Origin of the sequence: Mycolicibacter icosiumassiliensis, from assembly GCF_900078685.2 — a bacterium.
GTDB classification, from domain to species: Bacteria; Actinomycetota; Actinomycetes; order Mycobacteriales; family Mycobacteriaceae; genus Mycobacterium; species Mycobacterium icosiumassiliensis.
In genome coordinates this window covers 599,334-714,676 of the sequence record NZ_LT546170.1, presented here as the reverse complement: position 1 = coordinate 714,676, position 115,343 = coordinate 599,334, and the positions used below count along the sequence as shown (strand labels likewise).

93 protein-coding genes, 2 pseudogenes and 1 riboswitch (2 of these 96 cut by a window edge) are annotated in these 115,343 nt (G+C 66.4%); of the genes and pseudogenes, 45 read left to right on the top strand and 50 right to left on the bottom strand.

Annotated features, from left to right (window positions below; genetic code table 11):
• On the bottom strand, positions 1-124 hold the beginning of the coding sequence (locus BN4346_RS46015) for a rhomboid family intramembrane serine protease (RefSeq protein ID WP_067976931.1). Its footprint begins 677 nt before the window's first position; 124 of the gene's 801 nt are visible here — the first part of the coding sequence; its start codon is at positions 122-124; the stop codon falls past the left edge of the window.
• A 40-nt stretch (positions 125-164) separates the two neighbouring features.
• Here BN4346_RS46015 and BN4346_RS46010 point away from each other — a divergent pair, with 40 nt between their 5' ends.
• Together BN4346_RS46010 and BN4346_RS46005 are read left to right on the top strand one after the other, a co-directional pair.
• A complete protein-coding gene (locus BN4346_RS46010) occupies positions 165-806 on the top strand; it encodes a class I SAM-dependent methyltransferase (RefSeq protein WP_067976930.1) in 642 nt (213 codons plus the stop codon).
• Between the two features lie 30 nt (positions 807-836).
• Positions 837-1,280, top strand: coding sequence for a hypothetical protein (locus tag BN4346_RS46005; protein WP_235653804.1), 444 nt, complete (start codon positions 837-839; stop codon positions 1,278-1,280).
• Positions 1,281-1,287: 7 nt separating this feature from the next.
• Here the strand turns inward: BN4346_RS46005 and BN4346_RS46000 are convergent, their stop codons facing one another.
• Complete coding sequence (locus tag BN4346_RS46000; RefSeq protein ID WP_067976928.1) at positions 1,288-2,748, bottom strand: PE-PPE domain-containing protein; 1,461 nt, start codon at positions 2,746-2,748, stop codon at positions 1,288-1,290.
• Positions 2,749-2,883: 135 nt separating this feature from the next.
• The gene (locus BN4346_RS45995; RefSeq protein WP_235653803.1) at positions 2,884-3,501 is read right to left on the bottom strand and encodes a TetR/AcrR family transcriptional regulator; all 618 of its coding nucleotides are present in this window, start codon (positions 3,499-3,501) and stop codon (positions 2,884-2,886) included.
• 123 nt (positions 3,502-3,624) lie between these two features.
• On the opposite strand from BN4346_RS45995, the gene BN4346_RS45990 reads away from it, so the two are divergent.
• From BN4346_RS45990 to BN4346_RS45970, 5 genes are all read left to right on the top strand, one after another.
• Positions 3,625-4,071: an MmpS family transport accessory protein gene (locus BN4346_RS45990; RefSeq protein WP_067976927.1), complete on the top strand. Its 447-nt coding sequence runs from the start codon at positions 3,625-3,627 to the stop codon at positions 4,069-4,071.
• A 47-nt stretch (positions 4,072-4,118) separates the two neighbouring features.
• Positions 4,119-7,058, top strand: a complete 2,940-nt coding sequence (locus tag BN4346_RS45985) for an MMPL/RND family transporter (protein WP_407695166.1) — start codon at positions 4,119-4,121, stop codon at positions 7,056-7,058.
• 85 nt (positions 7,059-7,143) lie between these two features.
• Entirely contained in the window at positions 7,144-8,493 is a 1,350-nt protein-coding gene (locus BN4346_RS45980) for an NAD(P)/FAD-dependent oxidoreductase (protein WP_067976926.1), read from the top strand.
• Complete coding sequence (locus tag BN4346_RS45975; protein ID WP_067976925.1) at positions 8,490-8,939, top strand: SgcJ/EcaC family oxidoreductase; 450 nt, start codon at positions 8,490-8,492, stop codon at positions 8,937-8,939. Before BN4346_RS45980 ends, BN4346_RS45975 begins: the two co-directional genes overlap by 4 nt.
• Complete coding sequence (locus BN4346_RS45970; protein ID WP_067976924.1) at positions 8,932-9,603, top strand: maleylpyruvate isomerase family mycothiol-dependent enzyme; 672 nt, start codon at positions 8,932-8,934, stop codon at positions 9,601-9,603. Before BN4346_RS45975 ends, BN4346_RS45970 begins: the two co-directional genes overlap by 8 nt.
• Before the next feature lie 2 nt (positions 9,604-9,605).
• Here BN4346_RS45970 and BN4346_RS47920 read toward each other — a convergent pair whose 3' ends face one another.
• A complete protein-coding gene (locus tag BN4346_RS47920; protein ID WP_154677681.1) occupies positions 9,606-9,758 on the bottom strand; it encodes a hypothetical protein in 153 nt (50 codons plus the stop codon).
• On the opposite strand from BN4346_RS47920, the gene BN4346_RS45965 reads away from it, so the two are divergent.
• Positions 9,757-11,706 (top strand): MMPL family transporter, encoded by a 1,950-nt coding sequence (locus BN4346_RS45965; RefSeq protein WP_235653801.1) that lies wholly within the window; start codon positions 9,757-9,759, stop codon positions 11,704-11,706. The genes BN4346_RS47920 and BN4346_RS45965 overlap by 2 nt on opposite strands.
• A gap of 116 nt (positions 11,707-11,822) precedes the next feature.
• Positions 11,823-12,443, top strand: a complete 621-nt coding sequence (locus BN4346_RS45960) for a TetR/AcrR family transcriptional regulator (RefSeq protein ID WP_067976983.1) — start codon at positions 11,823-11,825, stop codon at positions 12,441-12,443.
• On the opposite strand, the gene BN4346_RS45955 is transcribed toward BN4346_RS45960, so the two are convergent.
• From BN4346_RS45955 to BN4346_RS45945, 3 genes are read right to left on the bottom strand one after another with little or no spacing between them, the layout of a single operon-like run.
• Complete coding sequence (locus BN4346_RS45955; protein WP_067976923.1) at positions 12,412-13,356, bottom strand: oxidoreductase; 945 nt, start codon at positions 13,354-13,356, stop codon at positions 12,412-12,414. The two genes, BN4346_RS45960 and BN4346_RS45955, sit on opposite strands and share 32 nt — an antisense overlap.
• Positions 13,357-13,860 carry an SRPBCC family protein gene (locus BN4346_RS45950; RefSeq protein ID WP_067976922.1) on the bottom strand — a complete coding sequence of 168 codons (504 nt, stop codon included), beginning with the start codon at positions 13,858-13,860 and terminating at the stop codon, positions 13,357-13,359. It abuts the gene before it with no gap.
• 40 nt (positions 13,861-13,900) lie between these two features.
• Entirely contained in the window at positions 13,901-15,664 is a 1,764-nt protein-coding gene (locus BN4346_RS45945; protein ID WP_067976982.1) for an N-acyl-D-amino-acid deacylase family protein, read from the bottom strand.
• 81 nt (positions 15,665-15,745) lie between these two features.
• Here BN4346_RS45945 and BN4346_RS45940 point away from each other — a divergent pair, with 81 nt between their 5' ends.
• Positions 15,746-16,348: a TetR/AcrR family transcriptional regulator gene (locus BN4346_RS45940; protein ID WP_067976981.1), complete on the top strand. Its 603-nt coding sequence runs from the start codon at positions 15,746-15,748 to the stop codon at positions 16,346-16,348.
• Here BN4346_RS45940 and BN4346_RS45935 read toward each other — a convergent pair.
• From BN4346_RS45935 to BN4346_RS45925, 3 genes are read right to left on the bottom strand one after another with little or no spacing between them, the layout of a single operon-like run.
• A complete protein-coding gene (locus tag BN4346_RS45935) occupies positions 16,308-19,133 on the bottom strand; it encodes an MMPL/RND family transporter (RefSeq protein WP_067976980.1) in 2,826 nt (941 codons plus the stop codon). The two genes, BN4346_RS45940 and BN4346_RS45935, sit on opposite strands and share 41 nt — an antisense overlap.
• Before the next feature lie 26 nt (positions 19,134-19,159).
• Positions 19,160-19,603 (bottom strand): MmpS family transport accessory protein, encoded by a 444-nt coding sequence (locus tag BN4346_RS45930; RefSeq protein WP_067976921.1) that lies wholly within the window; start codon positions 19,601-19,603, stop codon positions 19,160-19,162.
• Positions 19,600-20,061: a hypothetical protein gene (locus tag BN4346_RS45925; protein ID WP_067976920.1), complete on the bottom strand. Its 462-nt coding sequence runs from the start codon at positions 20,059-20,061 to the stop codon at positions 19,600-19,602. The genes BN4346_RS45930 and BN4346_RS45925 overlap by 4 nt, the downstream gene beginning before the upstream one ends.
• A 135-nt stretch (positions 20,062-20,196) precedes the next feature.
• Between BN4346_RS45925 and BN4346_RS45920 the strand changes: the two genes are divergently transcribed.
• Positions 20,197-20,766, top strand: a complete 570-nt coding sequence (locus tag BN4346_RS45920; RefSeq protein ID WP_078058882.1) for a TetR/AcrR family transcriptional regulator — start codon at positions 20,197-20,199, stop codon at positions 20,764-20,766.
• A 260-nt stretch (positions 20,767-21,026) separates the two neighbouring features.
• Here the strand turns inward: BN4346_RS45920 and BN4346_RS45910 are convergent, their stop codons facing one another.
• On the bottom strand, positions 21,027-21,635 hold the full coding sequence (locus BN4346_RS45910; RefSeq protein ID WP_067976919.1) for a TetR/AcrR family transcriptional regulator: 609 nt from the start codon (positions 21,633-21,635) through the stop codon (positions 21,027-21,029).
• A gap of 202 nt (positions 21,636-21,837) precedes the next feature.
• Here BN4346_RS45910 and BN4346_RS45905 point away from each other — a divergent pair, with 202 nt between their 5' ends.
• From BN4346_RS45905 to BN4346_RS45860, 10 genes are all read left to right on the top strand, one after another.
• Positions 21,838-22,650, top strand: coding sequence for a class I SAM-dependent methyltransferase (locus tag BN4346_RS45905; protein ID WP_067976918.1), 813 nt, complete (start codon positions 21,838-21,840; stop codon positions 22,648-22,650).
• A 191-nt stretch (positions 22,651-22,841) separates the two neighbouring features.
• A complete protein-coding gene (locus tag BN4346_RS45900) occupies positions 22,842-24,311 on the top strand; it encodes a cytochrome ubiquinol oxidase subunit I (protein WP_067976917.1) in 1,470 nt (489 codons plus the stop codon).
• 20 nt (positions 24,312-24,331) lie between these two features.
• Positions 24,332-25,372 carry a cytochrome d ubiquinol oxidase subunit II gene (gene cydB / locus BN4346_RS45895; protein ID WP_067976916.1) on the top strand — a complete coding sequence of 347 codons (1,041 nt, stop codon included), beginning with the start codon at positions 24,332-24,334 and terminating at the stop codon, positions 25,370-25,372.
• Positions 25,373-25,428: 56 nt separating this feature from the next.
• Positions 25,429-27,042 carry a thiol reductant ABC exporter subunit CydD gene (gene cydD, locus BN4346_RS45890; protein ID WP_067976915.1) on the top strand — a complete coding sequence of 538 codons (1,614 nt, stop codon included), beginning with the start codon at positions 25,429-25,431 and terminating at the stop codon, positions 27,040-27,042.
• The gene (cydC, locus tag BN4346_RS45885; RefSeq protein ID WP_067976914.1) at positions 27,029-28,720 is read left to right on the top strand and encodes a thiol reductant ABC exporter subunit CydC; all 1,692 of its coding nucleotides are present in this window, start codon (positions 27,029-27,031) and stop codon (positions 28,718-28,720) included. Before cydD ends, cydC begins: the two co-directional genes overlap by 14 nt.
• 42 nt (positions 28,721-28,762) lie before the next feature.
• The gene (locus tag BN4346_RS45880) at positions 28,763-29,791 is read left to right on the top strand and encodes a fused (3R)-hydroxyacyl-ACP dehydratase subunits HadA/HadB (RefSeq protein ID WP_067976913.1); all 1,029 of its coding nucleotides are present in this window, start codon (positions 28,763-28,765) and stop codon (positions 29,789-29,791) included.
• 472 nt (positions 29,792-30,263) lie between these two features.
• Complete coding sequence (locus BN4346_RS45875; protein WP_067976912.1) at positions 30,264-31,538, top strand: PPE family protein; 1,275 nt, start codon at positions 30,264-30,266, stop codon at positions 31,536-31,538.
• 68 nt (positions 31,539-31,606) lie between these two features.
• Entirely contained in the window at positions 31,607-32,929 is a 1,323-nt protein-coding gene (locus BN4346_RS45870; RefSeq protein ID WP_067976911.1) for a PPE family protein, read from the top strand.
• A gap of 53 nt (positions 32,930-32,982) precedes the next feature.
• The gene (locus tag BN4346_RS45865) at positions 32,983-34,158 is read left to right on the top strand and encodes a sodium-dependent bicarbonate transport family permease (RefSeq protein ID WP_067976910.1); all 1,176 of its coding nucleotides are present in this window, start codon (positions 32,983-32,985) and stop codon (positions 34,156-34,158) included.
• 57 nt (positions 34,159-34,215) lie between these two features.
• The gene (locus tag BN4346_RS45860) at positions 34,216-34,536 is read left to right on the top strand and encodes a DUF732 domain-containing protein (RefSeq protein ID WP_067976909.1); all 321 of its coding nucleotides are present in this window, start codon (positions 34,216-34,218) and stop codon (positions 34,534-34,536) included.
• Between the two features lie 10 nt (positions 34,537-34,546).
• On the opposite strand, the gene BN4346_RS45855 is transcribed toward BN4346_RS45860, so the two are convergent.
• The 6 genes from BN4346_RS45855 to BN4346_RS45830 all read right to left on the bottom strand — a co-directional run bounded on the left by BN4346_RS45855 (position 34,547) and on the right by BN4346_RS45830 (position 40,119).
• Complete coding sequence (locus BN4346_RS45855; RefSeq protein WP_067976908.1) at positions 34,547-35,671, bottom strand: acyl-CoA dehydrogenase family protein; 1,125 nt, start codon at positions 35,669-35,671, stop codon at positions 34,547-34,549.
• On the bottom strand, positions 35,671-36,903 hold the full coding sequence (locus BN4346_RS45850; RefSeq protein WP_067976907.1) for an acyl-CoA dehydrogenase family protein: 1,233 nt from the start codon (positions 36,901-36,903) through the stop codon (positions 35,671-35,673). Before BN4346_RS45850 ends, BN4346_RS45855 begins: the two co-directional genes overlap by 1 nt.
• Positions 36,904-37,008: 105 nt before the next feature.
• Positions 37,009-37,293, bottom strand: a complete 285-nt coding sequence (locus BN4346_RS49330) for a hypothetical protein (RefSeq protein ID WP_067976906.1) — start codon at positions 37,291-37,293, stop codon at positions 37,009-37,011.
• Between the two features lie 171 nt (positions 37,294-37,464).
• Entirely contained in the window at positions 37,465-38,196 is a 732-nt protein-coding gene (locus BN4346_RS45840) for a hypothetical protein (protein ID WP_208863318.1), read from the bottom strand.
• The gene (locus BN4346_RS45835) at positions 38,193-38,993 is read right to left on the bottom strand and encodes a DUF1906 domain-containing protein (protein ID WP_078058872.1); all 801 of its coding nucleotides are present in this window, start codon (positions 38,991-38,993) and stop codon (positions 38,193-38,195) included. Before BN4346_RS45835 ends, BN4346_RS45840 begins: the two co-directional genes overlap by 4 nt.
• A 160-nt stretch (positions 38,994-39,153) precedes the next feature.
• On the bottom strand, positions 39,154-40,119 hold the full coding sequence (locus BN4346_RS45830; RefSeq protein WP_067976904.1) for an acyl-CoA thioesterase: 966 nt from the start codon (positions 40,117-40,119) through the stop codon (positions 39,154-39,156).
• Between the two features lie 422 nt (positions 40,120-40,541).
• Positions 40,542-40,714, top strand: a riboswitch (M-box (ykoK) riboswitch).
• A 291-nt stretch (positions 40,715-41,005) separates the two neighbouring features.
• On the opposite strand from BN4346_RS45830, the gene BN4346_RS45825 reads away from it, so the two are divergent.
• From BN4346_RS45825 to BN4346_RS45815, 3 genes are all read left to right on the top strand, one after another.
• The gene (locus tag BN4346_RS45825; RefSeq protein ID WP_067976903.1) at positions 41,006-41,302 is read left to right on the top strand and encodes a PE family protein; all 297 of its coding nucleotides are present in this window, start codon (positions 41,006-41,008) and stop codon (positions 41,300-41,302) included.
• Positions 41,303-41,319: 17 nt separating this feature from the next.
• Positions 41,320-42,528, top strand: a complete 1,209-nt coding sequence (locus tag BN4346_RS45820) for a PPE family protein (protein WP_078058871.1) — start codon at positions 41,320-41,322, stop codon at positions 42,526-42,528.
• Between the two features lie 173 nt (positions 42,529-42,701).
• On the top strand, positions 42,702-43,496 hold the full coding sequence (locus BN4346_RS45815) for a DUF1906 domain-containing protein (RefSeq protein ID WP_067976901.1): 795 nt from the start codon (positions 42,702-42,704) through the stop codon (positions 43,494-43,496).
• A 198-nt stretch (positions 43,497-43,694) separates the two neighbouring features.
• Here BN4346_RS45815 and BN4346_RS45810 read toward each other — a convergent pair whose 3' ends face one another.
• The 10 genes and pseudogenes from BN4346_RS45810 to BN4346_RS45770 all read right to left on the bottom strand — a co-directional run bounded on the left by BN4346_RS45810 (position 43,695) and on the right by BN4346_RS45770 (position 62,110).
• The gene (locus BN4346_RS45810) at positions 43,695-50,060 is read right to left on the bottom strand and encodes a beta-ketoacyl synthase N-terminal-like domain-containing protein (RefSeq protein ID WP_067976900.1); all 6,366 of its coding nucleotides are present in this window, start codon (positions 50,058-50,060) and stop codon (positions 43,695-43,697) included.
• A 3-nt stretch (positions 50,061-50,063) separates the two neighbouring features.
• Positions 50,064-50,420, bottom strand: a complete 357-nt coding sequence (locus BN4346_RS50000; RefSeq protein ID WP_167666279.1) for a polyketide synthase dehydratase domain-containing protein — start codon at positions 50,418-50,420, stop codon at positions 50,064-50,066.
• Between the two features lie 1,556 nt (positions 50,421-51,976).
• Positions 51,977-54,100 (bottom strand): annotated as a pseudogene (locus BN4346_RS49995) (SDR family NAD(P)-dependent oxidoreductase); the annotation flags it as partial.
• Positions 53,986-57,357 (bottom strand): beta-ketoacyl synthase N-terminal-like domain-containing protein, encoded by a 3,372-nt coding sequence (locus BN4346_RS49325; RefSeq protein WP_407695165.1) that lies wholly within the window; start codon positions 57,355-57,357, stop codon positions 53,986-53,988. The pseudogene BN4346_RS49995 and the gene BN4346_RS49325, both read right to left, overlap by 115 nt.
• Before the next feature lie 305 nt (positions 57,358-57,662).
• The gene (locus BN4346_RS45795; RefSeq protein WP_235653800.1) at positions 57,663-59,315 is read right to left on the bottom strand and encodes a PfaD family polyunsaturated fatty acid/polyketide biosynthesis protein; all 1,653 of its coding nucleotides are present in this window, start codon (positions 59,313-59,315) and stop codon (positions 57,663-57,665) included.
• Positions 59,316-59,549: 234 nt separating this feature from the next.
• Positions 59,550-60,035, bottom strand: coding sequence for an SRPBCC family protein (locus BN4346_RS45790; RefSeq protein ID WP_067976897.1), 486 nt, complete (start codon positions 60,033-60,035; stop codon positions 59,550-59,552).
• A gap of 12 nt (positions 60,036-60,047) precedes the next feature.
• Positions 60,048-60,380, bottom strand: coding sequence for an ArsR/SmtB family transcription factor (locus tag BN4346_RS45785; RefSeq protein ID WP_067976896.1), 333 nt, complete (start codon positions 60,378-60,380; stop codon positions 60,048-60,050).
• A 67-nt stretch (positions 60,381-60,447) separates the two neighbouring features.
• A complete protein-coding gene (locus BN4346_RS45780; protein ID WP_067976895.1) occupies positions 60,448-61,422 on the bottom strand; it encodes a PE-PPE domain-containing protein in 975 nt (324 codons plus the stop codon).
• 68 nt (positions 61,423-61,490) lie between these two features.
• Positions 61,491-61,880, bottom strand: coding sequence for a type II toxin-antitoxin system VapC family toxin (locus tag BN4346_RS45775; RefSeq protein WP_067976894.1), 390 nt, complete (start codon positions 61,878-61,880; stop codon positions 61,491-61,493).
• On the bottom strand, positions 61,877-62,110 hold the full coding sequence (locus tag BN4346_RS45770; protein WP_067976893.1) for a type II toxin-antitoxin system Phd/YefM family antitoxin: 234 nt from the start codon (positions 62,108-62,110) through the stop codon (positions 61,877-61,879). Before BN4346_RS45770 ends, BN4346_RS45775 begins: the two co-directional genes overlap by 4 nt.
• 247 nt (positions 62,111-62,357) lie before the next feature.
• Here BN4346_RS45770 and BN4346_RS45765 point away from each other — a divergent pair, with 247 nt between their 5' ends.
• From BN4346_RS45765 to BN4346_RS45750, 4 genes are all read left to right on the top strand, one after another.
• Entirely contained in the window at positions 62,358-63,434 is a 1,077-nt protein-coding gene (locus BN4346_RS45765; protein WP_235653799.1) for a PE-PPE domain-containing protein, read from the top strand.
• An 80-nt stretch (positions 63,435-63,514) separates the two neighbouring features.
• The gene (locus BN4346_RS45760) at positions 63,515-64,492 is read left to right on the top strand and encodes a PE-PPE domain-containing protein (RefSeq protein WP_067976892.1); all 978 of its coding nucleotides are present in this window, start codon (positions 63,515-63,517) and stop codon (positions 64,490-64,492) included.
• 42 nt (positions 64,493-64,534) lie between these two features.
• Positions 64,535-66,055: a serine hydrolase domain-containing protein gene (locus BN4346_RS45755; protein WP_407695159.1), complete on the top strand. Its 1,521-nt coding sequence runs from the start codon at positions 64,535-64,537 to the stop codon at positions 66,053-66,055.
• Between the two features lie 58 nt (positions 66,056-66,113).
• On the top strand, positions 66,114-67,142 hold the full coding sequence (locus BN4346_RS45750) for a CobW family GTP-binding protein (protein WP_067976891.1): 1,029 nt from the start codon (positions 66,114-66,116) through the stop codon (positions 67,140-67,142).
• Between the two features lie 138 nt (positions 67,143-67,280).
• Here the strand turns inward: BN4346_RS45750 and BN4346_RS45745 are convergent, their stop codons facing one another.
• Positions 67,281-68,291: an Lrp/AsnC family transcriptional regulator gene (locus BN4346_RS45745; protein ID WP_067976890.1), complete on the bottom strand. Its 1,011-nt coding sequence runs from the start codon at positions 68,289-68,291 to the stop codon at positions 67,281-67,283.
• Positions 68,292-68,390: 99 nt separating this feature from the next.
• On the opposite strand from BN4346_RS45745, the gene BN4346_RS45740 reads away from it, so the two are divergent.
• The 3 genes from BN4346_RS45740 to BN4346_RS45730 are packed head-to-tail and all read left to right on the top strand — an operon-like array spanning position 68,391 to position 70,830.
• Complete coding sequence (locus BN4346_RS45740; RefSeq protein ID WP_067976889.1) at positions 68,391-69,140, top strand: SDR family oxidoreductase; 750 nt, start codon at positions 68,391-68,393, stop codon at positions 69,138-69,140.
• An 11-nt stretch (positions 69,141-69,151) separates the two neighbouring features.
• On the top strand, positions 69,152-70,009 hold the full coding sequence (locus BN4346_RS45735; protein WP_067976888.1) for an LLM class flavin-dependent oxidoreductase: 858 nt from the start codon (positions 69,152-69,154) through the stop codon (positions 70,007-70,009).
• Positions 70,009-70,830 (top strand): alpha/beta fold hydrolase, encoded by an 822-nt coding sequence (locus BN4346_RS45730; protein WP_067976887.1) that lies wholly within the window; start codon positions 70,009-70,011, stop codon positions 70,828-70,830. The genes BN4346_RS45735 and BN4346_RS45730 overlap by 1 nt, the downstream gene beginning before the upstream one ends.
• A gap of 535 nt (positions 70,831-71,365) precedes the next feature.
• On the opposite strand, the gene BN4346_RS45720 is transcribed toward BN4346_RS45730, so the two are convergent.
• From BN4346_RS45720 to BN4346_RS45710, 3 genes are all read right to left on the bottom strand, one after another.
• Positions 71,366-72,049 (bottom strand): GAP family protein, encoded by a 684-nt coding sequence (locus BN4346_RS45720; RefSeq protein ID WP_067976886.1) that lies wholly within the window; start codon positions 72,047-72,049, stop codon positions 71,366-71,368.
• 218 nt (positions 72,050-72,267) lie between these two features.
• Complete coding sequence (locus tag BN4346_RS45715) at positions 72,268-72,525, bottom strand: DUF3297 family protein (RefSeq protein WP_078058869.1); 258 nt, start codon at positions 72,523-72,525, stop codon at positions 72,268-72,270.
• A 61-nt stretch (positions 72,526-72,586) separates the two neighbouring features.
• On the bottom strand, positions 72,587-72,910 hold the full coding sequence (locus tag BN4346_RS45710) for an MFS transporter (protein WP_067976885.1): 324 nt from the start codon (positions 72,908-72,910) through the stop codon (positions 72,587-72,589).
• 73 nt (positions 72,911-72,983) lie between these two features.
• Here BN4346_RS45710 and BN4346_RS45705 point away from each other — a divergent pair, with 73 nt between their 5' ends.
• Positions 72,984-75,233, top strand: coding sequence for a S9 family peptidase (locus BN4346_RS45705; RefSeq protein ID WP_067976884.1), 2,250 nt, complete (start codon positions 72,984-72,986; stop codon positions 75,231-75,233).
• On the opposite strand, the gene BN4346_RS45700 is transcribed toward BN4346_RS45705, so the two are convergent.
• Complete coding sequence (locus BN4346_RS45700; protein ID WP_067976883.1) at positions 75,222-75,935, bottom strand: helix-turn-helix domain-containing protein; 714 nt, start codon at positions 75,933-75,935, stop codon at positions 75,222-75,224. The genes BN4346_RS45705 and BN4346_RS45700 overlap by 12 nt on opposite strands.
• Positions 75,936-75,944: 9 nt before the next feature.
• On the opposite strand from BN4346_RS45700, the gene BN4346_RS48560 reads away from it, so the two are divergent.
• The 3 genes from BN4346_RS48560 to BN4346_RS45685 all read left to right on the top strand — a co-directional run bounded on the left by BN4346_RS48560 (position 75,945) and on the right by BN4346_RS45685 (position 78,268).
• Positions 75,945-76,337 (top strand): DUF3159 domain-containing protein, encoded by a 393-nt coding sequence (locus tag BN4346_RS48560; protein ID WP_067976882.1) that lies wholly within the window; start codon positions 75,945-75,947, stop codon positions 76,335-76,337.
• A gap of 121 nt (positions 76,338-76,458) precedes the next feature.
• Entirely contained in the window at positions 76,459-77,355 is an 897-nt protein-coding gene (locus BN4346_RS45690; RefSeq protein WP_154677680.1) for an alpha/beta fold hydrolase, read from the top strand.
• A 112-nt stretch (positions 77,356-77,467) separates the two neighbouring features.
• Positions 77,468-78,268 (top strand): crotonase/enoyl-CoA hydratase family protein, encoded by an 801-nt coding sequence (locus BN4346_RS45685; RefSeq protein WP_067976880.1) that lies wholly within the window; start codon positions 77,468-77,470, stop codon positions 78,266-78,268.
• 8 nt (positions 78,269-78,276) lie between these two features.
• On the opposite strand, the gene BN4346_RS45680 is transcribed toward BN4346_RS45685, so the two are convergent.
• On the bottom strand, positions 78,277-79,539 hold the full coding sequence (locus BN4346_RS45680; protein WP_067976879.1) for an HNH endonuclease signature motif containing protein: 1,263 nt from the start codon (positions 79,537-79,539) through the stop codon (positions 78,277-78,279).
• A 129-nt stretch (positions 79,540-79,668) separates the two neighbouring features.
• On the opposite strand from BN4346_RS45680, the gene BN4346_RS45675 reads away from it, so the two are divergent.
• The gene (locus BN4346_RS45675; RefSeq protein WP_067976878.1) at positions 79,669-81,057 is read left to right on the top strand and encodes an ATP-binding protein; all 1,389 of its coding nucleotides are present in this window, start codon (positions 79,669-79,671) and stop codon (positions 81,055-81,057) included.
• Positions 81,058-81,125: 68 nt separating this feature from the next.
• On the opposite strand, the gene BN4346_RS45670 is transcribed toward BN4346_RS45675, so the two are convergent.
• Both BN4346_RS45670 and BN4346_RS45665 read right to left on the bottom strand, forming a co-directional pair.
• Complete coding sequence (locus BN4346_RS45670) at positions 81,126-81,548, bottom strand: type II toxin-antitoxin system VapC family toxin (RefSeq protein ID WP_067976877.1); 423 nt, start codon at positions 81,546-81,548, stop codon at positions 81,126-81,128.
• A gap of 3 nt (positions 81,549-81,551) precedes the next feature.
• The gene (locus tag BN4346_RS45665) at positions 81,552-81,815 is read right to left on the bottom strand and encodes a type II toxin-antitoxin system VapB family antitoxin (protein ID WP_067976975.1); all 264 of its coding nucleotides are present in this window, start codon (positions 81,813-81,815) and stop codon (positions 81,552-81,554) included.
• Between the two features lie 278 nt (positions 81,816-82,093).
• Between BN4346_RS45665 and BN4346_RS45660 the strand changes: the two genes are divergently transcribed.
• Together BN4346_RS45660 and BN4346_RS45655 are read left to right on the top strand one after the other, a co-directional pair.
• Positions 82,094-84,127, top strand: coding sequence for a toprim domain-containing protein (locus tag BN4346_RS45660; protein WP_067976876.1), 2,034 nt, complete (start codon positions 82,094-82,096; stop codon positions 84,125-84,127).
• Positions 84,128-84,136: 9 nt separating this feature from the next.
• Entirely contained in the window at positions 84,137-86,275 is a 2,139-nt protein-coding gene (locus BN4346_RS45655; RefSeq protein ID WP_067976875.1) for a DNA gyrase subunit A, read from the top strand.
• Positions 86,276-86,304: 29 nt separating this feature from the next.
• Here BN4346_RS45655 and BN4346_RS45650 read toward each other — a convergent pair whose 3' ends face one another.
• A complete protein-coding gene (locus BN4346_RS45650; protein WP_067976874.1) occupies positions 86,305-87,243 on the bottom strand; it encodes an alpha/beta fold hydrolase in 939 nt (312 codons plus the stop codon).
• A 97-nt stretch (positions 87,244-87,340) separates the two neighbouring features.
• Between BN4346_RS45650 and BN4346_RS45645 the strand changes: the two genes are divergently transcribed.
• Together BN4346_RS45645 and BN4346_RS45640 are read left to right on the top strand one after the other, a co-directional pair.
• Positions 87,341-87,598, top strand: a complete 258-nt coding sequence (locus BN4346_RS45645) for a hypothetical protein (RefSeq protein ID WP_067976873.1) — start codon at positions 87,341-87,343, stop codon at positions 87,596-87,598.
• The gene (locus BN4346_RS45640) at positions 87,595-87,987 is read left to right on the top strand and encodes a type II toxin-antitoxin system VapC family toxin (RefSeq protein ID WP_067976872.1); all 393 of its coding nucleotides are present in this window, start codon (positions 87,595-87,597) and stop codon (positions 87,985-87,987) included. Before BN4346_RS45645 ends, BN4346_RS45640 begins: the two co-directional genes overlap by 4 nt.
• Before the next feature lie 66 nt (positions 87,988-88,053).
• On the opposite strand, the gene BN4346_RS45635 is transcribed toward BN4346_RS45640, so the two are convergent.
• A complete protein-coding gene (locus BN4346_RS45635) occupies positions 88,054-88,656 on the bottom strand; it encodes a hypothetical protein (RefSeq protein ID WP_067976871.1) in 603 nt (200 codons plus the stop codon).
• 106 nt (positions 88,657-88,762) lie between these two features.
• Between BN4346_RS45635 and BN4346_RS45630 the strand changes: the two genes are divergently transcribed.
• Positions 88,763-89,131: a hypothetical protein gene (locus tag BN4346_RS45630; RefSeq protein WP_067976974.1), complete on the top strand. Its 369-nt coding sequence runs from the start codon at positions 88,763-88,765 to the stop codon at positions 89,129-89,131.
• A 524-nt stretch (positions 89,132-89,655) separates the two neighbouring features.
• Here BN4346_RS45630 and BN4346_RS45625 read toward each other — a convergent pair.
• Positions 89,656-90,285 carry a hypothetical protein gene (locus tag BN4346_RS45625; protein ID WP_067976870.1) on the bottom strand — a complete coding sequence of 210 codons (630 nt, stop codon included), beginning with the start codon at positions 90,283-90,285 and terminating at the stop codon, positions 89,656-89,658.
• A gap of 441 nt (positions 90,286-90,726) precedes the next feature.
• On the opposite strand from BN4346_RS45625, the gene BN4346_RS45620 reads away from it, so the two are divergent.
• A protein-coding gene (locus BN4346_RS45620; protein WP_096867750.1) for an IS3 family transposase occupies positions 90,727-91,955 on the top strand; the annotation gives its coding sequence in 2 pieces (ribosomal slippage) (positions 90,727-91,039 and positions 91,039-91,955; 1,230 coding nt in all).
• Between the two features lie 252 nt (positions 91,956-92,207).
• Here BN4346_RS45620 and BN4346_RS45615 read toward each other — a convergent pair.
• From BN4346_RS45615 to rpsF, 7 genes and pseudogenes are all read right to left on the bottom strand, one after another.
• Positions 92,208-94,139, bottom strand: coding sequence for an SIR2 family protein (locus tag BN4346_RS45615; RefSeq protein ID WP_067976868.1), 1,932 nt, complete (start codon positions 94,137-94,139; stop codon positions 92,208-92,210).
• A gap of 131 nt (positions 94,140-94,270) precedes the next feature.
• A pseudogene (locus BN4346_RS45610) lies at positions 94,271-95,116 on the bottom strand (type ISP restriction/modification enzyme); the annotation flags it as partial.
• Positions 95,117-95,151: 35 nt separating this feature from the next.
• Positions 95,152-96,528 carry a replicative DNA helicase gene (gene dnaB, locus BN4346_RS45605; RefSeq protein ID WP_067976866.1) on the bottom strand — a complete coding sequence of 459 codons (1,377 nt, stop codon included), beginning with the start codon at positions 96,526-96,528 and terminating at the stop codon, positions 95,152-95,154.
• Positions 96,529-97,023: 495 nt separating this feature from the next.
• On the bottom strand, positions 97,024-97,482 hold the full coding sequence (gene rplI / locus BN4346_RS45600; RefSeq protein WP_067976865.1) for a 50S ribosomal protein L9: 459 nt from the start codon (positions 97,480-97,482) through the stop codon (positions 97,024-97,026).
• A gap of 31 nt (positions 97,483-97,513) precedes the next feature.
• Positions 97,514-97,768: a 30S ribosomal protein S18 gene (gene rpsR / locus BN4346_RS45595; RefSeq protein WP_024442719.1), complete on the bottom strand. Its 255-nt coding sequence runs from the start codon at positions 97,766-97,768 to the stop codon at positions 97,514-97,516.
• A 33-nt stretch (positions 97,769-97,801) separates the two neighbouring features.
• Positions 97,802-98,311, bottom strand: coding sequence for a single-stranded DNA-binding protein (locus BN4346_RS45590; RefSeq protein ID WP_208863317.1), 510 nt, complete (start codon positions 98,309-98,311; stop codon positions 97,802-97,804).
• 77 nt (positions 98,312-98,388) lie between these two features.
• A complete protein-coding gene (gene rpsF, locus BN4346_RS45585) occupies positions 98,389-98,679 on the bottom strand; it encodes a 30S ribosomal protein S6 (RefSeq protein WP_067976864.1) in 291 nt (96 codons plus the stop codon).
• A 183-nt stretch (positions 98,680-98,862) separates the two neighbouring features.
• On the opposite strand from rpsF, the gene BN4346_RS45580 reads away from it, so the two are divergent.
• Genes BN4346_RS45580 through BN4346_RS45570 form a run of 3 tightly spaced genes read left to right on the top strand, consistent with a single transcriptional unit; the run spans position 98,863 to position 102,451 of the window.
• A complete protein-coding gene (locus BN4346_RS45580) occupies positions 98,863-100,602 on the top strand; it encodes an AMP-binding protein (RefSeq protein ID WP_067976863.1) in 1,740 nt (579 codons plus the stop codon).
• Positions 100,603-100,635: 33 nt separating this feature from the next.
• Positions 100,636-101,313 (top strand): GAP family protein, encoded by a 678-nt coding sequence (locus tag BN4346_RS45575; RefSeq protein ID WP_067976862.1) that lies wholly within the window; start codon positions 100,636-100,638, stop codon positions 101,311-101,313.
• Between the two features lie 52 nt (positions 101,314-101,365).
• Positions 101,366-102,451: a PE-PPE domain-containing protein gene (locus BN4346_RS45570; protein ID WP_067976861.1), complete on the top strand. Its 1,086-nt coding sequence runs from the start codon at positions 101,366-101,368 to the stop codon at positions 102,449-102,451.
• 9 nt (positions 102,452-102,460) lie between these two features.
• Here BN4346_RS45570 and BN4346_RS45565 read toward each other — a convergent pair whose 3' ends face one another.
• From BN4346_RS45565 to BN4346_RS45545, 5 genes are all read right to left on the bottom strand, one after another.
• Entirely contained in the window at positions 102,461-105,478 is a 3,018-nt protein-coding gene (locus BN4346_RS45565; RefSeq protein ID WP_208863324.1) for an MMPL/RND family transporter, read from the bottom strand.
• 84 nt (positions 105,479-105,562) lie between these two features.
• Complete coding sequence (locus tag BN4346_RS45560; RefSeq protein ID WP_067976859.1) at positions 105,563-106,978, bottom strand: condensation domain-containing protein; 1,416 nt, start codon at positions 106,976-106,978, stop codon at positions 105,563-105,565.
• A 69-nt stretch (positions 106,979-107,047) separates the two neighbouring features.
• Positions 107,048-113,560 (bottom strand): type I polyketide synthase, encoded by a 6,513-nt coding sequence (locus BN4346_RS49320; RefSeq protein WP_067976858.1) that lies wholly within the window; start codon positions 113,558-113,560, stop codon positions 107,048-107,050.
• 156 nt (positions 113,561-113,716) lie between these two features.
• The gene (locus BN4346_RS45550) at positions 113,717-115,282 is read right to left on the bottom strand and encodes a glycosyltransferase family 87 protein (protein ID WP_154677691.1); all 1,566 of its coding nucleotides are present in this window, start codon (positions 115,280-115,282) and stop codon (positions 113,717-113,719) included.
• Positions 115,207-115,343 carry the 3' end of a transglycosylase domain-containing protein gene (locus BN4346_RS45545; RefSeq protein WP_327345149.1) on the bottom strand. Its footprint extends 2,104 nt past the window's final position, so the window shows 137 of its 2,241 coding nt (coding positions 2,105-2,241); its start codon lies off the right edge, out of view — the gene reads right to left on this strand; it ends in the stop codon at positions 115,207-115,209. Before BN4346_RS45545 ends, BN4346_RS45550 begins: the two co-directional genes overlap by 76 nt.

The window sequence follows — 115,343 nt, the reverse complement described above, 5'->3', positions numbered from 1 at the left end:
GCGCACAGTCCACGCAGTGCTGGCCGACGGCGGCGCCACGCATGCAGTCGCCGCAGATGTAGCGGTCACACCGGGTGCAGCGCAGTGCGGTGGCCCGGTCGGGGTGCCGGTAGCAGACAGTCATGGTTACACCTTGTCAGAGCGCTGCCGGTACATTTCACGCTATGTCGTCTCCCGCCCCGCGCCAGGCATTCAATGACGTCGTCACCCGGTTCTGGAGCTTTGCCGCTCCAGCCTATGACGCCCAATTTCTGCAGCGCTGGGTCTATCGCCCGGCCCAGGACGAGCTCATTGCCGCGCTGCGGTCGCACAAGCCGGCGCGGGTGGCCGACATCGCCTGCGGCACCGGCATCCTGGCGGACCGCATCGAACGTGAGCTGTCCCCGGCGGCGGTCTATGGGGTGGACATGTCCGACGGCATGCTCAACGAGGCACGGGCGCGCTCGTCGCGCGTGCAGTGGCTGACCGGGCCGGCCGAGCAGCTGCCGTTTGACGACGGCGCGCTTGACGCGGTGGTCACCAGCTCGGCGTTTCACTTCTTCAACCAGCCGGCCGCGGTGCGGGAGTTCTACCGGGTGCTGGCGCCGGGCGGGATGGCGGCGGTCACGGCGATGAGTCCTCGGCTGTCCGACCCGCTCAAGGCGCTCACCGGCATCCGGTGGAATCCGACGCGTCAGCCGGCGCCCGGTGAGATGCGCACGCTGTTCACCGACGCCGGTTTCACCGTTCCCGACCAGCATCGGGTGGCGCGTCCGGCCTGGACGCTGGTCGTGTCGGATCTGATCACGGTCGGCGTCAAGCCGTAGCGCGACTCCTTCGCGGTACCTTCGTTAGGTATGAGATCGATGAAGCTGGCCGGGGCGGCGGCGATCGCGCTGGCGACCTGGTTCACTGCCGGCGGGATCGCCGGGGCTGATCCGGCTCCTGCTCCCCCGCCCGCGCCTAAGCAGGTGATCGACGGCGATGGCACCTTCGCGGTCGGCAAGGACATCGTGCCGGGTACCTACCGCTCCGACGGGCCGCGTGACGGCGCGGCCTGCTACTGGCGCCGCATCGGCGGGGACAAGACCCTCGACAGCGCGATGACCAAGAAGGCACAGGTCGTGCTGATCGAGCCGAGCGACACCGCGTTCCGGACCGACCGCTGCCAGACCTGGCAGCTGACCGAATGCCCGCCCACCTGCGCACCGGTGCCGCAGCAGTCGGTGGGCCTGCCCGATGTGTTGAAGGGCTTCGTGCCGCAGGCTCGTCCGCCGGCCCCCGCTCCCAGCGGCGGCTAGACCACGATCAGAACAGGCCCTGCAGGGTACTGGCTATGGACGACGCGGTCTCTTGCAGCACCATGAGGTCGATGCCGGCGGCCAGGGTGAGCAGCCCGGTGTCGGCGGCCAGCGGCAGTCCGATGGCGTCGATCGGGTTGCTGAACAGGTTCTGGGTGAACAGGCTGATGTCGTAGGCGGGCATGTTGACCAGCAACGAGGTCAGGATGTCGGCTTGCGGCAACAGCGTCGCGTAGCCCTGCGAGAATGCCGACGTCAACCCGTTGACGATGTCGCTGAAGCTCGGCAAGGAGCCGCCGGCGCCACTTCCGGCGAACAGATCGGACAACGCTCCCGACGAGTCGGCCGTCGGCGCCGGATGCGTCAGATCGTTGAGGAACGCCTGGAAGCCCTGTTGCAGGGCCGGGCCCATATTGTCCATCGCCGTCATCAACTGCGCCGTCGACGGGAACAGCCCAAAGGTGGTGGGCACATTGGCCTGGCCGACATCCCAACCCTGATTGTCGGGGTTGTCGTAGCCCAGGTTGACGATCTGCGTCAGGGCCGGGTTGAGCAGGTCGACCAGCGGCTTACCGATCAGGGGGATGCCTTCGAACAGGCGCAGCAGCGGCAGCACCTGATCGTCGGCCATCGGGATGAACAGGCGCAGCAGCGGCAGCACCTGATCGTCGGCCATCGGGATCATGTAGTAGGTGGTGTTGCCGTCATAGTCCGAGGTGGTCGGCAGCGTGATCGCGTTGTTGATTTGGTCGGGGGTGAGATCCCGGTAGGTGGGGTGGACGAACTCGATGCCCAGGAACGCATTGAGGTCGGACAGGAAGTTCAGCGTGTACTTCGGGAAGTCGGCGAAGCCGTCGTACTCCTGGGTGTAGATGCTGGTGTCGTAGATGGTGTCCGGCGGCGTCGCGCCACTGAAGGTGATGCCCAGCGCTGGCAGGCTGAGTCCGGCGAAGCGCTCCAGCAGCCCGCCGTCGGGGTTGCTCGGGTCACCCACCAGCACGAACTTGACGGCATCGGCCGAGACTCCGTCAGCTTCGAGGTTGGGCATCACCATCCCGGAGATGGTGGAGCTCTGGGATTCGCCGAAGACAGCGACGGTGTTGCCGGCCGCGACCTGCTGTTCGATATCGGCAGTCAGGATTGTGGTGCCCTGGGCGAAGGAGGTATCGAACGGCAGGCTCTTGACCCCGGTATAGATCGGCGATCCGCCTTCGGGCGTGAACACACCCTGAGAAACGGCGCCCGGCAGGATCCGTTGGATGTAGGCGTCGCCGCCGGCGATGTACTCGGGGCTCGGAATGGGGGTGCCGGTGCCGCCGACGACCAGGCCCACATCTTGGCCGGCGGTTAGCTGCACGGCGCGTAACACCAGCTCAGGCCGAGCCGCCGACACCGGCGTGGCGGCGAGCAGTCCGGCACAGATCAGGGTGACACCGGTGGTGGCGTAGGGACGAAGCGCTGTACTCATGACATGTCCTCGGGACGCGACAGACGAACTCGACAGCAAAAGCCTATGACCGCTTGAGCTGAGCATTCAATGAAAATTTCCTGTAAATCGCGCGGATCTCACTGTAGCCACGGACAGGCCACCACGGCCGTCAGCTCAGACTCGTTCCGCCTCACCGAGCAGTAGCGTCGCGCCGTCGACCAGCGTTCTGATTACCTCGTCGGTGCTGAAATCACTTAGCCACAGATTCGGAGCGTCGGTGCGATGCAGCATCGCGACGCCGTGCAGCGCCACCGACAACGCCGCGGCGATCCGATCCGAATCGGAATCCGACGCCGAGTCCGGCGTCTCGCCCCGGCAGGCCAGCAACCCCCTGGTCACCACGGCCAGTGCCCGGCGAGCCGCCGGCGGGGCGTGACCGTCCTGGGTCATCAAGGCGTAACGCAGCGGATGGCGCTGCGCGAACGATACGTACACCCGGCACCCGATGAGCAGGCGTTCCCGCGGGTCAGTGGCCTGCTGGACCTGCTCGGCGATCTCGTCGGAGACCTGAACCCAACTCGACTCTGCGACCGCCTCGAGAACCCGCTCCAAGTCGTCGAAGTGTGCATAGACCGACGGCGCGGCGATCCCGGCCTCCCGGGCGATGCCGCGCAGCGAAACCTCCGCCTCGCTGTCCGCGCCGTCGATGAGGCGGACAGCGGCAGCCAGAATCTCGTCGCGCAGCAGCGCGCCGTGGCCTCGCAAATTGCGCCGACGAGGGGGAGTGGGCACGCGCTGATCCTAACGGTTTGTTAGCTGTCCTCACTTGCGTTCTGCATAACATCTTGCGCGCGAGTGTGAGCCGTCACCGTTTAACTTTACACTTGTTTCTTTACAGTCGTAAGGTTAACGTCCATGAGCGCAATAAAGAAGCTCCGGGGGCCGCTTGAGCGACTGTGGATCGTGCTGGTGATCGTCCCGGTCGTCGCGATCGGCGGACTGGTCATCTACCGGTTCCACGGCGTATTCGGGGCGGGCGGGGCGGCGGTCGCCGGCACCACCAGTGGCGAAATCGTCTCCACCGTGCCCAAGTACGTGACCTACGAGCTCTACGGCCCCGAGTCGACGTCGGGCATGGTCAGCTACGTCGACGAGCGCGCTCAGTCCCAGGAGGCCCAGTTCCACTCGCTGCCTTGGTCGCTGACGCTGACCACCACGCAGCCAAGCGTGTTCGCCAACGTCATGGCCCAGGGCGACGGCCACGAACTGGGCTGCCGGATCACCGTCAACGGCGAACTGCGCGACGAGCATCAGGCCGACGGCCACAGTGCCGCGACATTCTGCGTGGTGAAAGCGGCGTGAGCGGCCACCACAGCCCGGCCGGCGGCAAAGCGCCGTGGTTCCCGCGGCTGATCCGCGCCCTGTCCATCCCGATCATCCTGTTCTGGCTGGCCGCGGCCGCCGCGACCAACCTGCTGGTGCCGCAACTGGAGGTCGTCGGCGCCCGCAACGCCGTCTCACTCTCCCCCCAGGACGCGCCGTCGGTGATCGCGATGAAGCACATCGGCGAGAAGTTCGGCGAGTTCACCAGCGACAGCGTGCTGATGATCGTGCTGGAGGGCGACGAGCCGCTCGGTGACCAGAACAGCGCCGCTCACCGCTACTACGAACAGCTGGTGGCAACCCTGCGAGCCGACACCGCCCACGTCGAACACGTGCAGGACTTCTGGGGTGACCGGGTCACCTCGGCGGGCTCGCAGAGCGAGGACGGTCGGGCCGCCTACGTGCAGGTGCATCTGGCAGGCAACCAGGGCTCGGCGCAGGGCGTGGAGTCGGTGGACGCGGTGCGCCAGATCGTCGAGCACTCCGACCCGCCGGCCGGACTGCGCTCCTACGTGACCGGCCAGGCGGCCCTGGTCGCCGACACCAACGAAGCCGGCGACGCCTCGATGGTCAAGATGACCGGTATCACCATGGCGGTCATCACGGTGATGCTGCTGGTGGTCTACCGCTCGATCGTGACCACCCTGATCGGACTGGTGGTGGTCGTCACCGAGATGAGCGTGGCCCGCGGGCTGATCGCGGTGCTGAGCAACTCGCACGTCTTCGCCATCTCGACATTCGTGGTCAGCATCCTCACTGCGCTGGCCATCGCGGCCGGAACCGATTATTGGATCTTCCTGATCGGGCGTTACCACGAGGCGCGCAATGCCGGTGAGGAGCGCGAAACCGCCCAGAACACAACGCTGTCCAGCGTCAGCCACGTCATCCTGGGCTCCGGCCTGACCATCGCCGGGGCGATGCTGTGCCTGCACTTCACCCGGCTGAACTACTTCAACACCTTGGCGGTGCCGTGCGCGCTGGGCATGTTCACCATCTTGGCGATGGGATTGACCTTCGCTCCGGCGGTACTTGCGGTCAGCAGCCGATTCGGGCTGTTGGACCCCAAGCAGGTCACCAAGACCGGCGGCTGGCGCAAAGTGGGCACCGCCGTGGTGCGCTGGCCGCTACCGATTCTGGCCGCCGCCAGCGCCGTTGCAGCCGTGGGCGTCCTGGTGCTGCCCGGCTATAAGACCAGCTACGACAACCGGCACTACATCCCGGCCGACGTCCCGTCCAACATCGGCTATGCCGCGGCCGAGAAGCACTTCAGCTCCGCGCGGATGAACCCCGACATGCTGATGGTCGAGTCCGATCACGATATGCGCAATCCCCGCGACATGCTGGTGCTGGACCGCATCGCGCGCAACATCTTCCGGGTCCCCGGTATCGAACGGGTGCAGAGCATCACTCGGCCGCTGGGGCCGCCCATGGAACACGGATCGGTGCCGTTTCAGATCAGCGCCCAGGGCGTCACGATGCGAGAAAACCTGCAGTTCTTGCACGCCCGCCTCGACGACACCCAGACCATGGCCGATCAACTCTCGTCGATGATCACGGTGATGGACCGGTTGCACGGCCTGACCGTGCAGCTCTCCGATGCCACCCACGGCACCGACGAGGCCACCCACGACATGGAAGGCACCCTGGCCGAGGTCCGGGACCGGATCGCCGACTTCGACGACGAAGTCCGCCCGCTGCGCAACTATTTCTATTGGGAGCCGCACTGTTTCAATATCGGCGTCTGCAACGCGTTCCGGTCGATGTTCGACGCCACCGACGGATTCGACAAACTGGCGGAGAACACCACGGCCCTGGCCCAGCAGATGGACCGGGTCGACCAGATCACGCCGGCGATCGCCGATCAGATCCCGCCGATGATCGCCATCACCACCACCATGCGAGACCTGATGCTGACCATGCACAGCAGCTTCAGCCAGGTGGTGACGCAGCTGGAACAGATGACCGACACCGCTGCGGTGATGGGCCAGGTCTTCGACGACGCCAAGAACGACGACATGTTCTACCTTCCGCCGGAGGCGTTCGACAGTCCCGACTTTCAGCGCGGGATGGAGTTGATGATGTCGCCGGATGGTCAGGCCGCCCGCATCCTGATCACCCATGACACCGACCCGGCGACCGTCGAGGGCATCTCGCACGTCAGCGCCGAACTGCAGGCCGCCAAGGAAGCCGTCAAGGGCACCCCGCTGGCTAAGGCGAAGTTCTATCTGGGCGGCACCGCCGCCACCTACGCCGACATCGCGACCGGTGCGCACTACGACCTGCTGATCGCGGCGATCGCGGCCATCGTGTTGATCTTTGTGGTGATGCTGCTGATCACCCGGGCGCTGGTGGCCTCGATCGTGATCGTGGGCACCGTGGTGCTGTCGCTGGCCTCCTCGTTCGGGCTGTCGGTGCTGTTGTGGCAGTACGTGTTCGGTATCGAGTTGCAGTGGCTGGTGATCGCGATGTCGGTCATCGTGCTGCTGGCGGTGGGGTCGGACTACAACCTGCTGGTGGTCTCGCGGATGAAGGAGGAGATCAACAGCGCGACTGCGACGGGTTTGCGCACCGGCCTGATCCGGGCGATGGGCGCCACCGGCAAGGTGGTGACCGCGGCCGGCATGGTGTTCGCGTTCACCATGATCGCCATGATCGCCAGCGACCTGCGGTCCGTCGGTCAGATCGGCACCACCATCGGCCTGGGCCTGCTGTTCGACACGTTCATCGTCCGCAGCCTGATCACCCCGTCGATCGCGGCGCTGCTGGGCCGGTGGTTCTGGTGGCCGATCAACGTGCACCGGCGGCCGGCCCCACTCGCGGCTAAGACGCCGTCCCCGGCCGATCCTGACGCTGCCCGCACGATGAACACCGCACCTGAAGGCAGCGTCACTGCCGCGCCAACGGCGCTGGTCGTTGCGCCGACGCCCCAGTTCCCGACGGCACCTCCGCCCGTCCCGGCAGGCTAGGAATCTTACTGTTACGCCAAGATACTCTTATTTTTCTTAATTTGTCTGTATCGTGGGTCCCTTGCGTCACGGAGAGGGGCTTGCAATGGTCAGTTCGAGTACGTCGGCGGTGGTGCTGGGAGCCGGGATAGCCGGGTTGCTGGCGGCCCGAGTGGCATCGGAGTCCTACGACTCCGTCACGGTCGTGGACCGCGATCGGCTCCCCGATCACCCGGCCCAGCGCAAGGGGGTCCCGCAGGGACGCCATCTGCACAGCTTCCTCACCCGCGGCACCGGAATCCTCGGCGAACTTTTTCCCGGAATACTCGACGAGCTCGCCGCCGCCGGCGCGGTGGTGATCGACAACGGCGATCTGTCTGGGCGCTACGCCCGCGTCGGCCGCCACGAGCTGAACCGGACGGGCACACTCGCCGATCCCCAAGCCCTGGCGATCTACAGCGCGAGCCGACCGTTCATGGAGTTCCACGTCCGTCGGCGCGTCGACAAGCTCGGTAACGTCGCGTTCCTCGACGGCCACGACGCCGTCGAGCCGGTGCACGATCGCGGTGTCGTCCGCGGTGTACGAGTCACGAATCGGGACAACAAGCTCACCCAGGTCCTGCGCGCCGACCTCGTCATCGACGCAACCGGACGGGCCTCGCGGACCGCCGACTTCTTGGCCGGACACGGCTTCGGCTGCGTGCCGGACCACCGCCTGCGCCCCGCTTGGGCCTACTCCAGCCAGCTGCTGCGCATCCCGCCCGGACGGCTCGACGACCAGATGGTTTTCGTCAACCAGGGGCGTGCCCACCCCGGCCTGCTGCTGGTGGCCTACGAACACGACACGTGGATGCTGTCGATCGCCCGCCACGGTGACTACGGCGCTCCCCCAAGGAATTTCACCGCCATGCAGGTCGCGGCCAGGAAGATGCTCCCGGCATCGATCATGGCCGGGCTGCGCGACGCCACGCCGGTGGGCGACATCGCGGTCGCCCATGACACCGGCGCACTGTGGCGCCGCTACCACCAGATGACGCGCTTCCCCGAAGGGCTGGTGGTGATCGGCGACGGGCTCTGCCGGCTCAATCCGCTGCACGGACAAGGCATGACGGTGGCTGCCCTGCAAGCGATGGCGCTGCGTGACTGCCTGGCAGATGGCGGCCCGGACCTGTCGCAGCGCTTCTTCCGGGCGGCGGCCGCCCAGATCGGACCGATCTGGGCAGCCAACGCGACCCTGGATCGTCCCGCTGCCGCCGGCCGCCCGCATCCGATCCGCCGCCGGCTGAGCGGGTGGTTCACCGAGGCAGTGGGGACCGCCGTGTCCCGCGACATCGCCGTCACCGAGCGCGTCCTGCGGGTGCGCAACCTGGTGGATCCCCCCTCGCGGTTGCGCGACCCGGTGCTGCTGGCCCGCATCCTGCTGGCCAACCTGCGGGGCCCGGAGCTCGCCTCATGAATGACGACGAAACCGCCATCCGAAAGCTGCTCGCCCAACAGGTCGCCGGCTGGAATTCGGGCGATCCCGCAGCCTATGCGTCCGTCTTCACCACCGACGCGGACTACGTCACCTTCCTGGGCGACCGCTACCAAGGGCGGGAGGCCATTGCCGCGTCGTATGCTCCGCTGTTCGCCAAGCTGCTGCGAGGGACACGGCTGGAACTCCAGACATCTACCCTGCGGTTCGTGACAGCAGACATCGCGCTGATCCACTCACGCGCCGTAGTGACAAAAAATGCACGGGGCCGCAGCCGGGGTGTGCGGATCAACACCAGCGTCGCGGTACGAACCGGTGCCGGCTGGCTGTTGACTTCCTCGCAGAACACCACCCACCGGCCCGTGGCCCAAAGACTCATGCGCACCATGGTTTCCCGACGCCGCGACACAGGAGGCTTTCATGCTTGACGCCAGCTACCGGGCCGCCCGCGGCAGGATCAGCACGCTGATGGCCGGACTCACCGAGGACCAGCTGAGCCTCGCGGTTCCGGCGACACCCGGATGGTCGGTGCACGATGTGTTGGCCCACCTCACCGGCGGCGCTGCAGACGTCTTGGCGCAGCGACTCGATGGGGCACCGGGAGAGTCCTGGACCGCCCGGCACGTCGCCGAACGTCGCGACCGCCCGGTCGGTGCGCTGCTCGACGAGTGGGAACGCGCATCCCCGGCGGTAGAGGCGAGTTTGCCGGAGCGATTCGCCGGGCCTAACCTCGCCGCGGACGCGATCTGCCATGAGGGGGATCTGCGCGAGGCACTGGGCCTGCCGCGAATCGACCGCGAGCATTGGCAGCCGTTCCTAGACGTCCTGGGTTACCTGCCAGGCCGACGCGTGCGTGACAGCAGCACCCTGGTGATCAGCGACGAGCTGGGGCAGGAATGGCGTTGCGGTTCAGGTGAATCCGTCACCGTCTTGCGGGCCGCAGGTTACGAGCTGATGCGCGGCCTGTTCAGCAGACGCTCCCGCAGTCAGATCGCCGGGTGGGACTGGTCCCCCGAGCCGACGGCGCAGCTGGTCGACAGCTTCGGTGTGTTCGGCCACCGCGATGACGATCAGCCGGTCCCGGTCTGCTGAATTCATCCGGCGCAGGAGGTCAACCGCGGCGGTGAGAATGACACCGACCCGACCCCGCCGACGATCATGCCGTTCTCGGCCAGCGTCATCGCGGTCACGTACGAGCAGGTACCGATGAAGATGCGCCGCGTGATCGCCGTCGGCGAGTCGGTCATGGCATCAACAGTATCGACCGAAGCCACTTTCGGTTGTTCGGCCGATGATTCGGTGCCATGCGCCGCCGCGGCGCTGTCCTCCGTCGCCGACGGCGAGCAGGCGACCGCGCTGCTGGTCGCCACCCGCAGCGACGGTGCACCACTGACGCCGGCCGACATCACGGCGGTGAACGCGGCCCGCGATCGCATGACGCGGATGCCCCAGGTGCTCACCGGCCCGGCCGCGCCGGTACTGCTGTCCACCGACCGCCAGGCGGCCCTGGCGACGGTGCCGTTGAACGCCGAGTTGTCCGGTTTCGCGCTCACCGATGCGGTCAAAGCCCTGCGCGCGGCTGCCGCCGACGGCTTGCCCCCGACGCTGTCGACCCACATCACCGGCGGACCGGCGTTCGGTGCCGACATCGCCGACGCCTTCACCGGCGCCAACGTCACGCTGTTGGCGGTTACCGCACTGGTGGTGGCGCTGCTATTGATCGTCACCTACCGCTCGCCGGTGTTGTGGCTGGTACCGCTGATGGTGATCGCGTTCGCTGATCGGGTGGCCACCGTGGTGGGGTCCGATGTCGCACGCGCCGCGGGCGTGACCTTCGACGGCTCGACCGCAGGCATTACCAGCGTCTTGGTCTTCGGGGCCGGAACCAACTATGCGCTGCTGCTGATTTCGCGCTACCGCGAAGAACTGCACACCGAACCCGAGCATCGCACCGCGCTACGACGTGCGGTGGCCGCCGCCGCCCCGGCGATCCTGGCCAGCAACGCCACCGTGGTGCTGGCCCTGCTGACGTTGATCTTGGCGGTCACCCCGAGCACCCGCAGTCTTGGGATCTGCGCCAGCTGCGGGCTGGTCGTGGCCGCCGTATTCGTGCTGTTGGTCTTGCCCCCGCTGCTGGCGTTGGTCGGCCGGAAGGTGTTCTGGCCGTTCATTCCTCGGGCCACCGGCGATGCAGCGACACTGGCGGGCCCGTGGCACCGCGTGGCCGCGGCGGTGGCGCGCCGCCCAGCCTTGGTGTGCACCGCGGCGATCGCCGTCCTGGCGGTGTCGGCCACCGGGCTGCTGGGCGCCGGGATCGGGTTGTCGCAGACTGAGCAGTTCCGGTTGCAGGCCGACTCGGTGAGCGGCTTCGACACGCTGGCAGCACACTTTCCGGACGGCGCGGCGAGTCCGACCGTCGTGATCGGCCCCACCGCCCGGTCTCAGCAACTCAAGCAGGCGATCACTGCGGTCCCGGGCGTCGTCTCGGTGGTCCAGACGGGTGTTTCCGAGACCGGGCGCACCATGTGGTCGGTGGTGCTCGACGCCGCCCCGGCGACCGATGAGGCTTTCCGTGCCATTGCCGGACTTCGTGATTCGGTCAGTGCGGTGGACGCCCGGGCCTTGGTGGGTGGCGCCGACGCGCAGGCGCTCGATGTGCGGGACGGGGCGGTACGCGACCGCGCGGTGCTGATCCCGCTGATCCTGGCGGTGGTGCTCACCGTGCTGTTCGTGCTGCTTCGGGCAGTCTTGGCCCCGCCTGTCCTGGTGGCGGCGACGGTGCTCAGCGCGGTCGCGGCACTCGGGTTGGGTTGCTGGGCCAGCCTGCACCTGTTCGGATTCCCGGCGCTGGACAACAGCACGCCCCTGTTCGCGTTCCTGTTCCTGGTAGCGCTGGGCGTGGACTACACCATCTTCCTGGTGACCCGCGCCCGTGAGGAGACCCCCGAACACGGCACCCGCGACGGCATGGTGCGCGCGGTGTCAGCCACCGGCGGAGTCATCACCAGTGCCGGCATCGTGCTGGCAGCGGTGTTCTGCGTGCTCGGGGTGCTGCCGCTGATCGTGCTGACCCAGCTGGGCATCATCGTGGGCTTGGGAATTCTGTTAGACACGTTCGTGGTTCGCACCCTGGTGATTCCAGCGCTGTTCGCACTGATCGGCGATCGAGTCTGGTGGCCCAATCTGCCGCGCTGACCTTGCACGTCATGGGCGGGTCCTTTGGGCACGGCGTGGTCAACGGCGGGCATTGCGGCGACCGCGGCTACGGTTTCGGCTATGAATCGACGTCGAACCCTGGCACGGAGGTTCTGATGCGCACTCGTGGTTGGGGCGGGAATGTGCCCGCCAGCGACGAGGAGGCGGTGGCACGGATTCTGCAAGCCACCCGCCAGACCATCGACGAACGCGGCGAGCAGACCAGCATCGCCGACGTCGCACGCACGCTGGGCGTCACCCGGCAGACGGTGTACCGCTACTTCCCCAGCACCGAGGAGCTGCTGACGGCAACCGCCGCCGACGGCGCCGGCGCCTTTCTGGACCAGCTCGCCGAAGCCCTGGCCGGAATGACCGATCCCGGCGAAGCGGTCGCCGAGGGCGTCGCACTCACCCTGGAGCGCCTCCCCCACGACCCCTATCTCGGTCTGCTGCTGCGCTCCCAACAGGCCAGCGCCTTTGCGTTGACCGTCACGACCGACACCGGCCGAAGCTTCGGGCACTCCCTGCTCGACCGCCTCGACGTCGACTGGACCGGCTTCGACGATCAGGGCATCGACGACATCATCGAGATGGTGCTGCGCACGTTGCAATCGTTCATCCTGGCACCGCTACCCGCCCCGGGCGACGAACTACGGCGCCTGCTGCGCCGGTGGATCGGCCCGGCGGTCAGCGCGGCTCGCGGCGCTACGCCGGATCGCGCGTCAACGAGTAGGTAACTCCGGTGAGCTCTTCGGCGACCGTCCACAGCCGCCGCTGCGCGTCGGCGTCACCGGCTCGGCCGGCGGCCCGCACCAACACCGGCGGGCCGATCTGCTCGAAACGCCCACCCGGGCCGTAGAACTGACCACCCGCGGCGGCCGGGTCGGTCGCTGCCCGCAACATCGGTAGCGCCCCCTCGGCGGGCCCCTGGGTGAACCAGCCCGTCACATAGCGAGACCGGCTGTTGAACACCCAGCGGACCGCCCTGGACTGCTCGCGCAGGATCGCGGTGCGGGTGCCACCGGGGTGTGCCGCCAACGCGATCACCGGGCTGGCAGACGATTCCAGCCGCCGCTGCAGTTCGTAGGTCGCCATCAATTGGGCAAGCTTGGACTGGGTGTAGGCCACCGCCGAAGTGAACGACGTCGTCAACTGCAGGTCGTCGAACGCGATCCGCCCACTGCGGTGGGTCTTGCTGCTGACCGCGATGATCCGTCCTGCCGGGGAGGCAAGCACGCGATCCAGCAGCAGCCCCGTCAGCGCAAAGGGCCCCAGGAAATTCGTGCCGAAGTCACCCTCGAAGCCGTCGACCGTCAATTGCCGGGTCTGGTGCATGACTCCGGCGTTATTGACCAGGAGGTCGAGGACCGGATAGCGGGCCCGCAGCTCGTCGGCGCAAACCCGCACCGACGCCAGGTCACTGACGTCCAGGTGAACCATGTCGACGCGCGCGGCCGGCGCCGATCGGAGAATGTCTTGCCGGGCCACCGCAGCCGCATCGGTATTGCGGCAGGCCAGCACGACCGTGGCCCCGAGGATGGCCAATCCCCGCGCCACTTCGAGGCCGACTCCGGTGTTGGCCCCGGTCACGATCGCTGTCCGTCCGGCCTGGGGCGAACCCTGCTCCAGCGACCAGCCGGATCCGCTCATCTACCCGCGGCTCGCCGTCGCGAAACGCTGGTCGGTGTAGCGGCGCAGGTTGGCTAGGAAGCGGCGAAACCCCAGGTTCATCAGCGGGCCGCTGATCGGAGAGAACCACTGCGCCGGGCCTCGCAGCTCATTGGCCAGGGTCCAGGTGAGCCGGCAGCCCTGCGGGGTGGGCTCGATGATGTAGTCCTCGACGAACACCGCCAGTGCCGAGGTCGAGCTCGCGTTGAAGCGAAATGCCATGTGCTGTCCCGGTTCCCAGGCCAGGAACTCTTCGTCCCCAACGATGCCGCCCCGCATGTCGACGACGCGGGTGGTGCCGACACCGTGCGGTTCGGGGCTGGTCCAGGTCACATTGGTGATGACGCTGGCCCAGTGCGGCCAGGCCTGCGCGTCGGCCAACACCTCCCAGATCTGATCGGGCGTCACGGCCAACTCCACGCTGTTGCTGAACCGCTGGGGCGCACGTTCGAGGAAATCGAGGCTGACCCGCTCACACGGATGCATCCGAGACAACTGCTGGTTCCTTTCGGTGGTGGACGACTAGCTAGCGCGCTCCGCGCACCAGACGCCCGGGTCGTGCGCCGGTGTCGGCGCCGTTGCGTCGGGTGACGGTGCCGCTGACGATCGTCGCAACATACCCGCTCGCCCCTTGCAGCAGTCGGCGCCCACCGGCCGGCAGGTCATAAGCCATCCGGGCCGGCTGCAGGGTCAGCGCTTCCATGTCGATCACGTTGATGTCGGCCTTCTTGCCGACTTCGATGACCCCACGATCGCCCAGGCCGAACAGCTGCGCGGTGTCGCGGCACTGCTTGCGCACCACGTACTCCAGGGGCAGCTTTTCGCCGCGATGCCGGTCGCGTGCCCAATGTGTGAGCAGGTAGGTGGGATAGGAAGCGTCGCAGATCATTCCGCAGTGCGCGCCGCCGTCCGAGAGCCCCAGCACCCCGGCGGGGTGGGTAAGCATCTCGCGGATCGCGTCGTGATTGCCATCGGCGTAGTTGAAGAACGGCAGCATCAGCATGGCGCCGGCATCGGCCTGCAGCATCAGGTCATACAGCGTCGCCAACGGATCCTCGCCGCGCGCCGCGGCGATCGCGGCCACTGAGCGCTCCGGGGTCGGCTCGTAGTCCGGCGGGTTGCCCAGGTCGTAGATGCGGTGCAGTGAATGCTGGACTAACGCGAACATCCCGTCGAACTGTTGGGACAGGTCCACGGGCAGATCCTGTTCGGACAGAATCGCGGCCTTGACCGCAGGCTCGGCAAGCCGCTGCGCGAGTTCGGCGCGACTGCACTGCTCCTTCAGCCGCCGGTAGGTCGGCCGGTGGGTGAAGGCGTGATGCCCGGCGAAACCGAGCAGCATGCCGAACGGCCGGGCGGCCACCTGCGGATACAGCGCGCTGCCGGCCTGATGTGCGGCCGCGGAGATGTCCAGCTGCTCGCGCCACAGGTTCGGGTCGGCGTCGACCTGAATCAATGCGAACGACACCGGCCGGTCGATCTCGGCGGCCAGGCGCTGCATCCATTCGAGTTCCTTCTTCGGCGCGACGATGTCCTCACCAGCCGCGCCCTGCGGCGCCAGCTCGAATACGGCTTGACCACCGGCCGCCATGGCCCGGCCCAGTCCGAACAGCTCGTCTTCGGCGGCGAAGGTTCCCGGCACCGGCTCGCCGTCCATCGCCCGATGTGTCAGCGTCCGCGACGTCGAAAAGCCCAGCGCTCCAGCCTCGATGGCCTGCTGAACCAGGCGGCTCATCGCCGCGATGTCATCCGGGGTGGCCGGCTCGTTGCGGGCTCCGCGCTCGCCCATCGCGTAGGCGCGGATCGCCCCGTGTGCGACCTGACTGCCGACGTCGACGGCGAAGTCCTTCCGCTCAAGTACGTCGAGATACTCCGGATAGCTCTCCCAACCCCAGGTGATGCCCTCGGTCAGTGCGGTGCCGGGAATATCCTCGACGCCCTCCATCAGCTTGATCAGCCATTCCTCGCTGCCGGGCCGCACCGGGGCGAACCCGACCCCGCAGTTGCCGCTGACGATCGTGGTCACACCATGACCGCTGGACGGCTCCAGGAGATTGTCCCAGCTGACTTGCCCGTCGTAGTGCGTGTGGATGTCGACGAACCCGGGTGCCACGACTTTGCCGGTGGCATCGATTGTTTCGGCCGCTGGACCGGTCAGCCCCGGATCATCGGTTCCGGCGCGGCGCTGTACGGCCACGATGCGCCCGTCCCGGACGCCGACGTCGGCCAGGTAGCGCCGTTCTCCCGTCCCGTCGACGACGGTGCCACCGGTGATCGTGAGGTCGTACACAGCCGTCTCCTTCAATTGTGGTGTCAGGCACACCCGAGAACGATATTGATCAATTTGTACACATTTCGATAATGTGTGCAAGTGCTCGGTGAGAAGTCGTCGAAACCGCTCCCCCCGCCGTTGCTCCTGGCGGCCACTGAGACCCTGCGCCATCTCGGTCCCCGGCGCTTCAGCCTCACCGCGGTCGCCGAAACGGCCCGGGTGTCACGCGGCACCGTGCACAACGCCTTTGGAACCCGCGATAACGCGATAGCCGCCGCACTCGACCATCTGTCCGCGGCGTTCATCGAGACCATGGCCGCCGAGGTGAACGCACTGGACACCCTGGCCGAGCAGGTTGCGGCCGCGGCGGTACTGATCTCAGCGCATCGGCGCCGGTCTGCCGCCGAGCCGCGCGCGATCAATCAGAGCGTGCTGGTTCTGCTGCTCGAGCACGGCGGCGACGACCTGATGCAGCGCTCTGTCGCGCTGTGGATGCCGCTGGTCCGTGCCGCGCAACGCCGCGGCGAAGTCGACGCCGCCCTCGATGCGAGCCGCGCCGGTGAATGGATCGTGCGGATGCTGTTCAGCTTCGAGCTGCTGCCGCCGATGCGGGTAAATCTGGACAATCCTCGCGCCGTGCGCCGCTTCGTCAGCGACCACATCATTCCTGGTCTGGGCCCGCGACCTGCGCCACCGGCCTAGCGGTACGCTGCCGCAGCGGACGTTGCCGCACGAACGTCGGCCACCAGAACCACGGCCCGTAGATCCGCACCAGCGACGGCACGATGAACGACCGCACGATCAAGGTGTCCAGCAGCAGGCCGATGCACACGGTGGAGCCGACCTGACCGATGGTCCGCAAATCGCTGGCGAGCATGGCCAGCATGGTGAACGCGAACACCAGGCCCGCCGACGTCACCACGCCGCCGGTGCTGCCCAGGGCCCGGATCAGGCCGGTGTTCAGCCCGGCCGGGATCTCCTCCTTGAGCCGGGCGATGAGCAACAGGTTGTAGTCCGAGCCGACCGCCACCAGGATGATGAACGTCAGCGGCAGCACCATCCAGTGCAGGTGCAGGCCGATCAGATGCTGCCAGATCAGCACCGACAGCCCGAACGCACCGGCGTAGGAGAACGCTACGGTGCCGGGAATGACCAAGGCCGCCACCAGACTTCGGGTGATGACCAACATGATCAGGAAGATCAGCACGAAGGCGGCGATGGCGGCGATCATCAGATCGGACTTGGCGTATTCCTGGATGTCCTTGTTGGTCGATGCCGAACCGCCGATGTAGAACTTCGCCCCGGCCAGCGACGTCTCCTTCAACGCGCCCCTGATCGCGTTGGGGAACTGTTCGACGTCGGCAATGCCTTCTGGCCCCATGGCGTTTCCCTCGTGGGTGACGATGAACCGGGCGGCCTTGCCGTCCGGGGACATCATCAACTCCATGCCGGTCTTGATGTCTGCGTTGTCGAAGGCTTCCCGCGGTATGTAGAAGTAGTCGTCGCTGCGAGATGCGTCGAAGTCGTTACCGACGTTGATCATGTCGAAAAAGGTCTGGTCGGTGTTCTGCGACTGGATATCGGTGGGACCGTAGCTGTTGGTGATCAGCGACTGTATGGCGGTCTGGTCCTCGACCATCAGGTTGAGTTGGGCGACCATCTGCGGCAAGAGACTGTCGACGACTTCCAGGGATCCCACCGCGTCCTTGATGTTGGCGGCCAGTTCGTCGACCTTGTCCATCATGTCCCACAGCGATCGGAACGCCCAGCAGACTGGGATGTCGTAACAGTGTGGCTCCCAATAGAAATAGCTACGTATCGGCCGCATCCAGTCGTCGAGATTGGCGATCTCCTCGTCCATCTGCTCGGTGACTTGTTCCATATCCTCCATCGTGAGCACGGTTTGATGCATTTCATCAGACAGCCGCTGGGTCAACGCGATCGTGTTCCGCAGCACTTCGATGGTGTGCCCCATGATCTGCGCCTGCTCGAAGGTATTGGCGTTCTGCTCCCGGGTGAACGGCAGCTGTTGACCGTTGGCGCTGCCCTGGGAGGTGAACAGGTAGGGCAACGTGGCGCGCTCCAAAGCACGGCCCATCGGCCGGGTGATGCTCTGCACCATGGCGACACCGGGCAATCGGACGAGGGCCTTGGCTACCCGGTCCAGTGAGATGAAGTCGGCCGAATTGCGCATGTCGTGGTCCGTCTCGACCATCAGCATCTCGGAGAACAACTTGCTTCGGGAAAAGTGCCGATCTGCTGCGGCGAAGCCCTGATTGGCCGGCGAACTGCTCGGCTGGTACGTACGGTCGTCGTAGCTCACCTCGTAGGTCGGCACGAAGATCGCGCCCAAAGTCACCGCGGCGGCGCTGGCGGTCAGGATCGGTTTGGGCCAGCGCACCACGGACGTGGCGATCCGCCGGTACAGCCGCGCCTTGACCTTCTTTTTCGGATCGAACAGCCCGAACAGACTTCCCACGCTCAACATGGCCGGCCCGAGCGTCAATGCGCCCGTGATGGTCAGCAGCATGCTGATGGCTACCGCCGGCCCCATGGTGTGGAAATAGTTCAATCGCGCGAAGCTCAGGCAGAACGCCGCGCCGGCGATCGTCAGGCCGGAACCGACGATCACGTGCGACACGCCCCGGTAAGCGGTGTAGTACGCGTCTTCCCGGCTTTCACCGGCCAGGCGCGCCTCGTGGTAGCGGCCCATCAGAAAGATGCTGTAATCGGTTGCGGCGCCTAGGGTCAGCGAGACGACCATATTCACTGCGAACGACGACAGTTCGATATACCCGAAGTGGCCGAGGGCCGCGATGACGCCCTTGGCCGCCAGCATCATCATCAACACCCCGAACATCGGCACCAGCATCGTGATACCGGACCGATACACCACCAGCAGCATGGCGATGAGCAGGAAAATCGTAGCGATGGTGATGTTGTTCAGGCTGTCGTTCGCGGTCGCCACCGTGTCGGCGGCCAGTGGCGCCGCACCGCTGACATAGACCTTGAGGCCCGGTGGCGGATTCGAGTCCGCCACGACCTGCCGCACCGCGGCAACGGACTGGTTGGCCTCCATCTGGCCGATGTCGCCGGCCAGCCGCAACAGCACATAGGCGGCCCTACCGTCGAGGCTTTGGGCTCCGGCCGCGGTGATCGGTTTACCCCAGGTGTCCATGACGTACTGGACGTGTGCGGTGTCGGCCTTGAGCGTGCGTACCAACCCGTCGTAATACTGGTGGTCCTGTGGTCCTAGCGGTCGGTCGGCCTCCAGCACGATCATGGTCATGCTGGTCGAGGTGGACTCCTGGAACTTCTCGCCGATGGTCAGCATCGCCACCTGGGACGGCGCATACGTCGGGACCAACGGCCCGGCGAGTTCTTCGGCGATATCCTCCACCTTCGGCACAAAGGTATTCGTCGTCATGGCCAGCAGGCCCCAGAAGACGATGATCGGTATGGCCAGCAGGCGAACCGTGCGCGCCATGAAGGGCCGCTTTGCCCGATGCTCGCTCACGCGGACTTCACCCGGCAGGCGATGTCGGCATTCAGGTGGGTGTCGCTGTGCTCGTCGAGAATCACGTCGTTGACCAGGATCCGGCAGCCGACGTACCCGCCGCGTACCTGGACCGAGATGCTTCCGGACACCACGGTGAGCATCGTCGTCTCCTCATGCGCCCAGGGCAGGGCCTCCAGGTGGACTTCATGGGGATGGCCGTCGAGGTCGACGTAGTCCAGAATACCGCCCGTGCCTACATCGCCGAACACCTCATAGGTGAGCTTCTTCGGATTGAACTCTGGCGGTGCTTGTGGTGGCAGGACAGTCAAAACCGGTCCCGGGTCAGACATTTCGTGGACTTTCACCATACAGACCACACCTATGCCCAGCGCGATGACAGCGACCAGCGGCAGCCAGCCACGCGGCAGGACGGAGTTGCCCGAGGAACGCCGGCTCACTCGGCTTCCCCTGTCGAAGCCGTCGGTAGCCGCCTTTTGAGCTTGACGATCCGCAGCAGCTGCGCGGCCATGTTGATCGAACCCATCATCGGGATGACTCCGATGAACGTCCGCTCCGAGGGAGTGGCGCCGTGCAGCTGCTCGAGGCTGCCGAGCACGTAAGCGCAGCCGAGCGAGAAGCTGGTAGCCGGGATACAGAACGCCAGTGGTGATCGCTGTTGGTTGATGAAACGCGTCGCGTACTCCAGCTCTTCGGCTGTCAGTGGTTGACGTTTGCGCACCTTGGCCAGCACTGCCTGTTTGGCCCCGATCCCTTCGCTGATCGGCAGCGGCGGTCGACGTCGCATTCGCCAGATGTGAAAGAACGCACCGGTGGCGAAGAACAGCAGCGCCACCAGGAAAATCGCCGTTAGGTTGCCGAATAGGTGCCAGTTGGTGCCGAACATGTTCCAGTTCATCGCCGACACTCAACCCCCGAACCGCCGCTCGCTGCTGCCCTCTTGGACCTAGGCAGCCGATTAGTGATGCTAAACGTCCGCTAATCGGACGTCAACATCCTAAAAACGGACGATGCTGTGGCTATCATGGGAATCATGAATGCCGAGTGCCCGGAGCTCACCGGTGCGCAATCACGCACCCGGGCCGCCATCCTGGACGCGACAGCATCGGTGCTGGCCCGGGACCGCACCGCCACCCTGCCCGAGATCGCCGCGGCCGCGCAGGTCGCTCGGTCCACCCTGCACCGCTATTTCGCCGACCGGGATCGACTGATCTACGAAACCACCATGGATTCGATCCGCGTCATCAGCGACGTCTTGAGGCAGGCGGCGACGGCTCAGGGCCCGGTGATCGAGGCGATGCGACGGGTGATCACCACCCTCGTCCCCGAGGGTGATCGGATCGTGTTCCTGTTCGCCGACCCGGCCGTATTGCAAGATATTCCCGCCGAGCATCGGCCGGACTCCACGCCCATCCTCGACCTCATCGTCCGCGGCCAAGAAGAAGGCGTGTTCGACCCCGAGATCAGCGCGGAATGGATCCGGGTCGCATTGTTCGGCCTGTTGGGCAAGGCTTGCAGCGAGGCGGCGCGTGGCACGGTGCCCCGCCACAGCATCGTGCCGACGCTGATCCGGATCTTCGAGCGCGGTGTGACAGCCGGCTGACCCGGGGCAGGCCACCACCCTGCGCCCCGACCAATCGGCGAAGGTGGCCGACGAGTTGACCTTGGCCTGCGACGCCGACCACAAACTGATGGACAAGGGCTGGCGAACCGTCAAACGCCGAGACGGCCGGGTCGAATGGATCCCGCCTCCGCAGCTGGGTTTGCGCGGCGCCACCAACGACTTTCACCACCCGGAGCGATATTTGCCGAACGGGCCGCCGGACCAAGCCGACCGCGATGTCGGCCACGGCAGCGCCGCGCTCAGGCCGTGGGCGACGCCCGAAGTGCGGGCAATACCAAGGTGTCGATCACTTGCCGGACGAAGCGGGCATCCGCGGTCTGGCCGCGGGTGCCCTGCAGCCGTCCCATCGCCAGCACGACGTCGGCAACCATCGACCAGTCCCGGTCGGGGTCGATTTCACCGCGGACCGCGGCCTGCGCCACGATCTTGGCGACCAGGCCCTTGCCTTTGACCAAAACCAGATCGTCGACTGCAGCGGCCAGGTCGGGATCGTGTGCGGCCTCCAAGGCGACACGCAACACCAGGTCGTTGGGAACGGGGTCGTCATCGATGCGCCCGATCTGTTCAATCAACGCATCGAAGTCACCTGCCAGGCTGCCGGTGTCCGGCGCCTCCTTGGTGAGCAGATCAGGTCGCCAATAGATGAGAGCGTCAGTAACCAATGCCGCCTTGGACGCCCAGCGTCGGTAGATCGCGGCCTTTCCCACGCCGGCTCGCGCGGCGATGTCGTTCATATTGGCCGCGTCATATCCGTTTTCCGACACGACCGCCAGGGCGGCGTCCAAGATCGCCGGATCGCGGGATCTGTCCAGCCGTCCATCGGTGCGCTGACGCAGTTTTGATTCCATCTCGCTGACAGCTTGACAGGTTTACGCGCAAGTTTCACACCGTCGTCGGCTGCGGCATCGGCTCGGTTTCGCGATCGACGGCGTCATAAAAGCCCGCACGGGCACCCCGCCCCGCAGTGGACCCCCGGAGACGAACCCCACGACGGAAGCCAAAGTGGCTAGGCTGACAGCGAAATTCGGGCATAGATTCTTGAGGTGAGCTATGGGTAAAGTCCAACCCGACCTCGGCGAGGTCCAAGAAACTCTGTTGATTCCGCTGTACGGACGCGCACGCGATAACGCGAAGCGGCACCCGATACTCCACGATGCCCGCGCCGCTGAGCTGGTGAACGACCTGGATTACGACTTCACGCGTTTTCGCGGCGGCTCGCTGCCAGGCTCGGTGCTGCGCACGGCGATCTTCGATGTCTGGGTCCGCCAATTCCTGCGCGACCATCCCGGCGGCACGATCATCGAGATCGGCACCGGGCTCAACACTCGCTTCGAACGAGTCGACAACGGCGCGCTGCGCTGGTTCGACTTGGATCTACCCGACACCATCGAGCTGCGCCGGCGCTACTTCGCCGACACCGACCGCCGCACCATGCTGGCGGGCTCGGTCCTGGACACCGATTGGTTCGACACCATCGCCGCTGCCCCGGCCCCGTATTTGTTTGTCGCCGAGGCCGTACTGCTGTACTTCCCCGAAGACCAAGTGCGCGGCGTCGTTCGCAATCTCACCGAGCGGTTCGCGGGATCGCAGCTCATCGTCGATACCGGCGGCCGGGCGATGATCGAGAACCAGCACCGCAATGGTGCGATGAAAGCCGTTGCCGCCCGGATGAAATGGGTCTGCGACGAGCCGCGTGAACTCAATGCCTGGGGCATGGAACTGCGGGAAAGCCTCACCATGGCAACCCCGCAGCCCGAACTGGCCGCTTCGCTGCCGTGGCGCTATCGCTTCGGCCTGCCGGCGCTGGCGCGAATTCTTCCCGGGGTCGTGAACGCCTACCGGTTCAACCTGTTCCGGCTGTGAAGTCCGGCGTTATCCGGCTGATGTTCGCCCATCGGCACCGCCGCCGGCCCGCCGTCGCCGCCATCTTCGCCTAGCCGGGCCTCAGCCAGCCGGGCACGCAATAGCCATAGGTCAATAAAAACCTGGTGCTCGCCGCATTCAACTACTACACTTCGTCGTAGTATCGGCTCAGCAGCTCCGGGAGATCGCCCATGGACGTTGTCGATTTATCGCGGTGGCAATTCGGGATCACCACCGTCTATCACTTCATTTTTGTGCCGCTGACCATAGGTCTAGCCCCTTTGGTCGCGGTCATGCAGACGGTGTGGGTGCTCACCGATAACGTCGCCTGGTATCGACTGACGAAGTTCTTCGGCAAGCTGTTCTTGATCAACTTCGCCCTGGGAGTTGCCACCGGGATCGTGCAGGAATTCCAGTTCGGAATGAACTGGAGCGAGTACTCCCGGTTCGTCGGCGATGTGTTCGGCGCACCGCTGGCGATGGAGGGTCTGGCCGCCTTCTTCTTCGAGTCCACTTTCATCGGGCTGTGGATCTTCGGCTGGAGCCGATTGCCGCGGGTGGTGCACCTGCTGTGTATCTGGGTTGTCGCCATCGCCACCAATGTGTCGGCGTTCTTCATCATTGCCGCCAACTCGTTCATGCAGCACCCGGTCGGCGCTCATTTCAATCCGGAGACCAAACGCGCCGAATTGGACAGCATCATGGCGCTGTTCACCAACAACACCGCCCAGGCCGCCCTGTCGCACGCGGTCGCCGGCGCGTTCTTGACCGCCGGAACCTTCGTCGCCGCGGTAAGCGCCTGGTGGATGGTCCGCTCGCGCGCCGGCGGCGCCCCGGTCACCGCCGACAGTGACGCGGCCACCATGTACCGACCGGCGACCATCCTCGGGTGTTGGGTCGCGCTGGTCGCCGCGGTTGGGCTGTTCTTCACCGGTGACGTGCAGGGCAAGCTGATGTTTGTCCAGCAACCGATGAAGATGGCGTCGGCGGAATCGTTGTGCGACACCGCCACCGACCCGAGCTTCTCGGTCTTGACCGTCGGCCGGCAGAACAACTGCGATCACCTGACCCGGGTGATCGAGGTGCCCTATGTGCTGCCGTTTCTGGCCGAGGGCCGCTTCACCGGGGTTCGACTCGACGGGGTCCGTGACATCCAGCAGCACTACGAGCAGAAGTTCGGCGCCGGCGACTACCGGCCGAACCTGTTCGTCACGTACTGGTCGTTCCGCGCGATGATCGGCCTCCTGCTGTTGCCGGTGCTGTTCGCGATGGTCGCGCTGTGGCTGACGCGCCGCGGACAGATCCCCCAGCAACGCTGGTTCTCCTGGCTGGCACTGCTGACCATCCCCACCCCATTCCTGGCCAACAGCGCCGGCTGGGTCTTCACCGAAATGGGCCGCCAGCCTTGGGTTGTCGTCCCCAACCCGACCGGGGACCCGAACGTCCGGCTGACCGTCGCCCAAGGCGTCTCGGGGAACAGCGTGGGTGTGGTGGTCACCTCGCTGGTGATGTTCACCTTGGTTTACGCGGTGCTCGCGGTGATCTGGTTCTGGTTGATCAGACGCTACGTGGCCGAAGGACCGCTGGAACACGACGCCGAACCCGCTCCGCCGGCACCGCCCGGCGAGAACGACGTGGCCCCACTGTCGTTCGCCTACTGACGGAGAAGGAGGTCATCGCGATGGACCTACATCAGGTGTGGTTCGTACTGGTCGCGGTGCTGTTTCTCGGATTCTTCGTGTTGGAGGGATTCGACTTCGGGGTGGGGATGCTGATGGCGCCGTTCGGCCGCGCGGGCTCCCGCGATCCCGAAGCGCACCGACGGGCCGCGCTGAACACCATCGGCCCGGTCTGGGACGGCAACGAGGTCTGGTTGATCACCGCCGGCGGTGCGATGTTCGCCGCGTTCCCGGGCTGGTATGCCACGGTGTTCGAGACGCTGTACCTACCGCTGTTGGCGATCCTGTTCGGCATGATCGTGCGGGCCGTCGCCATCGAGTGGCGCGGCAAGGTCGACGACCCGAAGTGGCGGGCCTGGGCGGACCTCGGAATCGCCGCCGGTTCCTGGCTGCCCGCGATTCTGTGGGGAGTGGCGTTCGCGGTCCTGGTCCGGGGCCTGCCGGTGGACGCCGATCACCATGTCCACCTGGCATTCAGCGACGTGATCAACGCCTACACACTGCTGGGCGGGCTGGCCACCGGCGGGCTGTTCCTCTTCTACGGGGCGGTCTTCACCGCGTTGAAGACCGCCGGGACGATCCGTGCCGACGCGCACCGCTTCGCGACCCAGTTGGCGCTACCGGTGACCGCGCTGGTCGGCGGCTTCGGGATGTGGACTCAACTCGCCTACGGCACCGGGTGGACGTGGCTGGTGCTGGGCCTCGCGGTGGTCGCCCAACTGGCCGCGGTGGTGCTGGTGTGGCGGCGGGTGTCCGACGGCTGGGCGTTCGCGTGCACCGCGATCGTCGTTGCAGCGGTGGTCATCTTATTGTTCGGCGCCCTATATCCGGCCCTGCTGCCCTCCACCTTGGATCCGCAGTGGAGCCTGACGATCTACAACGCCTCGTCGACCCCGTACACGTTGAAGATCATGACCTGGGCCGCGGTGATCTTCGCCCCGCTGGCGATGGTGTACCAGGGCTGGACGTACTGGGTGTTCCGGCAACGCATCTCGGCGGACCAGATTCCGCCGTCCATCGGGTTGGCGAGGCAGCCGTCCTGAGCACGCGGGCGTCTCGGGCGCCGCTGGACCCGCGGCTTTGGCAGGCATCGACGGCGGTGCGCCGCTTCCTGCTGGCCATGGTGTGCTGCGGAGTGGTGATCTCGTCCTGCGCGATCGGGTCCGCAATCGTATTGGCCAACATCGTGTCTGGAGTGATCACCGAGCCGCCGACACGAAACGTCGCGCACTGGTCACCGCTGCTGGCGGCACTCGCACTGTTGTGGGCGGTGCGCACCCTGGCGCATTGGCTGCAGGCACGCCTGGGCCAGCGCGGCGCCAGCGCGGTGATTGCCGAGCTGAGCGGACAAGTGCTGACCGCGGTCACGGCGCGCTCCCCCCGCCGGCTGGCCGCCGAGCGAGACGCCGCCGCAACCGTGGTCACCCGGGGATTGGACGGCCTGCGCCCCTACTTCACCGCCTACCTGCCCGCACTGTTGCTGGCGGCGATCCTGACCCCGGCAACCGTCCTGGTGATCGCGCTCTACGACCGACGCGCGGCGGTGCTCGTCATGATCACGCTGCCGCTGATCCCGGTGTTCATGGTGTTGATCGGCTTGGCCACCGCGGATCGCTCGGCGGCGGCCTTGGCGGCCATGACGACATTGCAGGCGCGACTGCTGGATCTGATTGCCGGCATCCCGACGCTGCGCGCCCTCGGGCGGGCCGACGGGCCGCAGCGCCGCATCGCCGAACTGTCCGACGCGCAGCGCCGCTCGACGATGGCCACCCTGCGAATCGCGTTCTTGTCGGCGCTGGTGCTTGAGCTGCTGGCCACGCTGAGCGTGGCGGTGGTGGCCGTCAGCATCGGCCTGCGACTGGTGTTCGGTGAGATGAGCCTGACCGCCGGGCTGACGGTGTTGCTGCTGGTCCCCGACGTGTATTGGCCCCTGCGCCGGATCGGGGTGGAGTTTCACGCCGCCCAGGATGGGCGCGCCGCCGCGGAGAAGGCCTTCGCATTGATCGGCGAATCGCCTCGCCAGGCTGCCGGCAGCCGCACGGTGTCCGCACGTGGTGCGCAGATTCGCCTCGAAGCGCTGAGCCTGACCGGCCGAGACGGCGACGCGCCGGCCGGCCTGACGGCGCTGATCGAACCCGGCCAAGTCACTGTGCTAACCGGAGCCAACGGGGCCGGCAAGAGCACCGCACTGGCGGCCATCGCCGGCCTCACCGAGCCCAGCTCTGGGCACATCACGGTGGCCGGCATCGATATCGCTGCCCTCGACCTGCCGAGGTGGTGGACCCAACTGTGCTGGCTGCCGCAGCGCCCGGCGCTGATCCCGGGCACGGTAGCGGACAACCTCGCGTTGTTCGGCGATCTCACCGATACCGAAGAAGCTTGCGCTGCAGCCGGATTCGACGACGTGATCGCGGAACTGCCCGACGGGCTGAACACCGTGTTGGGTCGCGACGGGGTCGGCTTGTCGTTGGGGCAGCGGCAGCGGCTGGGGTTGGCGCGCGCGCTGGGGTCGACCGCGCCGGTGCTGTTGCTCGACGAGCCGACGGCCCACCTGGATGCGGCAACCGAACAGCGGGTGCTGGCGGCACTGGTGCGACGCGCTCACGCCGGAGCGACGGTAGTGGTGGTGGGCCATCGCGCGCCGGTACTGGCGATCGGCGACCGGCTCGTGACCGTGCACAGCCAGAGAGCCGCAGACCATGCGCCGGTCTGATTCGCTCCGGTACGCCGTCGGGCTGCTGCGGCCACGCCTGCCCCAGCTGCTATTGGCCGGCCTGCTCGGGACACTGTCGCTGTGCAGCGCGCTCGCGTTGGCAGCGACCTCGGCCTGGCTGATCACTCGGGCCTGGCAGATGCCGCCGGTGCTGGACCTGTCGATCGCCGTGGTGGCGGTGCGGGCGTTCGCGATCTCGCGCGGCGTACTGCACTACTGCGAACGGTTGGTGAGCCACGACGCAGCGCTGCGGGCCGCAGGCACCGCTCGCGGACAGCTCTACCGGCGGCTGGCCCGCGGGCCGGTGGCGACCGCGGTGCGGTTGCCCAGTGGTGAGTTGGTGGCACGGGTGGGTGCCGATGTCGACGAGCTGGCCGACGTCCTGGTACGTGCCCTGCTGCCGATCGCGGTCGCCGCGGTGCTGGGCGTGGTCGCCACCGCCGTGCTTGCGGCGATCTCGCCGGGGGCAGCCGCGGTGCTGGCCAGCTGCCTGCTGGTCGCCGGTGTGGTCGCACCGTGGCTGGCCGCGCGGTCCGCCGCGGCCCAGGAACACACGGCCCGCGAGCACCTCGCCGAGCGTGACGTCGCGGCGATGGAAGCACTCGACTACGCCCCCGAGTTGCGGATCGCCGGCCTGCTGCCCGCCGTCATCGGTGAATCCGAAAACCGGCAGCGGGCGTGGGCGGCAGCCCTGGACGAGGCAGCCAGGCCGGCCGCGATCGCCGCTGCGCTCCCCACCGCCGCAATCGGGGCCAGTGTGTTGGGCGCGGTGGTGGCCGGGATCGGACTCGCCGATGCCGTAGCACCCACCACCCTGGCAGTGCTCATGTTGCTGCCGCTGTCCGCGTTTGAAGCGACCACCGCCCTGCCCGGCGCTGCCGTCGCGCTGACCCGATCGCGGATCGCGGCGCGGCGGCTGGTCGACCTGGCACCGGCGGACCCCGTGGCTGCGGACGCGCCGTGCATCTCACTGGCGGATTCGGCCGCTACGCCATCCCTGCACGCCGACCTGCGCTCCGGATATCGAGGCGATCAGTGCGTCCAGGTGCGACTTGATTTGGCGCCCGGAGACCGGCTGGCGATCACCGGTCCCAGCGGGGCCGGCAAGACCACCTTGCTGATGACCCTGGCCGGGCTGCTGACACCGCCGGCTGGTCGCGTTTCCGTTGGCGGGACCGCTCTGCAGGACCTTTCCGAAGCCGATCGGCGATTGGCGGTCAGTTTCTTCGCCGAAGACGCGCACATCTTCGCGACCACGGTCCGGGACAATCTGCTGGTGGCTCGGGGGGATTGCCGCGACGACGAACTGACCAGCACCTTGAGCCGGGTGGGACTCGGACATTGGCTGGCCGGCCTTCCCGCCGGTCTGGCAACCGTGCTGGTCGGCGGTGCCGATGCGGTGTCGGCAGGTCAGCGGCGCCGCCTGCTACTGGCCCGGGCCCTGCTCTCGCCGGCCCGGATCGTGCTGCTCGACGAACCCACCGAGCACCTCGACGCGACCGACTCCGACGAACTCCTACGGGCCGCGTTGGCGGTGCCCGGACTGTTCGGTGCCGACCGGACCGTGGTGGTGGCCACCCACCACCTGCCCGAGGGCGGCCGCTACCGGCAGCTCCATGTCCCGCACAACAGGGCAGGGGCGGGCCGCGGCCCGCAGCGCCCGTCTAGGGTGCTTTAGTCGGCTTCCGCAAACCAGCCGATAGAACGGTTGAGTCAACTCATGACCGCAGCAGAGACGTCGGCACTGGAATCCCGGGTCGGCCACTACTACCAGATGGACGGCACCTACCTGGTGGGCCGGGAGAAGGTTCGCGAGTACGCGCGCGCCGTGCAGGACTATCACCCCGCACACTGGGACGTCGCCGCCGCCGCGGAAATGGGCTACTCGGGTCTGGTGGCGCCGTTGACGTTCACCTCGACCCCGGGTATGGCGTGCAACCGGCGCATGTTCGAATCCGTCGTCGTCGGCTACGACACCTACATGCAGACCGAAGAGGTCTTCGAGCAGCACCGTCCGATCGTCGACGGCGACGAATTGACCATCGACGTCGAGCTGACCTCGGTGCGCCGGATCGCCGGCCGCGACCTGATCACCGTCACCAACACCTTCACCGACACCGCGGGAGAAGTGGTGCACACCTTGCACACCACCGTGGTCGGTGTCACCGCCGAGGACATCGGCCCGGAAGTCAAGACAGCGGTGCAGCGCGCGATGATGCACGACGTCAACATTCTGGACGTCGGCGAATCGGCCGCCCGCTATGAAAAGACCGTGCGACCCGCCGGCGAGATCCGGATCTCCGAGGGTGGCCTCACCCGTACCCCGGCGACCCCGTCCTTCGACGACGTCAAGGTCGGCGACGAACTGCCCGTCCGCCACACCCGGCTGGCGCGCGGCGATCTGGTGAACTACGCCGGTGTCGCCGGCGACGCCAACCCGATCCACTGGGACGAGGACCTCGCCAAGCTAGCCGGCCTGCCCGATGTGATTGCGCACGGCATGCTCACCATGGGCCTGGGCGCGGGCTTCGCCTCCTCGTGGACCGGCGATCCGGGCGCCGTCACCCGCTACGCCGTGCGACTGTCCGCTCCGGCGATCGTGTCGGCCAAGGACGGCGCCGACATCGAGTTCAGCGGCCGGATCAAGTCGCTGAACCCGGCGACCCGCAGCGGCACCATCTTGGTCGCCGCGAAGTCCGAGAACCGGAAGATCTTCGGCCTCGCGACTATGAACGTCCGCTTCCGCTGACTTCTGGCCGAGCGCGGGCACCGCAAGTTTAACAGGATGCCAGCAGCGCGCCTACAGTGAAGACCCAGTTCGTATACAGCTAGTTTCCAGCGAAGACTGCGTACTATTCAGTCCGAATGAGATGACGCTTGTGAAGACTATTCCACCCGAAGAAGAGGCGTGGACCGGCTTCGACAAACCGGCTGATGACGCTGCCGGTTAACTCGAATCGGCTGCGATTTTCTTGTTGGAATTAACGGAATAAAGTTCGTTAAAAAGCTCGATGTAAGCGAGTAATCGCTTCGGATGGCTTGATGACAGCTGTCTCACAACAGTTTTCGAAGCTCCACTGGTACCACTGTCAACCGAAAAATGTCGCACGCTATTTACATCGCAGGAACCCCGAATAGACAACGGCCGTCTAGAGTTCGGGATTCGACGGCGAGTTTCGAGCGTCGATATTCAGGACGCGTGACGTAAGGAGTCACCCGAGATGGATTTTGCTGCATTGCCGCCCGAGATCAATTCCGGCCGGATGTACGCGGGTGCGGGCTCCGGCCCCTTGCTGGCGGCCGCTTCGGCTTGGGACGCGCTCGCCGCGGAATTGGGTTCTGCGGCTTCGTCCTACGAGTCCGTGGTTACCAGCCTCACGGGGGAATGGTCCGGCCCGTCGTCCACGTCGATGGCGGCAGCGGCCGAGCCGTACGTGACGTGGATGAGCACGACCGCCACCCAGGCCGAGCTCTCTGCCAACCAGGCCCGCGCCGCGGCAGCGGCCTACGAGGCGGCCTTCGCCGCCACGGTGCCACCGCCGGTGGTCGCGGCGAACCGGACGCAGCTGGCAACCCTGATCGCGACGAACTTCCTGGGGCAGAACACGCCGGCGATCGCGGCCACCGAGATTCACTACGCGGAGATGTGGGCGCAGGACGCCGGCGCGATGTACGGCTACGCCGGATCGGCCGCGGCAGCAACCCAGCTCAGCCCGTTCAGCCAGCCTCCGGAGACCACCAACCCGACCGGTGCGGCCAATCAGATGGCCGCATCGGCAGAAGCAACCGCGAACTCGGCGTCATCGAATATTGCGCAGCAGGTTTCCCAGCTGCTCAATGCGATGCCCCAGGCACTGCAGTCGCTCGTGTCGAACCCAGCCGCGGCGACGGTGCCTACGGCGGTCTCCACGAACCTGACGAACTGGAACACGATCTGGTCCACGCTGACGGGGGCGTACAGCCCACTGTTCGGCTGGTCATCCCTTCCCGGCGGTCTGTTCCTGTCGTTCGGGCAGATGTACTCGTGGATCATGAACGCGATGGCTGCGCAGTCTTTCCTGGCCGGTCCGAAAGCCATCACCGGAGCGCTCCTGCCGCTTGCTCCGTTGGCGCAAACAGCAGCACTACCGGCGGCAACCCTGAGCAGCGCCACCGGCGCGCTAGGCAACGCAGCGGCGGTTGGGAAGTTGTCGGTTCCGGCGTCCTGGGCAGTCGCGGCACCGGCGACCAAGTTGGTCAGCATGGCCTCGTCCTTGCCGGCGACGCTGGAAGCCGCTCCGATGGCCGCGGTCGCCGGTCAGGACGCCATGTTCGGCGAGATGGCGCTGTCCAGCCTGCTGGGCCGCGGAATGGGCACCACCGCAACCCAAACCGTTGGTGCGGCAACCCGTTCCCTGCGCAACAGCGGCGGCGCCGATGCCTTCGGTCCGATTCCGCCCGGTGAGGCCGATCCCGCGGCCGCCACCATCATCGTGATCCCGGCACTGGACGAGTGACCCCGCGATGACGAAACATGGCCTCCCCCAGCTGACTCAGTCGCACTCGACCAGATAAGGGTGTCGAAATGTACTTCTCTCTGCTACCGCCGGAGATCAACTCGGGCAACATGTACGCCGGCGCCGGCTCCGCATCGTTGGTCGCAGCCGCCACGTCCTGGGGGCGACTCGCCAGCGAATTGAGCACCGCAGCATCCGAATACAACGCCGTGCTCGCGTCGCTCACCGGTGAATCGTGGACCGGCCCGTCCGCCGCCGCGATGACGGCCGCCGGCGAGCCCTACACCGCTTGGATGTCGGCCACCGCGGCTACCGCGGCCCAGGCCGCCGCGCAGGCCCAAGCCGCCGCCACCGCCTACGAAACCGCTCACGCGGCAACCGTTCCGCCGGAAATCGTGGCGGCCAACCGCACCCAGAACCAGATGCTGTACGCCACGAACTTCCTCGGACAGAATCTGGCAGCCATAGCGGCCAACGAAGCTCAGTACATGGAGATGTGGGCGCAAGACGCCGCGGCGATGGAGACCTACGCGGTGTCGGCCACGGCGGCCACCAAGGTCAACGCGTTCAGTGAGCCGCCGCAGACCACGACCGGGTCCGCTGAGGCGTCGTCCGCAGCCAGCGTGGGTTCGTCGGCAACCAATTCGGGTAGCAGCGCGATCTTGCAGTTCTTCGCCAATTTGGCAACGGACTACAACACCTTCATCAACAACACGCTGGCTTCGCTGACCGGTAATCCCACCGCGGGTGCGACCGCGTCTGCGCTGTTCGCCGCGGCCAAGGCTCCGCTCGGCCTGACCACGCAATTCAATGACACCTCACTGCTGGTGAACTTCCCGATCCAGAACTTTCTGAAGTTCGGAACTCCGGTGGGCCGGATTTTCGAAGGCGTGCCGCTCGGCGGTCTCGGCGCCGGGCTGCGGATGGGAGGCATGGCCGGCCTGACCTCGTCGGTGTCGGCCACCATGTCGGAGGCGAACCTGGTGGGCAACCTGTCCGTCCCGCCGAGCTGGGCGTCTGCCAGCCCGGCGATCCGATTGGCGGCCACCGGCGTCCCTGCCGCAAGCCTGGCTGCCGCCCCCGCCGCGGGGATGGCCGGCGGCCTGCTCAACCAGGCGGCGCTGGGCAGTATGGCCGGCGGCGCCCTGGGCAGTGCTAGCCCTCGCACCGCCAGCAGCAGCGGACGGATCCGGATCCAAGGTGGCAAGGCGAAGACTCCGGTCAAACTCGACGCGGTGATCGCCAAGCTGCAGAGCCAGCCCGAAGCGGTCCAGCACTGGAACGTCGACCAGGCCGGGCTCGACGAGCTGCTCGACGAACTGTCCCGGAAGCCCGGCGTGCACGCCGTGCACCTCAAGGGCGCCAAGAAGGCCGCAACCCCCCTCAGCTGACGCCGACCCGCGGCGCCAAACCTTTCCCCCACCTTTCCCCGAAAGAGAGAGACATGCTTCTCGAGTTCTGGCACAACTTCACGCACAACCTGTTCAAGCCGCTGCTGTTGTTCTTCTACTTCGGCTTCCTTCTCGCGCTGGCCAAGGTGCCGTTCGAGTTTCCGAACGCGGTGTATCAGGGTCTGACGATGTACCTGTTGCTGGCCATCGGTTGGCACGGCGGCGAGGAACTCGCCGGCATCGACCTCTCGCAGGTCGGCGGGATCCTCGGATTCATGCTCACCGGCTTCCTGCTGAACTTCGTGATCGGCACGATCGCCTACCTGCTGCTGAAATACCTGACGAAGATGCGCGAGGTCGATCGCGCAACGGTCGCCGGGTACTACGGCTCCGATTCGGCCGGAACGTTCGCCACCTGCATGGGCGTGCTGGCCACCATCGGCATGGCCTTCGACGCCTACATGCCGGTCATGCTGGCCATCATGGAAATCCCCGGCTGCTTGGTGGCGCTGTTCCTGGTCGCCCGGTTGCGCCACCGCGGTATGGACGGTGCCGGCAACATGCCCCACGAGCCGGGCTACACCGTGCCGGCCGGTTCGGTCCCGGCAGCCGTCGGCGCCACGCAGGCCGGTGACCCCACCGGCGGCCTGGCTATCGAGATGAGCCCCGAGCGTCGTGTGGAGACCGAGGTGGCCTCCAACGGGCGTCTGATCAGCCGGGAACTGGTGCGAGAGGTCTTCCTCAACCCGGGCATCTGCCTGCTGCTCGGTGGTATCGCGATCGGTTTCATCAGCGGCCTGCAGGGCTCGAAGGTCACCGGTGTCGATGACCCGGTCTTCGTCACCGCGTTCCAGGGTGTGTTGTGCCTCTTCCTGCTCGAGATGGGGCTGACCGCGGCGCGCAAGCTGAAGGACCTGAAGTCCGCCGGCCGTGGCTTTATCTTCTTCGGCCTGCTGGCTCCTAACCTGTTCGCCACGCTGGGTCTGTTTGTCGCACACACTTACTCGCAGCTGACCGGCGTACAGTTCCAGTTGGGCACCTATGTTCTGTTCGCGGTGCTGTGCGGCGCGGCGTCGTACATCGCAGTGCCGGCGATCCAGCGACTGGCAATTCCGGAAGCCAGTCCTAGCTTGCCGTTGGCCGCATCGCTGGGTCTGACGTTCGCCTACAACGTCACGATCGGTATCCCCCTCTACATCGAGATCGCCCGTCTCATCACCTCGCAGTAGAGGGATTGCACAGCATGAAAACTCCAAGGAATCCGAGTAAAGAGTAGGGGGAGAGACATGCGCAAAGTGTTATCAGTATTGGGGGTTGCCGCCGTCATCGGTTGTGCCGCGCCGGCTTACGCGGATCCAGATGCCGGCGACGGCGGCGGCGACGCCGCCTTCCTGACCGGCTTAAGAGCCGTGGGGCTCAACTTTAATAGCAGCGATCAGGCCATCGTGGCCGGCCACGCCGTCTGCAGCATGGCTAACAACGGCGATTCGGGATTGCAGGTCGTCAAACAACTCACGGCCGAAAACCCCGGGCTGACCATGGACGGTGCCGCGCAGTTCGCGGCGGTCGCCGCCAAGTCTTACTGCCCGCACCACTTGACGAAGTAGTCGGTCCGGCCTACGGCTTTGTCAGCTCTGCGTAGCGGGCGAGGTGGTAGTCGGTGGTGCCGAACTCGTATTGGATTGCGGTGAGCCGCTTGAAGTAGTGGCCGATCGCCAACTCCTCGGTCATACCCATGCCGCCATGCAGCTGTACCGCCTCCTGGCCGACGAATCGGGCCGCCCGACCGATGGTGGCCTTGCCCGCCGACACCGCGCGGGCACGGGTGGCCTCGTCGGCCTCGAGGTGCAGGATCGCCAGGTAGACCGCGGCGGCCGCCTGCTCAACCTCCATGAACATGTCGACCATGCGGTGCTGCAGAACCTGGAAGCTCCCGATGGGCTGCCCGAACTGCTGACGCTGCTTGCAGTATTCGACGGTGTCCGCCAAGACTTTCCGCATGCAGCCGACCGCCTCGGAGCAGATCGCTGCGGCGCCCTCGTCCCGAGCCTGCGTCAATGACGGCCACGCCCCGCCCCGCTCGCCCAGCAACGCGTCAGCGCCGAGCCGCAGATCGGTTAAGGTGACGTCAGCCGCGCTCCGGTCGTCAATGGTGCGATACGGATGCAGGGTGATTCCCGCAGCGTCAGCCTCTGTGAGGAACAACGAGATTCCGTCTTGCCCCTCGACGCGAGCGGTAACCAGCAGATGCGTTGCCAGGGGCGCCGCCACGGCCATGATCTTCGAGCCGTTCAACACCCAGCCGTCACCCGCGCGGCGCGCCAGGGTGGCCGCGTCCTGCCAACGATCGGCCGAATCCGGCTCCGCGGCAGCCAATGCCGCAACCGCGGTACCCGCCACAACTTCCTTGAGCACGCCGGCTGCGACCGGACTGCCGGAGCGGCGCAGCAGTCCGCCGGCGACCACCACGGCGTCGACGTAGGGTTCGATCACCAGCGCATGCCCGAGCGCCTCGGTGATGACCATGAGTTCTACTGCGCCGCCGCCAATTCCATCGAACTCTTCGGGGAACGTCGCGCCCAGGATGCCCAGTTCACCGGCGAAGGCGCGCCAGATCTCGGGCTGCCAGCCCGCGCCGGTCTTGGCTGCTGCGCGGCTCGTCTCGAGGTCGTAGCGGGCGGCGAGGAACTTGGTGATGCCGTCACGCAGCATCTGCTGCTCATTGTTCACGTTGAAGTCCATTAGAGCCCCAATGCCGCCTTGGCCAGAATATTCCGCTGAATTTCGTTGCTACCGGCGTAAATCGAGCCGGCCCGGTCGTTGAAGTAGCGCAGCGGGGCCACCGCCTGCCACGGTTCGCCAGACGCATACCCGTCGGCGGGAGGCAGATAGTCGGCGATCGGTCCCCCGGGTGCGGTGACATGCGGCTGATAGACGCGCCCGCGCGGTCCGGCCGCCTCTAACGCCAGCGCGGTCAGTTCCTGGCTCAGCTCGGTGCCCAAGATCTTGAGCATCGACGACGACGCCCCGGGATTGCGCCCCTCGGCGACGGCGGTGAGCACCTGATATTCCAGGATCTCCAACACCTCGGCGCGAATCCGCGCGTCCGCCAGCTTGCGCATAAAGGCGTCGTCGTCGGCGAGCTTGCCACCACCGGGCCCCGGCTGGTTCTTGGCCGCCGTGGCGATCTCCTCGGCCACCACCTGTAGGGCCGGCGCCACCGCGCCACCGCCGCGCTCGAACTCGAGCAGATATTTCGCGACCGTCCAGCCGCTGTCGATCTCCCCGATGACGTTGGCCTTGGGGACCCGCACCTCGTCGAAGAACACCTGGTTCTGGATCTCTTCGCCGGAAGTCATCACCAGCGGCCGGATCTCGATGCCGGGAGAGGTCATGTCGATCAGCACGAACGTGATGCCCTGCTGCTTCTTGCCGGTCCGGGACGTACGCACCAGGGCGAACATCCAGTTCGCCTCGCCGGCGTGGGTGGTCCAGATCTTGCTGCCGGTGCAGACCAGGTCCTCGCCGTCGACGGTCGCCGCCATCGACAAGGCCGCCAAGTCCGATCCGGCCTCCGGCTCGGAGTACCCCTGGCAGAAGAACACCTCACCGGTGAGGATCCGCGGCAGGAAGTAGTCCTTCTGTGCATGCGTTCCGTACCGGACGATCGCGTGCGCGACCATCAGGATTCCCATCGGCGACAACGACGGTGCGCCGGCCAGTGTCGACTCGCGACTGAAGATGTAGTGCTGGGTCAGGCTCCAATCGCAGCCGCCATACTCGACCGGCCACGCCGGAGCCGCCCAGCCCCGGTCGTGCAGAATCGCCTGCCACGCCATGCTGGCATCGTGATCGGCGTAGACACTGGTCATCAGCCGACCCGCTCGACGCAGCTCCGGGGTCAGCTTCTGGTCGAGAAAATCCCGAACCTCGGCTTGAAATGCCCGGTCTTCCTCCGACCACCGCAGATCCATTAATCTCCCCTGCCGTACCGGCGGATAGGCGCTCTTCCGCGCAGTTTAACCGCCGCGTTGCGCGGGTCCATGCCCCGCCGTTTCGGCCAATGCTCCGTGAGCTGCCTAGCGGATACGCCCGGCGAGGCCGTCCACCAAGAGCGCGCGACCCTCCGCGGCGCCATCGAGCATCCGGGTGATCCGCGTGACGATCTGCCATCGGCCCGGCAGGTCGGCCAGCTCGGCAAGTGCGCTCAGTTGGTCTCGGAAATGCGCCGACGAGCGCGCCGAGATCACACAGCTGACCTCGGTGGCGCCGATACCGGCCAGCCCTGCCGATCCGATCGAGGGCCTGTTGTGGGGCGCCCATCGGGTCCAGCGGCGGAGTCGCCAATACGACCGCGAAGTCATCCGGGAGGTCCACGGAGCCAAGATGTTTCGCCAGTTCTTCGATGGTGAGGCCGAACGGCGTCCAGCCGTCGCCCAGGTCGACCGACCGCCAACATCTTGTCCTGGGCGGTGGTGGGTGAAACGACGCCGGCGCAGGCCGAACGCGACATGCGGCGCGCCTGCGAACTGCTGCTAGCGCCCTGGCGAGGTGATACGCACGCCGGACCCGCGACCCTGCGCTGACGCCGCACCCGGGGGTGCGCTATCACTGGAGTGTGGCATCGCCAGCGCCGTCCCGAGGATCCAGGCGAACAGGAATGCCGGCATCGCGGTGATCGAGTATCCCTCCAGCGACAGCGGGCCGCTGCGGAAAACGAACGTCAGGAGCAGCACCGGATGGACCACCGCGGCGGCCAGTGCCAGGTGACCGGCGTATGCCGGCAACATCTGACGGGCATAGACCGCGATCACGAACGCGCCCAGCGCCACCACCAGCGGCATCCCCGACATCGCCAGCAGTCCGAACGTCAGGTCGTAGAGCAGCGACGCCGCGTCGGCACTGCGACGCCGGTACAGCAGCAGGTCAAAGGCGGTGAACCCGCTGAGCAGCAGGGTCAGGCAGCCGATGAACCCCGCGGCGAAGCAGGTCGGAAGGATCGATTTCATGGGAAGGCGATCCCGTAGGTACGCCCACACCGCGGCACCGAAGACGAACCAGAGCGTGACGCCGAGGGTATTGAGCGTCATCGTCACCACCAACCGGTCGTGGTGCGATGCGGCCCAGCGCGCCAGTTCAGTCGACTGCATTCGGGTCCCCGGGAAAGACCAGATCGGATAGACCAGCAAGGTGGTCGCGGGCAAGATGACGCCCAGGATGCCGGACCACCGGGCCACCCGTGGCGCGTCCCAGGATGTGCCGATCACGAAAGTTCCCCCTGTTGTCGGGCGAGGTCCCACTGACCGAAGTCCGGCGCGAGGACGTCGTTGACATCCACGTGCGCGCCGTCGATGACGAAACCCGGCTCGGTCGCGGTGACGATTTCTCGTTGGAAGAGTACGGCTGCCGGTTCGCGGTCTCCGTGCGACCATGCCCGGGTCTGCCATGCCCATCGGTGACCCGGGCTTGTTGACTTTCCGATGACGCCGTCGGTGATTGCCCAGGTGCATTGGCGGGCGCCGCCGTAGATTCCGGTGCGGTCAACACCCAGGACGGAGTTGATCCCGCGGAACCATTGCACCGCCAGGTTCTTCCATGCTGTGGCATCGATATCCTCATCGACGCTGAAGAAGATCGGCGCTGACGGTGGTCCTCCGGCCGCGGCATGCAGCCGTAGCGCCGTCTGCGCATCGGCGACGCCGCCGTCGTATCCCCGGGTGAAATCCGACGGCGACTGCGTCCAGCCCGGTTTGCCGAACTGGTAGCAGCTGGCGACCTGTAGGCCGACGGCGCGGAGCCCGTCGGCGTAGTCGCGGGTGACGGGCTTGAAGTCGAAGGTGGCGCCCGGCCGGAGCTCGGAGACGTAGACCAACGCCCCGTCGAACCCGGCGGCCTTGACCTGGTCGGGCGGCACCAGCCGGTGGGCGAAATCGATCACCTGCAGCCCGTTCGCACCAGCGCGCGGAGCGCCGACCGTCGCCCCGAGGGCGCCGGGCAGGGCCAGTGCCGGCCCGAGTAACGCGGCATACCGGAGCACGTCGCGCCGCGAAGCGGAACGCGTCACAACTCCGAAGGGTACCGGCCGCACGTTCCTAGAACGTGCTGATGACCGATTTGGCGAAGTGGCCTAGGGCCTCCACCGCATGGCGCCTCGGCAGCCCGCGCGTCGGTGGTCCCCGGCGTGCGCAGAGGCGGCTCCCTTCGGCACTGGAATCGTGGAGTCGCTAGCCCTGATCCGTGCGGGACGGCTCGGCTATCGGCCGGACGAGAACTTCTTGTGCGGTGCTGGCCACATGCCGACCGGTGACATCCACCATGGTGCCGTGCACCAGGGCACGGTGTCCGGCCGTGGCGACGGTCTGCTGGGTGTAGAGGTGCCATCGATCGAAATAGATTGGGCGGTGCACCCATACGCTGTGGTCCAGGGTCAATCCGGTGTGCGTGGCATGGTCCACCGGCTGCGGGTGGGCACGAAACGCGGTGTCCACCAGGAGGTAATCGCTGGCATAGGCAAGCAGCACTGCGTGCAGTTCCCGGTCCCCGTCGATCCCGCGGGGCAACCGCATCCAGTGGGCACGCGGTCCTGGTGCCTGGGCGCCGCCCAGGAAGACAGGTGCTTCGGCGGTACGGACTTCCAGCGGTGGTGGCCGTTCTATCCAGGTGTTGCCCCGACCAGCCAGGTGGGGCGGGGCGTGTTGTACCCAGTGCTGTAGCAGCGGCAGGGCTTCGGGTTCGGGTCCGGGCAGTGCTACCGGTGCGGCAGCTGTGTTGTCCGGGCTGGTGTCGAAGGACACCGTCGCCACCATGATGGTGCGGCCGCCCTGCTGCACGGTGACCTGCCGTGCCGACATGGTGCGCCCGTCGCGGGTGCGGTCCACGGCGATCTCCAGAGGTACGGCTGAGTCGCCGGGACGCAGAAACGATGCGTGGATCGAATGGGCTGTGAGCTCGGGGACCGTGGCCGTGGCCGCTGCGATCGCCTGGGCGATGAGCTGGCCGCCGAAGATTCGGCCGAACCGGCCGGCCTCGTTGCCCGCCCGGAATCGGTCATCGCCCAATGGGTGCAGGGTCAATACCTGTTGCAGCCTGTCCAGCGCGTCGTGCGTGGCGCGTTCCAGTTGGCTTCCGGACCCGAGCAGGGGACCGCAGTAGTCGGGCTGAGCGGAGACCTCGGACGCCGACGTCTGCACAAGTTCCTCCTCACCCGCTGTTCCCGTCCGCGGCGGACTGCCGACACGGGTGGCCGGTGATGTGACCGCTAGCCCAGTTAAGTAAATGGCAGCGGCTTAGGTCAAGGGCGTGGGCGAACCGTGTTCAGGTAACCACGTGCACTCAGATCCATCGCGGACACCGTCGAAGGTAGCAGGGACGTCATCCCGACAAAGAGTCGGCATCGGGATGCATTGGTATTTCTTGCAGTTCACCACTGACATTGCTTCGATCTTCTCGGCGGCGGCACACTGATCGCACCGGGCAAACTTAGAGTTGGACCGTATTTGCTTCTTATACAACGTATTTCGCGGATCAACGCCAATTTTGGGCAACACATTTCACAACCTGAGGCCCGTCATTCGAGTTGACTATCCCCGACGTTGATGCCACCATGGCCGCGAACGCACCTCGCTAGGTGAGGCTTCTGTGCGGATACAGGCCACTGACCTCAAACGTCGAGAGACGCCCAGGGTCAGGACAGCTCTTCCCGGATTAAGGGTTGAGCCCAAGTGGCTTTCGGCTTATTGCTGGATACGGCGTGCAGTGCCAAAACTCAGTCGAGAGGGGTGCCGTCCGGCCAAATCTGCGCTGGTTCGGTTTGTCCCGCTGTGCCCGCCGCAACGGCACCCCCGTGTGCCCTGGCCGTGAGGAGGTGAGAGCGACATTGAGTCCGAGCGATAGTCCTTATCCGAGATCGACGACCATTTCGTTCGAATCCGGCTCCGGCGCCGCTTTCACCTGCTGAATCGGTTCGCCCCGTAGGAGCATCGGCGCTGTCTGCATCGTGGACATGCGCTGCCTTGACGCACGACTATTCCGGTCTAACAGCGTAATTCGTCATGCCTTCTTGAAGGAGAGTTTCCGATGTCTTTTGTGTCCGCACTGCCCGAAGAACTGATCGCGACAGCGGTTGATCTGCGTGGTGTCGGCGATACGGTGTCCGCGCAGAGCGCTGCTGCCGCAGCGTCGACCACCGGCGTGATTCCCGCCGCCGCCGACGAGGTCTCGGCACTGACCGCAGCGCAGTTTGCGCGGCATGCGCAGACGTACCAAGCGATCAGCAAGCGGGCTGCCCTGGTGCACGAGCTGTTCGTCAACACACTGCAGCGCAGCGCGCAGTCATACGCAGCGACCGACGCCGCGAACGTTATCTCGGTCTAATGAAAGGGTTTTGGAGAATGGATTACGGATCGATGCCACCAGAGATCAATTCGGCACGCATGTACGCCGGGCCGGGTTCCGGACCGATGGTGGCCGCCGCAGCCTCCTGGAATCTGCTGGCCGCGGAACTACGCTCGGCAGCAACATCTTTCGAGTGGCTGGTGGCCAGCCTGGCTAGTCAAGGCTGGTGGGGGCCATCCGCGTCGGCGATGGCCGCGGCGGCCGAGCCGTACTTTGTGTGGTTGAGCGTGACCGCCGATCAGGCCGAGCAGACCGCGGCGCAGGCGTACGCCGCGGCCGAAGCGTACGCCGCGGCCCACGCCATGACGGTGCCGCCCGCGGCCGTCGAGACCAACCGCGTGTTATTGGCGGCATTGGTCAAGACCAACGCCCTGGGCCAGAACACACCGGCTATCGCAGCAACCGAAGCTCGCTACGGCCAGATGTGGGCGCAAGACGCGGTGGCGATGTACGGCTACGCCGCGGCTTCGGCGACCGCTACCCGGTTGATTCCCTTCGCCGATGCGCCGGGCACCACTAGTCAAGATGACGGCACACAGGCCGCCGCCGTAGACCCCACGGATGCCCACGCCCAGCTGCCCGATGCCTTGCAGAGCATGGCGTCGCCGGCGGAGGGCACGTCACCGTCGTCACCCGATTGGGACTGGACCAAGTTCTTCGACGGACTCTTCGGGGACACCTGGGGCAGCGATGACGGGTCGGGGCTGAACATCAATGCCCAGTTGTGGAACACGATCGCCGCGACCGGCATTTTCGACCCCGGCGGCAACATCGAGGGTTTTTCCGGGCTGGCCACGCTCGGGTTTCTGGCGCGCGGCATGGATGGCGGCACGGCCGCCCTGGCGCGCGGCGGGATCGGCCCCGTTACCCCAGGCATGACACTGGCGTCAACAGCCGCTGACGGGCTGGGGACGGCCGGCGGCGCTGCCGGCGGCGCCAGCTCCCCGGTGGCGGCGGGAGTGGGCCGGGCCACCCTGGTCGGTTCGTTGTCGGCACCGCCCAGCTGGGCGGCGGCCACCCCGGCGGGTGCTTCCGCCACCGGAACGGGCAGCGGCTGGACCGTCGCGCCGGAAAGCAGGTCGATGACTGCCATGCCTCCCCCGATTCCTCCGGGTGGCGCCGGCCGCAACGGCGGCTACGGCCTTGGCACGCCGCGCTATGGCGTCAAGCTCACCGTCATGCCGCGTCCCGTCGTGGTCGGGTAGCCGACCCGGGTGCGCGCTAGTCGGCGATGTACTGACAACCTGCGTTGACGTGGGCGAATCGTATCCGTCGACCAGTCACTCTTCCGGGCAAAGCGACGATGTTTGCGGAAATGCGTCCGAGTACTCGGCGCGGGCAGCACCGTTAACAGCAGTCACATTGTTAACATCGGCCCGTGCCTGACTCTCCGCGGACTTCCCGCCCTCGGAACCACGTTTCCCGACGTGACGCACTGCGGTACGCATCCGCCGCGGCTCTGACCGGGCTGGGCGCAGCGTCCGTCGGCGCACCGCCGGCTTCGGCTGCGGCTCCCACGCTGATCGACTACGCGATGCGCCAGATTCCCGCGCAGGACATCCGGGCCGCCGGCCACGCGGGAGTCATCAACTACGTGTCCACGTCACGGCCCGGGTCATCCTTCGGCGCCAAGCCGATCACCCGGCCCTACGCCGAATCGTTGACCGCCGCGGGGCTGGTGATCGTCAGCAACTTCCAGTACGGCAAGCCTGGCGGAACAGCGCCGTCGGATTTCACCCGGGGGTACCCCGGTGGGGTCGCCGACGCGCGCACCGCCTGGCAATTGCACACCGCGGCCGGCGGCGGGCAAAGTGCGCCGGTCTTCTTCAGCGTCGACGACGATATCGACCGAAACACTTGGAACGCGGTGGCACTGCAATGGTTTCGGGGAATCAATTCGGTACTGGGAGTGCAGCGCACCGGGATCTATGGCGGGATCAAGGCATGCCAGTGGGCGGCCGCCGACGGTGTCATCGGGGTCTCACGCACACCGGGCAAGCGGTGGGCCTGGCAGACCCGATCCTGGTCACATGGTCAGGTCGACCCCGGCGCAGTGCTCTACCAGCGGATTGTGAGTACCGCCTCGAACCCGGGCCCGATCGTCGGCGGGATCGAAGTCGACGTCAGCGACGCCCTGGCCCAGGACTGCGGCCAGTGGAATCTACATCCGTGAGGTGGTGCGACCGATCAGGATCCGCTGGCCAAGAAGAGTGCCAGGGTAAGCATCACGACACACGCGAGGCACGTGTAGACGCCCAGAGATGCTGACGCCATAAGTGGGCTCCTGTCTGCGAAGACTTGGTCGGTCTTGATTCGTTGAAGGCCGATCTACGTCCCGCTGCGTAGCTGGACGGCCGTGCCGCGATCGCCACTAAGCTAGCCGTCCACCTCGGCCGTCGTCAACAAGGCTCCGCTCCCATTCCTCGTCGGCAATCAGGTTCCGCCAGTCGACCGGCAGGGAGTCCAGCGCGTCCTCAATGCAGAACCACACCGACTCCAGCGGCGAGGCGCCCGGAGCGACGGCCGTAATCCGGCTCTCCACATCGTAGTTCGGGGCGTGCGGTGCATCGCTGAACGGTGCGAGCGCATTGATGGCGTCCATGACGTAACGCCGCAACTCGGCGTAGGGGCGACCGCTCAGCTCCTCGGGCAGGATCGGCCTGCCGAAGATGTAGTCCTGGGCGGTATGGCCGTAGGGAACTTCGAGCTTGTGCGGCAACGGCTCCTCAGGCAAGCCGCCCGCAAAGTACACCGGCACGATCGGCATCGACATCTCGATTGCCATGTCCAGCAATGTCGACGTCAGCCGCTCGACCCGCTGGCTCGAGCTCACGCTGCGTGTCCCGTCGGCGTGCACCATGACCGACACACCGAGCGCCGCAGCCTCCCGCTTGAGCTCGTCCACTAGACCGAAGAACTCCTGGGGCTGCTGCTGATCGAAGTAGCGCAGGTGCCCCAGCTCCTTGCCCGCCGCCGTATCGATCATCCGCAACAGATTTCCGACCCAGCCCGTTTCATGTTTGGCATGGCCGATGGTGACGACCTTCGTACCGGTCAGCCACGATCCGATGGTGGTGCCCAGCAGTGATTCGACCTGCACCTGGTGATTGGCCAGCAGCAACACCGACCGACCGTGCACGGCCGCCATCGCAGCGGGATCGGTGACCACCACGTGGCGTACGTAGCGCGACAACACCGCCCCCAGGGCCAACTCGCCGAACCAGCCATCCGGCATGCCCGCGCTCTGGGTCCACCAGGCTCGGACCGGCTCCCAGTCGGTCACCGATGACGCGCTGGCACGGCACGCACCCGGCCCCAGTTTCTCGACGTCGACGGTGATGCGCTCCAGCGGCAGCGCGGGGCAGCTCACCTGGCCGTCGATGATCTGAACCCGGTCGGGGTGGACCGCATTGTGAACGGCGTCGGCCACCGCCTCCTTGGTCACGATGTCGATCATCAGCGAATCGCCTTGACTGTCCGTGCCGTACACGGCCTGCAAAGTGCCCTTGAACCAGTCGAGGGTTGCCATCCGGGCAGTGTCGAGCTCGAGGACGCCGCGCCCCAGGCGCTCGCTCAGTGACAGCCCCGGGACCGCCCGCCGGTCACCCATGAATGCGCGCCGTTCGGGGCCGCCGACCTCGGCCAGCGGGCCCTTGCTCAGCAGGAACTCGGCCATCCGGATGCGCGCCCAGGGTTTTCCGGCAACGCTGAGCCACAGGTCGAAGGTCGGCATGCGGCCTTCGTCGTCGTCGAAGCCCACGAATCGCGCTTCGACATCCACGTTTCCCACCACGGGCGTGTCGGAGTAGAACCGGGCCGAGAGGATGCGGCGCGGGAAGCCGACATCGGGGTCGCGGGCGTCCGCATACGAGGCGGGGTCGGCAGTGTCGGTGGTCCACACGCTCATCGCGGTGTGCGGTACAACGTGCAACGCGCCATCCAACAGTCCCGGCTGCAGTTCGCCGACCGGCACGGCGCAGCGGTCGATTGCGAGTGTTCCGGTCGAGCCGTTGCGGCCGATACGGGCACCGTCGGTCAGGGTCGCGAATGCCGGACCGTGAAACACCGTTCCGTCATAGGGGTCGGCGTAGGGCACCGCCTCTTCCAACGGGGCGGGCGGTTCCGGTTCACCGGTGTACTGCGCGGCGGTGACGACAACTGCGTGCGCGTGAATCTCCCAGCGGGACAACTCTGCTCGCGGTGCATCACGCCAAACCTCTAGCCGGCCCTGGTAACTACCGGTATGCGGTGTCTGCTCCAGCACGACCCGCAGCTGCTTCGGGGAGTCGACGACGACCCATCGGACCATCTGGACATCGGTGACCTCGACCACCTTGGCGCCGCCCGAGGCCCGGGCCGCCGCCTGTGCGAACAGGTCCATGACCGACATCATCGGCAGCGAGGGGATGACATACGTCGGGCAGTGATCGACGATCCAGGAGTCGTTGACCGGATCGAGTGCGACTGCCATCGTGGTGGTCGCGGCAGCGGCAGGTGCCGGCGCCGCCGGTGCGGTCGCCGCAACGGCCGCGGCCACGGGTGACGCTGCGGTCGTAGGGATTGCGCCGGCATCGGCCGGGGACAGCTGGTCCCCCGTGCCGGCGACGATGCGCATGCCCAGGTTGCTGGCGGTGTAGATGCGCTTGTCGTCCACCCACAGCGATGCCTCGGCCACCGCGAGGATGCCGGCGTCCTCGCGGACGATCCGGGTGATCTCCACCTGCGCCGCGATCTGCTTGTTGGTGGGGATGATCTGGCCGCGATACCGCCAGGTCATGGCGTCATGCAGGGCAGCCGGTTCGAAACGAGCGGCCGGGCCCGCTTCCTTACCGAGCCCGAGGTCGAGCATCCCGAATTGCAGGAGCTGCAACAGCATTTCGATGCCCAGGGATCCCGGTTGGACCGGGTCCTGGAAGAAGTGCGCCTTGAAGTACCACTCGCCGGGGTTGACGTCCTTGACGCCGCGCCACTGGCCCAGTCCGGCGGTGCCGCCGGTAGGCCAGCGGCCGGTGACCCGGTCGACCATCAACAGCATCGGGTCCGCCAATCGCGCTCCGGCACCGAAGAACTCGGCGGGCTGAGTGGTCAAGTCGACCAGCGGAGCCTCGCTCGGTTGCGCCAGTGCGGCACGTTGAGCGTCGGTGACCGGCAGACCCACCTGGTTCTGCAGCGCTTCGCGTTTGAAGTAGCCGAACACGGTGTCGAAGGTGTACACCGGTCCGTCGTCGGCGGTGATCTCCCCATCGAAGGCGACGATGATGGTGCCCGCGGCCTTGGCGAGGCTCTTGAGCTTCACCTTGATGCGCAGCGTTCCGGTCGCCGGAGTCACCTCCCGGTGTTGAGTTCCGGTGCCATCCAGGTTGCGGAAGAACAGGTCTGCCTCACCGTCCAGCGGGCAGCCGACGTAGCTGGCCAGCCAGCCGCAGGGCTGCAGCGCCACCTCCATGAGCACCGCGTTGGGCATCGTCTCGTGGCCGCCCGCGGCGCCGTTCTCGGCGAGATACCAGGCGTCGGCGGGAACGTCGTACTCCACGACGACCTCGGCGCCGGCCTTCATCACGCCCGTCTCACCGACCAGCTCGGAGACCCGAGACATGAAGTGATACGGCGGGCCGGGCAGCCGGGCCGCCTTGCGGGGCGAGTCGAACTTCTCGAACAGCGGCCCGAACGCCATGGACGGCTTGGCGATCGCACTGGCGAGCATCGCCTGGTAGTCGTAGCGGAATCCGTCGACCTCGGCGACCGGCTTGGGTTCGACGTAGCCTTCGAGCTCCTTGGCGCCGGAGTCCATCGGCCAGCCCGGTGACAGCTTCAGGCCCATCCGCTCGCAGTGGAAGGCGGGCAGGCCGTCGACGGTGCAGAGCAGGTCGGCGAACAGGGTGGGCTCGGGTCCGGCGATCACCTCGCGAACGAACACTTCGTAGACCACCTCGCGTGACTGCGGGGTGACCTGACCCCGGCAGCGCAGCTTGTAGGTCTCAAAGGGAACCGGTTCAAAGCGCCAGCCGTCGCAGTCCAGCGTCATACCCAGGGCGGTCATGTAGATCGCCATGGTCTGCATGGTCGCCTCGTACATCAGAGTGCCGGGCATGCACGGGTCGTTCTTGAAATGGCCTGCGAAGAAACAGTTCTCCGGCGTGACCGGAGCGACGGCCCGCAGATAGCCGCGGCCCCACGGCCCACCGGAGAAGTCCAGATCGGTCACTTCGTCGACAAACAGCATGTCGCCGGCGTGGATGCTGGGGGTGCGAGTGTGGCTGCCCGCCTTCTCAAAGCCGGGGCCGAACGTGCGCCAGATGTCGCCGGACGCCATCGCTTCCAGGTCGGCGCGCTGCAGTGCGGTGCGCGACGTCCGGGCGGGCGTCTGCTCCATCGGTCCGCTGACGGTCTGGTCCTCGGGCCGCCACAAGACCCCGCCGGACGCCGCTAGCTCCTCGTCGGTGAAGAAACCGGCCTGGCCGTTGCGCATCGACATCCGCTCGACACCGTCGATCGTGCAGTCGTAGTGAAAGAAGAACAGCCGCACGTCACCCTGGCGGGCGTGGCCGTCCACATGGATGTCGAAGCGCAGCGTGTCGCCGATCTCGGGCAGCCCACCCAGGTAGGTGACCTCGCAGCCGAGCAGCCGGTAGACCCGTTCGCTCTTGTTGAGCAGATCCGCGCCCATCCAGGAGATGAGCATCAGGTCGGCCTGCCCGCTTTCGATCATGATGCCGGCGGGCATCCGATCCTGCTGCTGTCTCCTATACACATCCCCGAGCCCCCGAGACAGGCAGAAACTTCGTATGCCGTCCTCTGCTTGAAAAAAAAAAACACCAAGAGCGTCGATCTCTCCGCGCCGCAATGCCCGCGCGGCCAATTCGAGGGCCGTAGTGCCCGAGAGCTGTTCTCGCGACACCGTGAAACTGGGCCCACGCAAATCGAATTGGCTGTTCAGCCGGTTCGCCACGATGTTGGGCATGGCTCCCACGACGCCCGCGGCGGTCCACCCCGCGACGACGCCGTCACGCGCCTCGGCGAGCTGGCAGGGGTCGTCGAATTCGTCCGCCAGCCGCCAGCGCTGCCCGAATCGGGTGACTTCGGCGTCGCAGCCCATTCCGACGACGACGCTGGTGGTCTCCGGCGGCAAGCTCTTGATCAACTCGCCGATGCCCAGGGCTGCACCGAGCAACGCCAGTTGTTGGGGCTGGGTCTGTTTGAGGTCGGCCGGCGGGAAGCGGGTTTGGGTCAGATCCAGACAGACCTCAGCCATGCGTGCGCTGCGGACTCCGTCGGGCGCGTCGGTGGGTATCGGCTGACACGTCTTCAAGTGCTCTGCGACAGAGGCGGTTCCGTGTCCGTCGCCGACCAGCAGGCTCAGGCCGACGATCGCGATCTCCGGCTCGGGCCGGGGTGCGGCGACCGGTGGAGCCGGCGTTGGGCCGCGTCCATCGACCCATTCTTCGAGCAGCAGGTGGGCGTTGTTGCCGCCGAAGCCGAAGTTATTGACCGCGGCGCGACGCGGACCGTCACTGTCCCACGGTTCGGCCTCGGTGAGCAGCCGGAACGGCGAGTCGCCGATGAAGGGCAGCGGGTCGTCGGCGTGCAGGGTCGGGGGACGTACCCCGGCACGCATCGCTGCGAGAACTTTGATGGCTCCCGCGGCGCCGGATGCCGTGATCGAGTGGCCCAGATTGGATTTCAGCGATCCGATGGGTACGTCGGTGATGCCGGCGAAGATACGCGCCATGCTCATCAGTTCGGTCAGGTCACCGCGTGAGGTCCCGGTGGCGTGGCATTCGATGAGGGAGATGTCGCGCGGCTGCAGTCCGGCCATCTCGTAGGCCAGACGCATCGCACGTTCTTGGCCGTCCTGGGAGGGCACCAGAAATCCGTGTCCCCGACCGTCATTGCTCAGGCCGACGCCCCGGATGACGCCGAGGATCGGGTCGCCGCCGGCGATCGCATCGTCCAGGCGCCGCAGTACCAGGATGGCGGCGCCTTCGGCGGGGACCAGCCCGTCGGCACCGTTGTTGAACGGTCGTGACTGCCCGGTTCGGCTCAACGCCTGCAAGGCGGTGAAGCCGATGTGCAGCAGCAGGTCACTGGCGCCGTTGATGCCGCCGGCGAACATGACGTCTGCGGTGCGGTCGTGTAGTCGATCGCAGGCCAGCTTGATGGCGTACAGCGATGAAGCGCAGGCGGCGTCGAGGGCCGTGGCTCCCCCGCCCAAGCCCAACGCCTGCGCGATCAGATGCGCCGGCAGTCCGGACATGAAGCGGTTGCGCCAGTCCACCCCGGATTCGTTACCGGGTTCTTTTCCCCGCCAGACTGTTTCGGCGAGGTCAGTCATCTTCTTTGTCGGGTAGCTCAGGTTGCCCAGGACGATCCCGGCCGAGCCCGGGACCTCACCCGCCCGCCATCCCGCACTGTCCAGGGCTTGCCTGGCCGCCTCGATTCCCCACCGGTAGAGCGGGTCGAGCCCGGCGAAATCGTCAGCGTCGAGGAACAGTCCATGGGGGTCGAAGACGTCGTCGAAGCCGCGGACGTAGCCGCCGCGATCCGACCAGGTGTGGTCGAGTTCGGGTACGTCCGCCGGGGCACACAGCACACGTGCCGGCGATACCCCCCAGTAATCCGGGCCGGGTGAGCCCAGTGCGTCGCGGCCGTCGTGCACCGTTGTCCAGAGCTCGCCCGCATTGAGTCCCCCGGGCAGGACACAGCCCTGCCCGACGATCGCGATGGGATCAAAATTCACGAATCAGCCGCCGTACGGATACAACTCAAGTCGTTTGAGACTGATCACCAGCTGATTATCGGCGTCGACCAGATCGAGGTCGCAGACCGCGCGGCTGGTCTTGGCGTCCCCACCGGTGAGCACGCACCGCAGTCCCGAACCCAGCGCGCCCGATCGGTAGCGGATGATCTCGCCCACCCGCAACGGAAGAACATTGCGGCCGAGCAGCTGGTAGCTCCAGACCAGTGCCGCCTGCAGGCATCCGTCGACGGCGGCCGGGTCGGTCGCCCAGGGCCGTGGCGGGCCGGCTCGGCGTCGATGCCCAGCAGCCGATCCGCCAGCAGCAGTGGCGGTTCGGGCATCCGGACCTGTCGCGAGTATTGGTCCTGCTCGGCGAACACCGGGCCGAAGATCTCGGAGATGTTCCCCGAGGAGTGCACGCGCAGCCCGTCTTTGTCGAGCTTGAGGCCCACCGGCTCACGCTTGACCGTCGGTGCCGGGACCACCTTGCCGGCAGGCTTGACGGGCTGGATTGCCCGGCTGGCGCCCGCGGGCATGGTGACGGCAGCGGGTGCCGCGGGGGCAGCGTCGGCCGGCTGCGGCTCCGGTCGCGACGGCGTCGACGCGGACACACCCAACGGCAGCCGGGCCAGGGACTCCGCGACCGTTGCCAGCGCCGGAGGCATCGGGAGTTGTGTTGGCATGAATTGCTCCAGTTGCTCAGGGGGGTTCGTTCCTGGCGCCGTAGCGCGTGGTGGCAGGTGCACCGCGGGCAGGTGCGCGGGGAAGTTGAGCCGGATGGGTTTGCCGGCGGCGTTGGCCGCGGCCGGCGCCATTAAGGTCGCGGCCTCCGACCCGGTCGCCGAGGACACCAGCGTGACGCGGTGTCGCTGGTCGGCCATTCCGGTGAGTTCGACGGTGACGCACCGTTGCTCGGACGTCCAGGCCTCGCCGTCGGGCCACACGCCGAGGGCTCCATAGAGCACGCCGGCGGCCACATGCAGCAGGCCCGAGGCGGCGTGGGCGTGACCCAACAGGGCCGACAGGTTCACCGCACCAGCAGCGGTGCCCAGGTGCAGACATTCGTCGTCCACCTGCCGATCGGGCAGCAGGGTCGCGTAAACCGGGTCGCCGTCCCGGCGCGCATCGGCGGCACGCTTGAGCACGAGAACGACGGCGGCGTCGGCGGGTATCTGCTCGTCGACATGCAGCAGTGCCCGGGCCGCTGCCTGATGACAGCCCACGGACGTCAATCCGGACAGGTAGGCCGTCGCGGCGGTCTCGGCGCAGTCCATGCCGTCGAGCACCCGGAATGCGGCGCCGTGGAACAGTGCCCCACCGGTGTAGCAGGTTTCGCGGTCGATCCGGCGACCCCCCGGTGCCGACGCCGGCGCGCTCGGTACCGCGGCTGCGCCCGAACGCATTTCGAGTTTGGCCGAGTAGTACGCGGTCGAGTCTTCGATGTCGGAAAGCGTCAACGTCAGCAGCTCGGGCCGATCGTCGACGGGCACGCAGCGCACCAACAGCGGGTTGCCGTGCTTCTCGAACTCGTAGAGGGTCACGCCGCGCAGCACCTTGAGGTCGAGCACCCGATCCACGTAGTGGCCGGGCCGGCACGCCTCGGCCATCCGGATGAACCATTCGAGCGCCTGCACGACGGGCAGCACGACATTGCCCTGGACCCGGTGGTCCAGCAGGTAGGGCTGCTGCGTCACGTGTGCGAGCACCCGCGCGACCCGGCCCTCCGGCGGTATCGGATGCGTGGGGAGTCCGGCGAGTACGCCGTCGCCGAGGGTCACCTCGGAGCTTCCGGTTTCGCCGTCGAGGACCTCGGCGACGAAGGCACGCGCGCCGTCGGCGAGCGGGATCAACGAGATGCCGCGGGACTCGAACATCGCTTTGAGGCCGGGCGTCACCATCCCGGAATCCCAAGGGCCCCAACCCAGTGCCCGCACCAGACAGGCCGGTCCGCGGCGAGCCTGCTCCGCCAGCGCCACTTTGTTGAGGATTTCGTTGGCCATGGCGTAGTCGCTTTGACCGACGTTTCCGCTGCGCGCGGCCACCGACGAGAACAGGCAGATCACCTTGAGCGCGTCGTTGGCGGTCGCATCCAGCAGCGCGCATGCGCCGCCGACCTTGGTCTCGAAGACCCGGTCGAACCCGTCGAGGGTTTTCTTGTGCAACGGCGCATCGGCCAGCACGCCGGCGCCGTGCACCAGGCCGGTGATGGGACCGAACTCGCTTCGCACACTGTCCAGCAACGCACCCAGCTGCGCGGCGTCACGAACATCGGCGGCGGCGTAACGGACGCGCGAGCCGGCCGCGGTCAGGGCGGCCAGGGTGGCCCGCACCTCGCGGTCGGCCAGGATGCGCTGCGCCTGCCGCTCCAGCTGCTTGGGTGTGACCTTGAGCCCTTGCGCCGCAGCGCCGGCGAGCAACGCCCGCTTGAGATCCGCATCGGTGGTCAGCCCCTGTGCTTCCGCCGGCTCGTCGCTGAGTTCGGTGCGTCCGATCAGGACGAACGCCGCCTGGGTCTGCTGTGCCAACGCGATCACCGAGCCGGCGGTCACGCCGCGGGCACCACCCGAGACGACGATGACGTCTTGCTGACCGATGCGGTGTGTGCGGGTGCTCACCTGCTGTGCGCCCGCGACGACTGTGGTTCGCCCGTGTGAGCTACCCAGGCCCACTTCGAGTTCCACCCCGCCGGACAGGACTTCGTCGGCGATCTGCTCGGCGATGACGAGCGGGGAACGGTGCCCGACGGCGATGTCGATTGCCTTGACCTGCGCGCTGGTCCATTCCTGCGCAGCCGTCTTGGCCAGCGCACCGATCCCGCCGGACCAGGCCCGCAGGCCGGAGTCGGTGAGCAGACCGAACGTGCCGCCGGTGTCCTGAACGGTGACGAAGACGCCGCCACGTTCCGCGAATTGCGCTGCGACGCACTGCGCGTCGGCGAACAGCACTCGGTTGAGATCAAGCGCCTCGTCGCGAGTGGCGATCGGCCGCAGTCCACCGAGGTGGATGACTGCCTCGGTGTCGGCACTGGGTCGTGCCACGATCGCCGCGCGAATGCCGTGGGTGCGCAGAATTGCGGCCAGGGCCTCGGCCGTCTCCGTCAGTCCGGCCTGGGCCGCTTCGGACGTCACGATCTCGACGGTCCTGGCGGCATACAGGCCGGGCATGCCCATCCCGCTCACCGGAGCGGCGGTGGCGCGTACCGCGTAGCGCGCCACCTCCGCTCCGGTTAACTCAAAAGGGGCGCGATCACCTGCCGATAATCCGTTGGGCGCCACCAGATCCGGTGGTGGTGAACCCATCAGTGATTGTAGGTAGTCGACGATCTCCTGCAACGTCACCAACGCCGCCATCGTCGCCGTCTCCACCTCAGGCAACGACGGAACCCGATCCTGCACCGCAGACAAAATCTCCACCCGCTTGATCGAGTCGATCCCCAGATCCGCCTCAAGCGCCATCGACAGTTCCAGCATCTCCACCGGATAGCCGGTCTTGTCGGCAACCACCGCCAACATGTCCCCCACCAAATCCACCCCCGCCGCGGCCGGCGCGGGTGCAGCAGGTGCGGCCACCGGGCCCATCAACGACTGCAGGTAGTCAACGATCTCCTGCAACGTCACCAACGCCGCCATCGTCGCCGTCTCCACCTCAGGCAACGACGGAACCCGATCCTGCACCGCAGACAGAATCTCCACCCGCTTGATCGAGTCAATCCCCAGATCCGCCTCAAGCGCCATCGACAGTTCCAGCATCTCCACCGGATAGCCGGTCTTATCGGCAACCACCGCCAACATGTCCCCGACCAAATCCACCCCCGCCGTAGCCGGCGCGGGCGCGGCAGCCACCGGAGCAGCCGGCGCAGGCGCAGCAGCCGGTGCCGGTGCCGGGCCCATCAACGACTGCAGGTAGTCGACGATCTCCTGCAACGTCACCAACGCCGCCATCGTCGCCGTCTCCACCTCAGGCAACGACGGAACCCGATCCTGCACCGCAGACAAAATCTCCACCCGCTTGATCGAGTCAATCCCCAGATCCGCCTCAAGCGCCATCGACAAATCGAGCATCTCCACCGGATAGCCCGTCTTGTCGGCAACCACCGCCAACATGCATAGGCGGCTACCGGCGCAGCCGGCACTACCGTGGCTGCGGCAGGGAAGGCCAGCTGGTTGACCGGCATCGGGGTCATCCCGGTGCTGGAGACCAGGGTCTGCAGCAGGCCCTGCAGGTGGGCGATGGTCTGCTGCATGCTGCCCAGCGCACCGACCATGTGCGTCACCATCTCGGCTCCGGGACCGGACATCAGCGGCGACGTCACCATCGGAACGGCAGCAGCCTGAACCGGGACCGGGACGTGCGTCGGGACGTGTGCCGGCAACCCGTTAGCCGCGGGGACGGTTGGGTGAGCTGCTGTCATGGTGGGCTCCGATACGGTCGCGTGACCGTTGTGGTCACTGCGGGTGGTGGATTTCTCAAATTTTTCCGAGCGCCGCTGCACCGGCTCGTCGTTGAGGTCTGGTCGGCCGAAGTTGGTGCCGTTGAGCTTCATCGTCAGCTTGGGCGCCGGACGGGTTCGCGGATCGTCACCGCGGCGGTAGTCGGCCCACAGGGCTTCGAAGTTCATCGGAACGCCGGCGGCCACGAGCTGGGCCAGCCCCATCCATAGCGATCGAATCCCATTCCTGCCCTTGGCATCCAGACAGACCGCGACGTGGTCCTGGCCGGTCAGGCATTTGCCGACCAGGTTGGTGAGCACGCTGCCGGGGCCGACTTCGACGAAGGTTCGGGCGCCGGCGGACCACATTGCCTGAACCTGCTCGACGAACCGCACCGGCTGCGCGATCTGGTTGGCCAGTGTTGCCTGCATCTGCTCGGCGCTGCCGACGTACGGCTGCGCCGTTGCGTTGGCGTAGACGGGCACCTGCGGCACGCCGAACGGGATGCCGGCCAGGTACGCGGCGAACGGGGCCGCCGCGGAGCTGACGATTTCGGAGTGGAAGGCAGTGGCGACGTCGAGGAGCCGCGCATTCATACCCGCCGCGCTGAATCGCTGCGCGGCATCGGCAATGGCGGCACTGTCGCCCGAGAGCACGACCTGGTTGGGGGCATTGTGATTCGCGATGACCACCGACAGACCCCACTCGCCGAGAAGTCTGCTGACCTGCTCGGCGGGGGCGGTCACCGCGCACATCGCTCCGTCGCTGCTGGCGGCGGCCTGGGCCATCAGCGCTCCGCGGGCGCGGGCGATGAGCAGCGCGACGTCGTCCGTGATCACCCCCGCGGCGCACAGCGCGCTGACCTCACCGAAGCTGTGGCCGCCGACGGCGACCGGCGCGATGCCCAGCGAGCGGACGACGGACAGCAGGCTGAGGCTGTGTGCGCCGATGCCCGGCTGCGCCCACTCGGTCTTGGTCAGCTCGACGGCCTGGGCCGCGCGGTCTTCCTCGGTGAACGCCGTCTTGGGCCAGACGACGTCGTGCAGGTCGCGGTCTGCGTTGAGCAGGCCGGCGCGCGCGAGTTCCCAAGGCGCCAAAGCCGGTTCGTAGAGTTGCGGGATGTCGGCACCCATGCCGACGTACTGGCTACCCTGCCCGGGAAACAGCAGCGCGACCGGACCGGCCGGTTGGCACGAGTAGTAGTAGCCCTTGGGCGAGCTGAACGATGTTTCCCCGCTGGGGGTTTGGAGCTTCGCCGCGGCTTCCCCGAGCATCGTCCGCAGGCTCTCGACGCTGCTGGCGACGACGGCGAGGCGGTGCGGGCGGGCGGCGTCATACGCCGATTGCGTGCTGTGTGCGAGGTAGCCGAGCATGTCCGGCGAATCGACCAGCGAGGCGGCCAGTTCCGCGGCCTGAGCAGACAGCCCTGCCGCGGAGTCCGCGCCCAGGACCACCAGCTCGGAGTCCCAGGAGCGGTAGCGAGGTGCGTGCTTGCCGGCGCCGGCGTACTCCTCGAGCGTGATGTGGAAGTTCGTACCGCCGAAGCCGAACGCGCTGACCGACGCGCGTCGCGGCACATTCTGGTCGGCGATCCACGGCTTGGACTGCGTCGACAGGTAGAAGGGCGACGATTCGATCTCGAGCCCGGAGTTAGGCCGGTCGATCTTGATGGTCGGCGGGAGGACCTTGTGGTGCAGCGCCATCACGGTCTTGAACAGACCGCAGGCACCGGCAGCTCCCTTGGTGTGCCCGACCTGTGACTTGACCGAACCGACGGCACACCATTGGCGGTCCGCCCGGCCCGACTCGTCGAACACCCGGCGCAGCGCGGTGAACTCGGCGACGTCGCCGGCCTTGGTGCCGGTGCCGTGAGCTTCGACGAGGCCGACCGTCTCCGGTCCGTAGCCGGCGGCCTCGTATGCGCGGCGCAGGGCCTTGGCCTGACCATCGGGGCTCGGGGCGTAGATGCTCTTGGCCCGACCATCCGAGGACGTGCCGATGCCGCGGATCACGGCGTAGATCCGGTCGCCGTCGCGCTCCGCGTCGTCGAGGCGCTTGAGCGCCAGCATCGACAGACCTTCGCCCAGCATGGTGCCGTCGGACTGGTCGGAGAACGGACGGCAGTCGCCGGTGCGCGACAGCGCGGTGACCTTGGCGAAGCACATGAACATGAAGATGTCGTTGAAGGCGTCGACGCCGCCGGCGATCACCATGTCGGCCTCACGCAGGTACAGCTCGTGCAGTGCGATCTCGATCGCGGCCAGCGAACTGGCGCACGCCGCATCGACGACGCAGTTCGTTCCGCCGAGGTCAAAGCGGTTGGCGATGCGTCCGGCGATGACGTTGCCGAGCAGGCCCGGGAAGGTGTTCTCCTGCCACGGGGTGTAGCTTGACGCCACGCTCTCGCTGAATGCGGTCAGCTCGTGGTCGGCGAGGCCGGCCGCGCGCAGGCCGCGTTCCCAGATCGGCCGGTGCAGGCGACCGCTCATGTAGCCGGACATCTCGGTGCCGCCGGACGAGCCCAGCACCACGCTGACCCGTTCCCGGTCGATGCCGGAGATGTCGCCGCCGGCGTAGTCCTCCAGCACTTGCTGCGCGACCCGCAGCGCCAACAATTGGGCGGTGTCGGTTGCGGGCACCACGTTCGGCGGAATGCCGAAATCCATCGGCGAGAAGTCGACGGTGGGCAAGAATCCGCCGCGTCGGGCGTATACCTTGTCAGGCGTGCGAGGATCTGCGTCGTAATAGTCGTCGATCCGCCAGTGCGACTCCGGTACGTCGGAGAATAGGTCCGCACCCTCGACGATGTTGCGCCAGAATCGCTCGGCTTCGGGCGACCCGGGAAACAGCGCGCTGACGCCGACCACTGCGACAGGTGGATGTTTGGCTACCACAGGTCTCCTTAAGGACGGCCTTGACGCAAAGCATCGAATGCCTAAGTTTTGCCATCAGAGACGTTTAATCGCAGCTGGGGGTCCGCTGATCGTCCCGATGGCCAGACGCTGCCGGGACCATATCAGAGTGTTGCGGCCATCACACATCGAAGATGCCGGGCCTAAGCTCACACAGGCGTTACAGTCGTCCGCCAAAATGTCACGCTGCTGAGCCGCTGAACAGCCCGAAGGCGCGCCTATTCAGTGCATATTGACTTCAGTGCATATTGACGGCCGCGTCAGATAGCCAGCGGCCGCGGACGGTAGGCGAACGCTTTGGCCGGAACCGGCACCCCGCAGGAGCGGGCCGCACCGGCGCGGGTCACGTGGGCGGCACCTTCGAGCAAGTTAAGTGCGACTTGGACCGCCTGGCGGTTCTCGCACGGCTCCAGGTGGCTGCCCGCCACCCAGCTGTTGAACGCGCCCATGGCCGGACCACACCAGATCTGGTAGTCCAGCACCCGCTCGGGGATGCCGCTGATGGCCCACCGGCTCGACTGCCCCAGATACCAGCGGAACACCAGTGCCATCTGGTACTTCGGATCCCTCGAGGCGAGCTCGAGGACCGCCGGGTCACGCTGTTGCCAGTACCGCTGGGTGTCCGCCCATACCTCGGCGACGGTGGTGCCCAGGATCTTCTCCAGCTCGGGGCCGTGCTTGGCGACCACGCTGGCCAGGTCGGGGTTGCCCGCGTACCACTCGTAGAGCTTCTTGCCGCGCGGGGCGAACATCGTTCCCCGCTTGAGTACCTGCAGGTTGACGCCCATTTCGAACATGTCGGAAGCGGGGGCCATCATCACGTCCGCGATGCCGGCTTTGGCGAGCATGGCGCGCCCGGGCGCGGAAAGACCCGACTCCACGCAGGCTTGGTTGACGGTCCCGGTCAGCACGTAGGCCGCGCCCATCGCGAAGGCACCGGCGACCGCCTGCGGTGCGCCGAGACCACCCGCCGCACCCACTCGCACCCGGCAATTCAGCTGATGCTGGCGGGCCAGCGAATCGCGCAGCATGACGATTTCGGAAAAAAGCGCTGGCAGCGGACGGTTATCGGTGTGCCCACCGCTGTCGGATTCGACGGTGATGTCCTCGGCCACCGGCACAAACCGCGACAGGTCGGCTTCGCGCTCGGTCAGCTTGCCGGCCGCCACCAAGGCGGAGACCAACGCCGCCGGCGCCGGTTCCATGAACATCCGCGCCACCTCGGGCCGTGACACCTTGGCCATCACGTGGTTGCGGCGCACGATGTTGCCGGCCGGATCGGTGTCCAGGCCCGACAGTGCGTAATGCACGACCGCGGGCGTCAGCTTCATAAAGGCCGAGGCCTCGACGACGGGAACGCCGCGCGCGATGAACAGCTCGGCGACGCGCGCCTCGAGGGAAACCTCATTGGGCGAGTGGATCAAGTTGGCTCCCCAGGCCAGCCCGGGCCGGCCAGCCAACGCGGTCTGGATCTCGTCCAGCCCCCGCTCCACGGCCTCATAGGACAGCCCGCCCGCACCGAAGAAGCCCATCATCCCGGCCTCGGCCATCGCGATGACCAACGCCGGCGTCGCGATACCGTTGGCCATCGCTCCGGTGACATAGGGGAACCGGACGCCGTGCGCCTCGCAGAATTCGCGGTCCCCCAGCCACTCGGGGTAGGTCGCGGGCAGGGTTCCTACTAGGGACAATTCCGATTCGCCGGCGCCGACCACCGCACCGCCCAGGGCCAGGCCCAGCATCCCGGTGGCCGTTTCACGCACCACATGAACGGGGTGGCGCAGGTAGCCGATGATGTCGGCGAGGTCGTCCGGGGCGAACGCGGCCGGCGCGGTGGTGGGCAGCCAGCCCAGGCCCGGGCCGGCGCCCGCGCCGGTCTGCTGCTCCAGTACAGCGCCAGGTCGCTCGTTCACAGTCGGTTCCTCTCGATCACCGGTGCCGATAGCGCGGAGCGCCCAGGGGCCGAACGCATGCACCGGAGAAAACCATGAGAGTTTCTCATGGACTGCGGCGGCGCGGAGTCTCCCCGCCGATAAACGGGTGTAGGCAGTCGACTGCTCGACACCACCATGCCGGTGCTGACCCGGCGCCGGCCAGCGCCTGCGCGATCGCCATTCACCGCCGCGCCCCCGGGCGGCCGCAGCGATTCAGCAGGCGACCAGGGTGTCGATCTGGCTCAGCGCCGAGGTGGTGCCCTCGACGATGCCCATGTCCAACACCTTTTTGAGGTCCTCGGCGGACGCGAATGTGCTCACGTACGTCGCGCGGGTTCCGCCGTCGTGCTCGGCGAAGGTATAGACGTTTCTGGAGGTCGGCATCCCGGGATCCGGGTTGAAGTCCAGATCGGCGAAGCCGTCGTCGAAGGTGAAGCTCCACGGCTCGTCGACGGCAACGACCTGCCAGTATCCGGGGTACTTCTGCCCGTCCGGGCCGGTCATGAAGTAGTTCGTGCGGCCGCCGGCCGTGAGGTCGTGATCGACTACCGTCGCGGGGAATGTCGGTGGCCCCCAGACCTTTTCCAGCTGGCGCGGGTCGGCATAGATCTGCCAGATTCGCCGCACCGGCGCGGCGAAGTCCGCGACGATGGTCAAGGTCAAGGTGTCGATGTCGTGCTGTACGTCGATCACAGGCATGGTCCAGCCCTCCTAGGTCTCCTCGGACGAGATGAGCTCGTCGATACGTGCGATGCGACCGCGCCAAACCTGTTCCAACTCGGCGAGCATGGATGCCACCGACCGCACCGCCGCAACGTCACCGCTGGCCAACTGCTCGCGTCCGCTGCGGCGCTTGGTGAGCAGCCCGGACTTCTCCAACACAGCGACGTGCTTCTGCACCGCCGCAAAGCTCATCTCGTACTTCACCGCGAGCTCCGAAACCGAGTGCTCGCCGGCCAGCACCCGGCGCATGATGTCACGCCGGGTGCGGTCGGCAAGTGCGTGGAACAGGGCGTCCACCGCGTCGTCGTCGAGCGTGATCACCCAACAATCGTACAACCATTCGGTTGTAGATTGTCAAGACGCTCCGTCTGAGCTGGACTCAGGGCGGTCAAGCCAGCGGGAACCAGTAGTCGAGGGTGTTTTCGACGCCGCCCCAGTCGATGCCCATCCAGTCGGTGAAGAAGTCCTCGGTCTTCCCGAAGGCGTTGTAGACCAACTCCACGAGGGAATTGAACAGTGCCTCAAACACGCCGCTGTCGGTCAAGCCGTTGCCTAAGGCGTTGATCCAGGTGCTGAACTGGTCGATGTCACCGGAGATGTCGATGTTGGTGATCATGCCGTCGGTGCTGGCGGTGTGGTCGGCGACCTGCTCCGGGGTGAGCCCCATGTACATGACGTGCTCCCAGAACAGGCCGAGCATGGAGGGCGCCGTGTGATCGGCGACGGGGTCACCGGGGAACGTGTAGATGGTGGTGGTGAATGCGTCGTTCGGGGTCTGATTGCCGTACAACAGCGAAGGATCGTTGGAGAGCGACACCTCGCCGTGACTGTTCGGCCACACGCCATTGGCATCGGACGGGTCGCCGATGAACACGAAGTGCAGCGCTTGCGGGTCCACGCCGTCGTGGGCCAGCTGAGCCATCGCGATCGAACCGGCCGTCGCGCCCTGCGAATAGCCGAAAATCCACAAGGGGTGCTCGGCGTCGTAGGCGCCCGGGTTGGCGGCGAGTTCGGCCTGCACCGTCCGAACGATCTCGGCGGCACCGGCGAAACTGCTGTAACCCTGCAGGAAGAGTTCCGGGGTGGTCAACACCCTTAGCGGGTCGTCGCAATCGCCGGAACCGATCACACACACCGCGTCGTCGCCCGCGTCGAAGCCCAGCGGCTGCAGGAACAGATCGGCCGCGGTCTGAGCGAAGGTCGCCGACGGCGTGGGCAACATGGTCCCGCCGACGAAGATCGCGGTGTCCGCCAGCAGGGCTACTTGTAATGCGTGCGTCGTTTGGACGACGGGGGTTCCGACGACACCGGCCGCGATCACGCTCGCGGCGGCGAGCGGCGCGAAAACTTTGGTGGCGTGCATTTCCCGAACCCTAAGTCGGATGTGTGAGCTAATCAAGAAAAGATGAAGCGCTGGCGCTCACTCCGGGATTATGCGATGAGGGTCGGCGCGATGGCCGCGCCGATGATCTTGGTATCGCGGGTGGCGATGGTGAGATTGCGGCGCAGCGCCTGGGCCACAATGACGCGGTCGAACGGGTCCCGGTGTGCCCAGGGAAGTCGACCGGCAAGGATCGCGTCAGCGCAGTCGATCGCCAATTCGGTGCCGCTCATGTCGGCAATGATGTCGGTCCAGGTCGACAGCAGGGCCGCACCGTCGAGGCGACCTAGCCGCGTCTTGGTCGCGATTTCCCATGCCGAGGCGGCCGTGACCCACACCGAGGTTCCCGGGTCGGCCAGGATCGCGAGCGTTTCGGAATCCACGGCCGAGGGCTTACTGACCAGCCACAACAGCGTGTGGGTATCGAGCAGGATATTCACGCCTCCGCGTCTTCCCAGGCCGCGAGTTCTGTTGCCGGCAGTGCGTCGTCGAAGTCCTCCGGAACGACGAGGTTCGATAACTGGCCGAACCTGCGCGGAACCGCTGTGATCGGTACGAGCCGCGCGACGGGAGTGCCGTGGCTGGTGATGGTGAACGACGCTCCGGCCTTGACGTCGTTCAAGAGCCGGTTGAGCTGGTTCTTGGCATCCGTGCTGCTGATCGTCTCCACGGGAACCATCGTATGCCCGTCACGCGGGTCACGCTAGCTGTACTAGCGCGATTGATGACGTGGCAAATGGCCCGCATCGAGTGTCGCGGTGCTCGGGCGCCAGGCCCGCCATCTCGACGACTATTCATTGACTTGCGCCGAACACCCCTGCCATGATCTGCCCTCAGGTTTAGCTTTCGATTTACTCGTGTGATTTTTAGTTACCGCTATCGGGATATGTCTTGCACGAATGACTCGGAAAGGCGGCATGCCGGTGATTCTGACCAAGCTCTACGCACCTATCGCGATCGCCGGCATCGTGGCAGGCGGTGTGCTCGCCGCTCCGGTGGTGCACGCCGCGCATGCCGACGTCGACCTGCACGTGGACGTCGACCTGCTGGCCGACACGGTGATCTTCGTCGGGCCTACGATCCTGTCGACCCCGTCGGCGACATTCGCCCAGACCGCGGCCGACCTCTTCCTGCGGCCGCTGGGTTTCGACGGTGGCGACTTCACTTCGTGCCTGATCGGATCCGCCACGTGTGACGCGCCGCTGCAGCTACTGACCACCCCGGGCCTAGCCCAAGTCGGCCACAGCAGTTTCGCCGGCGCGGCCGAGATCGTTCGGACGCTACTGACCACCCCGGGCCTAGCCCAAGTCGGCCACAGCAGTTTCGCCGGCGCGGCCGAGATCGTTCGGACGGTAGAGGCCGAACTCGCCGCCAACCCGGGCGCCTACGACGCCCAGCACCCCTTGTGGATTTTCGGCTATTCGCAGGGCGCCACGGCCGGTTCGATCGCGATGGCTCAGCTGGCCCACGACGGCGTGGACCCGCAGGCGCTGCACTTCGTGTTCATCGGCGACCCGACCGCTCCGGACGGCAAATATCCGCATATGACGGACGACGGCTCGGCGCACAGCAACTTCTCCGACACCTGGATGCTGTACGGCAAGGAGACCCCGAACGACGCCTTCCCGACCACGATCTACACCATCCCCGGTGACCCCAACGCCGACTACACCTCCACCTCGCCGTACGGGGACTTCTACGAGCACATGATGTATCTGGGCCTCACCCCCGATCAGGTGGCCAACCACACCGCCACCACCGACGACATGCTCACCACCATCAACATCTCTACCGATTTCGACCAGTTCGGCGCCTGGCTCAACGCCTGGGGCCACGGGCTGGCCGACAGCAGCTGGTGGGATGGCCTGTTCTACTCGGCCGTGGCGTTCGTCTATAGCGCCTTCGGCAACATCGAAGGCTTCTTCGGCGACTGGATGGGCCTGGACTGGGGCGGGGTCGAGCAGACCCTGGACTACTGGTTCCCGACGACCTAAAGCCTTTCGGCACCGGTTTGAGGTAGCGATTCGCGCATGATTCAGAAAGGCGCCAGACCAATGGAGAAGGGTCGCCCGTGATGCTGACCAAAGCCCTAGCGCCGATCGCGGTTGCCAGCACCGTGGCAGGGGGTGTGCTGTCCGCTCCGGTGGTGCACGCCACGCATGTCGACGTGAGCCTGCTGGCCGACACCGCAATCTTCGTCGGGCCGACGATCCTGTCGACCCCGTCTGCGACATTCGCCGAGACCGCCGCCGACCTCTTCCTGCGGCCGCTGGGCTTCGACCCCGGAGACGACCCAACCGCATGCGTCGTCGGATCCGCCGGATGCGACGCACCGCTGCTGCTGCTGTCCACGCCCGCCCTCGTTCAACAGGGCCACAGCAGCTTCGTCGGGGCGGCCGAGATCGTGCGGGAGGTACACGCCCAACTCGCCGCCAACCCGGACGCCTACGACGCCGCCCACCCGCTGTGGGTGTTCGGCTGGTCGCAGGGTGCGACAGCCGGTTCGATCGCGATGGCCCAGCTGGCCCACGAGGGCATCGACCCCGCACTGCTGCACTTCGTGTTCATCGGCAACCCGGTGGGCTCCGGCACCGAGATACCGGATTTCGGCGGAGGCTCATCCGGCGACCTCTTCGACACCGCACTGCTGTCCGGCGTCCACACCCCGACCGACGCGTTCCCGACCACGGTCTACACGATCCCCGGCGACCCGGTCGCCGACCCCACCTCCACCTCCGCGCTGGGGATCCTCTACGAGCACATGATGTACCTCGGGCTCACGCCCGACCAGGTCGCCAACCACACGGCGACCACCGACGGCATGCTCACCGACATCAACATCTCCGGCGACTTCGACCAGTTCGGCGCCTGGCTCAACGCCTGGCCGCACGGGCTGATCGACAGCGGCTGGTGGGAGGGCCTGTTCTACTCCGCCGTGGCGTTCGTCTACAGCGCCTTCGGCAACATCGAAGGCTTCTTCGGCGACTGGCTGGGCATTGACTGGGGCGGAGTCGAGCAGACCCTCGACTACTGGTTCCCGACGGACGCCTGACGCGGCCGGCGTAGCACTCGGCAGCTGGCTACCGTCGATGCTGTGACAGTGTCGAGATCGCGCATCACCCGGGCCTGCGCCGTGGGAAGCGTCGCGCTGATACTTGCGGTGGTCCCGTCGTGCGGCCACCCGGAGCCTCGGCCGACGCCGCCCCTGGGTACCCCGTCGACCACGGTGCCCGTCCTCCCTCGTGAGGATGCGCCCTACGCACCCCGAGAGGAGCTGATCGCGCCGGTCTCCACATTGATCAACGACGCGATTGCGGTCCCCCGGCTGCCGGGCGCGGTAGTCCGGATCGGGCACGCCGGCACGATCGCGTTCAGCCAGGCCTTCGGCGCGCGCAAGCTCGACGGCGAACCCGCTCTCGACGGTTCGCCCTCGCCGGCCGAGCCGATGACCGAGGACACCATCTTCGACATCGCGTCGATGACGAAGTGCCTCGCGACGGCCGTCGCGGTCCTGCAACTGTATGAACAGGGCCGGGTCCAGCTCGACGAGCCCGTCCAGACCTACCTGCCGGAGTTCAACGAGGCAAACGACCCCCGACGCGCTCAGGTGACGTTACGCATGTTGCTCACCCACACCTCGGGCATCGGGGGCGATTTGAGCCACCAGGGTCCGTGGGGCCTGACCGAGGCCGACAAGGCCGATGGCATTCATCGGGCCCTGACCGCACCGCTGGAGTTCGGTCCCGGCGAGATATTCCACTACTCGGACATCGGTTTCATCATCCTGGGCGCGCTGGTCGAGACCATGACCGGCCAACCGTTGGACAGCTACGTGCAGGACCACGTTTTTGCACCGCTGGGCATGACCGACACCCGCTACCTGCCCGCCGCCAAAGCCTGCGGCCCACACCAGATTCGCGGTACTGCTATCGCATTGGATGCGAGCGACGCCCAGGACGGCGAGTGTCCGGCAGGTAGCTGGAGCACCGAGCTGTTGGCCCGCATCGCGCCGACCGCGCATGACGAAGACACCCCCGAGATCAACCCCGACTACGACCAACTGCTGCGCGGTACGGTCAACGACCCGACGGCACGCCGCATGGGAGGGGTGGCCGGCAGCGCCGGAGTGTTCTCCACCGCCGGCGACATCGGCAGGTACGCCCAGGCTCTACTCGATCGACTCGCCGGACGCCCGAGCCCGTTTCCGCTGCGGCAGTCGACCCTGGAATTGATGACGACGCCCCAGCAACCCGGGCACAACGCGGAACAGCTGGTGGCCGCGAACGCCGCGGCGAAGCAGGCGAATGCACTATCACCCAATATGACCGATCCCCTGCTGGCCGCGCACTACCCGGCGATCGCCGGGCAGGATCTGCGCGGCCTCGGCTGGGACATCGATACCCCCCACTCCCGCCCACGCGGCATGATCTTTCCGATCGGCAGCTTCGGGCACACCGGGTTCACCGGCGTGACGCTGTGGATCGACCCGGGGTCGGACACCTACGTGATCGTGCTCGCCAACGTCATCCATCAGCGCGGCGGTCCGCCTATCGCCGGGCTCAGCGGCGACGTGGCCACCGTGACCGGCCGGGCACTGCACCTGTACGGCAGCTGAACGGCCAACTTCTACCCCGTGGTTACAACCCGGCCCGGGTACCGCCAATAATGGCCGGGTGGCCGACCGCAACACACCCGCTATCCCCGTCATTGCGCTGACGGGGTATCTCGGGGCGGGCAAGACCACTCTGCTCAACCATGTGCTGCGGGCGCCAGGCGCGCGAATCGGGGTGATTATCAACGACTTCGGTGAACTCAATGTCGACGCCGGCCTGGTCACGGGCCAAGTCGACGAGCCGGTCTCGATCGCCGGTGGGTGCATCTGCCATCTGCCCGATGAGGGTGGGCTTGACGAGGCGCTGGAGAAGCTGGCCGACCCGAAGCTGGCTCTCGACGCGATCATCATCGAGGCGAGCGGGGTGGCCGAACCCGCGGACGTATCGCGGGTCATTCGGTTCAGCGGGGTGGAGCGGATACGCCACGGCGGTGTCATCGACGTCATCGACGCCGCCGAACACTTCGACACCGTCGATACCGAGTCCGCCCCGCCGCAGCGCTACGGCGTGGCCTCCCTGGTGGTGGTCAACAAGTTGGATCGGATTGCCGAGGACAACCGCGAGGACGCCCTGCGTCGGGTTGAAGCCCGTGTGCGCGAACTTAATCCGGACGCCTATGTGGTGGGCGCGGTGGCCGGACGTGTGGATCCCCGGTTGCTCTACGACGTCAGCGACGGCGGACAGGCCGGGCAGATGTCGTTTCGGGAGCTGCTGCTCAACGAGCCTGCCGACGCTCACGATGAGCACCACGACCATGTGCATGCCACGTCGGTGACCGTCGTGGGTGGCGGCGCCGTCGACCCGGGACCACTGATCGACCTGCTCGAACAGCCGCCGCGGGGCGTCTACCGGATGAAGGGCACCGTCGCGATCGGCAAGCGCCACTACCTTTTCAATGTCGTCGGCACGTCGGTGCACGTGCGGACCGCGCCGGCGGGGGCGGGGGCCAGCCATCTCGTCGCGATCGGCACGCACCTCGACACCGAGGACGTTCGCGCACGGCTCGAGGAGGCTCTTCGCCCGGCCGGGGAGAAGGTGGCCGCCGCTGGGATGCGGCGGTTACAGCGACTGCGGCACTACAGCATTTAGGTCGTCGGGCGGGTTCGGGGACCGCAGGACCGAGATCGGCGTCAGCGTAGGCCGTTCCGGCCGGCAACGTGGCCGCCGCGGCCCACGGCGTGAACTCGTCCCAACGGCCGTAGATCGTTGTTGAGCCGGATCCGTGGTTCAGCGCGTACTACGGCTCGGGCGAGGATTGATCAGCCTGCCGTGGATCACCAGCGATCCGTGTTGCTTGAGGCGCTGAGTGCGGATGCTCACCTCGTAGTTGAGAATCCCCTCGATCTGCCCGAGTTCCTCGCTGAGGTACCGGTACAGATCGTCGGCGTTTCGGCAGATGACAATCGCCGACAGGTTTTTGGATCCACTGATCGCCCCGGTGAACGCTACCTGGCTGTGCGCCGCGATACGCTCGCCGACCCGGTGTAAGTCTTTGGGCGCCAACGTCAGCCATAGCATGGCGCTGAGCTGGTAGCCGAGCTGCTCGGGCAACACGTCGACGTCGTACAGCAGCGCTCCGCTTGCCTCCAGTGCCGCGATCCGCCGTCCCACTCGCGCCACCGACCAACCGGTACGCGCCGCGAGCTTCGAGTGCGGCGCTCGACCGTCCTCGGCGAGCGCATCGAGGATGGGGCGGTCCTCGGCGGTGGGCCGGGATCGTTGGGCGCCGTCCGCCGAGACAGCCCGCTCTGCCAGGATCTGGTCAGCCTGCTGGTCGGAGAGCCGGTGGCCGTATCCGGTCCACGGCGCGCTTGCGGGGCGGCCGAAGGAATGCAGCAACAGATCGATGGTGATGTCGGTGACCGAGGTTGTTCGCGGCAGCAGCTGCAGTAGGAGATCCTCACGGGTATCGCCCAGCGGTGCGCGGATGACGCAGACCAGATCAGTCCAACCCGCCAGCACGTTGGTATGGGAGACGTCCGGTCGGCGCACCAGGGCGTCGGCCAGTTGCGGTATGCGCTCGGGTGCGGCGCGTATCCGGCACACCCAGCTCGCATCGTCCTGCGCCCACCGGTTCTCCAGGCCGACCACGCGCACGACGCCGTCACGGCGCAGCCGGTGGTAGCGCCGGGCCACCGTTTGCTCCGTGGCCCCGACGACAGTGGCGATGCGCCGAAACGACACCCGGGGCGCCAACTGCAGGGCATGCAGAATCTGCGCGTCCAGCTGGTCAACCATGAGGAAAAGTATGCGATATCGCGCGACCGAATGGGGATTTCTTGTCATATTGGCCGGACCAGTCGCTATCTCAGCGTGGGCCCTGCGAGCCTGAAACCCATGGACCTGACCGGCAACACCATTCTGGTCACCGGCGGCGGCAGCGGAATCGGCCGCGGCCTGGCCGAAGCCCTGCACCGCGCGGGCAACCGGGTAGTGATCGCCGGGCGCCGCCGCGGCGCACTGCAGGCCGTCGCCGACGCCAACCCGGGCATCGAATACCGCCAGCTGGATCTGGCCGAGCCGGACAGCATCACCCGGTTGGCCGCGGAACTGATCAGCAGCACCCCCGGCCTGAACGTCTTGGTCAACAATGCGGGCGTCATGCACACCGAGGACCTGCGGACCGGTGCTACCGCCCTGGCTGAGATCGCCGAGGCGACGGTGACGGTCAACCTGCTGGGGCCGATGCGACTCACCGCGGCACTACTTCCCACCCTGCTCGGGCAACCGCGGGCCGCGATCGTCAACGTGACCTCCGCCTTGGCGTTCGTGCCCAAAACGAGTGCACCGTCCTACTCGGCGACCAAGGCGGCCCTGCACGCCTACACCCAGTCGCTGCGCCACAAATTGCGCGGCACCCGGGTTCAGGTGATCGAGATCATCCCGCCTCGGGTCGAGACCGACATGCTCACCGGCCAAGACCCCGGCCCCGACACCATGCCGCTGGATTACTTTGTGGCCGAGACCATGTCGCTGCTGCGCAACGATCCCGACGCCGCCGAGATCGTGGTCGAGGCCGCCAAGCGGGTGCGATATGCCGCCCGCGATGGCCACTACGAGGCCGTCTTCGATTTAGTGAACCCCTAGGAGACATCATCATGCACATCGGCATCGGACTACCCAGCCACATTGCGCACACGCCTGGCCCGTTGACCGCCGAGTGGGCCCGCCGAGCCGAGCAGCGCGGCTTCGCCGACCTGGCAGTGATCGACCGGCTGGTCTACGAGAGCCTCGACAGCATCGTCGCGCTATCGGTAGCCGCAGGCGCCACCACCCGGATCGGCTTGCTGACCAACGTGCTGCTGGCCCCGCTGTATCCCGCGGCGCCACTGGCCAAGCAGGTCGCGACCCTCGCCGACGCATCCGGCGGCCGGCTCACCCTTGGCCTGGGCATCGGGAGCCGACCCGACGACTACACCGCTGTCGGTGTGGACTACCGGCGGCGCGGGCGCATCCTCGATGAGAACGTGGCCCTGCTGCGCGACACGTGTGCCGGCAAGATCGTCACCGGCGACAAGGCGCTCAGCCCTGCGCCGGTGCGGGTTCCGCTGCTGTTCGGCGGACGAGCGGACGCGACGATCCGCCGGGCCGCGACGGTCGGTGACGGCTGGAGCGCCGGAGCGTTGCGTGACTACGCCAACCAGTCCGTGCTCGCCGACCGGATGCGCGCGGCATGGGTGGCGGAGGGCCGCGCCGGAAAACCGTGGCTGCAGGCCAGCGTCAACTTCGCTCTCGGCGACGCCCACACCGTCGCCGCCGGCCGCGCCCACCTGCAGCGCTACTACGGCTTCACCCCCGACTACGCCGCCCTCAACGTCGCCGACATGCTGACCACGCCCCACGATGCCGCGCAGACCGTGCGGGCCTACCGCGACCTGGGCTTCGACGGACTCGTGTTCCACCCGTGCGTCGCCGACATCGACCAGGTCGACCGTCTCGCCGAGGCGGTGCTGTGATGGCTACCGTTGAGATACAGGGCATTTCGCTGCACTACGAGACGTATGGAGATCCGCACGATCAGCCCGTACTGCTGCTCTCCGGCCTGGCCGGCGTCGCCAGCAGCTGGAGCCACCAGATAAGCCGATTCGCCGCCCGGTATCACGTCATCGTCGCCGACCAGCGCGGGACCGGACAAACCAGCCGAACCGAGGTGGGCCACTCGACCGAGCAATTGGCAGCGGACCTGGCCGGCCTCGTCGAGCATCTCGGCGTGGGCCCGACACACCTCGTCGGAGCCTCCACCGGCGGCGCGATCGCCCAATACATGGCGCTCAACCACGCCCACACGGTCGCCACGCTGACACTCGTGGCCTCTTTCGCCCGCTTCGACGCCTACCTGCGGCGCGAGTTTGCCGCGCGGCGCAAGATGGCCGCCGAGTGGGACCGAGAAGCACTGCTCTCGGCCTATTCGTTGTTCCTGTTCTCCCCAGCGTTCGCCCGCGACCACCCGGAGAAGGTGTCGGCGTGGATCACGCGGGCGGCCGCTCAGCCGATGCAGGCGCGCGACACCGACATCGCGTTACAGCGCATCGACATGATCGCGGCCCATGACACGTTGTCCCGGCTCGGGAACATCGCGGCGCCGACGCTGGTGATCTGCGGTGCACAGGACTTCTGCACTCCGCCGGCGCTCTCCCAGGAACTCGCGACCGGTATTCCCAACGCGGAGTTGGTGATACCCGATTGCGGTCACTTCGTCGAGCACGAACTCGAAGACCAGTTCTTCGCACTCATCCACGCGTTCATCGACCGGTCCGGACCAGCGCCCGGTCGATGAGCCGCGATCTATGCTCCACCGGGATACCGCATATACGGAGGTTCGCGGTGACGAAACGCTTGATCGACTTGGACGACGACCTCTTGGCCGCCGCGCAACTAGAACTCCGTACGTCCGGCGTGACCGACACTGTTCGCCTCGCAATGCAGCAAGCCGCTGCGCGTTCGGCTCTTGCACGCCAAGTAGCGTGGTTACGCGGCGGCGGACTGCAGGATGTGAGCAGTCGAGACCCGCGAGACGACGTGTGCGCTGATCGCCCACTGTCTCATCGACACCAGCGCGGCGGCGCGCATGGCCGACCGTCTTGCCCTTTGATACCGTCGCTGAAGTTCTTCCCCTCCAACATCCTTGGGTTGCCCAACGTGGGAGTATTTGAGTTTTTCATCGAATCTTGCGGCGTCGCAAGGTCAGCCCGTCACGCTGCCCCAGGGGCACGGCTACATGGAGCCGGGTAGCTGCGTTTGCATCGAGTTCGTGGAACAGCCGGCCGAAGGTAGCGATGGTGGCCACGGCCGGCTGGGGCGATATCGCTCAACTACCACCAGCGACCGTGATGCACCACGGCGTCTAGGAACAATGCCCCACCGGCGATGAGAAACAGGATGCGCACGCCAACGGGTCCGTATTGGGTTACGGCCCGTACCAGCCGACGCTGAGCGCGGTCAGCGCGCTTGCTTCGGCTGGCCGACAAGCCGAGAACAAGCATGCACGGTAGCAGCGCAAGGACCCAGTAAGCGATCACCATGATCGGCCAGGTTGTTGGCCGAGGTTGCGCTGCGGCGATCATGGCCAGGCCCGTCAAGTAGGGGACCGAGGTAGACGCCTGCCCGAGACCGACTGCGGCACCAACGAATCCGAGCAGCCAGGGCCGCTGGCGCATCGCGGCCCTGATCCAGCTGGGCGCAGCAACGCGGCTAGTCAGCGGCACGAAGGCCAGCACGATCAGCGCGGCCCCTAGGACGAATTCACCCCAATAGCGCGCTGTCGGTGTGAGATTAAAGTTGGTCAGATCGCCGAGGAGGCGCAGACCGACCACAGCGCAGAGGCCGAAGAGGGTGGTGGCCATGAAGACACCGGCGAGGTAACTGGTGCCACCTGGTAGCGGTGACTGACGATTGAGCCGACTGCCGTAGATGATCGCTGAGACGATCCCGATGCTGAGGACGTTGAGCGAGTCGAGGACCGCCAGGCCGGCCAACGCCAAAAGAAGCGTGGTCATCGTGGTCGCGACCCCCAGCCCGTTGACGCATCGACAAGGGCGCACCGACACTTAGGAAAACGAACTTCCCGCCTGGCGTTACAGCCCCATGTTGAGTAGTTACTCAACCACGCGGCCGCCGCTATCGCGCGCCCGGCGCCCTTGTGCGGGTTGCGCTCGGGCCACCGGCTGATCGCCGGAGCCGGTGGGCAGCCGCGCCAGGAATCCAGGGAAGTCCGCTATTTTGTTGGGCGGAAATAAGGCTCAACCGTGCCGCTGAGCTTGACGATCATAGGATTTCCGCGGCGATCCTTCGCGGTGGGGACTTCGACACGGACCCACCCCTCGGCCACGTTGTATTCGTGAATATTGGTCTTCTCCACGCCATTGAAACGAATACCCACGTCACGGCGGAGCACCTCTTCGTCATAGAAGGCGCTACGCGGATCGACGGAGAGGTGATTCGGTGGAACGTCTGCGCTTTGGTCTTCGGGCATGATGGCTTTCGTTGAATGCTGCGTTCGGTGCTCGGCTTGGTTCTCAACGAATCTACGCGACTCAGCAGCAGCGGGGTTCGCGTAGGTCCGGCCGCAACGCGACACAACCTGAAAGGGGGTCGACCACCGGGATCGCCGCCACTGCGACCGCGGAGATCAGGTCGGACAGGATCGAGCAGGTGCGCCGGTTGACCCGATCGATGACGACGCCGGCGCACAGGCCGACGAGCAGCGCAGGCACTGCGGTTGCCGTCGACACCGGGCCCATGCTCAGCGGGCTGTTCGTGGTCTGTAGGACGATCAACGGCAATGCCACGGCGAGGATCCCGTTCCCGAGGAAGCTCAGGACGTGCGAGCCCAGATAGACGAGGGCGCGTACAGGCATGGCCCCAGGGAAAACCATGCGATGCGGCACGGTCAAACCGGGACTTGACCATGCCGCTACGTCCGGGTGTGACATGGATACCGTGACGCATGAACCCACGACGCTGACGAATTCCGACTACGCCCGCGCCGAACAGATGCTCGCTCCTTACCGTGCGCGCCGGGTGCCCGGCAGCTCACTACAGCCGCAGTGGCTCGCCGACGGCACCCGGTTCTGGTACCGGATCGGCACCCGTTACCTCATGGTGAACCCCGCGGAGAAGAGCCGGCGGGACGCCTTCGACCATGCCCAGCTGGCATCGGCACTGTCGGCCGCGTCCGGCCACGCCGCAGAGGCGGCCGACCTGCCGATCACTGCCGTCGACATCCGCGATGACGCGACGGTGCGCTTCACCGCGTTCGGCGAGCGCTGGGAGTGGTCCGACGACGCGGGCCTGAGCATCGGCGCCGCAGCTCTATATGCACCCGGCGAAGAACCGTCACCCGACGAATCCTGGGTGGCCTTCCGACGCGACGGCAACATCTGGGTCCGGCGACCCGGCGAACAGGAATTCGCGCTCATTGAGGACGCCCAACCGCTGTTCGACTACGGCGGCCTGCCCGATACCACCGCGGGCCGCGCGCTGATGCGGGCAGTCGGGCTGCCGCCGTTGACGATCCTGCACTGGTCACCCGATTCGACCCGAATCCTGGTGCAGCGCATCGACCAACGGGATCTTCCGGAGCTCGTACTCGTCGAGTCTGCCCCGGCCGATGGCGGCCGGCCCGTCGAACACCGCACCCGATACACCATGCCCGGCGAGGACGCGGTGGCGACCATGACGTGGAACGTGCTGGACGTGGCCGAACGAAAGGTTATCCGTCAGCAGACCGAGCCCACGCCGATCATGCACAACACTGCCCTGGTATACGCGTGGTGGACAAACGAGAACACGGTGCACTTCCTGCACCAGTCGCGCGACGCCCGGACCTTGGAACTGCGCCGTCTCGACCCCGCCACCGGAGAGGTCAGTACCCTGATCAGCGAGACCGGCGAAACCCGCGTCGACCCGGCACCACAGCTGGGTGAGCCGCATCTGGTGCGGGTGCTGAAGTCCGGCGAGATCGTGTGGTGGTCCCAACGCGACGGTTGGGGCCATCTGTATCTCTATTCGGCCGACGGCCTGGAGGTCACCCGGATCACGCAGGGGCAGTGGCTGGTTCGCACGTTGCTGTGGGTCGACGAAGTTCGCAGGCAACTGTGGTTCGTCGCCTCCGGTCTGGTCGAGCACGATCCGTATATCCGGCAGATCTGCCGGATCGATCTGGACGGTACCGGGTTTACCCTGCTTACCGACGATGATCTGGACCACGACGCAGTGAGCCCACCTGAAGGCGGCTACCTCGTCGATCGGGCATCGTCTCCGAGCCTTCCGCCGCATTCAGTCGTCCTCGACGGTGACGGAAACGAACTTGTCGAACTGGAATCCCCGGGCACCGCCGCACTGGATGCCCTCGGGTGGCAGCCGCCGGAACGGTTCCGCGTCACTGGCGCGGACGGCAAGACCCCGATCTACGGTCTGCTGTGGCGCCCCCACGGCTTCGACCCCCAGCAGCGCTACCCAATCGTCGAACACATCTATCCAGGGCCCCAGATCCACCGCGCCGGACCGTCGTTCGACCCGCCGCACCGCGGTGAGCCCGAGGCCTTGGCAGCACTCGGGTTCGCGGCCATCGCCATCGACGGGCGGGGCACGGCCGGGCGCAGCAAAGCCTTTCAGGATCACTCTTACGGCGACCTCGGCAGCGCCGGAGCACTGGACGACCACATCGCCGCGATCCACGAACTCGGTCACCGGTACCCGTGGCTGGACACCGGCCGGGTCGGCATCACCGGGCAATCGGCGGGCGGGTTCGCCGCGGCCCGCGCGGTGCTGATGTACCCGGAGTCCTATCACGTGGCCGTCGCGACATCCGGCAACCACGACAACGCCGTCAACCTGGCCATGTGGGCCGAGCACTACCACGGCGATGTGAGTGCCGAAGGTAAGCGGGCGATCTCGAACACCACCCTAGCTGCGAACCTGAAGGGCAAGCTGCTGCTCATCCACGGCGAGCTCGACGACAACGCTCACCCTTATATGACGATGCGGCTGGCCGACGCTCTCATCAAGGCGGACAAAGACTTCGACCTGATCATGATCCCCGGCGCCGAACACGCACTGCTCGGCCGACAGCACTACTTCCTGCGCCGCACCTGGGATTACTTCGTCCGGCACCTGCATGGCACCGAGCCGCCGAGCTACCGGCTCGCCCCGCTGCCGCTGCCGAACCTAGATGGCTAGCCGCCGCACGATCTGACCGGCCCGCGCCGGGTTGTACAGCTCAGCCATCGCGTCATCGATCGCCTTCTCTGCGTAATTCGCACCGCGCGGCGCGTCGGCGCGGGCCTCGGTGAGCCCGGGATGGGCCTGCCGGACCGACCAGATGTAGGGCGCCAGCCGCTCGGCCAGGTCCTGGCGGGTCACCTCATCGGCGTCGGCGGCCAGCGTGTCCAGCTCCGATGCGGCCGGATCTTCGCGAGTGTCCCTGATCAGGTCGGCATAGACCTGTCGGCCGCGCGGGCCCAGCACCCGGCTCAGGACCACCACCAGTTTGCGATCCGCGTCGGTCATCTTGGCAACGGCGCCCCCGGGCGCGAACTCGAGCGGTAGATCCGTGGGCGCCGAGTTCTCCAGCAGCTCGCCGAGCTCCTCACGGGCCCGTTGCAACCTATCGATGGTCGCCGCCATCTCGGCGTGGAGTTCCCGCAACGCCTGTTCGGGATGCTCGTCGGTGTCACCCATCGCCGCGATCTGCGGGAGCGAGAACCCCAAGTCGACGAGCCGCTTGATGCGGACCAACCGGACCAGGTGCGCCACGCCGTACCGCTTGTACCCATTTGACCGGCGTTCGGGCTCCGGGAGCAGACCGACCTGGTGGTAATGGCGGACGGCTCGCAGACTGGTGCCGGCCAGTTCAGCGATCTCCCGAGTACTCCACGCCACCTGTCCATCATGCCGGGAATCTGGCTCAGTCTGGCGATGGCGGCCGTGTTCTCCGTATCCCTCTTGGTGCGGCGCCCCTTGGTCGGAGTGATATGGAACCTGCTGCGTAACACCGGACCCGATCGGTCATGGCGCGCCGACACCGTGACGCTGCACGCGTTCGACGTCGCCACACTGGCATTCGTGGCGTTGTTCGCCGCGCGATTCGTTGTGCAGCAAGCGGGCCGATGTCTGCGGCTGCAGCCCAGTCATCAACAGCTCGGCTGGGATATCGATACGGCCCTGGCCAGCCCGCGCGGCATGATCTTTCTCGTCGGCAGCTTCGGTCACACCGGATTCACCGGCGTGACACTGTGGATCGCGCCAGTAACCCCCTCTCCGCGTCATGTCGCGCCACGCTGAAATGCGGCGATGCAGTTCGTCTCACGTCCTGTCCTGGGTCTTGTTTCAAGTTCATGTCATCTCCTCGATCACCTCAGCGCGGACTTCTTCGCATTCTCGGCGCCATGCTTAGCTTGATGTCGTGGACCCACCTGCAAGGGTCGCGGCATTCCCCAACGAGCAAGCCAAGGAGCGCTACCTCGGCGTGTATGGGACTGCGATGTTCGCGAGCCCCGAGCCTGTCGAAACCTGCGACATAGCAACGCGATTCGGTGTGACCAGGGTGTATCGCCACGGGCCCGGCCGCGGGTCCCCGATCGTCCTGCTGCCTGCGTTTTGGGCGACTTCGGCAATGTGGGCGCCCAACGTCGCCGCCCTGGCCACCCAACATCCCGTGTACTGTGTCGACGTTCTCGGCCAACCTGGCGCCAGTGTGCAGACCACCCCGCTGCGCACAGCCGAGGACTGCGCCGACTGGCTCGACGATGTCCTGACCGCACGAGACCTACGCGGTGTGCATCTGGTTGGCTGCTCCTACGGTGGCTGGCTGACCTTCAACCAGGCCGTCCAGGCACCCGAGCGGCTCGCGTCAATCACCCTCATCGAGCCCGCCAATGTTCTCGCCCGACCCCGCCCCACGTTCAAGCTCACCGTGGCGACGCTGCTTCCTGTCGCGCCGCGGATACTGACTCGCCGCGCTATGGCCTGGGCGTTCGGCAATCCCGCTGTCGGCGATCCAATGCATCCGATCGTTGACTTGATCGTCGCGGGTGCCCATGACTTTCGTGCGTTCGGCACCAGCCCCGCACCTCACTACCCGGACGATTCGGTGCTGGCCTCCGTGCGTACCCCGACACTGGTTCTTCTCGGCGGTCGCAGTGTCTACCACGACGCCGCGGCAGCCGCGAGTCGCGCGCATCGACTCCTGCCGTCAGCCGAGGTCGAACTATGGCCGAACGCTTCGCACGCCGTCGCCGCCGAGCGCGCTGATGAGGTGAACGATCGCATCCTCACCTTTGTTCACCACATCGCCCGATGACGGAGCCGACAAATCAGCGGGCAATCCGCTATTGCATATGCCTGCGTGACACGCCTCTGAGACACCGGATAAGGCTTGTCCGCCGCATGTTAGTTAGTTCTATTCTGTTGCGATGGAACAGGAACGCATCGGTGTTGAGGTCATCGACGGCATCGCCTATGTGACGCTGGACCGAGCCGACAAGATGAACAGCCTTGACCTGCCGATGCTGCAAGCACTGGCGTCAGTCCCCGATCAGCTGGCCCGTGACCGTTCGATACGCGTGGTGATCCTGCGCGGCGACGGCCGGGCGTTCTGCACCGGGCTGGACTTCGCCGGAGCGAAGCTGTCCGGGCTGGCCGGCGTGCGCAACTTCGGCAAGTTGCCCTGGCAGAAGACCAACCTGTTTCAGCAGGCCTGCTGGGCCTGGCGCGAGCTGCCGGTTCCGGTGATCGCTGCGCTGCACGGCCATTGCTACGGCGGAGGCCTGCAGTTGGCGTTGGCTGCCGACTTCCGGATCACGACGCCGGACTGCAAGCTGTCGATCATGGAGGCCAAGTGGGGCCTGATCCCAGACATGACCGGAGCCGTCACGTTGCGCGAGCTGCTTCCCCTGGATGTGGCCAAACGCCTGACGATGACGGCAGAAGTGTTCTCGGGTACCGACGCCCTCGGGTACGGACTGGTGACCTCGGTTGCCGACGATCCCGTTGCCGCCGCGCGGGATCTGGCGGCACAGCTCGCCGAGCGGTCACCAGATGCGTTGGCGGCGACCAAGAAACTGTTCCACTCGACGTGGACGTCATCTCCCCGCCGGACGTTCTGGATCGAATCGGTGTTGCAGCTTCGGCTGCTGAGGGGTCGCAATCACCGCTTGGCACGAGCGGCGGGTCGTGACGGCGGAGCCGTCTGGGAGCCGCGGTCGTTCGGCTGAGCAGCCGGTCAGTTGGTGTTTGGTGGTGCCTGGGGTTGGAACGGTTGGTACCACCACCATTGGGCGCGTTCGCCGGTCGGTCCTGTACAGGGCCGCACCGTCGGTGCGGGTTTCTGTGGTGGGCGGGCCAGCGATCCGGGCTGCAGGGGTTGGCCAGAGGGGTCGCTGACGACGAGGTGGGTGGCGTCGCCGGTGATGGTGATGCCACCACGGTGGTGCAGGCGGTGGTGAAACGGGCAGACCAGCACCAGGTTGGACAACTCGGTGGCCCCGCCGTGTTCCCAGTGCCGGATGTGGTGGGCATGCAGGCCACGCGTAGCGCCGCAGCCGGGCACCACACAGGCATGGTCGCGGTGCTCCAGGGCGCGGCGCAGCCGCCGGTTGATGATGCGGGTCGAACGCCCCGCGCCGATCACCTGCCCGTCGCGTTCGAACCAGACCTCGCAGGTGGCATCACAGGTCAGGTACTGCCGCTCGGCCTCGGACAACACCGGCCCCAGGTGCAGGGCACCGCGGCGCTGGTCGACATCGAGGTGGACCACCACGGTGGTGTGCTGCCCGTGCGGGCGACGTGCTACCTCAGCGTCCCAGCCGGTCTGCACGAGCCGCAGGAACGCATCGAGCTGGGTCGGCAGCGGAGGATGCTGATCGGTGGGAGCATCGCTGGTGTCGCGGTCGTGTTTCCAGTCGGCGATCAACGCATCCTGATGGGACTGCAGCGCCGACTCGAATACCGCGGATTCGGCGTGCGGCAGCGTGATACGCCAGAAGTCGAACTCGGCGTCACTGGTTTTGGTGATCGACGGCCGATACCCGGGCCGCGGGCCGGGCTCCGGGCGTGGTTCCAGTTTGATCGCGGTCCGCAGCTGGGTGACGGTGGCGACCTGCACCAACTGTGCGTAGTGCTCGTCGGAGCCGTCGGCGGCGCGTTGGGCGATCACCCCGACCTGATCCAGGGAGACGCGGCCCTCCCGCAGCCCTTGGGTGCAGCGGGGAAACTCCTCGCTGCGGCGTGCGACCGCGGTGATGGTTTCGGCGTTGGCCGGTGACACCCCGGTCTTCCAGGCCACCAACGCCGGAATCGACCGCGCCCCGGTGGCCCCCCACAATCCGTCGCGCTCGATCTCGGCGACGATCTCCACGATGCGGCCATCAATCGCATTGCGCTGGCCCGTCAACTCCGCCAACTCGGCGAACAACACGTCCAACCGCTGCGCAGGACCTCTTGTGGTGCCGGCTTCGGCACTCACAGGCGTCGCGATCGAGGACATGACCCCAGCATCGCAGGGGGGTCTGACAATGCGAACGCAAGTCGTCCGCGTCGGACGTAAACCCGTTGACGTCCCATCACAACGGTGAGATCCTGTCCAACTGCCCTTTTGCCGGACGAGCCCGAAACGATGAACCTCACCGACGACGAACTGACCGATCTGACCGCCGAATTGACCGGCGGCGATGTTGCGCACCGCCGACCGATCGCCGACGTCGGCGCGTGGCTGGATGACCTCGATCACGACGTGCGTCCGGCGTTGCGTGCGCTCGGCGAGTTGCTGATCGGCGTCACCGACCGCGTCCGGGCAGAGACCGCCGACAGGTTCACCGCCCGCTGCCTCGGCGTGGCCGACCGCGCGTCCCTGCTCAACGAGGAACGTCAGCTCGACCCGGTGTCGCGGCTGACCACCGCCGTGGCGCTGGCGGAATGGATCGACGAACACGGCCCGGCCTGCGAGATCGGTCCCGGGCAGTACGCCCAACCGCCCCAGTGGACCCAGACCGACATCGGCGGCCGGCGCTACCGCCACCCCCTATGTCTGCGGGCGTATTTCCCGGCCGGCACGCTGCTCGATGACACCGGTTGCGTGATCTCCATCGAGACCCGCGAATCCATGGTGCATTCGGCGGAGGTGAGCGCCTACGTCATACCGCAGGCCCAGACCTGTGCGCGTGCGGTGCTGGACCGGCTTGCCGAGCGCGCAACACAACTCAACCCGTATCGGGGCCGTGCGGTGCGCGCCACCTACATCCACGGGCTGAGCCTGGACGTGATCGACCTGCCCGCGACGCTGACCCGCGAGAACGTCGTCGTCCCCGCCCCGGTGTGGGCGGAGGTCGACCTGGGTGTGACCGCGGTGCGGGACCGCCACGAAGTCCTCAACGCGCACGGACTCGGTGCGCGGCGCGGGGTGCTGCTGTGCGGTCCGCCCGGTACCGGCAAGTCGGCGGTGAGCGCGGTCGTGGCGCGCGAAGTCGTTGGGGATCTCACCGTGATCTACGTCGAGGCCCGGGCGGGGGCAGCATTGCTGACCGCCGTCGTCGAGGAAGCGCAGCGGCTCGGTGGCCCCGTGCTGCTGGTGCTCGAAGACGTCGACTTGTGGTGCAGGGACCGTTCGACCGGTGGCGGCGGGCTCTCGGAGTTGTTGCAGGCCATGGACATTGCGCCCGAGGCCCGGATTCTGACTCTGGCGTCGACCAATGATGTTGCGACGCTGGACAAGGCGGCGATTCGCACCGGGCGCTTCGACGCGATCGTCGAGGTCGGCTATCCGACGCGTGCCGATGCCCTGCGCATCCTTGCGGCGCTGGTCGTCGACATCCCCGGTGGCGAGGACCTCGACATGGCAGCGGTGGTGGCCGCGCTGCCGCACAACACCAGCGGCAGCGACATCCGAGAAGTTGTTCGCCGCGCGGTGCTTGCCGCGACAGACGGCGCCGTCAGCACGGCGGGGCTGCTGGCCGAGGTGAGCAGCCGGCGTTACCTCGCCGAAGTGCCCGGCGGGATGTATCTGTGATGGGTGGCTTGCTCGGTGAAGGTGTAGTCAGGTTTGAGTGAATCGGCCCGTCATCGGACAGCTTGCCGTCACGGGATCGGCGTGGGCCAATAGCCGATGATGCCCTCGCCGAACTCGAGGTCGGTCTGAGGAAAGTCGTTGCCGACGGCCAGCAGCGGCTCGTGAGCCAGCTGGGCGGCTGCGTAGCTCATGCAGTCGCCGAAGTTGAGGCCGGCGGGGTGGCGACCACGACCGAAGCGGACGTAGGCACGTTGGGCAGCGTATGCGTGGTCGGCGGTGTAATCGGTTACAGCCAGGTTGATCTCACTGCGCAGGCGGTCGAAGATCGTGCGCGCTACGGTGCCCTGCCGGGCGGTGAGGACGATCAGGGTCTCGGTGAGTGTGGCTGCCCCGATGGCGGGGGCGCGGGCGGCGGCGAGGGCGGCGGCGACCTGTTCGGCTTCGGGCTCCTGCTGGATCAGGGCGATGAGTGCCGAGGTGTCGACGATCACGGGTCAGACCCCGGTTTCGGGGTGGTAGCCCAGGATCTGCTCGCGCTCTGCTTTGGTGATCGGCGCCCGGTCGGGCAGCAGCGGCCAGATTTCCGTGCGCATCACCGCGAGTAGCTCGTTGGCGCGGTCGATGCTGCGGGCCTCCAGCAGCGCGAGCTGAGCGCGGAGTGCATCGCGAATCGCCTGGGTCTTGTTGTGGTGGCCCATGCGCGTGGCGAGCTCGTCAGCAAGCCGGTCTACCTCGGGGTCCTTGATGTTCAAGGCCATACGGTAGATGGTACCCATCTATTGACTTCTGGTATATCAGTCTTTTTGGACCGGTTACCGGAGGTCCACACGGGCGTCGTGACAGTGGCTACCTTCGATGCTGTGACGGTGGCGCGATCGCGCATCGCCCGGGCTCAGCGGCGACCTGGCCACCGTGACCGGCCGGGCACTGCACCTGTACGGCAACTGAGGCGAGAGCCTCGCCACAAACGCCGCGCCGGATGCACCGAAGTGTCGGATCGGACGCCTACCATTCCTGCGGCAGGAAAGGAACAGCAGTGAGCTACAACGCCGCAGACATCACCGAACTCGATGACGTTCAGCACACCCGGCTGCGGCCCGCGGTGAACCTGGGCCTGGACGTGCTGAACACGGCCCTGCGTGAGCTGGTGGACAACGCGGTGGAAGAGGTGGCCGATCCCGACCACGGCGGGTCCACCGTCACCATCAGCCTGCACGCCGACGGATCGGTCAGTGTCGCCGACGACGGCCGCGGCCTGCCCGTCGACTCCGACCCGGTCACCGGCAAGAACGGCATCGTCAAGACACTGGGTACGGCGCGGGCCGGCGGCAAGTTCTCCGCACACGCCGACGCCACCAGCACCGGCGCGGGACTCAACGGGATCGGCGCCGCCGCAGCGGTGTTCATCTCCGCACGGACCGACGTGACGGTGCGCCGCGCCGGAAAGACGTATCTGCAGAGTTTCGGCCGCGGCTACCCCGGCGTGTTCGACGGCAAAGACTTCGACCCGGACGCCCCGTTCACCCGCGCCGACACCCAGAAGCTCCGCGGCACCGGCAACCGTAAACCCGATGCGCACGGCACCACGGTGCGCATCCTGTTCGACTCCTCGGTGGTGCCCGATGCAGGCGTGGATATCGGTGAAGTGCTGCTGCGGGCCCACGCCGCAGCGCGGATGTCCCCCGGGGTGCACCTGATCGTCGTCGACGACGGCTGGCCCGGCGGCGATGTCCCGCCGGCATTACTTGAGCCGTTTGACGGTCCCTGGGGCACCGATGCCCTGCTGGACCTGATGTGCACCGCGGCAGGCACTCCCTCACCCGAGGTGCGCGCCGTAGTCGAGGGCCGCGGCGAATACACCACCGGCCGCGGCCCGACCCCATTCCGCTGGTCGTTGACCGCCGGCCCGGCCGAGCCGGCCACCGTGGCCGCCTTCTGCAACACCGTGCGCACACCGGGCGGTGGATCCCATCTGACAGCCGCGGTCCGGGGATTCTCCGAAGCCCTGGCCGATCGCGCCTCCCGAATCCGCGATCTGGGTCTGGCCAAAGGTGAAGAAGGCCCGGAGCCACAGGATTTCGCCGCCGTCACCGCGTTGGCGGTGGACACCCGCGCTCCCGATGTGGGGTGGGACTCCCAGGCCAAGACCGCGGTGTCGTCGCGGTCACTGAACCTGGCCATGGTTCCGGATGTGGCCCGCAGCGTCACCATCTGGGCGGCCAACCCGGCCAACAATGACGCGGTATCACTCTGGACGAAACTGGCGCTGGAGGCCGCCCGAGCCCGGCGCAGCGCCGAGGGCGCCAAGGCCCGCTCCCGTGCGGCATCGAAAGCCAAAGGGCTGGGCACGAATCTGTCCCTGCCGCCCAAGTTGCTGCCCAGCCGGGAGTCGGGCCGCGGGTCGGGCGCCGAATTGTTCCTGTGTGAGGGCGATTCCGCGCTGGGCACCATCAAGGCGGCGCGTGACGCGACATTCCAGGCGGCCTTCCCGCTGAAAGGCAAGCCTCCCAACGTCTACGGCTTCGCCGTGAGCAAGGCGCGGGCCAAAGACGAGTTCGACTCGATCGAACGCATCCTGGGCTGCGGGGTGCGCGATCACTGCGACCCCGAGCAGTGCCGCTATGACCGGATCCTGTTCGCCTCCGACGCCGACCCTGACGGCGGCAACATCAACTCCAGCCTGATTTCGATGTTCCTGGACTTCTACCGTCCGCTCGTGGAAGCCGGAATGGTGTACGTGACGTTGCCGCCGCTGTTCGTCGTCAAGGACGGCGTCCAGCGGATCTACTGTCAGGACGAGTCCGAGCGTGACGCCGCGGTGGCCGAGATGCGCGCCTCCTCCAAACGCAAAGTGGAGGTGCAGCGCAACAAGGGCCTGGGCGAAATGGATGCCGACGACTTCTGGAACACCGTACTGGATCCGCAGCGACGCACCGTGATTCGCGTGCATCTCGATGACGGCGAGCACAACCTGCACCACATCTTGTTCGGCGGGCCGCCCGAGGGCCGGCGCGCGTGGATGGCCGACGTCGCCGCCCGTGTCGACACCGCTGCGCTGGACCTGGACTAGGAGAATCACGTGACCGCCACCCTGGACGTTCCCGAACAGAATCCCGACCTGGTCCTCGACCAGAGCGCCGATGACTACTGGAACCATTTCCAGCTGACCTTCGCGCTCTACAGCGTCAGCGATCGCGCCATCCCGTCGGCGTATGACGGACTCAAGCCCGGCCAGCGGCGGCTGCTCTACCAGATGCACGACTCGAAGCTGCTGCCCGGCAACAAACCCCAGAAGTCCTCGAAGGTCTGCTCGGCGGTCACCGGGAACCTGCACCCGCACGGCGGCGCGTCGATGTACGGGGCCGCGGCGCTGCTGGCCGCGGAGTTCCAGCGCGTGAAAGTCATTGACGGCCAAGGCGCATTCCCCCGAATCCAGGGCGACATCCCCGCCGCCGACCGCTACACCGAGATGCGGCTGTCCGCCCCGGGTGCGGCGCTGACCGCCGAACTCGACGATCACGCCGTGCCGATGGTGGCGACGTTCGACGGCGAATGGACGGAGCCGACGATGCTGCCGGCCCAGTGGCCGGTGCTGCTGTGCAACGGCGCCGTCGGCATCGCCGAGGGATGGGCCACCAAGGTGCCCGCGCACAATCCCCGCGAGATCATGGCCGCCTGCCGGGCACTGCTGGCCCGGCCGAACATGACCGACGACCGGTTGGTGAAACTCATTCCCGGCCCGGATTGGGGATGCGGGTCTACGGTGGTCGGCACGGCCGGGCTACGCGAGTACATCACGACCGGTAGGGGCGCGTTCACGGTTCGCGGTACCGTGTCCGTCGACGGGAAGAACGTCGTCGTCACCGAACTGCCGCCCGGTGTCGCCAGTTCGACTGTGCAGGACCGTATCCGGGCGCTGGTCGAATCTGGTGAGCTGGCCGGGGTGGCCGACATGTCGGATCTGACCGACCGGCGCAACGGGCTGCGGATCGTCGTCACCGCCAAACGCGGCCACAGTGCCGAGCAGATCCGCGACCAACTGCTGGCCCTGACCCCGCTGGAATCGACCTTCGCCGCCAGCCTGGTCGCCCTGGACGAGAACCGGGTGCCGCGCTGGTGGTCGGTTCGCGAACTGATCTCCGCCTTCCTGCAGTTGCGCGATTCGGTGGTGCTGCACCGCAGCGAGTACCGACTGGAAAAGGTCACCGCCCGTAGGCATCTGGTGGCCGGCCTGATGACCATCCATCTCGATATCGACGCCACGGTGGCGGTGATCCGAGGTTCGGACACCGTCGACGACGCCCGCCGCGGTCTGCAGGAGCGCTTCAAGATCGACGAGGAGCAGGCCAATTACGTCCTGGGACTTCAGCTTCGCCGGTTGACCAAGCTGGACGTGATCGAACTGCGGGCGGAGGCGGAGAAGCTGGATGCCGAGTTCGCCGAGCTGACCGAGCTGGTGTCCAGTGCCGATGCGCGACGGGCGGTGATCGACAAGGAGCTGGCGGAGACCGCGAAACTGTTCAAGGGCCCCGAGTTCGACCGTCGTACCGTGCTGGACGCCGAGGCGACTCCGGTGACTGCGGGCGCCGACGAAAACGGGCCCCGCGAGCGCAAGGTCAACACCTCCTGGCGTCTGGATGACCGGGGCGTGTTCTCCGACAGCCACGGCGAACTGCTCAGCTCGGGCCTGGGTTGGGCGGTGTGGACCGATGGCCGGGTCAAGTTCACCACCGGTGGTGGGCTGCCCTACAAGATCCGCGACATTCCGGTGGCACCGGATATCACCGGCCTGCTGCGCTCGGGGGTGCTGGCCGAGGGACACCACCTGGCGCTGGTGACCCGGCGCGGCAAGATCCTGCGGATCGACCCCGCTGCGGTGAATCCGCAGGGCGCTGCGGGCAACGGCGTGGCCGGGGTGAAGCTGGCGGCCGAGGACGACGAGGTGATCGCCGCGCTTCCGGTTACGTGCGCTAACGGGGAAGCCATCCTGTCGATCGCCGAGAAGAGCTGGAAGGTGACCGAAGTCGCCGACATTCCGGTCAAGGGCCGCGGCGGTGCGGGCGTCGGGTTCCACCCGTTCGTCAAGGGCGAGGACGCCCTGCTCGCGGCGTCGATTTCGGCAACCGGGTACGTGCGGGGCAGCAGGTCGGTGCGGGCCGAGAACCGCGCCAAGGCGTCGATCAAGGGTGCCGGCGCAGACGTGACCCCTGCGGGATAGGGGCACGGGCGGGGTGGCCTCGGGCTGATTCAGGCCGGTGCGGGCCCGATGAATTCGACGCCCGCGCGAATCGCGGCGCGGTGCCTCAAGATTCGGAAGTGTGCCAGCCGGCCGAGTCCCGACGTCGTCATCAAGCGGGCGCCTGGCCATGATGCGACGACCTTTTCGCTGGTCGCATACGGAGTGTCCGGGTCATCGGGGTCGTGGATGAGCAGCAGCGGCGGATAGTCGGTGCGCTCGGCGATTCGGACCATGTTGGTGTCCTCCAACGGCATGCCGATGCGGCGTTCCAGGCGTCGGTGCAGTCCGGCGCGTATCCGCCGGCCGAAGTTGTGGCGGGCGGCGAAGAGATCCAGGTAGCTCGAGAACTCCCCCATTGGCGCGAGAAACACCAACCGCCCGACCGTCGCGCCCCACGAGGCCGCGAACGCGGTCGCGTTGGCCCCGAGGGAATGGGCGACGACCGCGCGGGCAGGGCCATGTGTCGCGATCATGGCCGCCACCGCTTCGGCGCACTCGATGGCGGTGGTGCGACCGGGTGCCAGTGCGCCCGGATCGGACTCGTTATGGCTGGGCAGGTCGAAAGCGATCACCCGATGCCCGGATTCGACGAGAGGTTTGATGAACATGCCGAGGTGCGGGCGGCGCCCACCCCAGCCGTGCACGAGATAGACCGGCGGCCCCTCTCCCCAGGCCTCACCGACGATCCGATGCCCGTTCCAGTGCGCTTCCAGCGGCCGGCCAGGCGGCACGCCGGGCGGCATACGCAGGCTGGACTCGATGACCGGTGGGGTGCACCACAATTCAGTCGCCCACCGCGACCCGATCGCGGGCGCAACCCGCTCAAGCAGCCAGAACATCCGACGCACCCGGGTGGAAACCGGCGGTTGGACGCCGGAGCCCTCCACATCGAGAACGATTGGGCTTGGCGAGTCGGCGACGTCAGAACTGGGGCGATCCCGTCGCACAGGTGGGGGGTTCGGTGACTCTGGCACATATCGAGGTTAGCGACGAGGCGGACCCAGCCCCGTGGCGTGTTATGAGTAGTCGAATTATACTCATCCCATGAGTAAGCGCCTCCAGGTGATCGTCGACGACGCCGAATACGACGCGCTCGTGGCGCAGGCCGCCCGGCGAGGCGAATCGGTGTCGGCATGGGTGCGCCGCAAACTGCGCGCCGATCCCGAGGAGAGCTCGGATCTCCGGCTCGCCCGCAAGCTCGCGGCGATACGGGCGGCGGCCCGATTCGACGGGCCCACCGGCGACATCGATGAGCTTCTTGCCGACAACGACCCGCGCTACCCCACGGAACTGCCCGAATGACCGTCTTCATCGACGCGAATGTGCCGATGTATCTGTTGGGTGCCGAGCACCCCAACAAGTCCCGAGTCCGGGTGCTCCTCGACGAGCTGACCATCGCCGACGAGCGCTTCGCCACCAACACTGAGGTGTACCAGGAGGTGCTACACCGCTACACCCGGTTGGCGCGGCCAGATCTGGTCGACGCGGGGTTCACCCTCCTCGACGAGCTGGCCGATGAGCTGTGTGCCGTCGATCGGTCGGTGCTCGACCGGGCGCGCCAATTGGTCCGCGAGGGCGCGGGAGCTCGCGGTGCCGTTCACGCTGCGACGATGCAGGCCAACGGCATCGACCGGATTCTGTCGTTCGACCGTGGCTTCGACCGGTTAGCCGGCCTCCAGCGGATCCACTGAGCAACTGCTACCCGTGGGCCCCCGGGCCACAAACTCACGGCTTCGTCGGCGGCCCGCCTCGGCGTCCTACGTCGGGCCGGGGTCCTCGCCTAGAGCCCTGAGTTCGGCGTGGACGGAACCGATCGCAGCCTGATACTGCTCCTCGCTGAGGGCATTTCGGTAGTAGCGGCTCATCCGCAACTGATACTGCTGATCTCGCAGTTGCCGGATGCGATCGAGTCGCGCCGTGCCTTCGGGGGTGAACATCAATTGCTCGACGCCGATGTGGCCGGCTATCACCTCCTCGATCGGCGAGAGTCGATAGCCGCAGCCGGCGAGGAATTCGAAATAGGCGCTGCGGTACGGTGATCCGCCGGCCCGCCAGCTGCTCCGGGAGGAGTTCCACTCGAACGCGGCGATCACCATCGCCAAAGTCACCACAGCAGGGCGCTCGCCGGTATCGGCCATTGCCTGGATGTCTTCGTATGTCGTCGTCTCGGTTCCCAACAGTTGTGCGGCGACGTCCATGCTGGCCCGGCAGTGCAGGTCGGTGAGAAAGTGAAAGTTACGAGCGATGAACACGTCGGCCCCTGGGGGCGGCGCGACTTGCGACAGGATGTTGCTGCGAACCCAGTGACGCCGCGAGTCGGTGACTGCACGGGCGCGACGATCCAACTCATTGACCAGCACCCAATCGGTGTCGGCTTCTTCGGCGGCTTCGGATTTCAGCTGGGTTGGCGGAAGCCTGCGCTTCGGCGTGAGGCGGCGTAAGGCTGCGGAGTCTAGCGTAGGCGAAATGGGTTTGTTCAGTCATGAGGAGTTCCGGGATCCGGCCGACGGCGTTGGTGGCAGCGATCGTGGTGGGGTTGTCGAGCGAGCTCGGCGTGCCGAGGTGGGCGAGTACGGGGTGGATGAACCAGTGGTGGTGGGTCCGGGGTTGCCACCCGAGGACGGTTCGTGCGGTCCGTTCGCTGTTCAGTTTCACGTGTCTACGTCAATGTTGTTCGGGCTGAAACGTATTGCGGATATGCGCGGGGTGAGCGTGCCGGAGGTATGTCGGCAAGTGATCGGTGTGTTTATCGCCCAGCAGGAGGGTGAGTTGGGTGCGTTGCTTGCTGCAGAGTCCGAGGCGGCTGATTACCGGCCGAGTTTGGGTCAGGCGTAGGCGCGTCCGCCGCAGGGGCGCCACCTGGACCAGCTGATTGCTCCGAGTAATCCTGGCGCTCAAACTCTGCAAATCAGGTAGCCACCCGCGCCATTCTGGCCATTGACGCTCTTGCCCGAAGATCAGCCGGCAATCGGAAATGCATCAATGTCTATTGCAAACCCTCGAAGCGGCGCGCTAAGAACATGTCGATAGGTCCGACAGTGTCTCACCGCCACTTCACATCTGAAATCCCCTGGAAGTCACCCGTGAGATTGTGAAGCCCGGCGCGAGACCGTAGAAACTCTGTCGAGATGCAGCGAAGATGAACCAAGACACGCCTGCCCACTCGAACAAAACTTCGGCGTGTCGCTGAGGCTGTTCATGTTCGTTGCAAAATTGCTGGTCAGCAGCATCTTGGCGCGTGGCTTCGGCCCCTCACCTACCCCAGTAGTTAGGAGCCGTCAGCACCAGCTTCAGCGGATACGCGAGTCCGGTTACGCCTGGCTTCTTGAACAATCGCGGGCGTGTCGCGATATCCCGATCTACTGATCGGGATCCACACGTGCTCTACTGACGCCGCGCCCAACGGCTTTCACTGGCTCGTGGTATCCCCAGTTCGCAGAAGTCCAGCTGTAGAAGATCGCGGTAATCGCGCCGATACCACTCAACATCCCAGGAGTCCAATACGACATCCACACTGAGCTATCCGGCCAGTAGAAGAAATTCACCAAGAACCCGACCAGGCCAGTCACGAAGAATCCCATCGAAAGGTCGGACCGGATTGCTCGCTCATCGCTCGGTTGCGCAGTCAACAGAAGCCTGCACCGTTTTCGTAAAAGCCAGATCAATCCCAACGACGCCGCGCAGAATATAGCGTACGGAGCCCACAATATCGTTTCTGCCGACTTTCGTATCCATTCACCATCAGAGTCGATGTCGTTGGAAGTATAAGCCGCATACACGTGCGACAGATGCTGCCTCAATTCGTCATCGACATTGAGGTTCCAGACGATCAGCCCTACAAGCGTTCCCCGCAAGGCGGTGATCGCGTACTTGACTCGACGCAGTGCGTCGATTTCGACGCTGCGCCACTGCAACCGGGACGCCGGGACGTCCTCCACCTCCTGGCCGCGGAGATCAAGTTCGCTCGGCCGGGCTATGTCTTCAGGCACCTCATGAACAATCTCGACGACGGAGTACGTTACGGGCGAGCCCGGAAACCTCAAATAGGCGGTTCCCGGCGTCCCGATTCCCCGAACCAACCAGACCCGTTCTGCACCATCGGGAAGGTCTGAATACGATGGGTAGACCCACACCGGGCTCGTGAAATAGTGCCTGACTCCCCGTTTGCCCGTTATGCGCCGCTTACCAAGACGCCACCAGTCCTTAAACCATTCCACAAGCCACTAGGCCAATTCACTGTTCCGCTCTTGGTGCTCTCCATGTATCCCAACTGTTGCGACGCCGCATCTGAACAAACCTCGGAAACCTGATCCACGCCGTTACCTCCTTCTTGCGACGACACTGGCAAGCGTGAGTATGGGACTTGACCCCGTGTGTTGGACACGCTCAATCCCAGGAATGTCCTGGGGGAAGCGAGATGATCCAACCCGATGGCAAGGAAAAATTACCCCGATGAGTTCAAGCGTGACGCGGTCGCGCTGTACCGGGATACCGAGGGTGCGACGATTACGCAGATCGCTGCCGAGCTCGGTGTCAGCGAAGCCACGCTCTCAGCGTGGTGCAAGTCGGCCGGCGTGGCGATTCGGCACCGCCGCGGCAGCGTAGAGACCGAGCTTGCGCCAGGGGCCGAGAGCCCGGAGCAGGAACTGGTGCGGCTGCGCGCCGAGAACAAGACGCTGCGCGCCACCGAGGCTCGGCTATCCACCGAGCGGGACATTCTACGGTCGGCAGCCAAATATTTCGCCGGGGAGACGAACTGGTGAGCCGCTTCCAGTTCGTCGCCGACCTCCTACACGCCTTCGAGGTGAAGTGGCTCTGCGCGGTCGTGGAGGTCGCGCGTTCATCGTTCTACGCCTGGCTCGCCGGCGCCGATTCCCGCGCCGCGAAGGCCGCCGCTGATGAGGCGCTGGCCGCCCGTATCCGGGTGGTGCACGGCGAGGACAACACCTACGGGGCGCCGCGGATCACCGCCGAGCTCAACGATGGTGCGCCCGACGGTGAGCGGGTCAACCACAAGCGGGTCGCTCGAGTGATGCGCGGCGCCGGGATCGTCGGTTATCGGCGCCGGCGGCGGGTCAAGACCACCGCGGCGGATCCGGCCAGCCAGAAAGTCCCTGATCTGCTGAAGCGGGATTTCACCGCCGCGCAGATCAACACCCGTTATGTCGGCGACATCACCTACCTGCCACTGGCCACCGGCGGCAACCTGTACCTGGCCACGGTGATCGACTGCTGCTCGCGGCGGGTAGCGGGGTGGGCGATCGCCTATCACATGCGCACCGAACTGGTCACCGACGCCCTCAACGCCGCTGCCGCGCTACGCGGCACGTTGGCCGGTGCCGTGTTCCACTCGGACCACGGAAGACAGTACACCTCAAGGGATTTCGTGTCCCTCTGCCGCGAGTATGGGGTCATCCCGTCGATGGGAGCGGTGGGAACGAGCGCCGACAACGCCCTGGCCGAATCGTTCAACGCCGCCCTCAAACGCGAGATCCTGCAGGACCGTGCCTGCTGGCCGGACGCGGCGACCTGCCGCCGGGAGGTCTTCCGATGGCTAGCCCGCTACAACACCAAACGACGGCACTCCCACTGCCGTCAATCCAGCCCTGCCACCTACGAAAGGACCCTGACACCGGCTACGCTGCCCGAAGCTGCTTAACCACAAATCCCGTGTCCACTACATGGGGGCAAGGCCCTATTGTCCACCGGGTACTGACACCAGTCACGCTGGGAAAAGAGCACTTTGGAGCGGACCCTCTGCCCCACCTGTCCTCGCCGATTCGCCTTGCCGGCGTGCGATAGGCACTCACCCGCCGCTATCAGAGACTCCTGACCGAGGTGTCAGGCATGTGTTACACGGTCACCGACAGTTCCCTGCTGGTTCGATAGTCGCGGGTCGCGGGGTAACAGGTCACGCCAGTTGCGAGGTGTCGAGCCAGAGTTGCTCTCGGTGCCATGCGTCAGGTTCCGCTTCCGCTGCTTTGCCCACTGCGTGACTGACGGCGCGTACAGCCATCTCAACACTCGCAGCGTCGCGGCCGAACGCACGCACCAGGGGATGGAGGTCGCCCTCGCGCGCAATCTCTGAGGCGAGTCGCTCAGCGGCTGGACTGCCCCAGTATTGGCCGACGCTGGGGACGTGACTTTTCTCGACCGCTAGCAGATGCAACTTGTAAGCGCGGCAGCGCCGCCGCTGAGCGAGGTTGGCGATAATCTTGTACTTCTCCACGGCGGGTGACCCGACGGCGGAGGCGGAGCCGACACTGGACAGTGCACTGTGCTGGTGCTCAGCCGACGAACATTCGGCGACGGCAGCAGCGACTTCGCTGCCATGCTCGGCGACGAAAAGGTAAGCCAGCCGCACAACTTCGAAGAGTTGCCAGGCTTCTTCAATGGCCGCCGCGCTGATCCCCAATGCCTCGACCAGCGTCGGGGCGACCGCGCCGTAGTGGTTGACACCCTGTACTGGTGCTGCGACCCACTGCTGGTTCGGTGCCAGAACCGCCGATAGCGAAATGGCACCGGTCTGGCTGCCGATCGGTTCTCCGTCGAGTACGAACAAGCCGCGCACGCGTCCGTAATTCCTAGCAGCGACGGCAGCCACACCAGCGGAGTAGAACAGCACCGATGCAGCGGCCAGCGGCAGGTTGATGAGTCGGACCTCCCCTGCCGCCCGATCCGGGCGGGACAGCCGCTGTAGATCATCGATCCACCAGCGGTCGGTTTCCGTCCCACCCCAGTAAGCCAGCACCGCGACGGCCGCGGCCGGCACGCGGGCAGCTTCAAAGATCCGATCACGGCGCTGCTCGAAAGTCACTGTGGCATCCCGGTCGTCAGAGAGGTTGAGGTCCGGGAGCTGGTGGAGTCGGGAAAACTCCTGTGCGAGCATATCGTGGACACTGATGGCCGGTTCCTGTTGGGAGAGTTGCCGCTTGATGCGACTGGCGGCTACTGCCACCGTCAATGGGTGACGACTCTGTTTTTCTCGGATGGCAATGACCTGGTCCGCAAGGCGTTGGAAGGCCTCGTCCGCGGTCGCGGTGAAAACGGTTGCAGCGGTGGCGTCGGCTAGTTCGCGGGCCGCTTCGTTGAGCTGAAAAAGCTCGACCCAGCCGGTAGTGAAACGCCGGGTGCAGCATGCCTTCACCGCATCACGGAGCGCTGCGTCGTGCTGCACAGACCAGCCGGCCACAAGGAGCCCGTACTCCGCGATGACCTGGCGAATCAAGCGGTCCATGTGCGGAGGGTATCCGTCGAGTTCGGCACCGGTATTGCGCATCGACGTGGGTTGGCGGTAATCGCCGTGCAGGTGAATGACACACACGTTCAGCAGTCGAAGCGGGCCAAGCCCCTCTGCGTCTGCTTCGGTAGCTACGACCGTCGGCTCGATACCGAGTTCACGTAGAGCCTGTTCGAAGAGTCGGTCAAAGTTCATCGTCACGATGACCCGGACGACCCCCTCTTTAACGAGCTGAGCGACCGCGCGGTGCGCACGAGACGGCTCGGTTCGGTTATCGGGAGAGTCTTCATCGTCGGACGGTTCGAAATACCGGTGCAGCAGCGCCTTTCTCTCGTGGGGCCGCTGCGCGAGGTGCTCCAGCAGATCGCTGTAAGTCAGCGGCTTGCCGAACCTGTCGCGGTACCACTGCTCAGCGTTGTCGTCGCTGATCTCCGTGGGGTCTTCAACCTGGCGAGCGATCTTGGTAACCAGGTCGACCTCGATCTCCCACGCCGATGGCAGGCCGGCGCCCTTGGAAACCCCCGCCCCGGCCAACACCGCGTACGCATCGGGGCTGGAAGCTAGCGAAAAGGCAAGAGGCAAGTACAGATCGTCGGTCGTCATGACAGCAGATTACGGACGCGGGCCGACAGGACGTAACAGCCCTGAAGGGCGCCTTCGTGACGCCCACGAGATGTCGCCAGATCACAGCTGAATCAGCCAGATTGGCACCGATACCGGCATTCCTCGGTCAGCTAGAGGCTGTCCACGATCTTCATCGTCTCAATGCTGACGGTGGTGATCCGCTTGATCAGATCGACGATGTAGGTCGGGTCGTCGTGCTCATCGCACCAGTCGTTGGGGTCGTTGACGATGCCAGACGCCTTGTCGGTCTTCACCTGGTACCGGTCGATGATCCAGGCCAACGCCGAACGCGAGCCGAGCATGTACCGTTCGGCTTCCTCCGGGATGCCGGCGATGGTGACCTTGCCGTTGTAGATGATGGCGGTCTGGTCGGTTTTCGAGCGCCACTTCATCTTGTCGACCCGCCACGTCTCGCGGCTCGACGGATCGGCGCCGGGCTTGAGTTGCACCTCAAGTGGATACGGCTGGACGGTCTCGTAGTTGACGTGCAGCTCGGCCAGCTTGCAGCCGGCACCGGACAGCTGATCGAACCGCTCGCGGGTCTCCGGCATCGGGATGTGCGGCAGCATCTTCTTCAGGTCCGCGGCGTACGCCGCCCGATAGGCCGGATCATGCAGCAGTCCATAGACGTAGTAGAAGATGGCGTTCTTGGTCACCTGGTCACCGACCGCCTCGCGGTACAGTTTGAGGATGCCGTCGGTGATGTTGTCGACGCGGCGGTAGCCGTACTCGTCGGTCTCGCCGCTGCTGGTGTCAAGTGCCAGTTCACCGTCGGCGGACTCGGCCATCTCGTAGGTCCAACGGGGGAAGAACTGGCCGTTCTGTCCAGCGCCGAGCATCTGAACGTCCGGGAGGCCGTCGGTCGCCAGCAGCGAATAGTCAGCTGTTCCTCCGACGCCGATCGCATAGAAGCCGATGTTGTTGTGGTGCAGTGTCGGGAAAATCCACGGCAGCTGTGACCGCTCGTGGTTAAGGAAGCGCCGCCGCCCCGTCAGTGCGCCATGTTCGTAAACCGCGACAGGTGCAGCTGATGCGCCACGGTCACCGTCTTCGTCGGCCCGTTACGGTGCTTGGCCAGAATCAGGTCCGCCTCGCCGCCACGCGGGTCGTCACGCTCGAATGCGTCGGGGCGGTGCAAAAGTATAACCATGTCCGCATCTTGCTCCAAACTTCCACTTTCACGGAGATCTGCCAGCATCGGCTTCTTGTCGGTGCGCTGCTCGGGACCACGGTTGAGCTGGCTCAGCGCGATCACCGGCACCTCGAGCTCCTTGGCCAGTAGCTTGAGGTTCCGGGAGAATTCCGACACCTCCTGCTGGCGCGACTCGACCTTCTTGCCGGAAGTCATCAGCTGCATGTAGTCGACCGCCACCAGTCGCAGGTCGGCCTTCTGTTTGAGCCGGCGGGCTTTGGCGCGGATCTCCATCATGGTCAGGTTCGGCGAATCGTCGATGTAGAGCGGCGCCTCGCTGATCTCGCTCATCCGCCGCGCCAGCCGGGTCCAGTCGTCGTCCGTCATCCGTCCCGAGCGCATGTCGCCGAGTTTGATCTTGGCTTCAGCGGAGAGCAATCGCATGACGATTTCGGACTTGCTCATTTCCAGCGAAAAGATGACGCTGGCCATCCGGTTCTTGATCGAGCACGACCGCATAAAGTCAAGTGCCAGTGTGGATTTCCCCATACCGGGCCGCGCCGCAATGATGATCATCTGTCCCGGGTGCAGCCCGTTGGTCACCTCGTCCAGATCGGTGAAGCCGGTCGGCACACCGCGCGCGATACCGCCGTGCGAGGCGATCGCGTCGATCTCGTCCATGGTGGGCTGCAGCAGGTCTTCCAGCGGAACGAAGTCCTCGGAGCTCCGGCGCTCGGCCACCTCGTAGATCTCGGCCTGGGCGCGGTCGACGATCTCGGCCACATCGGCACCCTCGGCGCCGGCGTAGCCGTACTGCACCACCCGGGTGCCGGCCTCCACCAGCCGACGCAGGATCGCCTTCTCCGAGACGATGGTGGCGTAGTAGCCGGCGTTGGCCGCGGTGGGCACCGTGGAGATCAGCGTGTGCAGGTAGGGGGCACCGCCCACCCGGCGCAGCAGGCCACGGCGGTCGAGCTCGGCGGCCACGGTGACCGCGTCGGCCGGCTCCCCGCGCCCGTAGAGGTCCAGAATCGAGTCGTAGATGTTCTGGTGCACCGGGCGGTAGAAGTCACCGGGCCGCAGCCGCTCCAGCACGTCGGCAATGGCGTCCTTGCTCAGTAGCATGCCCCCGAGCACCGACTGCTCTGCGACGAGATCCTGGGGCGGTTGGCGGCCGACGTCTTCGCGTGGTGGCTCCTCCAGCTCAGAGTGCCCACGGTCGTCGACTACCGCCATGCGCCCCTCCTCCTCCACTGGCACGATCGAATGTCTATTCGGCGTTAATGGCCCGAACATATCCGGTGGCTATGACATCTCTGGCCACCCCCGTTGTGCCGTGCCGCGTTGACGCTAGGCGTTGCTGGCGGCCGTACCAAACGAGCTTGTTCACAAAGGTGTGGATTAAGTGTGCACACCGGTCCCCCATTTGTTTGGGACGGTGGGGAAGACTTGTGGATTGTTCTTCTAATCGGTGCTATCCCCGCAGTTGAGGACGGTACCGAGGGGTGTTTTGATTGTGGAAGACAATCTCTTCGGCGTGTCGTCATAGGTTGCCGCCTTGGGCGTGTTGCTTTGCGGACAGGTAGACGCGATTCCACATCAAGGTAAACGGCTCACCTTTGTAGACCGGCCTAAAAGTTAGCCAGCGCTAACCCGGCTGATCTCATTCCGAACACAGCAAAGCCCCGGCAGCGCCGATCAGGGCGCTGCCGGGGCTGCTGAGATACGTGCTTAGTTTGCCGCGGCGACGTCGAGGGTGACGTCGACGTTCACCTCGGGGTGCAGGTGCACCGACACCGGGTGGCTACCGACGGCCTTGATGTGGGCCTTGGGCAGCCGGACGATCCGCCGGTCCAGGTTCGGCCCGCCGGCCTTCTTGATGGCGGCGACCACGTCAGCGGCGGTCACCGAGCCGAACAGCTTGCCCGAGTTGCCGGAGGTCTTCACCGGCAACGTGACGGTGCCCAGCGCCTGCAGAGCTCCCTTGAGCTCCTTGGCGTGGTCCAGGTCGCGCACCTGCTTGGTCTCGCGGGCCCGACGGATGTCGTCGGCCTGCTTCTGCGCGCCACGCGTGGCGACGATGGCCAGCCCCCGCGGGAGCAGGTAGTTGCGGCCGTATCCGTCCTTGACCTCGACGGTGTCTCCGGCCGCTCCGAGGTGGTCCACCTCAGCGGTCAAAATGAGCTTCATCGTTTCGTACTTTCTCGGATTAAGGGGTCGGCTAGCGCGCCGACGAGGTGAAGGGCAGCAAGGCGACCTCGCGGGCGTTCTTCACCGCGAGCGCGACGTCGCGCTGGTGCTGAACGCAGTTGCCGGTCACACGACGGGCGCGGATCTTGCCCCGCTCAGAAATGTAGGTGCGCAGCAGCGAGGTGTCCTTGTAGTCGATCACCTGCTTCTTGTTGGAGCAGAATGCGCACTTGCGAGCCTTGATCGGCTTCTCAGGAGCCGGACGCCGCTTGTTGGATTTGGCCATCTACCTATCTCTTTCGTGCTGTGGTTCGTTGGTCTAAAAGGGCGGCTCGTCGTCGGCGCCACCGAAGGAGCCGGACGCCGGAGCACTGCCCCACGGGTCTTCCGCTGGCGGGCCGGACGGACCGGCCGAGGCCGGCATACCGCCGCCCCCGCCGAAGCCGCCTCCGCCGCCACCGCGGCTGACCTTGTTGATCTTGGCGGTGGCATACCGCAACGAGGGACCGACTTCGTCGACCTCCACCTCGTAGACGGTGCGCTTCTCGCCCTCGCGGGTCTCGAAGGACCGCTGCCGCAGCCGCCCGGTGACGATCACCCGCGATCCGCGGGTGAGGCTCTCGGCCACATTCTCGGCAGCCTCGCGCCAGATGTTGCACCGCAGGAACAGCGCGTCGCCGTCCTTCCACTCATTGCTCTGCCGGTCAAAGACCCGCGGAGTGGACGCCACCGTGAAGTTGGCGACCGCCGCCCCCGAGGGAGTGAACCGCAGATCCGGGTCCGCGGTCAGGTTTCCAACGACGGTGATCGTGGTGTCACCTATAGCCACGGGGCCCTCCTAGGATCGGTGGCAGCGCTTGATGCTGCATTAGCAGCTTGAGCCTACGCAACGGCTGCGACAGTCGGCTACGACTTGTCGGTGCGCATTACCTTGGTGCGGAGCACCGACTCGTTCAGGCTGAGCTGGCGGTCGAGCTCGGACACGGTGGCCGGTTCGGCCTTGACGTCGATGATCGCGTAGATGCCTTCGGCATGCTTGGCGATCTCGTAGGCCAGGCGGCGCTTGCCCCAGATGTCGACCTTGTCGACCGATCCGCCGTCCTTGCGGATGACGTTCAGGAACGTCTCCAGGGACGGGGCAACGGTGCGCTCGTCAAGAGTGGGGTCAAGGATGACCATGATTTCGTATGGACGCATGGGAACCTCATCACCTCCTATGGTCGTAGTGCGGCCGTGGAGGTGTCCACGGCAGGAGGGTCGCCTGCGTCGGCAACCGGGCTAGGTTACCGGACCACCCGTGCCGCGACGAAATTGCGGTTCTGGGCCCGCCCGCTCAGGCTTGCCCAGCACATGTCGCACTGTGACGGTAGCCTCACCGCCATGTCTGATGTCTCCCTATTAACTTTGTTGCGCGAACGCGCGTTCCTCTCCCCCGATGAACCCGCGTACACCTACACCGATTACGAGCAGGACTGGGACGGTGTCGCTGAGACGCTGTCCTGGTCACAGATCTATCGGCGCGCCCTCAATGTGGCCCGCGAACTCAAGCAGCACGGCGCTGCCGGGGACCGGGCCGTCATCCTGGCCCCGCAGGGTCTCGGCTACGTCGCGGCCTTCCTCGGCGCCATCCAGGCGGGATTCATCGCGGTGCCCCTGCCGGTGCCGCACCCCGGCGCACATGACGAGCGGGTCAGCGCCGTACTCACCGACACCGCGCCGACCGTCGTCCTGACCACGACCGGGGCCGCCGATCTGGTCGCCGAGTATGTGCGCGAATCCGGGGCCGACGCCACGGCAACCGTCGTCGCTGTCGACGCATTGGATCTGGATGCCAACGTCGCCATGGGTGATCAGCCCGTCGACTCCGGCGGTGTGGCGTATCTGCAGTACACCTCGGGCTCGACTCGGCTACCCGCTGGCGTGATGGTTTCGCACCGCAACCTTCAGGTGAACTTCCGGCAGTTCATGGCCGGCTACTTCCCGGAGTTCAACGGGGTGGCACCGCCCGACACCACGATCGTGTCGTGGCTGCCCTTCTACCACGACCTGGGCTTGATCCTGGGCATCATCGCACCGGTCCTCGGTGGCTACCGATGCGAGCTGACCAGCCCCGTGGCGTTCCTGCAGCGTCCAGCGCGCTGGATCCAAGCGATGGCCAGCCACACTCGGGCATTTTCGGCGGCGCCGAATTTCGCCTTCGAACTGGCGGTGCGAAAGACCACCGACGAGGACCTGGCCGGCCGGGACCTGGGCGACGTGCTGGGCATCGTCAGCGGCAGCGAGCGCGTCCACCCCGCGACTTTGGAGCGCTTCCTGCACCGATTCGCCCCCTACAACTTCCGTCCGCGGGCTCTGCACCCCGCGTACGGGCTGGCCGAGGCCACGTTGTACGTCGCCACCCTCGACGTGGAGGGGCCGCCGCAGACGGTCTACTTCGAATCGGAGAAGTTGACGCGCGGCAGTGCGCAACGGTCTGGCACAGAGGAGGGCACGCCCCTGCTCACCTACGGTGTCCCGAAATCGCCGGTGGTGCGGATCGTGGACCCCGAAACGTGCGCCGAATGCACGGTGGGCACTGTCGGCGAGATCTGGACCACCGGCGCCAATGTCGCTGCCGGCTACTGGAACAAGCCGGAACAGACCCAGGAGGTGTTCGCCGCGACCCTGGTCAGGGCGTCCGAAGGCACCCCGAGCGGCCCGTGGCTAAGGACCGGCGACCTCGGATTCATCTCCGAGGATGAGCTGTTCATCGTCGGCCGCATGAAAGATCTGCTGATCATCCGCGGGCGTAACCACTACCCCGAGGACATCGAAGCCACCCTTCAAGAGATCAGCGGGGGTCGCGTCGCGGCCATCGCGGTTCCCGTCAACGAGGACGAGACCCTGGTCACCATTATCGAAGTTCGGGATCGCGGCGAATCCGCCGAGGACACCGCGCAGCGGCTTGCCGACCTGAAAAACGATGTGCAGGCAGCGATCTCCCAAGCCCACGGGGTGACCGTCGCTGATGTTGTGCTGGTGGGACCGGGATCGATTCCCATCACCACCAGCGGCAAGGTCCGCCGGGCCGCCTGCGTCGAGCAGTACCAGAGCCAGCAGTTCACCCGTATGGACCGCTGAGCCGGCCGCGTCCCCACGCTACGAAGTCGCAGCATGTGGATAGCCCTGCTGGTGATGGCGGCTGCCACCAGCGTGGAGCCGGTTCGCATCGGTTTGACGCTGCTGATGTTGAACCGGCCCAGGCCGGTGCTGCAACTGATGGCGTTCCTGTGCGGCGGCTTCGTGATGGGGACAACCGGCGGCCTGGTGGTGTTGTTCGTCCTACCACCCTCGGTGACCGAGTCGTCTGGACTGACCTTGCCGCGGGTTCAGATCGTCATCGGCGCGCTGGCGCTGCTGACGGCCGCGGTTCTGGTCGTCAGAGTGTTGACCGCCCGCCCCGGCGGGACGCCTCCGGCTCGTTCCGGTTCCGTCCCGGTCGGGTTCTCTGCTCGGGCCCAGCGCCTGCTCAAAGGTCGGTCGCTGTGGGTGGCGGGAACAGCCGGACTGGGTATCGCGCTGCCGTCGGTGGACTATCTGGCCGCGTTGGCGATCATCGTCGCCTCCGGCGCCGCCACCAGCACGAAGATCGCCGCACTGCTGACGTTCAATGCGTTGGCGTTTGCGCTGGTCGAGATTCCACTGCTGGCCTACCTGGTGACTCCGCACGCCACCCGCAGGTTCATGGCCGCGCTGCACAAGTGGGGTCGGCAACGTCGGCCAGGCCAGCTCGCGGCACTGCTGGCCGCCGTCGGCGGTGTCCTATGCACTGCCGGTGTCCTCAGTCTGTGAGAAGGTGGACGTCGGGTCCGACAGCGGGCCTGCACGGCTGAAGGGGTTAGCGATGAAACGACTGGTCGCCGGGGCTCTCGCGGTCTGGCTCGCCGGTTCGGCTAGTGGATTGAGCGCCAGTACCGCGACCGCGACCCCGGCACATCCGACCGATACCCCGTGGGTTGCGCCGACACCGTCGCCGGTGGGCGATGCGGCCACCAACGACGTCGTCTACGCGGTCGGCGGTGCGCGGCCCCCCGGCATACCGTGGGCGGACTACACCCGACGCGCCGGCGCCGGTTATTTCCCGAACAAGAAGCGGGAGATCATCGACTACCCGGCCGGCGCGATGTTCCGGTGGGTGCCCACCATGTTCGCGCCCGACGCTCCGCGCGACAACGTGACCGTGGCCGCCGCGGTGGATGCGGCAACCGACAGCCTGGATGCAATGATCCGTCGGGGAACCGAGCCGGCCGCCGTGGTCGGGTTGTCGCAGGGCACCATGGCGCTGGACAAGGAGCAGGTCCGGCTCGCCAACGACCCCAATGCGCCGGCACCGCACATGCTGCAGTTCTCGACGTTCGGCTCCCCCATGGGAAAGCACGCTTTCGGGAAGAGCTTTCTCTCCGGACTCTTCCCGCCGGGAAGCCGGCTGCCGCTGGACGACTACGTCATGCCCCCGGAGGTAGAAAGCCAGTACGACACCAATCGGATCGTCGCGGCTTACGACGGCATGGCCGATTTCCCCGACCGGCCCGACAATCTGTGGTCCGTGGCCAACGCACTTCTCGGTGCCGCAATCGTGCACACTCCGGCCGCGTTCACCACGCCCGCTGATGTGCCGGCCCAAAACATCAGGTCCACGGTCAACTCTCGGGGCGCGACGACAACGTCCTATCTGATTCCGATCAATCATCTGCCGCTGACGATGCCGCTGCGATTCGCCGGCGTGCCCGACGATCTGGTCGATCAGCTCGACGCCTTCCTCCAGCCACAGGTCGACGCCGGGTATTCCCGCAATGACGACCCCGCCACCCGACCGGTTTCAGTCAGCCCGGCAGGGATGGACGTGGTGCAGGTTCTGGGACCGGAGACCAACAGCGCCGTCGACGACACCGTCGGCAAGCTTCGCAGCTTCTTCGGGTTCACCGGCTGACGCACCGCGTCAGGCGTCGGCCACCGTCTCGATCGCACTGCCGCTGGCGGTTTCGCGTTTCCGATCGTCGGGCCGGGGCTGCAGCCACGGACGCGCGGGCCACCAATTGGCCCGTCCCAGCAGCGCGGCCACGGCCGGCACGGTGATACTGCGCACCACAAAGGTGTCGACCAGGATGCCGGCGCCAATCACGAAGCCGCCCTGAACGACAGCACCGACACTGGCGAACATCAGTCCGAACATGGCGGAGGCGAAAATCAGGCCCGCTGCGGTGATCACCGCACCGGTTGACCCGACCGTGCGGATAACACTGGTACGCACGCCCAGCGGCGATTCGTCGCGCAATCGGGATGCGAGCAACATGTTGTAGTCGGCGCCCACCGCCACCAGCACCACAAATGCCAAACCTGGCACGCTCCAATGCAATTGCTGACCCAACAAGACCTGGAAGACCAGGGCACCAAGCCCGACCGCCGACAGGTACGAGATGATCACCGAGCCCACCAGATAGATCGGGGCGACAACCGCTCGCAGCAGGACGGTCAAAATCAGCAGCACTACCAGGGTGGTCAAGACGACGATAAGCCGAATATCCCGCTCGTAGTAGTCACGGATATCACGCAGCGTCACCGGGTATCCGGCGATCGATATCGAGGCATCGGCAAGCGTGGTGTTGGGCTGCGCCGCCTGGGCGGTGGCAAGGATGGCGTTGACCTGGTCCATGGCTTTGATGCTGAACGGATCTTCATCGGTTTGGATGAAATACCGCACCGAATGCCCGTCGGGCGAGACGAAGGTGTGCGCCAGCCTCTTGAAATCCTCGGTGGCCAGAACCTCCCGTGGCACATTGAATCCCGCCATCGACGGCTGGGACGCGTCGTGGCCCATCGTCATCAGAAACGCCGACGCGGTGTCCAATCCCAGTCCCAGTTCCTTGGTCTGGTCGACGAGGAGTTGCACCCCGTCGGCCACCTGGCGACCGGCGACGGCGAGGTCGTTGGTGCCGTTCTGCATCTCGATGATCTTCCGCTGCACCCGGCGCGGATTGTCGAATCCCAGCGCATGCAGCGACTGCGCGGCCGACTGCAGGGAGCGGTTCAGCCCGCTGACCGCCGACGACACCGTCTGCGAGGGCTGCGCCGACTGCAGCTGACGAAACAGACTGGAGATCTCATCGAGAGTGCCTGCGGCACGCGCGTTTTGCAGCTTGCGAAACTCAGCTCGCGCCGTCCCGCAGATCGGATTGGCATCGCACGTCGGGCTGGCATCGAGAGACTCGGTGACGGGATCGACCCAATCGAAGCTGGCCGCGAGTCCGGCGAACGTCACCTGCAGGGCGTCGCCGAGCGCACGGATACTGTTGAGCAACCTTGCGGCCTGGTCGATTTCACCGAAGGTCTTGTTTCCACCGAACTGATTTTGCAGATACGCCAACGCGTCGACCAGACTGCGCACGCTACCAATGGACTGGCTGACCTGGGTGTTCAGATCTCCGAGGCCATTTGCCAGCTTCCGGGAGCCCGTGGATAGCCGATCGAGGTCACCGTCGCGCTCAGCGATCAGGCCGGCGGCATCACCCAACTGATCGCCGACTTCGCCGGCTTGGTAGGTCGCTCGGGCCTCCTCAAGTGACTCGCCTCGGGGCCGGGTGACACCGCGGACGGCGGCGATACCCGGGATCTGGCTGATCCGGTATGCCATCTGCTCCATGTCGGCAAGCGCCCGCGGAGTGCGCAAGTCGTTGGGAGACTGCACCAGCAAGTACTCCGGGATCGTTTGGTTGACCGGGAAGTGCCGGTCCAAAGCGGCATACCCCACCGAGCTGTCGACCGAATCCGGCAATTGCTTGCGGTCGTCGTAGTTGAACCGAATCAGCCCTGCGGCACTGCCCAGGGCCAGCAGCAGCGCCAAACTCCCGATCAGATACGTCTTGGGCCGCCGCACGATTCGTACCCCGGTCCGCCGCCAAAGTCGGGCCGCCCGTTCGCGACGCGGCGCCACCCATCCGCGCGGCCCAGCCAACGTCAGGATGGCCGGCAGCAAGGTGACCGCCGCGAGGAAAGCCACCGCGATCCCGATCGCCAGGACCGGGCCGGTGGTGGCGAACACCCCCAGTTTGGCGAAGCCCATTCCCATTAGGGTCACGGCCACGGTCGCAGCGGATGCGGCGATCACCTTGCCGATCGACGTCAGGGCCCGCCGCACCGCCTGCTGATTGTCTTCGGCCGCGCCCGTGCCCATCCGCACGTAGTCGTGATAGCGGCTGACCAGAAAGACGACGTAATCGGTTCCGACGCCGGCGATCAACGCACTGAGCAGCACGATGGCCTGGTTTGAGACAGCCATGCCGGTAGCCAGTGAGACCGCAGCGACCACCGCCTGCGCGGTCACCAACGACGCACCGATGGTGATCAGCGGCAGCACCATGGTGACCGGATTGCGGTAAATGACCGCCAGAATGATCAACAGCAAAACGGCGATCGCGGACTCAATGGCCAGGCGATCCCGCGCCCCGGCATCGGTCAGGTCGGCGACCGTGGCCGCCGGGCCGGTGACGTCGGCGGTCAGGGTCGATCCGGCGACGGTCTGCTTGACGATCTCGGCGACTCGCAGGTATGCCGCGTAGGACTCGGGCGTGCCCAGGTCGCCGGCCAGCCCGACCGGCAGGATCCACGCTTTGCCGTCGCTGCTGGCGAGCACCTCCCGCAGCGCCGGAGTGGCATGCAAGTCCTGCAGCATCACCACGTGCTCGGTGTCGTGCCGCAGCCGGTCCACCAACGTGCGGTAGACCTCGTCATCGGCGCGATCCAGACCCTGCTCGTCGCTGAGCAGTACCGTCAGCACGTTTTCCGAGCCGTCCTCATCGAATGCGGCGGAGATCTTGGCCGAAGCCGAGACGGACGGGGCTGCGGCGGGCAGCACCGCGACGGGATGGCGCTGCGCCATGTCGGTCAGCGACGGCGCGAACAGCGGCAGCAGCACGACCAACAGCGCCCAGAAGCCGATTACCGGCCACGGGCGCCGCACCACGAAGTCGCCTAGCCGACTGAAGATGCGTTCACCTCCGGCGGCAGCTGGTGGGCGTGACTGTCACAGCGCATGGGGCTGGGCTCAGGCAACCTTTTCCCCGTGGCTCTGATCGGCGATCCGCTCAAACACGGACTTCAACAACGCCAGGTAGCTGGCCACCGATTCGTGGGCCTGCGGGTTGTCGGGGAACACCGCGGTGACCGCAGTCTCCTCCCCAACCCGGATCACGTAGAGCGACATCTGATACGAGTACCGGCCGTCGCTGAAGACCCCGATGTTCAGGTCATCCAGGCCCGCGGCGATCAAAGCCGACAACGGGGCGGCCCCGGCGTCGAGGAAATTGATGACGGGAAAATTCGGTGGCGGTTTGCCCAGGCTGGGTACCAACTCACGCACCCGCTGGTAGGGCACGTCGGCCAGTGTTCTGCCCGAATCGAAGGAGATCTGCGCGGCGTTGGCGGCGTCCGCGAAGGAGGACTCCCCGATGGGAACGGTGATCGGGATCAGGCCGGTGAACCAGCCCAGGGTGAGGTCATCCTCCGGGGATCTGCGGGTGTCACGCGGGGTGAGTCCGTAGTAGGTGTCCTCGCCGGTCAATTCGCGATGAGCCAGGCCGCAGCACGCCAGGACGCCACCGATGAAACGGGTGTTCGCGTCGGTGCACGCCGACTCGAAATCGATGGTCTGCTTCTCATCCAGCATGGTGACGGTGACCATGGCCGCGTCGCACGGCTGTGCGGGGTCGCCGAGCGGCAGCGGGAAACCCGGCAAGCTGTGGTCGTTGTGTTCGGCGAAGGTTCGCCAGGCCTGGATCTCGGGCGACTCTTGGGTGAGCGCATCGGTGAACTGGTGCTGACGGACACAGAACTCGCTGTAATTCCCCGCAGGCGGCAACTCCAGCGGCGCTCCGCCGGCCACCAGCGCGTTGTACATGAAATAGAGCTCCATCAACGTCACCCCGGCGACCGCCGCGTCCACATGCACGTGATCGATGCTGGCGAAGAACGTGAAGTGGCTCTTGCCCTGAATGATCCCGAACCGGAAACAGTCCCACTGCAACGGATCGGGCGTTTCCTTCAGCAGATCGCGTACCTGCGGCAACGCCAGTTCGCCGTGATCGACCGGGACGAACTCGATATCGGCGGCATCCTGGATAACGTGGCGAATGAGGCGTCCATCGTCGGCCTGCTCGAACCAGCTGCGGTAGGTCTCGTGCCGCCGTACGTGTGCATTGATGATGTAGTCGATGGCACGCCGATCGCAACGGCCCGCCATGTCGCAACTGAGCACCATCAGGCGCGAGTAGTCGAGTCCGACGGCAGTCTGGTCGATGTAGCCGCGAATGTGCTGTTCCTGCATGTAACTGGCCGGCACGGCATTGACTGGCGCCTGTCGCGCTGCAGCCAGCGCAGCAGCCGACGGCTGCCACACCACGGTGGGCCCGGCCTCGGGTTCCCAGTCCGCCAACGTCCCCAACGCCAATGGCCCTACACGCAACGTCTGCTCCTCTTGTCGGGCGAATAACCCTTCGGCTGGCAGCTCGGGACAGCGGCCAACCGACTCAAACTACCTACCACCGGGAGAGTCCGCATGTTCTACGCGGGCGACCAACTGGCCGCACACATGCTGGGACAGGCCGCGCACCGTGGTGAGTTGGGTAGGACCGACCCGGACGCCGGTTTCCGTTTCGACCCGGGTGCGAAACTCCAAGCTAGCCAACGAATCCAAGCCATATTCGGGCAGCGGCCGGTCCGGGTCAACGGTACGGCGCAACAGCAGACTGATCTGGTCGGAGACCAGGTGCAGTATCGAACCCAACCACTCCTCGGGCGGGAGCTCCTGCAGTTCTGCCAGGAACCTCTGCGCGTCGGGACTGCTTCGGCGCACCGGCCGGAACGCCTCGGCAAACGGGCTGCGGTGCGCCAACGCCGCCAACCACGGCGCACGGGTAATCGGCGCGTATCCGACGTAGGCGCGGCCATAGCTCAGCACAGCGTGGAAGGCACGGGCGGCCTCGGCGGAAGTGATCGCGGCCGGCACGCCGTCGGCGGAGTCAGCGGAGCTGCCGATCTCGGCCCACGGCCCCCAGCCGATCACCGTGGCTGCCAAGCCCTGCGCCTGGCGCCAGTGTCCGAATGCGTCCAACCAACTGTCGGCTGCCGCCGCGGCGCCCTGCCCCGGCGAGCCGATCAGCGCCGCCGTCGAAGAGAACGCGCAGAACCAGTCCAACGGTTGTGCCGCTGCTCCTTCCTGCAACGACTGGTGCAGGTTCCACGCGCCGTACACCTTCGGCGCCCAGCAACGGTCAACGAGGTGATCGGTGATCTCGGTCAACGGTGCTTCGCCCATCGCGCTGGCCGCATGCAGTACGCCCCGCACCGGCAGGCCCGACTCCATCGCCGCCGCCACCAGCCGGCCCGCCGTCGCCGGTTCCGCTATATCACCGCATTCCACCTGAATATCGGTGCCCAGTGCGCGCAACCGCTCGATAACCCGTTGCGCTTGCCGGTCCGGTGCCGTATCACCGTTCAGCACGATGCGGCCACAACCCGCCGCGGCCATCTCAGCAGCCAGGTACAAGCCGGCCCCGCCGGTTCCACCGGTGACGATGTAGGCGCCATCGGCCCGAAAAAGCTGGGCCTGTGCCGGTGGCACCGCCGCCACGGTGCTGCCGGTCTGCGGCGCGTCCAGCAAAACCGTTGCTGCGCAGTCGCCGTCGTCAGCCAGGTGCAGGGCGACGGACGCGTCCAGCATGGGGTGGTGCGTGGTTTGCGGCTGCGGCAGGCTGCCGTCAGCTGCATTTCGATAAACGGTGCACAGCAAGCGCTGGACCGTTTCGGGGTGGCTGTGCGCCAGCAGCGCCAAGTCGACCACGTGTAGCGACAGGTTGCGGCGGAACGGGAACAGGCCAAGCCGGCTGTCACCGTAGACGTCCTGCTTGCCCAGCTCGATGAACCGGCCGCCGAAGCTCAGCAGTTCGATTCCGACCCGTTGCGCCACCCCGGACAGCGAGTTGAGCACCACGTCGACACCGTAGCCCGCCGTGTCGTGGCGTATCTGATCGGCGAACTCAAGATTGCTGGAGTCATAGACGTGTTCGATGCCCATGTCGCGCAACAGTTGTCGCCGCTGCGGGCTGTCTGCGGTAACGAAGACCTGGCACCCGGCCGCTCGTGCGATGGCGATTGCGGCCTGACCGATGCCGCCGGTTGCGCAATGGATCAGCACCTTGTCGTCCGATGTGACGCGCGCTAGGTCGTGCAGCCCGTACCAGGCGGTGGCGTATGCGGTCGGCCACGCGGCGGCTTCGGTCAACGGCAGTTCCGCCGGCAGGGTGGCCGCTAGCCGGGCATCGCAGGTGATGAACGTGCTCCAACAGCCGTCGGGGGAAATCCCGCCGACGTGGTCGCCCACTCGGTGCCCGGTGACATCAGGGCCGACCGCCGTCACCACGCCCGCGAAATCGGCGCCCAGCTCCTGCAGATGTGCCTCGACGGGAGCCGCCTCGGCCCACTTGACACCGGCGACCATCACCGCGACCTCGATCTGACCGCTGCCAGGCTCAATTCGCGGGTAGGCGACCGGTTCCCACGAGTCGGGCTCAGCCGGGTGGCTGCGCTGCAGGCGCAGACAGTCTTGGCCGTGCTCGACCACGATGGTCCGCCGATCGGCTGGGCCGAGCGGGCCGGGGCGCAGCCGCGCGGTGTACCAATCACCGTCACGCCAAGCGGTCTCGTTCTCCTCGGACCCGCTCTGAAGTTGCGCCGCAAGCTGGGCGGCCAATGCCTCGTCGTGCTCGGCGGCGCTGCCGTCTACATCGATCTGGGTGACCTTCAAGTGCGGGTACTCCGAGTCGACAACCCGTATCAGCCCACGCAGGCCCGCCTGTTCCAGGTTAGGCCGATCCCCCGGTCGCACCGAGGCGGCGTCTCTGGTCACCACATACAACCGCGGTGACTCCCCGGGAAACGCCACCATCTGCCTCACCACGTCCAGCAGGAAAGCCACGCAGTCCCGGCCACGCCGCGGCGGGTGGGAACCGTTAAGCGCCGGCGGGGTGACCACAACAACTCCGGTTCGGCCATCGAGCGCCCCGCTGAGCCCATCTGCGACAGGCCCGCGGCCGATCGGCATCGACACCGTGCGAGATTGCGCCTCTTCGCCGTTGAGCACTCCACCCAGGCGGCCGGTCAGAGTATCTGTGGCCTCAGCCATGCTCAACAGCAGCCAGCTGCCCGCTTCGGCCGACGCTGCGCCCGGTTGATCGCGGCGCTCCCACTCGATGGTCAGCAGGCGCTCATCAAGGGTGCGCTCAGCGGACTCGCTCTCCGACCGGCCGGCCGCGAATTGCAGACCTTCAACGGTGAGCAGCACATTGCCCGCAGCGTCCATCAATTCCAGATCGACCTCACAGGCGTCGGCTCGCGCAGCCGTCACTGTGCTCAGGCAGTACCGCACGTCGCGGATCAGATGATGGCGGCGCAGCCTGCGCACACCAACCGGCCGCAGCAGTCCCCCATCGCCGGCGCGCGGGACGTCGGGCCGCATGACAGCAGACATGATGCACGCTTCGAGGAGGGCCGGATGAACTTCATAGAGCCCCTGCTGAGGGCGCGCCGGCCCCGGCAGCGCGACCTCGGCCAACGCGGTGGCACCGATGGTGTGCCGACCATCGCCGAAACGAACCGCGACCAGACCCGAAAACGCCGGGCCGTAGTGAATTCCGTTTCGGTCCGCTGCTTTTCGCAGATCGGCGCCGTCCACGCGGGCCCGGTGTGCTGCCAGCAACGCGGCGATATCGCGGATCGACGGTTGCCGAACATCCGCCCGAGCCTGCAACACGGCGGTTGCGCAATCGACGCGATCGCGGCCCTGATGGGTGTGCACTGCGAAGTCCAGGACCCCGGGCGCCACCACCACGGCCCCCGATGACACCGAGGTCCATTCGTCGAGGGGCAGCAGCTGGTCAAACCGAACGTCATGTATCTCAGCCGATTCGCCCAGGCTGGCACGGGCGGCGGCCAGCGCCATCTCACAGTAGGCGGCCCCGGGCAGGATGGCCACATTGTGAACCCGGTGATCGTCGAGCCACGGGTGCGCCACAATTCCGACTTCACCCTGCCAGACGTGGCGTTCGGGTTCCTCCAACAGGTGTACGTGCGCTCCCAACAACGGGTGTACGGCCCGGACCGCCGCGCCGCTGCCGACCTGGAACCATCGCGAGCTGATGTTCAGCCGGGAGGACGCAGACACGGCGCGGAGCGGCGCGGCGGTCCGGGCCGTACACCCGTTGTTGGGAGCGCACGTACACCTGTTGGAGGAACCCGAACGCCACGTCTGGCAGGGTGAAGTCCCCAACAACGGGTGTACGGCCCGGACCGCCGCGCCGCTCCGCGCCGTGTCTGCGTCCTCCCGGCTGAACATCAGCTCGCGATGGTTCCAGGTCGGCAGCGGCGCGTCCACCAATGTCCCCGATGGATACTGCGCGGCGAAGTCCACCGCGCTTCCGGCGCTGTGCAGATCAGCGACGAAACCACGTAATCCTTTCCAGGACTGGCGTTCTCGGGGGGCGGCCAGCAGTGCAGCGATCGGGATGTCGAGGCTGCTCGCATTCTGCTCGAGGACCTGCGCCAAACGTGAGTGCGACGTCAGCTCTCCGAACACCCGGTAGCCGTCCTTGATCGCCGCCTGCACAGCCGCGGCGAACCGCGCCATGTAACGCAGGTTGTCCGCCCAGTACTGGCCGTCGAATGACGGCCGGTCACGTGGCGACCACAGCGTCGCGGAGTAGTACGGGATCTCGGGCTCAGTCGGCTTCAGATCGGCCAGGGCTTGAGCCAGCTCATTAAGGATGGGTTCGACCTGTGGCGAGTGCGCGGCGACCGCGACAGCCACCTCGCGCGCCGGCACTCCCTGTTGCTGCCAGTCGGCCACCAGGTCTCGAACGGTTTTTCCGTCACCGCCGATGGTTGTCGACACCGGCGACTCAACCACGGCGAGCACCGCGTCGGATACGTCGCGAATGGATAGCTCCGAGAGCACTTGCTGCGCAGGCAGTTCCACGGTGGCCATGGCACCGCTACCGGCGATCCGCGATATCAACCGTGACCGGCGACAGGTGACGCGGAGCCCGTCCTCCAGGGTCAGCCCGCCGGCTACGACGGCCGCCGCCGTCTCCCCGAGCGAATGCCCGATGACGGCGCCCGGCCGAACCCCATGGGCCCTCATCGCTTCGGCCAGTGCGACCTGGATGGCAAAGGTCGTCGGCTGGACTCGCTCGACTTCGGTCGGCGGCAGCTCGGCAGCCAGGGTTTCGGCGAGTGAAAAGCCGGACTCTTCGGCGACGACCGGTTCCATCTTTGCGATCGCCGCGGCGAACTCCGGTTCTTCGGCGAGCAATGCCGCCATTGCGGTCCACTGAGGAGTCTGTTCGGAGAACACCCACACCGGACCGCGGCCGTCTGATCCGATAGCAGGCTGATAGGCCCGGTCATTACCGGCGATTTCGCGCAGCGCCTCGCCGAGTTCACTAAAGTTGTTCGCCGCCAAGACCGTTCGTACCGGCCGGTGTGACCGCCGCCGCGCCAGGGTGTAGCCGAGATCGGTCAGACCGGAACCGGTCATCGCGGCGGCGTGCTCGTCCAGCCAATCCGCCAGCCGTCCCGCGGTGACCCGTAGCTGTGACGCGGAGGTCGCCGATATCGGGAAGAGCAGGGGCGCCTGTTGGTCGGGTTGTGTCACCGGCTCGGCGACTGCCGCCGGCACCGCCGGGGCTTGTTCGATGACGACGTGCACGTTGGTGCCCGACAGGCCAAGGGATGACACCGCGGCCCGACGCGGGTGCTCGCCGCTCGTGGGCCATGGCATATTTTCTTGCGGCACAACTAGGTTGGTTTCTAGCGCGGCCAGCTGGTCCGGCAGTCGGGTGAAGTTCAGATGCTGTGGGACCGTGCCGTTCTGCAGTGCGAGTATCGCCTTCATCAGGCCCAACGGCCCGGATGCCGACTGGCAGTGCCCGAAGTTGGTCTTGACCGACCCCAAGAAGCAGCGGTCGTCGGTGCCGTAGACCGCGGCCAGTCCGGCATACTCGGTCAGATCCGCGGTCGGATTGCCCAGACCGTGTGCTTCAACCAGCTCCACCGTGGCGGCTTCAACGCCGGCAGCAGCCAACGCGGCCTGATACACCGCGACCTGCGCCGGATTCGACGGCGCCGCAGCCGTTCCGGTACCGCCGTCCTGATTGGCCGCACTGCCGCGCAGCACCGCCAGGATCCGATTGTGGTCGCGGATGGCCTCTGGCAATCGCTTGAGCAGCAACACCACGCAGCCTTCACCCGAGACGAATCCGTCGGCGGCGGCGTCGAAGGCCCGGCATCGGCCGGTCGGAGACAACATGCCCTGCTGCGAGCCGGCAACCGACCTGCGGGGTTCGAGCATCACCGACACACCGCCCGCCAGGGCGAGTTCGCTTTCACCGACCTGCAAGCTGCGGCAGGCTTGGTGCACCGCCATCAGGCCCGAGGAACACGCCGTGTCCACCGTGACTGCCGGCCCGTGAAGTCCCAGGGCCTGCGACACCCGGGCCGAAGCAAAGCTTGTGTTGGTAGCGGTGAATCCGTATGGCCCCTCAGCGGCACCGCACTCGGCGGACAGCAGTTCGTAGTCGCTATGCGTCAGCCCCACGAAGACACCGGTCTGCGATCGAGCCAAGGTCGCCGGGTCCATTCCAGCGTGCTCGACGGCCTCCCACGAGGTCTCCAGCAACAGGCGGTGTTGCGGATCGACCGCGGTAGCCTCCGGCTCGGTCATGCCAAAAAAGTCGGCATCAAACGCGCCGATGGTGTCCAGGAAGCCGCCCCAGCGCGATACCGACCGGCCCGGTTCGCCCGGTTCGGAGCCGTAGTAGCTATCGACATCCCACCGGTCGGCGGGCACTTCGTCGATGAAGTCGGCGCCGCGCAGCAATGCCTCCCAGAACTGCTGCGGCGAGTCGATCCCACCTGGGAGCCGGCAAGCCAGCCCGATAATGGCAACCTGCGGCGGGAACGGTTCGTGGGGGGACGTGGGAGGGGTAGTCATCGCGCCCGCGAGATTACAGCAATGTCACGAAAATAAAGCGTCCAGGTAAACGAACGTTCTTTCGAGCGGCGTGCCAGCCACTATCGGAGTCCGCAAATCACCCCTCGCGGCGCTCAAACTGTGGCCAGCCGAGGCCCGGATGGGGCAGCATGGCGATCAATCCGGCCGCCAGGCCCCGGTTCCCCCGTGGGCCATGACCGTCGGCTGGGGTCGCAGTCGGGCCGGCAGCCAGGGCGGGTTCATGCGGGGCGCATCGGGGGCCCGGTCGAACACCCCACCGGCCGGGTCGTCGGCCCACCCATGAGCCCGCACCAGATCTTCCTGCGGGCGGTAGATCTGCCGGATCACCAGCGCACACAGCCCGATGACCGCCACGTCGCGCACCAGGACCGTGCTGGTGAACCACTGCTCGGGCAGGCCGCGGTCCGGAACGCTGTAGAGGTAATACATCCGCGGCACCCAGACCAGCGCGTCGACCGTCATCCAGACCAGCAGCAGCCGGCGGTGCGGCAGAGCCAGCACGGCCAGCGGCACCAGCCACAACGAGAACTGCGGACTCCACACCTTGTTGGTCAGCAGGAACGCCGCAACCACCAGAAACGCCAACTGTGCGACGCGCGGCCGCCGCGGCGCGGTCAGCCCGATGTAGCCGATCCCTAGGCAGCACAGCACGAACAGCGCGGTGACAACGGTGTTGAGCACCGTCGGGGGCTGCCACATTCCCAGGTCGCCGTCGAAGCCCCGCCAGCCGGTCAACGACCGCACCACGTTGTAGAGCGAATCCATGTCATCGCCGCGGCGGGAGTTGAGCCGGAAGAATTCGCTCCAGCCGCGCGGTGCGTACAGCAGGACCGGCAGGTTCACCACCAGCCAGCTGACCGCGGTGGCCACCGCGGTGCGTTTGACCTCCCGCAGCCGGCCGGTGCGCAGCCCCAGCACCAGCAGCGGAAACAACAGCAGTACCGGGTACAGCTTGGCGGCGGCGCCCAGACCGAGCAGCACCCCGGCCGCGGTCGGGCGGCGCCGCGCCCAGGCCAACAGGCCGGCCCCGGCGAACGCGGTGGCCAACGCGTCGAAATTGGTGAAGATCTGGAAGATCACCAGCGGCGATGCCGCCACCAGCGCCGCGTCCCAGATGCGTCGGCCGGCCAGCTCGGCGGTGGACCACACCGTCGCCAGCCAGGCCAGTGCCAGACCGAGCGCGACGATGTCGAAGAACACCACCACCTCGGCGACCCCGTTCAATGCTGGGATCTTCACCACCTTGGTGATCGCCGTGTACGTCTTCGCCAGGGCCATCGCCGCGTACTGGTACACGCCGGTGAGCACCGGGTATTCCATGTAGCGCACGGCGGGCAGTCCGTCGTAGCGGGTCTGTTCCTTGCCCGACGAGTCCTTCTCCACCCAGCTGGACTTGTACGGGAATTTGCCCTGATCCAGTAGCTCCGCGGTGTAGAGCGGTACGACGTCGGAATAGCACAGCTGGAAGTACGCCCGCTCGTTGTCCCAGTTGGCTACCCGCTGGTCGGGGCTGCCGCCGCCCGTGCTCTGCAGGCACGCCGACTTGGTGGTCCAGCCCAGGGCCAAGAACAGCACGGCGATCAAAAACATCACCCGCAGCGGCGTCATGAACCTGGTCCGCCCGATCAGGGCATGCCGACCGACCGGCCCGCCGATGGTGTTCGACAGCGCGTGACCGATGGCATCGGTGCGACTGGGCAGGTCCTGTCTCTTATACGTGCGGTGGCCGGCACGCCCGCAAAGCCGCCGATCTCGGTGGGCT

Bases quoted from the DNA above. Each gene is read 5' to 3' on its own strand.
- BN4346_RS46010 (WP_067976930.1), top strand. From the start codon at position 165: ATGTCGTCTCCCGCCCCGCGCCAGGCATTCAATGACGTCGTCACCCGG.
- BN4346_RS46005 (WP_235653804.1), top strand. From the start codon at position 837: ATGAGATCGATGAAGCTGGCCGGGGCGGCGGCGATCGCGCTGGCGACC.
- BN4346_RS46000 (WP_067976928.1), bottom strand. From the start codon at position 2,748: ATGAGTACAGCGCTTCGTCCCTACGCCACCACCGGTGTCACCCTGATC.
- BN4346_RS45990 (WP_067976927.1), top strand. From the start codon at position 3,625: ATGAGCGCAATAAAGAAGCTCCGGGGGCCGCTTGAGCGACTGTGGATC.
- BN4346_RS45980 (WP_067976926.1), top strand. From the start codon at position 7,144: ATGGTCAGTTCGAGTACGTCGGCGGTGGTGCTGGGAGCCGGGATAGCC.
- BN4346_RS45975 (WP_067976925.1), top strand. From the start codon at position 8,490: ATGAATGACGACGAAACCGCCATCCGAAAGCTGCTCGCCCAACAGGTC.
- BN4346_RS45970 (WP_067976924.1), top strand. From the start codon at position 8,932: ATGCTTGACGCCAGCTACCGGGCCGCCCGCGGCAGGATCAGCACGCTG.
- BN4346_RS45965 (WP_235653801.1), top strand. From the start codon at position 9,757: ATGGCATCAACAGTATCGACCGAAGCCACTTTCGGTTGTTCGGCCGAT.
- BN4346_RS47920 (WP_154677681.1), bottom strand. From the start codon at position 9,758: ATGACCGACTCGCCGACGGCGATCACGCGGCGCATCTTCATCGGTACC.
- BN4346_RS45960 (WP_067976983.1), top strand. From the start codon at position 11,823: ATGCGCACTCGTGGTTGGGGCGGGAATGTGCCCGCCAGCGACGAGGAG.
- BN4346_RS45955 (WP_067976923.1), bottom strand. From the start codon at position 13,356: ATGAGCGGATCCGGCTGGTCGCTGGAGCAGGGTTCGCCCCAGGCCGGA.
- BN4346_RS45950 (WP_067976922.1), bottom strand. From the start codon at position 13,860: ATGCATCCGTGTGAGCGGGTCAGCCTCGATTTCCTCGAACGTGCGCCC.
- BN4346_RS45935 (WP_067976980.1), bottom strand. From the start codon at position 19,133: ATGGCGCGCACGGTTCGCCTGCTGGCCATACCGATCATCGTCTTCTGG.
- BN4346_RS45925 (WP_067976920.1), bottom strand. From the start codon at position 20,061: ATGAACTGGAACATGTTCGGCACCAACTGGCACCTATTCGGCAACCTA.
- BN4346_RS45920 (WP_078058882.1), top strand. From the start codon at position 20,197: ATGAATGCCGAGTGCCCGGAGCTCACCGGTGCGCAATCACGCACCCGG.
- BN4346_RS45910 (WP_067976919.1), bottom strand. From the start codon at position 21,635: ATGGAATCAAAACTGCGTCAGCGCACCGATGGACGGCTGGACAGATCC.
- BN4346_RS45905 (WP_067976918.1), top strand. From the start codon at position 21,838: ATGGGTAAAGTCCAACCCGACCTCGGCGAGGTCCAAGAAACTCTGTTG.
- BN4346_RS45900 (WP_067976917.1), top strand. From the start codon at position 22,842: ATGGACGTTGTCGATTTATCGCGGTGGCAATTCGGGATCACCACCGTC.
- cydB (WP_067976916.1), top strand. From the start codon at position 24,332: ATGGACCTACATCAGGTGTGGTTCGTACTGGTCGCGGTGCTGTTTCTC.
- cydC (WP_067976914.1), top strand. From the start codon at position 27,029: ATGCGCCGGTCTGATTCGCTCCGGTACGCCGTCGGGCTGCTGCGGCCA.
- BN4346_RS45880 (WP_067976913.1), top strand. From the start codon at position 28,763: ATGACCGCAGCAGAGACGTCGGCACTGGAATCCCGGGTCGGCCACTAC.
- BN4346_RS45875 (WP_067976912.1), top strand. From the start codon at position 30,264: ATGGATTTTGCTGCATTGCCGCCCGAGATCAATTCCGGCCGGATGTAC.
- BN4346_RS45870 (WP_067976911.1), top strand. From the start codon at position 31,607: ATGTACTTCTCTCTGCTACCGCCGGAGATCAACTCGGGCAACATGTAC.
- BN4346_RS45865 (WP_067976910.1), top strand. From the start codon at position 32,983: ATGCTTCTCGAGTTCTGGCACAACTTCACGCACAACCTGTTCAAGCCG.
- BN4346_RS45860 (WP_067976909.1), top strand. From the start codon at position 34,216: ATGCGCAAAGTGTTATCAGTATTGGGGGTTGCCGCCGTCATCGGTTGT.
- BN4346_RS45855 (WP_067976908.1), bottom strand. From the start codon at position 35,671: ATGGACTTCAACGTGAACAATGAGCAGCAGATGCTGCGTGACGGCATC.
- BN4346_RS45850 (WP_067976907.1), bottom strand. From the start codon at position 36,903: ATGGATCTGCGGTGGTCGGAGGAAGACCGGGCATTTCAAGCCGAGGTT.
- BN4346_RS49330 (WP_067976906.1), bottom strand. From the start codon at position 37,293: ATGACTTCGCGGTCGTATTGGCGACTCCGCCGCTGGACCCGATGGGCG.
- BN4346_RS45825 (WP_067976903.1), top strand. From the start codon at position 41,006: ATGTCTTTTGTGTCCGCACTGCCCGAAGAACTGATCGCGACAGCGGTT.
- BN4346_RS45820 (WP_078058871.1), top strand. From the start codon at position 41,320: ATGGATTACGGATCGATGCCACCAGAGATCAATTCGGCACGCATGTAC.
- BN4346_RS45790 (WP_067976897.1), bottom strand. From the start codon at position 60,035: ATGCCTGTGATCGACGTACAGCACGACATCGACACCTTGACCTTGACC.
- BN4346_RS45780 (WP_067976895.1), bottom strand. From the start codon at position 61,422: ATGCACGCCACCAAAGTTTTCGCGCCGCTCGCCGCCGCGAGCGTGATC.
- BN4346_RS45765 (WP_235653799.1), top strand. From the start codon at position 62,358: ATGCCGGTGATTCTGACCAAGCTCTACGCACCTATCGCGATCGCCGGC.
- BN4346_RS45760 (WP_067976892.1), top strand. From the start codon at position 63,515: ATGCTGACCAAAGCCCTAGCGCCGATCGCGGTTGCCAGCACCGTGGCA.
- BN4346_RS45745 (WP_067976890.1), bottom strand. From the start codon at position 68,291: ATGGTTGACCAGCTGGACGCGCAGATTCTGCATGCCCTGCAGTTGGCG.
- BN4346_RS45740 (WP_067976889.1), top strand. From the start codon at position 68,391: ATGGACCTGACCGGCAACACCATTCTGGTCACCGGCGGCGGCAGCGGA.
- BN4346_RS45735 (WP_067976888.1), top strand. From the start codon at position 69,152: ATGCACATCGGCATCGGACTACCCAGCCACATTGCGCACACGCCTGGC.
- BN4346_RS45730 (WP_067976887.1), top strand. From the start codon at position 70,009: ATGGCTACCGTTGAGATACAGGGCATTTCGCTGCACTACGAGACGTAT.
- BN4346_RS45720 (WP_067976886.1), bottom strand. From the start codon at position 72,049: ATGACCACGCTTCTTTTGGCGTTGGCCGGCCTGGCGGTCCTCGACTCG.
- BN4346_RS45715 (WP_078058869.1), bottom strand. From the start codon at position 72,525: ATGCCCGAAGACCAAAGCGCAGACGTTCCACCGAATCACCTCTCCGTC.
- BN4346_RS45710 (WP_067976885.1), bottom strand. From the start codon at position 72,910: ATGCCTGTACGCGCCCTCGTCTATCTGGGCTCGCACGTCCTGAGCTTC.
- BN4346_RS45705 (WP_067976884.1), top strand. From the start codon at position 72,984: ATGGATACCGTGACGCATGAACCCACGACGCTGACGAATTCCGACTAC.
- BN4346_RS48560 (WP_067976882.1), top strand. From the start codon at position 75,945: ATGCCGGGAATCTGGCTCAGTCTGGCGATGGCGGCCGTGTTCTCCGTA.
- BN4346_RS45685 (WP_067976880.1), top strand. From the start codon at position 77,468: ATGGAACAGGAACGCATCGGTGTTGAGGTCATCGACGGCATCGCCTAT.
- BN4346_RS45680 (WP_067976879.1), bottom strand. From the start codon at position 79,539: ATGTCCTCGATCGCGACGCCTGTGAGTGCCGAAGCCGGCACCACAAGA.
- BN4346_RS45675 (WP_067976878.1), top strand. From the start codon at position 79,669: ATGAACCTCACCGACGACGAACTGACCGATCTGACCGCCGAATTGACC.
- BN4346_RS45665 (WP_067976975.1), bottom strand. From the start codon at position 81,815: ATGGCCTTGAACATCAAGGACCCCGAGGTAGACCGGCTTGCTGACGAG.
- BN4346_RS45645 (WP_067976873.1), top strand. From the start codon at position 87,341: ATGAGTAAGCGCCTCCAGGTGATCGTCGACGACGCCGAATACGACGCG.
- BN4346_RS45640 (WP_067976872.1), top strand. From the start codon at position 87,595: ATGACCGTCTTCATCGACGCGAATGTGCCGATGTATCTGTTGGGTGCC.
- BN4346_RS45630 (WP_067976974.1), top strand. From the start codon at position 88,763: ATGGGTTTGTTCAGTCATGAGGAGTTCCGGGATCCGGCCGACGGCGTT.
- BN4346_RS45615 (WP_067976868.1), bottom strand. From the start codon at position 94,139: ATGACGACCGACGATCTGTACTTGCCTCTTGCCTTTTCGCTAGCTTCC.
- dnaB (WP_067976866.1), bottom strand. From the start codon at position 96,528: ATGGCGGTAGTCGACGACCGTGGGCACTCTGAGCTGGAGGAGCCACCA.
- rplI (WP_067976865.1), bottom strand. From the start codon at position 97,482: ATGAAGCTCATTTTGACCGCTGAGGTGGACCACCTCGGAGCGGCCGGA.
- rpsR (WP_024442719.1), bottom strand. From the start codon at position 97,768: ATGGCCAAATCCAACAAGCGGCGTCCGGCTCCTGAGAAGCCGATCAAG.
- rpsF (WP_067976864.1), bottom strand. From the start codon at position 98,679: ATGCGTCCATACGAAATCATGGTCATCCTTGACCCCACTCTTGACGAG.
- BN4346_RS45580 (WP_067976863.1), top strand. From the start codon at position 98,863: ATGTCTGATGTCTCCCTATTAACTTTGTTGCGCGAACGCGCGTTCCTC.
- BN4346_RS45575 (WP_067976862.1), top strand. From the start codon at position 100,636: ATGTGGATAGCCCTGCTGGTGATGGCGGCTGCCACCAGCGTGGAGCCG.
- BN4346_RS45570 (WP_067976861.1), top strand. From the start codon at position 101,366: ATGAAACGACTGGTCGCCGGGGCTCTCGCGGTCTGGCTCGCCGGTTCG.
- BN4346_RS49320 (WP_067976858.1), bottom strand. From the start codon at position 113,560: ATGACTACCCCTCCCACGTCCCCCCACGAACCGTTCCCGCCGCAGGTT.